Origin of the sequence: Citrobacter sp. RHBSTW-00944 (assembly GCF_013615435.1) — a bacterium.
GTDB lineage: Bacteria > Pseudomonadota > Gammaproteobacteria > Enterobacterales > Enterobacteriaceae > Citrobacter > Citrobacter braakii.
In genome coordinates, this window is sequence record NZ_CP055418.1 from 1,153,033 (window position 1) to 1,265,912 (window position 112,880).

115 protein-coding genes, 6 tRNA genes and 4 pseudogenes (2 of these 125 only partly in view) are annotated in these 112,880 nt (G+C 52.2%); 66 read left to right on the forward strand and 59 right to left on the reverse strand.

Going from position 1 to position 112,880, the window contains the following annotated elements; translation table 11 throughout:
• From flhA to hypA, 6 genes are all read right to left on the reverse strand, one after another.
• A protein-coding gene (gene flhA, locus HV334_RS05340) for a formate hydrogenlyase transcriptional activator FlhA (protein ID WP_137352612.1) crosses the window boundary here: on the reverse strand, positions 1-315 show its 5' portion. Its footprint begins 1,764 nt before the window's first position; only the first 315 of its 2,079 coding nucleotides appear in the window; it begins with the start codon at positions 313-315; its stop codon lies beyond the left edge, outside the window.
• Between the two features lie 206 nt (positions 316-521).
• Entirely contained in the window at positions 522-1,532 is a 1,011-nt protein-coding gene (gene hypE, locus HV334_RS05345; RefSeq protein WP_016157324.1) for a hydrogenase maturation carbamoyl dehydratase HypE, read from the reverse strand.
• Positions 1,529-2,650, reverse strand: coding sequence for a hydrogenase formation protein HypD (gene hypD, locus HV334_RS05350; protein WP_019077547.1), 1,122 nt, complete (start codon positions 2,648-2,650; stop codon positions 1,529-1,531). The genes hypE and hypD overlap by 4 nt, the downstream gene beginning before the upstream one ends.
• Positions 2,650-2,922, reverse strand: coding sequence for a hydrogenase 3 maturation protein HypC (gene hypC, locus HV334_RS05355; RefSeq protein ID WP_003037411.1), 273 nt, complete (start codon positions 2,920-2,922; stop codon positions 2,650-2,652). Before hypC ends, hypD begins: the two co-directional genes overlap by 1 nt.
• Positions 2,913-3,785 (reverse strand): hydrogenase nickel incorporation protein HypB, encoded by an 873-nt coding sequence (gene hypB, locus HV334_RS05360; protein ID WP_181221252.1) that lies wholly within the window; start codon positions 3,783-3,785, stop codon positions 2,913-2,915. Before hypB ends, hypC begins: the two co-directional genes overlap by 10 nt.
• Before the next feature lie 52 nt (positions 3,786-3,837).
• Entirely contained in the window at positions 3,838-4,209 is a 372-nt protein-coding gene (hypA, locus tag HV334_RS05365) for a hydrogenase maturation nickel metallochaperone HypA (RefSeq protein WP_016154191.1), read from the reverse strand.
• Positions 4,210-4,407: 198 nt separating this feature from the next.
• Here hypA and hycA point away from each other — a divergent pair, with 198 nt between their 5' ends.
• The 9 genes from hycA to hycI all read left to right on the forward strand — a co-directional run bounded on the left by hycA (position 4,408) and on the right by hycI (position 12,284).
• Positions 4,408-4,866, forward strand: a complete 459-nt coding sequence (gene hycA, locus HV334_RS05370; RefSeq protein ID WP_016154190.1) for a formate hydrogenlyase regulator HycA — start codon at positions 4,408-4,410, stop codon at positions 4,864-4,866.
• 141 nt (positions 4,867-5,007) lie between these two features.
• A complete protein-coding gene (hycB, locus tag HV334_RS05375) occupies positions 5,008-5,619 on the forward strand; it encodes a formate hydrogenlyase subunit HycB (protein WP_016154189.1) in 612 nt (203 codons plus the stop codon).
• Complete coding sequence (hycC, locus tag HV334_RS05380) at positions 5,616-7,442, forward strand: formate hydrogenlyase subunit 3 (RefSeq protein ID WP_046274831.1); 1,827 nt, start codon at positions 5,616-5,618, stop codon at positions 7,440-7,442. Before hycB ends, hycC begins: the two co-directional genes overlap by 4 nt.
• Before the next feature lie 2 nt (positions 7,443-7,444).
• Positions 7,445-8,368, forward strand: coding sequence for a respiratory chain complex I subunit 1 family protein (locus tag HV334_RS05385; RefSeq protein WP_019077545.1), 924 nt, complete (start codon positions 7,445-7,447; stop codon positions 8,366-8,368).
• Positions 8,369-8,385: 17 nt separating this feature from the next.
• On the forward strand, positions 8,386-10,095 hold the full coding sequence (gene hycE / locus HV334_RS05390) for a formate hydrogenlyase subunit HycE (RefSeq protein WP_016154186.1): 1,710 nt from the start codon (positions 8,386-8,388) through the stop codon (positions 10,093-10,095).
• A 9-nt stretch (positions 10,096-10,104) separates the two neighbouring features.
• Positions 10,105-10,647 carry a formate hydrogenlyase subunit HycF gene (gene hycF, locus HV334_RS05395; protein ID WP_016154185.1) on the forward strand — a complete coding sequence of 181 codons (543 nt, stop codon included), beginning with the start codon at positions 10,105-10,107 and terminating at the stop codon, positions 10,645-10,647.
• Positions 10,647-11,414: a formate hydrogenlyase subunit HycG gene (hycG, locus tag HV334_RS05400; RefSeq protein ID WP_003037388.1), complete on the forward strand. Its 768-nt coding sequence runs from the start codon at positions 10,647-10,649 to the stop codon at positions 11,412-11,414. The genes hycF and hycG overlap by 1 nt, the downstream gene beginning before the upstream one ends.
• Positions 11,411-11,821, forward strand: coding sequence for a formate hydrogenlyase maturation HycH family protein (locus HV334_RS05405; protein WP_003037385.1), 411 nt, complete (start codon positions 11,411-11,413; stop codon positions 11,819-11,821). Before hycG ends, HV334_RS05405 begins: the two co-directional genes overlap by 4 nt.
• Complete coding sequence (gene hycI, locus HV334_RS05410) at positions 11,814-12,284, forward strand: hydrogenase maturation peptidase HycI (RefSeq protein WP_103766753.1); 471 nt, start codon at positions 11,814-11,816, stop codon at positions 12,282-12,284. Before HV334_RS05405 ends, hycI begins: the two co-directional genes overlap by 8 nt.
• Before the next feature lie 74 nt (positions 12,285-12,358).
• Here the strand turns inward: hycI and HV334_RS05415 are convergent, their stop codons facing one another.
• Positions 12,359-12,598 (reverse strand): SymE family type I addiction module toxin, encoded by a 240-nt coding sequence (locus HV334_RS05415; protein ID WP_016154182.1) that lies wholly within the window; start codon positions 12,596-12,598, stop codon positions 12,359-12,361.
• Positions 12,599-12,870: 272 nt separating this feature from the next.
• Here HV334_RS05415 and HV334_RS05420 point away from each other — a divergent pair, with 272 nt between their 5' ends.
• Positions 12,871-13,335: an OB-fold putative lipoprotein gene (locus HV334_RS05420; protein ID WP_103766754.1), complete on the forward strand. Its 465-nt coding sequence runs from the start codon at positions 12,871-12,873 to the stop codon at positions 13,333-13,335.
• A gap of 76 nt (positions 13,336-13,411) precedes the next feature.
• Here HV334_RS05420 and HV334_RS05425 read toward each other — a convergent pair whose 3' ends face one another.
• Both HV334_RS05425 and ascF read right to left on the reverse strand, forming a co-directional pair.
• Positions 13,412-14,836, reverse strand: coding sequence for a 6-phospho-beta-glucosidase (locus HV334_RS05425; RefSeq protein WP_016154180.1), 1,425 nt, complete (start codon positions 14,834-14,836; stop codon positions 13,412-13,414).
• 22 nt (positions 14,837-14,858) lie between these two features.
• A complete protein-coding gene (gene ascF, locus HV334_RS05430; RefSeq protein ID WP_181221253.1) occupies positions 14,859-16,313 on the reverse strand; it encodes a PTS cellobiose/arbutin/salicin transporter subunit IIBC in 1,455 nt (484 codons plus the stop codon).
• Positions 16,314-16,577: 264 nt separating this feature from the next.
• Between ascF and HV334_RS05435 the strand changes: the two genes are divergently transcribed.
• The 3 genes from HV334_RS05435 (at position 16,578) to hypF (ending at position 20,617) form a co-directional block, all read left to right on the forward strand.
• The gene (locus HV334_RS05435) at positions 16,578-17,591 is read left to right on the forward strand and encodes a LacI family DNA-binding transcriptional regulator (RefSeq protein ID WP_181221859.1); all 1,014 of its coding nucleotides are present in this window, start codon (positions 16,578-16,580) and stop codon (positions 17,589-17,591) included.
• 145 nt (positions 17,592-17,736) lie between these two features.
• Complete coding sequence (gene hydN, locus HV334_RS05440) at positions 17,737-18,282, forward strand: electron transport protein HydN (protein WP_003037366.1); 546 nt, start codon at positions 17,737-17,739, stop codon at positions 18,280-18,282.
• A 94-nt stretch (positions 18,283-18,376) separates the two neighbouring features.
• Positions 18,377-20,617, forward strand: coding sequence for a carbamoyltransferase HypF (gene hypF, locus HV334_RS05445; RefSeq protein ID WP_181221254.1), 2,241 nt, complete (start codon positions 18,377-18,379; stop codon positions 20,615-20,617).
• A 110-nt stretch (positions 20,618-20,727) separates the two neighbouring features.
• On the opposite strand, the gene norW is transcribed toward hypF, so the two are convergent.
• Together norW and norV are read right to left on the reverse strand one after the other, a co-directional pair.
• On the reverse strand, positions 20,728-21,861 hold the full coding sequence (gene norW / locus HV334_RS05450) for an NADH:flavorubredoxin reductase NorW (RefSeq protein ID WP_016157314.1): 1,134 nt from the start codon (positions 21,859-21,861) through the stop codon (positions 20,728-20,730).
• Entirely contained in the window at positions 21,858-23,306 is a 1,449-nt protein-coding gene (norV, locus tag HV334_RS05455; protein WP_016154175.1) for an anaerobic nitric oxide reductase flavorubredoxin, read from the reverse strand. Before norV ends, norW begins: the two co-directional genes overlap by 4 nt.
• A gap of 191 nt (positions 23,307-23,497) precedes the next feature.
• Between norV and norR the strand changes: the two genes are divergently transcribed.
• Positions 23,498-25,015 (forward strand): nitric oxide reductase transcriptional regulator NorR, encoded by a 1,518-nt coding sequence (norR, locus tag HV334_RS05460; protein ID WP_016154174.1) that lies wholly within the window; start codon positions 23,498-23,500, stop codon positions 25,013-25,015.
• Here the strand turns inward: norR and gutQ are convergent.
• From gutQ to srlA, 7 genes are all read right to left on the reverse strand, one after another.
• On the reverse strand, positions 25,012-25,977 hold the full coding sequence (gutQ, locus tag HV334_RS05465) for an arabinose-5-phosphate isomerase GutQ (protein WP_046274841.1): 966 nt from the start codon (positions 25,975-25,977) through the stop codon (positions 25,012-25,014). The genes norR and gutQ overlap by 4 nt on opposite strands.
• The gene (locus HV334_RS05470; RefSeq protein WP_153690097.1) at positions 25,970-26,743 is read right to left on the reverse strand and encodes a DNA-binding transcriptional repressor; all 774 of its coding nucleotides are present in this window, start codon (positions 26,741-26,743) and stop codon (positions 25,970-25,972) included. The genes gutQ and HV334_RS05470 overlap by 8 nt, the downstream gene beginning before the upstream one ends.
• 70 nt (positions 26,744-26,813) lie before the next feature.
• Positions 26,814-27,173: a transcriptional regulator GutM gene (gutM, locus tag HV334_RS05475; RefSeq protein WP_016154172.1), complete on the reverse strand. Its 360-nt coding sequence runs from the start codon at positions 27,171-27,173 to the stop codon at positions 26,814-26,816.
• Between the two features lie 97 nt (positions 27,174-27,270).
• Positions 27,271-28,050, reverse strand: a complete 780-nt coding sequence (srlD, locus tag HV334_RS05480) for a sorbitol-6-phosphate dehydrogenase (protein WP_003037345.1) — start codon at positions 28,048-28,050, stop codon at positions 27,271-27,273.
• A gap of 17 nt (positions 28,051-28,067) precedes the next feature.
• Positions 28,068-28,430 (reverse strand): PTS glucitol/sorbitol transporter subunit IIA, encoded by a 363-nt coding sequence (srlB, locus tag HV334_RS05485; RefSeq protein ID WP_016157310.1) that lies wholly within the window; start codon positions 28,428-28,430, stop codon positions 28,068-28,070.
• A gap of 13 nt (positions 28,431-28,443) precedes the next feature.
• Complete coding sequence (locus HV334_RS05490; protein ID WP_016154170.1) at positions 28,444-29,415, reverse strand: PTS glucitol/sorbitol transporter subunit IIB; 972 nt, start codon at positions 29,413-29,415, stop codon at positions 28,444-28,446.
• Entirely contained in the window at positions 29,412-29,975 is a 564-nt protein-coding gene (gene srlA / locus HV334_RS05495) for a PTS glucitol/sorbitol transporter subunit IIC (protein WP_016154169.1), read from the reverse strand. Before srlA ends, HV334_RS05490 begins: the two co-directional genes overlap by 4 nt.
• A 264-nt stretch (positions 29,976-30,239) precedes the next feature.
• Between srlA and mltB the strand changes: the two genes are divergently transcribed.
• The 16 genes from mltB to luxS all read left to right on the forward strand — a co-directional run bounded on the left by mltB (position 30,240) and on the right by luxS (position 41,737).
• Positions 30,240-31,319 (forward strand): lytic murein transglycosylase B, encoded by a 1,080-nt coding sequence (gene mltB / locus HV334_RS05500; protein ID WP_032947148.1) that lies wholly within the window; start codon positions 30,240-30,242, stop codon positions 31,317-31,319.
• Between the two features lie 191 nt (positions 31,320-31,510).
• The gene (gene pncC / locus HV334_RS05505; protein ID WP_016154167.1) at positions 31,511-32,008 is read left to right on the forward strand and encodes a nicotinamide-nucleotide amidase; all 498 of its coding nucleotides are present in this window, start codon (positions 31,511-31,513) and stop codon (positions 32,006-32,008) included.
• A 92-nt stretch (positions 32,009-32,100) separates the two neighbouring features.
• A complete protein-coding gene (gene recA, locus HV334_RS05510) occupies positions 32,101-33,165 on the forward strand; it encodes a recombinase RecA (protein WP_016154166.1) in 1,065 nt (354 codons plus the stop codon).
• A 69-nt stretch (positions 33,166-33,234) separates the two neighbouring features.
• Entirely contained in the window at positions 33,235-33,735 is a 501-nt protein-coding gene (gene recX / locus HV334_RS05515) for a recombination regulator RecX (RefSeq protein ID WP_016154165.1), read from the forward strand.
• A 128-nt stretch (positions 33,736-33,863) separates the two neighbouring features.
• Entirely contained in the window at positions 33,864-36,491 is a 2,628-nt protein-coding gene (gene alaS / locus HV334_RS05520) for an alanine--tRNA ligase (RefSeq protein ID WP_016157306.1), read from the forward strand.
• Positions 36,492-36,729: 238 nt separating this feature from the next.
• Positions 36,730-36,915, forward strand: coding sequence for a carbon storage regulator CsrA (csrA, locus tag HV334_RS05525; protein WP_000906486.1), 186 nt, complete (start codon positions 36,730-36,732; stop codon positions 36,913-36,915).
• 336 nt (positions 36,916-37,251) lie between these two features.
• Positions 37,252-37,344, forward strand: a tRNA-Ser gene (locus HV334_RS05530).
• Between the two features lie 3 nt (positions 37,345-37,347).
• Positions 37,348-37,424: transfer RNA gene (locus HV334_RS05535), tRNA-Arg, on the forward strand.
• A 91-nt stretch (positions 37,425-37,515) separates the two neighbouring features.
• Positions 37,516-37,592 (forward strand) — tRNA-Arg (locus HV334_RS05540).
• Between the two features lie 91 nt (positions 37,593-37,683).
• Positions 37,684-37,760: transfer RNA gene (locus HV334_RS05545), tRNA-Arg, on the forward strand.
• A gap of 192 nt (positions 37,761-37,952) precedes the next feature.
• Positions 37,953-38,029: transfer RNA gene (locus tag HV334_RS05550), tRNA-Arg, on the forward strand.
• A 192-nt stretch (positions 38,030-38,221) separates the two neighbouring features.
• Positions 38,222-38,298: transfer RNA gene (locus tag HV334_RS05555), tRNA-Arg, on the forward strand.
• A 148-nt stretch (positions 38,299-38,446) separates the two neighbouring features.
• Entirely contained in the window at positions 38,447-39,013 is a 567-nt protein-coding gene (gene yqaB, locus HV334_RS05560) for a fructose-1-phosphate/6-phosphogluconate phosphatase (RefSeq protein ID WP_016157305.1), read from the forward strand.
• On the forward strand, positions 39,010-39,438 hold the full coding sequence (locus tag HV334_RS05565; RefSeq protein ID WP_003825961.1) for a YqaA family protein: 429 nt from the start codon (positions 39,010-39,012) through the stop codon (positions 39,436-39,438). The genes yqaB and HV334_RS05565 overlap by 4 nt, the downstream gene beginning before the upstream one ends.
• 77 nt (positions 39,439-39,515) lie before the next feature.
• On the forward strand, positions 39,516-41,072 hold the full coding sequence (gene gshA, locus HV334_RS05570; RefSeq protein WP_016154161.1) for a glutamate--cysteine ligase: 1,557 nt from the start codon (positions 39,516-39,518) through the stop codon (positions 41,070-41,072).
• A 149-nt stretch (positions 41,073-41,221) separates the two neighbouring features.
• On the forward strand, positions 41,222-41,737 hold the full coding sequence (gene luxS / locus HV334_RS05575) for an S-ribosylhomocysteine lyase (RefSeq protein ID WP_016154160.1): 516 nt from the start codon (positions 41,222-41,224) through the stop codon (positions 41,735-41,737).
• Between the two features lie 848 nt (positions 41,738-42,585).
• Here the strand turns inward: luxS and emrB are convergent.
• The 14 genes and pseudogenes from emrB to HV334_RS05645 form a co-directional block, all read right to left on the reverse strand.
• Complete coding sequence (emrB, locus tag HV334_RS05580) at positions 42,586-44,124, reverse strand: multidrug efflux MFS transporter permease subunit EmrB (protein WP_047499457.1); 1,539 nt, start codon at positions 44,122-44,124, stop codon at positions 42,586-42,588.
• A 16-nt stretch (positions 44,125-44,140) separates the two neighbouring features.
• The gene (emrA, locus tag HV334_RS05585) at positions 44,141-45,313 is read right to left on the reverse strand and encodes a multidrug efflux MFS transporter periplasmic adaptor subunit EmrA (protein ID WP_047499459.1); all 1,173 of its coding nucleotides are present in this window, start codon (positions 45,311-45,313) and stop codon (positions 44,141-44,143) included.
• Positions 45,314-45,444: 131 nt separating this feature from the next.
• A complete protein-coding gene (gene mprA / locus HV334_RS05590) occupies positions 45,445-45,975 on the reverse strand; it encodes a transcriptional repressor MprA (protein WP_181221255.1) in 531 nt (176 codons plus the stop codon).
• Between the two features lie 90 nt (positions 45,976-46,065).
• Positions 46,066-46,401, reverse strand: coding sequence for an L-valine transporter subunit YgaH (gene ygaH / locus HV334_RS05595; RefSeq protein WP_181221256.1), 336 nt, complete (start codon positions 46,399-46,401; stop codon positions 46,066-46,068).
• Entirely contained in the window at positions 46,391-47,128 is a 738-nt protein-coding gene (locus tag HV334_RS05600) for an AzlC family ABC transporter permease (protein WP_019077531.1), read from the reverse strand. The genes ygaH and HV334_RS05600 overlap by 11 nt, the downstream gene beginning before the upstream one ends.
• Before the next feature lie 122 nt (positions 47,129-47,250).
• A complete protein-coding gene (locus tag HV334_RS05605) occupies positions 47,251-48,435 on the reverse strand; it encodes an MFS transporter (protein ID WP_047358817.1) in 1,185 nt (394 codons plus the stop codon).
• Positions 48,436-48,614: 179 nt separating this feature from the next.
• Positions 48,615-49,610, reverse strand: a complete 996-nt coding sequence (proX, locus tag HV334_RS05610; protein ID WP_016154154.1) for a glycine betaine/L-proline ABC transporter substrate-binding protein ProX — start codon at positions 49,608-49,610, stop codon at positions 48,615-48,617.
• A 68-nt stretch (positions 49,611-49,678) separates the two neighbouring features.
• On the reverse strand, positions 49,679-50,749 hold the full coding sequence (gene proW / locus HV334_RS05615) for a glycine betaine/L-proline ABC transporter permease ProW (protein ID WP_181221257.1): 1,071 nt from the start codon (positions 50,747-50,749) through the stop codon (positions 49,679-49,681).
• Positions 50,742-51,944, reverse strand: a complete 1,203-nt coding sequence (gene proV / locus HV334_RS05620) for a glycine betaine/L-proline ABC transporter ATP-binding protein ProV (protein ID WP_016157301.1) — start codon at positions 51,942-51,944, stop codon at positions 50,742-50,744. Before proV ends, proW begins: the two co-directional genes overlap by 8 nt.
• Before the next feature lie 354 nt (positions 51,945-52,298).
• Positions 52,299-53,257, reverse strand: a pseudogene (gene nrdF / locus HV334_RS05625) (class 1b ribonucleoside-diphosphate reductase subunit beta).
• Between the two features lie 10 nt (positions 53,258-53,267).
• Entirely contained in the window at positions 53,268-55,412 is a 2,145-nt protein-coding gene (nrdE, locus tag HV334_RS05630; RefSeq protein WP_181221258.1) for a class 1b ribonucleoside-diphosphate reductase subunit alpha, read from the reverse strand.
• The gene (nrdI, locus tag HV334_RS05635; protein WP_016154149.1) at positions 55,385-55,795 is read right to left on the reverse strand and encodes a class Ib ribonucleoside-diphosphate reductase assembly flavoprotein NrdI; all 411 of its coding nucleotides are present in this window, start codon (positions 55,793-55,795) and stop codon (positions 55,385-55,387) included. The genes nrdE and nrdI overlap by 28 nt, the downstream gene beginning before the upstream one ends.
• Positions 55,792-56,037, reverse strand: coding sequence for a glutaredoxin-like protein NrdH (gene nrdH / locus HV334_RS05640; RefSeq protein ID WP_016154148.1), 246 nt, complete (start codon positions 56,035-56,037; stop codon positions 55,792-55,794). Before nrdH ends, nrdI begins: the two co-directional genes overlap by 4 nt.
• Positions 56,038-56,262: 225 nt before the next feature.
• A complete protein-coding gene (locus HV334_RS05645; protein WP_016154147.1) occupies positions 56,263-56,694 on the reverse strand; it encodes a carboxymuconolactone decarboxylase family protein in 432 nt (143 codons plus the stop codon).
• A gap of 90 nt (positions 56,695-56,784) precedes the next feature.
• Here HV334_RS05645 and HV334_RS05650 point away from each other — a divergent pair, with 90 nt between their 5' ends.
• Positions 56,785-58,119, forward strand: a complete 1,335-nt coding sequence (locus tag HV334_RS05650) for a PLP-dependent aminotransferase family protein (protein WP_181221259.1) — start codon at positions 56,785-56,787, stop codon at positions 58,117-58,119.
• Positions 58,120-58,243: 124 nt separating this feature from the next.
• Positions 58,244-58,594, forward strand: a complete 351-nt coding sequence (locus tag HV334_RS05655) for a DUF2002 family protein (RefSeq protein WP_016154145.1) — start codon at positions 58,244-58,246, stop codon at positions 58,592-58,594.
• A gap of 36 nt (positions 58,595-58,630) precedes the next feature.
• Here the strand turns inward: HV334_RS05655 and alaE are convergent, their stop codons facing one another.
• A complete protein-coding gene (gene alaE / locus HV334_RS05660; protein ID WP_016154144.1) occupies positions 58,631-59,080 on the reverse strand; it encodes an L-alanine exporter AlaE in 450 nt (149 codons plus the stop codon).
• Positions 59,081-59,637: 557 nt separating this feature from the next.
• On the opposite strand from alaE, the gene stpA reads away from it, so the two are divergent.
• Positions 59,638-60,039, forward strand: coding sequence for a DNA-binding protein StpA (gene stpA / locus HV334_RS05665; RefSeq protein ID WP_181221260.1), 402 nt, complete (start codon positions 59,638-59,640; stop codon positions 60,037-60,039).
• Between the two features lie 36 nt (positions 60,040-60,075).
• Here stpA and HV334_RS05670 read toward each other — a convergent pair whose 3' ends face one another.
• From HV334_RS05670 to HV334_RS05680, 3 genes are all read right to left on the reverse strand, one after another.
• A complete protein-coding gene (locus HV334_RS05670) occupies positions 60,076-60,255 on the reverse strand; it encodes a hypothetical protein (RefSeq protein WP_016154141.1) in 180 nt (59 codons plus the stop codon).
• Between the two features lie 80 nt (positions 60,256-60,335).
• Positions 60,336-60,863: a rhodanese family protein gene (locus tag HV334_RS05675; RefSeq protein ID WP_016154140.1), complete on the reverse strand. Its 528-nt coding sequence runs from the start codon at positions 60,861-60,863 to the stop codon at positions 60,336-60,338.
• Positions 60,864-60,872: 9 nt separating this feature from the next.
• Entirely contained in the window at positions 60,873-61,172 is a 300-nt protein-coding gene (locus tag HV334_RS05680) for a metalloregulator ArsR/SmtB family transcription factor (RefSeq protein ID WP_016154139.1), read from the reverse strand.
• 184 nt (positions 61,173-61,356) lie between these two features.
• On the opposite strand from HV334_RS05680, the gene HV334_RS05685 reads away from it, so the two are divergent.
• Entirely contained in the window at positions 61,357-61,515 is a 159-nt protein-coding gene (locus HV334_RS05685) for a YqaE/Pmp3 family membrane protein (RefSeq protein ID WP_181221261.1), read from the forward strand.
• A 96-nt stretch (positions 61,516-61,611) separates the two neighbouring features.
• Entirely contained in the window at positions 61,612-62,061 is a 450-nt protein-coding gene (lysM, locus tag HV334_RS05690) for a peptidoglycan-binding protein LysM (RefSeq protein WP_016154138.1), read from the forward strand.
• A 12-nt stretch (positions 62,062-62,073) separates the two neighbouring features.
• Here lysM and csiR read toward each other — a convergent pair whose 3' ends face one another.
• The 7 genes from csiR to HV334_RS05725 all read right to left on the reverse strand — a co-directional run bounded on the left by csiR (position 62,074) and on the right by HV334_RS05725 (position 70,269).
• A complete protein-coding gene (csiR, locus tag HV334_RS05695; protein ID WP_047358821.1) occupies positions 62,074-62,760 on the reverse strand; it encodes a DNA-binding transcriptional regulator CsiR in 687 nt (228 codons plus the stop codon).
• Between the two features lie 45 nt (positions 62,761-62,805).
• Complete coding sequence (gene gabP / locus HV334_RS05700) at positions 62,806-64,206, reverse strand: GABA permease (protein ID WP_016154136.1); 1,401 nt, start codon at positions 64,204-64,206, stop codon at positions 62,806-62,808.
• 153 nt (positions 64,207-64,359) lie between these two features.
• Positions 64,360-65,643, reverse strand: a complete 1,284-nt coding sequence (gene gabT, locus HV334_RS05705) for a 4-aminobutyrate--2-oxoglutarate transaminase (RefSeq protein WP_047499473.1) — start codon at positions 65,641-65,643, stop codon at positions 64,360-64,362.
• 25 nt (positions 65,644-65,668) lie between these two features.
• Positions 65,669-67,117 carry an NADP-dependent succinate-semialdehyde dehydrogenase gene (gene gabD / locus HV334_RS05710; protein WP_181221262.1) on the reverse strand — a complete coding sequence of 483 codons (1,449 nt, stop codon included), beginning with the start codon at positions 67,115-67,117 and terminating at the stop codon, positions 65,669-65,671.
• 23 nt (positions 67,118-67,140) lie between these two features.
• A complete protein-coding gene (gene lhgO / locus HV334_RS05715) occupies positions 67,141-68,409 on the reverse strand; it encodes an L-2-hydroxyglutarate oxidase (protein WP_049282751.1) in 1,269 nt (422 codons plus the stop codon).
• A 19-nt stretch (positions 68,410-68,428) separates the two neighbouring features.
• Positions 68,429-69,406 (reverse strand): glutarate dioxygenase GlaH, encoded by a 978-nt coding sequence (gene glaH / locus HV334_RS05720; RefSeq protein WP_016154132.1) that lies wholly within the window; start codon positions 69,404-69,406, stop codon positions 68,429-68,431.
• Positions 69,407-69,666: 260 nt separating this feature from the next.
• Positions 69,667-70,269 carry a short chain dehydrogenase gene (locus HV334_RS05725; RefSeq protein WP_016154131.1) on the reverse strand — a complete coding sequence of 201 codons (603 nt, stop codon included), beginning with the start codon at positions 70,267-70,269 and terminating at the stop codon, positions 69,667-69,669.
• 98 nt (positions 70,270-70,367) lie between these two features.
• On the opposite strand from HV334_RS05725, the gene HV334_RS05730 reads away from it, so the two are divergent.
• Complete coding sequence (locus HV334_RS05730; protein WP_080859119.1) at positions 70,368-71,258, forward strand: LysR family transcriptional regulator; 891 nt, start codon at positions 70,368-70,370, stop codon at positions 71,256-71,258.
• 43 nt (positions 71,259-71,301) lie between these two features.
• Here the strand turns inward: HV334_RS05730 and HV334_RS05735 are convergent, their stop codons facing one another.
• Genes HV334_RS05735 through HV334_RS05745 form a run of 3 tightly spaced genes read right to left on the reverse strand, consistent with a single transcriptional unit; the run spans position 71,302 to position 74,253 of the window.
• A complete protein-coding gene (locus HV334_RS05735; RefSeq protein WP_016154129.1) occupies positions 71,302-72,816 on the reverse strand; it encodes a tripartite tricarboxylate transporter permease in 1,515 nt (504 codons plus the stop codon).
• Between the two features lie 10 nt (positions 72,817-72,826).
• Positions 72,827-73,261: a tripartite tricarboxylate transporter TctB family protein gene (locus tag HV334_RS05740; protein ID WP_087050849.1), complete on the reverse strand. Its 435-nt coding sequence runs from the start codon at positions 73,259-73,261 to the stop codon at positions 72,827-72,829.
• 14 nt (positions 73,262-73,275) lie between these two features.
• Entirely contained in the window at positions 73,276-74,253 is a 978-nt protein-coding gene (locus tag HV334_RS05745) for a tripartite tricarboxylate transporter substrate binding protein (protein WP_181221263.1), read from the reverse strand.
• A 153-nt stretch (positions 74,254-74,406) separates the two neighbouring features.
• Between HV334_RS05745 and tctD the strand changes: the two genes are divergently transcribed.
• Together tctD and HV334_RS05755 are read left to right on the forward strand one after the other, a co-directional pair.
• Complete coding sequence (tctD, locus tag HV334_RS05750; protein WP_181221264.1) at positions 74,407-75,081, forward strand: transcriptional regulator TctD; 675 nt, start codon at positions 74,407-74,409, stop codon at positions 75,079-75,081.
• Entirely contained in the window at positions 75,068-76,519 is a 1,452-nt protein-coding gene (locus HV334_RS05755; RefSeq protein ID WP_016157280.1) for a HAMP domain-containing histidine kinase, read from the forward strand. The genes tctD and HV334_RS05755 overlap by 14 nt, the downstream gene beginning before the upstream one ends.
• Here the strand turns inward: HV334_RS05755 and HV334_RS05760 are convergent.
• Genes HV334_RS05760 through HV334_RS05775 form a run of 4 tightly spaced genes read right to left on the reverse strand, consistent with a single transcriptional unit; the run spans position 76,512 to position 81,469 of the window.
• Positions 76,512-77,594, reverse strand: coding sequence for a fimbrial protein (locus tag HV334_RS05760; protein WP_181221265.1), 1,083 nt, complete (start codon positions 77,592-77,594; stop codon positions 76,512-76,514). The genes HV334_RS05755 and HV334_RS05760 overlap by 8 nt on opposite strands.
• Positions 77,595-77,604: 10 nt before the next feature.
• Positions 77,605-80,157, reverse strand: coding sequence for a fimbria/pilus outer membrane usher protein (locus tag HV334_RS05765; RefSeq protein WP_181221266.1), 2,553 nt, complete (start codon positions 80,155-80,157; stop codon positions 77,605-77,607).
• Positions 80,158-80,170: 13 nt separating this feature from the next.
• On the reverse strand, positions 80,171-80,842 hold the full coding sequence (locus HV334_RS05770) for a molecular chaperone (RefSeq protein ID WP_181221267.1): 672 nt from the start codon (positions 80,840-80,842) through the stop codon (positions 80,171-80,173).
• 54 nt (positions 80,843-80,896) lie between these two features.
• Positions 80,897-81,469: a fimbrial protein gene (locus HV334_RS05775; protein ID WP_141875720.1), complete on the reverse strand. Its 573-nt coding sequence runs from the start codon at positions 81,467-81,469 to the stop codon at positions 80,897-80,899.
• A 1,048-nt stretch (positions 81,470-82,517) separates the two neighbouring features.
• Here HV334_RS05775 and HV334_RS05780 point away from each other — a divergent pair.
• The 14 genes and pseudogenes from HV334_RS05780 to HV334_RS05840 form a co-directional block, all read left to right on the forward strand.
• A pseudogene (locus tag HV334_RS05780) lies at positions 82,518-82,847 on the forward strand (undecaprenyl-phosphate glucose phosphotransferase); the annotation flags it as partial.
• 60 nt (positions 82,848-82,907) lie between these two features.
• On the forward strand, positions 82,908-83,888 hold the full coding sequence (locus tag HV334_RS05785; RefSeq protein ID WP_000019450.1) for an IS5-like element ISKpn26 family transposase: 981 nt from the start codon (positions 82,908-82,910) through the stop codon (positions 83,886-83,888).
• Entirely contained in the window at positions 83,870-84,130 is a 261-nt protein-coding gene (locus tag HV334_RS25480) for a hypothetical protein (RefSeq protein ID WP_345943272.1), read from the forward strand. Before HV334_RS05785 ends, HV334_RS25480 begins: the two co-directional genes overlap by 19 nt.
• Positions 84,036-85,133, forward strand: a pseudogene (locus tag HV334_RS05790) (undecaprenyl-phosphate glucose phosphotransferase); the annotation flags it as partial. The gene HV334_RS25480 and the pseudogene HV334_RS05790, both read left to right, overlap by 95 nt.
• On the forward strand, positions 85,123-86,409 hold the full coding sequence (locus HV334_RS05795; protein ID WP_046274862.1) for an outer membrane beta-barrel protein: 1,287 nt from the start codon (positions 85,123-85,125) through the stop codon (positions 86,407-86,409). The pseudogene HV334_RS05790 and the gene HV334_RS05795, both read left to right, overlap by 11 nt.
• Before the next feature lies 1 nt (position 86,410).
• Positions 86,411-86,968, forward strand: coding sequence for a polysaccharide biosynthesis/export family protein (locus HV334_RS05800; protein ID WP_103766773.1), 558 nt, complete (start codon positions 86,411-86,413; stop codon positions 86,966-86,968).
• A gap of 2 nt (positions 86,969-86,970) precedes the next feature.
• Positions 86,971-89,100, forward strand: coding sequence for a tyrosine-protein kinase domain-containing protein (locus tag HV334_RS05805; protein WP_181221268.1), 2,130 nt, complete (start codon positions 86,971-86,973; stop codon positions 89,098-89,100).
• The gene (locus HV334_RS05810; protein ID WP_049282761.1) at positions 89,097-90,308 is read left to right on the forward strand and encodes a capsular biosynthesis protein; all 1,212 of its coding nucleotides are present in this window, start codon (positions 89,097-89,099) and stop codon (positions 90,306-90,308) included. The genes HV334_RS05805 and HV334_RS05810 overlap by 4 nt, the downstream gene beginning before the upstream one ends.
• A complete protein-coding gene (locus HV334_RS05815; protein ID WP_181221269.1) occupies positions 90,305-91,675 on the forward strand; it encodes a capsular biosynthesis protein in 1,371 nt (456 codons plus the stop codon). The genes HV334_RS05810 and HV334_RS05815 overlap by 4 nt, the downstream gene beginning before the upstream one ends.
• Before the next feature lie 4 nt (positions 91,676-91,679).
• Positions 91,680-92,669, forward strand: coding sequence for a glycosyltransferase (locus HV334_RS05820; protein ID WP_049282762.1), 990 nt, complete (start codon positions 91,680-91,682; stop codon positions 92,667-92,669).
• Between the two features lie 14 nt (positions 92,670-92,683).
• A complete protein-coding gene (locus HV334_RS05825; protein WP_181221270.1) occupies positions 92,684-93,895 on the forward strand; it encodes a glycosyltransferase family 4 protein in 1,212 nt (403 codons plus the stop codon).
• 1 nt (position 93,896) lies between these two features.
• Positions 93,897-95,009 (forward strand): glycosyltransferase family 4 protein, encoded by a 1,113-nt coding sequence (locus HV334_RS05830; RefSeq protein WP_153690110.1) that lies wholly within the window; start codon positions 93,897-93,899, stop codon positions 95,007-95,009.
• A gap of 2 nt (positions 95,010-95,011) precedes the next feature.
• On the forward strand, positions 95,012-95,419 hold the full coding sequence (locus tag HV334_RS05835; protein WP_047358835.1) for a hypothetical protein: 408 nt from the start codon (positions 95,012-95,014) through the stop codon (positions 95,417-95,419).
• Between the two features lie 31 nt (positions 95,420-95,450).
• On the forward strand, positions 95,451-96,842 hold the full coding sequence (locus HV334_RS05840; RefSeq protein WP_181221271.1) for a DUF4832 domain-containing protein: 1,392 nt from the start codon (positions 95,451-95,453) through the stop codon (positions 96,840-96,842).
• 46 nt (positions 96,843-96,888) lie between these two features.
• On the opposite strand, the gene galE is transcribed toward HV334_RS05840, so the two are convergent.
• The 9 genes and pseudogenes from galE to HV334_RS05885 all read right to left on the reverse strand — a co-directional run bounded on the left by galE (position 96,889) and on the right by HV334_RS05885 (position 105,332).
• Complete coding sequence (gene galE / locus HV334_RS05845; protein ID WP_016154109.1) at positions 96,889-97,905, reverse strand: UDP-glucose 4-epimerase GalE; 1,017 nt, start codon at positions 97,903-97,905, stop codon at positions 96,889-96,891.
• Positions 97,906-97,972: 67 nt separating this feature from the next.
• A complete protein-coding gene (locus HV334_RS05850) occupies positions 97,973-98,911 on the reverse strand; it encodes a hypothetical protein (RefSeq protein WP_181221272.1) in 939 nt (312 codons plus the stop codon).
• Between the two features lie 208 nt (positions 98,912-99,119).
• A complete protein-coding gene (locus HV334_RS05855; RefSeq protein ID WP_047499502.1) occupies positions 99,120-99,755 on the reverse strand; it encodes a carbonic anhydrase in 636 nt (211 codons plus the stop codon).
• Between the two features lie 154 nt (positions 99,756-99,909).
• Entirely contained in the window at positions 99,910-101,082 is a 1,173-nt protein-coding gene (locus HV334_RS05860; RefSeq protein ID WP_181221273.1) for a PatB family C-S lyase, read from the reverse strand.
• A 124-nt stretch (positions 101,083-101,206) separates the two neighbouring features.
• The gene (locus HV334_RS05865; protein WP_249415056.1) at positions 101,207-101,638 is read right to left on the reverse strand and encodes a Na+/H+ antiporter NhaC family protein; all 432 of its coding nucleotides are present in this window, start codon (positions 101,636-101,638) and stop codon (positions 101,207-101,209) included.
• 17 nt (positions 101,639-101,655) lie between these two features.
• Positions 101,656-102,353, reverse strand: a protein-coding gene (locus HV334_RS05870) for an IS1-like element IS1B family transposase (RefSeq protein WP_095033700.1) whose coding sequence is annotated in 2 segments (ribosomal slippage) — positions 101,656-102,104 and positions 102,104-102,353 — 699 coding nt in all. Because the reading frame shifts where the segments join, the coding sequence is not laid out codon by codon here.
• A gap of 54 nt (positions 102,354-102,407) precedes the next feature.
• Positions 102,408-103,328: pseudogene (locus tag HV334_RS05875) on the reverse strand (integrase arm-type DNA-binding domain-containing protein); the annotation flags it as partial.
• Positions 103,329-103,672: 344 nt separating this feature from the next.
• A complete protein-coding gene (locus tag HV334_RS05880; protein WP_181221274.1) occupies positions 103,673-104,698 on the reverse strand; it encodes a site-specific integrase in 1,026 nt (341 codons plus the stop codon).
• A gap of 1 nt (position 104,699) precedes the next feature.
• On the reverse strand, positions 104,700-105,332 hold the full coding sequence (locus tag HV334_RS05885; RefSeq protein ID WP_016150824.1) for a phage repressor protein CI: 633 nt from the start codon (positions 105,330-105,332) through the stop codon (positions 104,700-104,702).
• 119 nt (positions 105,333-105,451) lie between these two features.
• Here HV334_RS05885 and HV334_RS05890 point away from each other — a divergent pair, with 119 nt between their 5' ends.
• The 14 genes from HV334_RS05890 to HV334_RS05955 form a co-directional block, all read left to right on the forward strand.
• Complete coding sequence (locus HV334_RS05890) at positions 105,452-105,700, forward strand: hypothetical protein (protein WP_016150823.1); 249 nt, start codon at positions 105,452-105,454, stop codon at positions 105,698-105,700.
• A gap of 32 nt (positions 105,701-105,732) precedes the next feature.
• Entirely contained in the window at positions 105,733-106,242 is a 510-nt protein-coding gene (locus HV334_RS05895; protein ID WP_016150822.1) for a phage regulatory CII family protein, read from the forward strand.
• A gap of 7 nt (positions 106,243-106,249) precedes the next feature.
• Positions 106,250-106,450, forward strand: coding sequence for a phage filamentation protein Fil family protein (locus HV334_RS05900; protein ID WP_181221275.1), 201 nt, complete (start codon positions 106,250-106,252; stop codon positions 106,448-106,450).
• Positions 106,414-106,755, forward strand: coding sequence for a DUF5347 family protein (locus HV334_RS05905; RefSeq protein ID WP_000963480.1), 342 nt, complete (start codon positions 106,414-106,416; stop codon positions 106,753-106,755). Before HV334_RS05900 ends, HV334_RS05905 begins: the two co-directional genes overlap by 37 nt.
• A 67-nt stretch (positions 106,756-106,822) precedes the next feature.
• Positions 106,823-107,056 carry a DUF2732 family protein gene (locus tag HV334_RS05910; RefSeq protein ID WP_001244238.1) on the forward strand — a complete coding sequence of 78 codons (234 nt, stop codon included), beginning with the start codon at positions 106,823-106,825 and terminating at the stop codon, positions 107,054-107,056.
• Positions 107,056-107,283, forward strand: a complete 228-nt coding sequence (locus HV334_RS05915; protein ID WP_181221276.1) for a TraR/DksA family transcriptional regulator — start codon at positions 107,056-107,058, stop codon at positions 107,281-107,283. Before HV334_RS05910 ends, HV334_RS05915 begins: the two co-directional genes overlap by 1 nt.
• Positions 107,280-108,137 carry a DNA adenine methylase gene (locus HV334_RS05920; RefSeq protein ID WP_181221277.1) on the forward strand — a complete coding sequence of 286 codons (858 nt, stop codon included), beginning with the start codon at positions 107,280-107,282 and terminating at the stop codon, positions 108,135-108,137. Before HV334_RS05915 ends, HV334_RS05920 begins: the two co-directional genes overlap by 4 nt.
• Positions 108,128-110,536 (forward strand): replication endonuclease, encoded by a 2,409-nt coding sequence (locus tag HV334_RS05925; RefSeq protein ID WP_181221278.1) that lies wholly within the window; start codon positions 108,128-108,130, stop codon positions 110,534-110,536. Before HV334_RS05920 ends, HV334_RS05925 begins: the two co-directional genes overlap by 10 nt.
• A 158-nt stretch (positions 110,537-110,694) precedes the next feature.
• Complete coding sequence (locus tag HV334_RS05930) at positions 110,695-110,883, forward strand: hypothetical protein (RefSeq protein WP_001154444.1); 189 nt, start codon at positions 110,695-110,697, stop codon at positions 110,881-110,883.
• A gap of 11 nt (positions 110,884-110,894) precedes the next feature.
• Positions 110,895-111,128: a DinI-like family protein gene (locus tag HV334_RS05935; protein ID WP_181221279.1), complete on the forward strand. Its 234-nt coding sequence runs from the start codon at positions 110,895-110,897 to the stop codon at positions 111,126-111,128.
• A 73-nt stretch (positions 111,129-111,201) separates the two neighbouring features.
• The gene (locus HV334_RS05940) at positions 111,202-111,462 is read left to right on the forward strand and encodes a hypothetical protein (protein ID WP_019077493.1); all 261 of its coding nucleotides are present in this window, start codon (positions 111,202-111,204) and stop codon (positions 111,460-111,462) included.
• A 27-nt stretch (positions 111,463-111,489) separates the two neighbouring features.
• The gene (locus tag HV334_RS05945) at positions 111,490-111,639 is read left to right on the forward strand and encodes a hypothetical protein (RefSeq protein WP_181221280.1); all 150 of its coding nucleotides are present in this window, start codon (positions 111,490-111,492) and stop codon (positions 111,637-111,639) included.
• A gap of 117 nt (positions 111,640-111,756) precedes the next feature.
• Positions 111,757-112,566 (forward strand): TIGR04255 family protein, encoded by an 810-nt coding sequence (locus tag HV334_RS05950; protein ID WP_110812192.1) that lies wholly within the window; start codon positions 111,757-111,759, stop codon positions 112,564-112,566.
• A 19-nt stretch (positions 112,567-112,585) separates the two neighbouring features.
• Positions 112,586-112,880: the start of a hypothetical protein gene (locus HV334_RS05955; RefSeq protein ID WP_096079987.1), read on the forward strand. The gene runs 368 nt beyond the window's last position; the window shows 295 of its 663 coding nt (coding positions 1-295); it begins with the start codon at positions 112,586-112,588; its stop codon lies off the right edge, out of view.

The following is a 112,880-nucleotide window of genomic DNA, read 5'->3' on the forward strand; positions in this document are numbered from 1 at the left end:
CCAGGTTTCGCTAAACTCGTGATAGTTGCAGTGCAGCGCATCGGGGCGAGACAAAATACGGCGTACCGGGCCATGCGCCAGCACCGTTTCGTCTTCATAATCGATGGGGTTACCATTTTCACGCGTCGCAAAATAACGCGCACGCTGCGTTTGTGCCTGCCATAAGACAATAGCCGCGCAGTCGGCCAGCGCTGAACGCTTGACCAGTTGCGAAAGCGCCTCGCTGAGAGACGGCAGGTCGGGCTGCTGTAATAATGTACGAGTAATATCGAACAGGCCTTGCTGTCCGAGGTCACTCATCGGTGTATACGACATATTGCTTTTCCAGGAAAAGCACCGCAGAACGGTGCGAAAACGGTAAATGAATTATAGGTATAAGTCGTAAATTATTGCCGGACTGGTCCCGCTACTCGAACCGTAGACCCGATCGGCAAAACGCCATCAGGTGATAATGCAAAGTTAAGGCCGGATGTCGACGCAAATGCGTCTTACCCGGCCTACAGCTTGCTGCCAACCGGCTGTTAGCATATACGAGGTAATGGTTCGGCGTGTGGTAAATCGAGAGTGCGTTTCACGCCGTAGAGTCCGGCAAGACGCACACCTTTGCGTTCTACCACTTCACCAATCATTGCGGCATCGCGTCCTAACGGATGTGCGCGCAGCGCGGCAAGCACCGTTTCAGCAGCCTGACGCTCAACGGCAATCACCAGCTTGCCTTCGTTAGCAAAGTTAAGCGCATCCAGACCCAGCAGTTCGCAAACGCCACGCACCGCGGGCTTCACGGGCAGGGCCGCTTCAGACAGCTCAATACCAAACCCGCATGAGGCGGCAAATTCATGCGTTACCGCATTTACGCCGCCACGGGTCGCGTCACGCAGCGCCTTCACGCCTGGAATATCACGCAGCGTCTGGATAAGCGGTGTCAATACCGCGCAGTCGCTGACCAGTTCGCCATCAAGACCCAGCTGTTCGCGCAGGTTAAGGATAGTTGCGCCGTGATCGCCAAGCGTACCGCTGACCAGCAGCACATCGCCTGGGCCGAGGGTCTGTGCGCCCCAGTGAATGTTGGCGGGGATCGCCCCCATTCCGGCTGTGTTGATGAACAGCTTGTCTGCAGCGCCGCGCTGCACGACTTTGGTATCGCCGGTCACGATGGCGATGCCTGCTTCACGCGCGGTCGCCGCCATACTGTTGACGACGGTTTTCAACGTCTCCATCGGCAAACCCTCTTCGAGGATAAAACCGCAGGAGAGGTAGCGAGGGATCGCGCCGCTGACCGCCACGTCGTTAGCCGTACCGCAGATGGCCAGCTTGCCGATATTGCCACCCGGGAAGAACAACGGATCGATAACATAGCTGTCGGTTGAAAACGCCAGACGATCGCCTTCTGCAACCAGTTGCGCCAGGTCCAGACGGGCCTGATCTTCTTGTTCCGCCAGCCACGGATTAGCAAAAGCCTCCATAAACAGACTGTTGATCAACTGCTGCATAGCCTGACCGCCGCTACCGTGGGCGAGTTGTACGCTGTTCATGCTTCACACTCCTGCTGACGATACTGATACCAGGCGGCACATGCGCCTTCTGAGGAGACCATCAGGGCGCCAAATGCGGTCTCCGGGTTACAGGTTTTGCCAAATAGCGGGCACTGATGCGGTTTGCATCTGCCGGTCAATACCTCGCCGCAACGCGCGCGCGGATCGTCATACACCTGCTGCGGCGCTGGCTGGAAATGCGCTTCGGCATCAAAGCGCTGATAGTCTGGCGTCAGGTGAACGCCAGAGGATTCAATGACGCCCAGACCGCGCCATTCGCTATCGCCATTGACGCAGAACACTTCGGCGATGGCCTGTTGCGCTAACAGGTTACCGGCGTCCGGCACCACGCGGCGATACTGGTTTTCAACCTGGCTATGCGCGGCAATCTTCTGTTCAATCAACATCACCACGCCCTGCAGCAGATCGAGCGGTTCGAAACCGGCGACCACCAACGGACGATGGAAATCTGAAGCAATGAAATTATAGGCATCGGTGCCAATCACCATGCTGACATGGCCCGGCGCTAAGAAGGCGTCGATGCCGTTGTCCGGCTGTTCCAGCAGGCTGCGCAGCGTAGGGATAAGCGTGATGTGCTGGCAGAAAAAGTAAAAGTTCTGCACGTCACGCTGTTTTGCCTGCTGAAGGGTGATGGCGGTGGTTGGCATTGTGGTTTCAAAACCCAGGCCAAAGAACACAACCTTACGCGTTGGGTTTTCCTGCGCCAGCTTCAGCGCATCCATCGGTGAATAGACGATGCGGATATCCGCGCCGCGCGCTTTGGCTTGTAGCAAAGAACCTTGTTTACCCGGAACGCGCATCGCATCGCCAAAGGTGCAAAAAATCACTTCCGGATGGCTGGCGATTTCCACACAGCTGTCGATTCTGCCCATCGGCAGAACGCAAACCGGGCAGCCCGGGCCATGAATAAACTCGACGTTGTCAGGCAACAATTGGTCGAGACCGAACTTGAAGATAGCGTGGGTATGACCACCACATACTTCCATGATGCGCAGCGGACGTTCAGCAGTGTAGGGGAGGTGTGCGGCACGTTCACACAGGTGCTCTATCAACTGCATCACCTGTTCTGGTGCGCGGTATTCGTCAACAAAACGCATTATTTTTCCTCGCCATACAACAACGCGCCGACATCCGGCTCAACGTCAAACATGTTTTGCAGCGCGTCGAGCGTGTCGCGCGCTTCAGCTTCATTAATGATGCTCATGGCAAAGCCGACGTGGACCAGTACCCACTGGCCCAGACGGGGTTGGCCGTGTTCATCGCAGCTTCCGACCAGCGTCAGGTCGACGTCGCGCTGAATACCGCAAACGTCGACTTTGGCCTGGTTGCCATCAATGGTGCGGATTTGACCCGGAACACCTATGCACATCGCTGCGTCTCCAGCCAGGAGAGCCATTGGTCCATGCCTTCGCCACTGGTGGCGGAAATCAGGATAATCTCAATTTCCGGGTTCACTTCCCGGGCGCTGGCGATGCACTTTTCTACGTCAAAATTGAGGTACGGCAGTAGGTCTACTTTGTTGAGCAGTATCAGCGACGCGGCGGCAAACATATGCGGGTATTTCAGCGGCTTGTCTTCGCCTTCGGTGACGGAAAGCACCGCCACTTTATGGCGTTCGCCGAGGTCGAAGCTGGCCGGGCAAACCAGGTTCCCGACGTTTTCAATGAACAGGATGCCGTTGTCTTCAAGCGGCAAACGTGGCGCGGCGTCAGCAATCATTTGTGCGTCAAGGTGGCAACCTTTACCGGTGTTGACCTGGATGGCGGGCGTACCTGTGGCGCGAATACGGGCGGCATCGTTAACCGTCTGCTGGTCGCCTTCAATGACGGCGCAAGGCACGCTGTCTTTGAGCTTCATCAGCGTTTCGGTCAGCAGCGTGGTTTTACCGGAGCCTGGGCTTGAGACAAGGTTTAATACCAGATGTTGACGGGCAGCAAAGCGGGCGCGGTTGCGCTCGGCCAGACGGTTGTTTTTATCCAGCACGTCAATTTCCACTTCCAGCATCCGGCGCTGACTCATGCCTGGCGCGTGGGTGCCTGCTTCACCGTGACCGTAATGCAAATCGCCTTCTTCATTCTGGCTCGGTGTGAAACTGGAGGTCTTCACCCCGGTAATATTCAGCGCCGGACGAGCCGCTGGGGCAAATGGCGCGCTGCGAAACGCCGAGTGGGGATTATGCTCATCACCCTCTATATAAAGGTTGCCTTCAGCGCAACCACATGTCGTACACATCGCTCACTCCTGATTTATTACTTGCGATACTTCAGTTGCCGGATGATGACGCTTAGGCGTCGGCATCCGGCGCTGGAGTTTCATCTATTTCAATACGTCGAATCTGTAAGCCGTCATCGGCCACAATTCTCAGCATATCGCTGTTGCATTGCGGACATCTGCGCACGCGTTGCGTCAGTAAGGTGACGTATTGCTGACAAGATTCGCACCAACATTCGGCTTCTTGTTCTTCGAGGTGGAGTTTACAACCTTCTGCAAGGGTCCCGCGGCATACCAGATCAAAACAAAAGGCGAGAGCGCTGGTTTCTACGCAAGAAAATGCGCCAATTTTGAGCCAGACCCCAGTTACTCGTTGAGCACCGTATTGCGTGGCCTGTTGTTCAATCAATTCCAGTGCCCGTTGGCAGAGGGTTATTTCGTGCATACCGCCTCCTGTGAAGTTGCCGTATTAAAAGCAATAAACATGCCAGCTTGAATTTTTTCTATCGTGACAATGACGACGATGACGAAATGACATGTCGTCACCGCTCTTTGATTTTTTATCTATATGAAAATTAAGGTTTTTAATTTTGGCATGAAATGTGCTTAAAGCTGTTCATCTCTGCTAAACGGGTAACCTGACATGACTATTTGGGAAATAAGCGAAAAAGCCGATTACATCGCTGAACGGCATCGTCGCCTACAGGACCAGTGGCGTATTTACTGCAACTCGCTGGTTCAGGGGATCACCCTGTCAAAAGCGCGTTTGCATCATGCAATGAGCTGCGCACCGGACAAGGATCTCTGCTTCGTCCTTTTTGAACACTTCACTATCTACGTCACGCTGGCGGACGGCTTTAACAGCCACACCATCGAGTACTACGTTGAAACGAAAGACGGTGATGATAAGCAACTGATTGCACAGGCTGAGTTGACCATCGACGGTAAAGTCGATGAGCGTATCAGCAACCGCGATCGCGAGCAGGTGCTGGAACACTATCTCGAAAAAATCGCCACCGTCTACGACAGCCTCTATACCGCGGTTGAAAACAATATGCCGGTGAATTTAAGCCAGCTGATTGAGGGACATAGCCCGGCTTAAGCCTTGGGTGTGCCCACTTTTGTCATGATGCACTTTCATACTGCGTCACGACGTTTAGGGAATGGGCATGTCGAAAAATGTCGAAATGACATTTTCCAGACATGTTTTCGTCAAAAATGACTATCACCTGAGGAATGCCTGGTGAATCGTTTTGTAATTGCTGACTCCACTCTTTGCATCGGCTGCCACACCTGTGAAGCCGCCTGCTCAGAGACACATCGCCAGCATGGCCTGCAGTCAATGCCGCGCCTGAAAGTGATGTTAAATGAAAAAGAATCCGCCCCGCAGCTTTGCCACCATTGCGAAGATGCGCCTTGCGCCACCGTTTGTCCGGTTAATGCGATTAATCGCGTTGATGGTGCCGTGCAGCTGAATGAAAGCCTGTGTGTAAGCTGCAAACTGTGCGGGATCGCCTGTCCGTTTGGCGCGATTGAGTTTTCCGGTAGCCGTCCGCTGCATATCCCGGCAAACGCCAATACACCAAAAGCGCCTCCGGCTCCGCCAGCGCCTGCCCGCGTGAGCACGTTGCTGGACTGGGTTCCGGGTATTCGTGCCATCGCGGTGAAATGCGATCTGTGCAGTTTTGACGAGCTTGGTCCGGCCTGCGTACGCATGTGCCCGACCAAAGCCCTGCACCTGGTGAGTAACGTGGATATTGCCCGCGCCAGCAAACGTAAGCGTGAGCTGACTTTCAATACCGACTTCGGCGATCTCACCTTGTTTCAGCAGGCTCAGAGTGGGGATGCAAAATGAGCGCAATTTCACTGATTAACAGCGGCGTAGCCTGGTTTACGGCGGCTGCGGTTCTGGCATTTCTGTTTTCATTTCATAAACCGCTGAGCGGCTGGATTGCCGGGGTTGGCGGTGCGGTTGGCAGCCTGTGTACGGCGGCTGCGGGTTTCACCGTACTGACTAATGCTCTGGCGGTAAGCGGTGTGATGCCGTTTATTGGTCACAGTGTGCAAATTACCCCGTTGAACGCTATCTGGCTGATTACGCTGGGCCTGTGCGGCCTGTTTGTCAGCCTGTACAACATTGACTGGCATCGTCATCCGCAGGTAAAAGCCAACGGGCTGCTGGTGAATCTGCTGATGGCCGCGGCGGTATGTGCGGTGGTTGCCAGCAACCTCGGAACGCTGGTGGTGATGGCGGAAATCATGGCGCTGTGTGCCGTGTTCCTCACCGGCTGCAGCAAAGAGGGCAAACTGTGGTTTGCGCTGGGCCGCGTCGGCACGCTACTGCTGGCTATTGCCTGCTACCTGGTGTGGCAACGCTACGGCACCCTGGAGCTGCGCCTGCTTGACCTGCGCGCACAGGAGCTGCCGCTCGGGTCTGATATCTGGCTGCTGGGCGTGGCGGGTTTTGGCCTGCTGGCCGGGATTATTCCGCTGCACGGATGGGTGCCACAGGCACACGCCAATGCCAGCGCACCGGCTGCGGCGCTGTTCTCTACTGTCGTCATGAAGGTGGGTCTGCTGGGTATTCTCTCCCTGTCGCTGCTGGGCGGTAATGCGCCGCTGTGGTGGGGCATTACGCTGCTGGTGCTGGGAATGATCACCGCGTTTGTCGGCGGTCTGTATGCGCTGATGGAACACAACATTCAGCGTCTTCTGGCATACCACACGCTGGAAAACATCGGCATTATTCTGCTGGGTCTGGGCGCAGGCGTAACCGGAATTTCCCTGAATCAACCTGCGCTGATTGCGCTGGGTTTGACCGGCGGTCTGTACCACCTGGTAAACCACAGCCTGTTCAAAAGCGTTCTGTTCCTGGGCGCAGGCAGCATCTGGTTCCGTACCGGTCATCGTGATATCGAAAAACTGGGCGGTATCGGTAAACGTATGCCGGTTATCTCTCTGGCGATGCTGGTTGGCCTGATGGCGATGGCCGCACTGCCGCCGCTGAACGGTTTTGCCGGTGAGTGGGTTATCTACCAGTCCTTCTTTAAGCTTGGCAACAGCGGTGCTTTTGTCGGTCGTCTGTTAGGACCGTTGCTGGCGGTAGGACTGGCGATTACCGGCGCGCTGGCGGTGATGTGTATGGCGAAAGTCTATGGCGTTACGTTCCTTGGCGCACCGCGCACGAAGGAAGCTGAAAATGCCTGCTGCGCGCCAATCCTGATGGGCGTCAGCGTAGTCGCGTTGGCTATCTGCTGCGTGATTGGGGGCGTTGCTGCGCCGTGGCTGCTGCCGATGATCTCCGCTGCCGTTCCGCTGCCGCTGGAAACCGCGAACACCACCGTTTCTCAGCCAATGATCACGCTGCTGCTGATCGCATGTCCGCTGTTGCCGTTCATCATCATGGCGATTTTCAAAGGCAACCGTCTGCCATCGCGTTCACGCGGTGCGGCATGGGTGTGTGGTTACGATCACGAGCAGTCAATGGTCATTACCGCACACGGTTTTGCCATGCCGGTGAAAGAAGCCTTTGCGCCGGTACTCAAACTGCGCAAATGGCTGAATCCGGTATCACTGGTTCCGGGCTGGCAGAATGCGGCTGCACCGGTGCTGTTCCGTCGCCTGGCGCTGATTGAGCTGGCGGTACTGGTGGTGATTGTGGTTTCACGAGGAGCCTGAGAATGAGTGTTTTATATCCGTTAATTCAGGCGCTGGTGCTGTTTGCCGTTGCGCCGCTGCTGTCCGGTATTACCCGCGTGGCACGTGCGCGTTTGCACAATCGCCGCGGTCCGGGCGTTTTGCAGGAATACCGCGACATTATCAAACTGCTGGGCCGTCAGAGCATTGCGCCTGCGGACTCCAGTTGGGTTTTCCGCCTGACGCCGTTTGTGATGGTGGGTGTGATGCTGACTATCGCCACCGCGTTGCCGGTAGTGACCGTTGGCTCACCGCTGCCGCAACTGGGCGATCTGATCACCTTAATTTACCTGTTCGCCATCGCCCGCTTCTTCTTCTCTATCGCGGGCCTGGATACCGGTAGCCCGTTTACCGCTATTGGCGCCAGCCGCGAAGCGATGCTCGGCGTGCTGGTTGAACCTATCCTGCTGCTGGGTCTGTGGGTTGCGGCGCAGGTTGCTGGCTCAACGCATATCAGCAATATCGCCGATACCATTTATCACTGGCCAGCTGCACGCAGCATTCCGTTGATTCTGGCGCTGTGCGCCTGTGCTTTCGCCACCTTTATCGAAATGGGCAAACTGCCGTTCGATCTGGCAGAGGCAGAGCAGGAGCTGCAGGAAGGTCCATTGACCGAATACAGCGGCAGCGGTTTTGCGGTGCTGAAATGGGGCATTAGCCTTAAGCAACTGGTCGTTCTGCAAATGTTCGTTGGCGTGTTCCTGCCGTGGGGACAGATGGAAACCTTCACCTCGGGTGGGCTGCTACTGGCGCTGGTGATTGCCGTCATCAAACTGGTTCTCGGCGTGCTGGTCATCGCCCTGTTCGAAAACAGCATGGCGCGTCTGCGTTTTTGCGCCACTTCACGCGTGACCTGGGCCGGTTTTGGGTTTGCGTTTTTAGCGTTCGTCTCCTTGCTGGTGGCGTGATTTAAGAGAGTTTGAGCATGTCTGAAGAAAAATTAGGTCAACAATATCTCGCGGCGCTGCACCAGGCCTTCCCGGGCGTCGTGCTGGATGAAGCCTGGCAGACCAAAGATCAACTGACGATCACCGTCAAGGTGAACTACCTGCCGGAAGTGGTGGAGTTCCTGTACTACAAACAGGGCGGCTGGTTGTCCGTGCTGTTTGGTAACGACGAACGTCAGCTGTGTGGTCATTATGCCGTGTACTACGTGCTGTCGATGGAGCAGGGTACCAAGTGCTGGATTACCGTGCGCGTTGAGGTCGATGCCAATAAGCTGGAGTTCCCGTCCGTCACGCCGCGCGTGCCTGCTGCGGTCTGGGGCGAGCGCGAAGTGCGCGATATGTACGGTTTGATCCCGGTTGGTTTGCCCGATGAGCGTCGTCTGGTACTGCCGGATGACTGGCCGGACGAACTCTACCCGCTGCGTAAAGACAGCATGGATTATCGCCAGCGCCCCGCGCCGACTACCGATGCTGAAACCTACGAGTTCATCAACGAACTGGGCGACAAGAAAAACAACGTGGTGCCGATTGGCCCATTGCACGTCACCTCTGATGAACCCGGTCACTTCCGTCTGTTTGTTGACGGCGAGAACATCATCGACGCCGACTACCGTCTGTTCTATGTCCACCGCGGCATGGAGAAGCTGGCGGAAACCCGCATGGGTTACAACGAAGTGACCTTCTTGTCCGACCGCGTGTGCGGCATTTGCGGCTTTGCGCACAGCACCGCCTATACCACCTCCGTCGAGAACGCGATGGGCATCGTCGTGCCGGAACGTGCGCAGATGATCCGCGCCATTCTGCTGGAAGTTGAACGCCTGCACTCGCACCTGCTGAACCTCGGCCTGGCCTGTCACTTTACCGGTTTTGACTCCGGCTTTATGCAGTTCTTCCGCGTGCGTGAAACCTCCATGAAGATGGCGGAGATCCTCACCGGGGCACGTAAAACTTACGGTCTGAACCTGATCGGCGGTATTCGTCGTGATCTGCTGAAAGAGGATATGATCCAGACCCGTCAACTGGCGCAGCAGATGCGTCGTGACGTGCAGGAACTGGTCGATATGCTGCTCAGCACGCCGAACATGGAACAGCGTACCGTAGGTATTGGTCGTCTTGATCCGGAAATTGCCCGTGATTTCAGTAACGTCGGCCCGATGGTACGCGCCAGCGGCCATGCGCGTGACACTCGCGCCGATCACCCGTTTGTGGGCTATGGTCTGCTGCCGATGGAAGTTCACAGTGAGCAGGGTTGCGACGTTATTTCTCGTCTGAAAGTCCGTATCAATGAAGTCTACACCGCACTGAATATGATCGACTTTGGTCTGGACAACCTGCCAGGCGGCCCGCTGGCTGTGGAAGGTTTTACCTACATTCCACACCGCTTTGCGCTGGGCTTTGCTGAAGCGCCGCGCGGGGATGACATCCACTGGAGTATGACTGGCGACAACCAGAAACTGTATCGCTGGCGCTGTCGCGCGGCGACTTACGCCAACTGGCCGACGCTGCGCTACATGCTGCGTGGCAACACCGTTTCCGATGCCCCGCTGATTATCGGTAGCCTCGATCCTTGCTACTCCTGTACCGACCGTATGACCGTGGTCGATGTGCGTAAGAAGAAGAGCAAAGTCGTGCCGTACAAAGAACTTGAGCGCTACAGCATCGAGCGTAAAAACTCGCCGCTGAAATAAGGAATCGCCATGTTTACCTTTATCAAAAAAGTCATCAAAACCGGGGCGCCGACATCGTCGTATCCGCTGGAGCCGATTGCGGTCGATAAAAACTTCCGTGGCAAACCGGAACACAATCCGCAGCAGTGCATTGGCTGTGCGGCCTGTGTGAATGCGTGCCCGTCGAACGCGCTGACGGTAGAAACCGATCTGGTCACCCATGAGCTGGCGTGGCAGTTCAACCTCGGCCGTTGCATCTTCTGCGCCCGCTGCGAAGAAGTCTGCCCGACGGCGGCAATCAAGCTGTCGCAGGAGTATGAACTGGCGGTGTGGAAGAAAGAGGATTTCCTGCAGCAGTCCCGCTTTGCGCTGTGTAATTGTCGCGTATGTAACCGCCCGTTTGCGGTACAAAAAGAGATCGATTACGCCATTGCGCTGCTTAAGCACAACGGTGACAGCCGTGCGGAAAACCACCGTGAAAGCTTTGAGACCTGCCCGGATTGTAAGCGCCAGAAATGCCTGGTGCCGTCTGACCGTATTGAACTGACTCGCCATATGAAAGAGGCCAGCTGATGAGCAATTTATTAGGCCCACGTGACGCCAACGGTATTCCGGTACCGATGACGGTGGATGAATCCATTGCCAGCATGAAAGCGTCGCTGCTTAAAAGCATCAAGCGTTCAGCGTACGTTTACCGTGTGGACTGCGGTGGCTGCAACGGCTGTGAAATCGAAATCTTCGCTACGCTTTCTCCGCTGTTTGATGCCGAACGTTTTGGTATCAAAGTTGTACCATCACCGCGCCATGCGGATATCCTGCTGTTTACCGGCGCGGTAACGCGTGCCATGCGCTCTCCGGCGCTGCGCGCCTGGCAGTCTGCGCCAGATCCGAAAATTTGTATCTCTTACGGTGCCTGCGGTAACAGCGGCGGTATCTTCCACGACTTATACTGCGTATGGGGCGGCACGGATAAAATCGTACCGGTGGATGTGTATATTCCTGGCTGTCCGCCAACGCCTGCGGCTACGCTGTACGGTTTTGCAATGGCGCTGGGTCTGCTGGAACAAAAAATTCACGCGCGTGCGCCAGGTGAACTGGACGAACAGCCGGCTGAAATTCTGCATCCGGATATGGTTCAGCCGCTGCGCGTGAAGGTGGATCGTGAAGCACGCCGTCTGGCGGGCTACCGCTACGGTCGCCAGATTGCTGATGACTATATGACCCAGTTAGGGCAGGGCGAGCATCAGGTGGCGCGCTGGCTGGAAGCGGAAAACGATCCGCGTCTGACCGAGATCGTCACGCATCTTAATCATGTTGTCGAAGAGGCGCGTATCCGATGAGTGAAACGGTGGTGTTCAGTCAACTGAGCCGTAAGTTTATTGATGAGAACGATGCAACGCCCGCTGAGGCGCAGCAGGTTGTCTATTACAGCCTGGCGATTGGTCACCACCTTGGGATCATCGATTGCCTGGAAGCGGCGTTAACCTGTCCGTGGGATGAATATCTGGCGTGGATTGCCACGCTTGCCGAAGGCAGTGAAGCCCGCCGGAAAATGGAAGGCGTGCCGAAGTACGGCGAGATCGTCATCGACTTCAACCATGTGCAGATGCTGGCGCGCGCGTTCGATGATGCGCGTGCCGTGCAGACCCCGCAGCAGCAGGAGTGGAGCAAGCTGATGCTTAGCATGCTTCACGATATCCACCAGGAAAGCGCCATCTATCTGATGGTGAGGAGACATCGTGACTGACGTTTTATTATGTGTGGGTAACAGCATGATGGGCGATGACGGCGCGGGGCCGCTGTTGGCCGAAATGTGTGCTGCAAATCCTCAAGGTCAATGGGTTGTCATCGACGGCGGTAGCGCGCCGGAAAACGACATCGTCGCCATCCGTGAGTTGCGTCCGCAGCGTCTGTTGATTGTGGATGCCACCGATATGGGGCTAAATCCTGGTGAAATCCGCATTATCGATCCTGATGATATTGCCGAGATGTTCATGATGACCACCCACAACATGCCGCTGAACTACCTGGTCGATCAGCTGAAAGACGACGTTGGCGAGGTGATTTTCCTTGGCATTCAGCCGGATATTGTCGGTTTTTACTACCCGATGACACAGCCGATCAAAGATGCGGTAGATACCGTCTATCAGCGATTAGCCGGGTGGGAAGGACAAGGTGGGTTCGCTGAATTAGAGGCACCGGAAGCCTGAGCCTGAGGGCACTGAATACCGGATGGTGTGTCGCATTACCACCATCCGGATAACGTCGACACCCTCGAAACAGACTATTCACCTGCTTGTTCAATAATTAATTTCCCCTGCGTAACCGATACTTTTACCGACGTGCCCGTTGGGAATCCCGCCTGTTCCAGCCAGTCTCCGTTCATCGTGAGTGAAGCATGGCGGCTTATACGTCGTGTAAAACCGGTCTTGCGATCTTCATGCCGTACTCTGACATAGCTGACTTTAAAATGACGTAATGGCTTGTTGATAACCGCTTCGGCATTACCATTTTTACCAGACATAAACACTCCCTTGTTACGAATAAAACGATGGAAAACTACTGAATAAAATGCCAGTAAAAAGGCGGGAGGGCAAACCCGAAACTGGAAGGCAGATCCATAAAATAGAATGCAAATAATGAAAAAGATGAGAAGTTGATAATAGCTGGGGGGAGAATATTCTCTTCTTTTACTAATACGGGAGTTATATTATATTTCGGCGTTGTTCAGGGAGGTTATATACTCGAATTATTTAGAATTTGAATGTATGGGAAATTAATATACAGGAGTTATTTATGCGTTCAGGTATTCGTTTGGTAAATTTAATTATTATTTCCTCTCTTCTTAGCGGGTGCGAGACGGCGGCTGACGCGTTCTTCTCTGCGGGAGACCGATTATTTCAACCGGGGGAGTCATCAGCTGCGTCAATGCCAACCTTGTCCGTCGCTGATTTTATCGCGCCCTATACCTTAAATCCTGTTAAAGCCAATAAGGACTATCTTGGTGAATGGGTGAAGCTGCGGGGCGTGGTCATTGATATTCGTAAGATTAATGGTATTTCCAATGCTTATTCTTATCTTGTCAGCCTGAAAGACGAAAATAATAAAACGAACAACGTGATTCAGTTCCAGTTTGGCTCCCATAATAGTACGAATGTTGAGTCATTACAGATTGGCCGGAGCGCGACAATTATTGGTCAGGTCCACGCGTTGGGCGAAGCGCCTTTGCCGCTGCTGCAAAATCCTAAAGTTGTACAATAAAAATGATAACAGACAGCGGGTATATATATTCTGAATAATACGTGTTGCCGGATGGCGGCGTCATCCGGCAACATTGTTATTCCAGATCGGTCCCGTTGCTCGCAATCACTTTCTTATACCACCAGAACGATTTTTTGCGTTTACGCGCTAACGTGCCGTTGCCCGCGTCATCGCGGTCCACATACACAAAGCCGTAGCGTTTGCTCATCTCACCGGTTGAGGCTGAAACCAAATCGATACAGCCCCAGGTGGTGTAGCCCAGCAGCGGCACGCCATCCTCAATAGCATCTGCCATGGCGCGAATGTGCTCGCGTAAATAGCTAATGCGATAGTCGTCATTGATTTCGCCGTTAGCATCGATCTCATCTTTCGCCCCCAGCCCGTTTTCCACCAGAAACAACGGCTTCTGGTAGCGGTCATACATCATATTCATGGTGATGCGCAGACCGAGTGGGTCGATGCCCCAGCCCCATTCGCTGGCGGCAATGTACGGATTACGCAGCGACTTCACCACGTTAGCGGCGCTGGTATTGCCAGTATTCATTTCAGCGGAGGCGCAGCGCGATGCGTAATAACTAAACGAGACGAAATCGACGGTGTTTTTCAGGATATCGTCATCTCCCGCCGCTTTTTCTATCACCACGCCTTTTTCGCGAAACACACGGGCAGAGTAAGCGGGGTAAGCCCCGCGCGCCTGCACATCAATAAAGAACAGGTTTTCGCGGTCTTTTTCCAGTGCGGTCCACACATCTTCCGGTTTACAGGAATAAGGATAAAAATTACCGCCCGCCAGCATACAGCCGACCTGGTTTTGCGGATTAATTTCATGGGCAATTTTAGTTGCCAGGGCACTGGCAATCAGTTCGTGGTGGGCGGACTGATATTTCACCTGATCCTGATTTTCACCTTCTTCAAACACCAGTCCGGCGCCAGAAAAAGGGCTGTGCAGCATAATGTTGATTTCGTTGAACGTTAGCCAGTACTTCACCAGACCGTCAAAGGCCTCGAAGCAGGTACGGGCGTAGCGGGTAAAGAACTCTACCATTTTGCGGTTACGCCAGGAGCCATACTCGCTGACCAGATGCATCGGCACATCGAAGTGACACAGCGTAACTAACGGCTCAATACCGTATTTTTTACACTCGGCAAACACGGCCCGGTAAAACGCGATACCCTCTTCATTAGGCGTCAGCTCGTCGCCGTTGGGGTAGAGACGGCTCCAGGCAATGGAAGTACGAAAAACCGTAAACCCCATTTCCGCCATCAGCGCGATATCTTCTTTATAGCGATGATAAAAGTCGATTGCCTGATGGCTGGGATAAAATTCGTCATCCCGCAGCGTAAAGCGTTTTTCCTGACCCAGTTTGACGGCCATGCGGTTTGTGCCGTGGGGGATCATATCGACGGTGGTCAGCCCTTTGCCGCCTTCCCGGTATGCCCCTTCAGACTGGTTGGCGGCCAGTGCGCCGCCCCATAAAAATCCTTGCGGAAAAACAGACATAGTTAACCTCAGTTCATACCAGTCAAATGCTGGCTCTATTGATATTGCCTGGTTGCGCGGCCTGGTTTTTTCTGGCCTGCGCGGCTGCATCTTCGACAGGAATATCTTCAAAGCCGAGGAGCAGTGTTAATACAAAGGAAAGCACGACCGCCAGCGCCATCACGCCAAACACCCAAACGATGGTCATCGGATTGGCTGGATCGAAAAACTGTACGCTGGTGAACAAGCCTGGAGCCGCCATGGAGTGGCTCGCCAGTCCGGCCATTCCGGCAACGGCACCGCAGATAAAGCCGCTGATAAGACTCGCAATCAGTGGGCGTTTCAGGCGGATCGCCACGCCATACAGCGCGGGTTCGGAAATGCCTGCCATGATGGCCGAGGCGGCTGCCGCTAACGCCGTCTGACGCAGTTCCGGGTTTTTGGTTTTCCATGCCACTGCCAGCGATGAACCGCCCAGCGACAAATTGGCGCCGATTTCCGACGGCATCACCATGCCTTCTTTTCCGGTTTCGGCAATGGTCTGAATAATGGTTGGCGTGAAGACGCGGTGCATACCGGTCATCACCAGCAACGGCCACAATGCGCCCATAATGGCCACCGACAGCCAGCCGAGATAGCCGTGAATGGTATAAACCAGCGCTGAAATTGCACTACCGATCCAGATACCGATCGGGCCAATGATGACGATGGCGAGTGGGGCGGCGATCAGCACGATTAGCATCGGTTTAAGGAAGTTTTTGGTTACCGCCGGAGTGATGCGATCGACCCAGCGTTCGATGTAGGACAGACACCAGGTCATGACCAGCGCCGGGATCACCGTGTAGGTGTATTTCACCGCCGTCACCGGGATCAGGGCAAACTCAACGTGCTCACCCTGCGCGGCCTTCGCCATCAGTTCGATGAAGCTGGGATGCACCAGTACGCCAGCGATGGCGATTGCCAGCGACATGTTGGTTTTGAATTTTATGGCTGCTGAGGCGGCGACCATCAATGGCAGGAAGAAGAAGGCGCCGTCGCCGATTACGGTCAGAATGGTGAGTGTGGACGATCCTTTCACCAGCACGCCGGTCATTTCGAGGATCATTGCCAGCAGCTTGAGCATTGATCCGCCGATAATAGCCGGGATCAACGGGGACATTGTGCCGATCAGCGCGTCGAGGATCCCAGCGCCAATCCGCTTCAGCGTCAGCCGAGGTTTGGTTTGCGGCTCTGCAGGTTGCATATTGGCAGGTAACTGGCTGACTACCTCGCGATACGCCTGCGAAACGGTGTTGCCGGTGATCACCTGGCACTGGTTATCGCTGCGCACCACGCCGAGCACGCCAGGGAGCGTCTTCAGCGTCGTGCTGTCGACCTGCGAGTCATCTTTGATAACGAAACGCAAACGGGTCATACAGTGGGTCACTGCTGTGATGTTGTCCACGCCTCCCAGAGCCGTCACAACCGAGCGCGCCAGCGCTGCATAATTTTTGGACATCGGATTTAATCCTGTTTTATCAGTAGAGTACGTTATGTTTTATCCGTTCACGTTGGTCGCTTTTCTGGATTGATGAAACACAGATAGGAAACCGGTTCCACAAAATCATGTTTAAATTACACGTAATGGGCAAGTTTTAATTTTGATGATTTTTTATAATTGTGACTCCGATCACCAGATGTCAGCGTTTGCAATTGAGCAGCAAGGACAGCGGCGAAACGGTGCAGTACACTGCGTCACATTGAGAGAAAAGGGATGAGTAATATGACCACGATGCTGGAGGTGGCGAAGCGTGCCGGGGTGTCAAAAGCGACGGTTTCCCGGGTGCTTTCCGGGAATGGCTATGTCAGCCAGGAAACCAAAGACCGCGTGTTTCAGGCCATTGAAGAGAGTGGTTACCGCCCTAACTTGCTGGCACGCAGTCTGGCAGCGAAAACCACGCAGACGCTGGGTCTGGTGGTAACTAACACCCTTTATCACGGCGTCTATTTCAGCGAACTGCTGTTTCATACCGCGCGGATGGCGGAAGATAAGGGACGCCAGTTGTTGCTGGCTGACGGTAAGCACAGCGCAGAGGAAGAGCGTCAGGCGATCCAGTACCTGCTCGACCTGCGCTGTGACGCGATTATGATCTATCCGCGTTTTCTTAGCGTGGATGAGATAGACGATATCATTGACGCCCACGCCCAGCCGATTATGGTGCTTAATCGGCGGCTGCGGAAAAATACCAGCCACTGCGTGTGGTGCGATCAAAAGCAAACCAGTTTTAACGCCGTTACTCAGCTCATTGCCGCCGGGCACAAAGAGATTGGTTTTATTACTGGCTCGATGGATTCGCCTACCGGCGTGGAGCGACTTTCAGGCTATAAAGACGCGCTGGCACATCATGGCATTTCGCTTAATAATGATTTGATTGTTAAAGGGAAATGGACGCCAGCCTGCGGCGCGGCGGGAGTCGATACTTTGCTTTCGCATAAGGTCAATTTTACCGCGCTGGTGGCCAGCAATGATGATATGGCGATCGGTGCGATAAAGCAGTTGCACGCGCATGGCGTGCGCGTCCCTGCTCAGGTGTCGGTGATTGGCTTCGATGATATCGCTATCGCGCCATACACTATTCCGGCGCTTTCCAGCGTCAAAATCCCGGTAACGGAAATGATTCAGGAAACGATAGGTCGCCTGATCTTTATGCTGGATGACGGGGCGTTTACGCCGCCAAAAACCTTCACCGGTGAACTCATTCAACGCGACTCTGTTGCGCCGCTCGTTTTGCGCTGACGGCTGTCATGTGTCATCGTCACTAGTGACGATGACACGGTTTCTCTGCATTCAGCAAAATAAAAAACCTTTAATAACAGTCAATTAAATTCTGGCACGATTTATGAATGCTTCGGCAGATAATCTGTCATTGCTGGAGAAATTGATGAACCGTTTCATCATTGCAGACGCCAATAAATGCATTGGTTGCCGTACCTGTGAAGTGGCCTGCGTGGTATCCCATCAGGATAACCAGGACTGCGCATCGCTGACCCCTGAAACCTTTTTACCCCGCATTCACGTCATCAAAGGCGTTAATGTCTCCACGGCGACGCTGTGCCGCCAGTGTGAAGACGCGCCGTGCGCTAACGTCTGTCCGAACGGTGCAATCAGCCGTGATAAAGGCTTTGTCCACGTGATGCAGGAGCGCTGCATTGGGTGTAAAACCTGCGTTGTGGCTTGCCCTTATGGCGCAATGGAAGTGGTCGTGCGTCCGGTTGTTCGTAACAGCGGGGCAGGTCTGAACGTCCGGGCAGAAAAAGCCGAAGCCAATAAGTGCGACCTGTGCCACCATCGTGAGGCCGGCCCTGCCTGTATGGAAGTCTGCCCGACTCACGCGCTGATTTATGTGGATCGCAATAAGCTTGAGCAACTGAGCGCTGAAAAACGCCGTCGCGCGGCGCTGGATTCCACGGCATCTTTGCTGTTCTGATATCTGAAAATCCGCGTAAAATACGTGCCGGATAAGGCGAAGCCGCCATCCGGCAAACGGACATTTCAGGGATACAACACCGCGGGAATTCATCATGACAATAAACAACCACTCCGGCGTACAGCTGCGTATTCGCGGTAAGGTACAGGGCGTCGGATTTCGCCCCTACGTCTGGCAACTGGCGCAGCGATTACAGCTACATGGCGATGTGTGTAACGACGGTGACGGTGTGGTTGTGCGTATACAGGAAGATCCGGCAGAGTTTATTGCGCAGTTGCATCAACACTGCCCGCCGCTGGCGCGCATTGACAGCGTTGAGAGCGAACCGTTCGCCTGGACGCAGCCGCCTGCCGATTTCTCGATTCGGCAAAGTGCTGGCGGAACGATGAATACGCAAATCGTTCCGGATGCCGCGACCTGTCCAGAATGTCTGGTTGAAATGAACACCCCCGGTGAACGCCGCTATCGTTATCCCTTTATCAACTGCACCCACTGTGGCCCGCGCTTTACGATTATCCGCGCCATGCCCTACGATCGCCCGTTTACCGTGATGGCGTCATTCCCACTCTGTGCGCAATGCGATAAAGAGTATCGTGATCCGTACGACCGTCGCTTCCATGCCCAGCCCGTTGCCTGTCCGGCATGCGGTCCCCACCTCGAATGGTTTAGCGCGGGTGAGCGGGCGGAGAAAGAAGATGCGTTGCAGGCGGCAGTATCGCGCCTGAAAGCAGGCGGTATTGTGGCCGTTAAAGGGATTGGTGGGTTTCATCTGGTGTGCGATGCACGAAATGATGACGCCGTAGCGCTGCTCAGGCTGCGCAAACACCGTCCGGCAAAACCTCTGGCAGTGATGCTGCCCGGTGATGACGGACTGCCTGAACCCGCTCGTCGTTTGCTGACAACCCCAGCCGCGCCGATCGTGTTGGTGCAGAAACGCTATGTCGCAGCATTGAGCGAGGGCATTGCGCCAGGGTTAACGGAAGTGGGCGTCATGCTGCCAGCGAATCCGTTGCAGCATTTGCTCTTACAAGAGATGAATTGTCCGTTGGTAATGACCTCCGGCAATCTCAGCGGCAGACCGCCCGCTATTACCAACGCGCAGGCGCTGGAAGATTTACACGAAATTGCCGATGGTTTCCTGCTGCATAACCGCGAAATTGTGCAGCGGATGGATGACTCTGTGGTACGCGACAGTGGGGAGATGCTGCGTCGTTCACGGGGTTACGTGCCGGATGCGGTGGCGCTGCCGCCAGGATTTCACGACGTGCCGCCGATGCTTTGCCTGGGCGCAGATCTGAAAAATACCTTCTGCCTGGTGCGTGGTGAACAGGCGGTTATCAGCCAGCATTTGGGCGATCTCAGCGATGACGGCATTCAGCAGCAGTGGCGTGATGCGCTGCGCCTGATCCAAAACATTTATGACTTTACGCCGCAGCGTATCGTGCATGATGCACACCCTGGTTATGTTTCCAGCCAGTGGGCCAGCGAAATGAATCTGCCAACCGAAACGGTGCTGCATCACCATGCGCATGCCGCTGCGTGTCTGGCCGAGCACGGCTGGTCGCTCGACGGTGGTGACGTGATTGCCCTGACGTTAGACGGTATCGGCATGGGGGAAAACGGCGCGCTGTGGGGGGGAGAGTGTTTGCGGGTCAACTATCGTGAATGCGAGCACCTTGGCGGCTTACCGGCGGTAGCGCTGGCGGGGGGCGATCTGGCGGCAAAACAGCCGTGGCGCAATTTGCTCGCGCAGTGCCTGCGCTTTGTTCCTGACTGGCAGCGCTACCCGGAAACATCGGTGCTGCAACATCAAAACTGGAACGTGCTGGCGCGCGCCATTGAGCGGGGGATTAACGCACCGCTGGCGTCATCGTGCGGACGGCTGTTTGATGCCGTTGCCGCCGCGCTTCAATGTGCGCCGGAATCGCTGAGTTATGAAGGTGAGGCGGCCTGCGCGCTGGAGGCGATGGCATCGCAATGTGCTGGCGTTGAGCACCCTGTCACGGTGCCGCTTGATGGCAATCAGCTGGACTTAGCGGTTTTTTGGCAGCAATGGCTGACCTGGCAGGCCAAACCTGCCGAAAGAGCGTGGGCGTTTCACGACGCGCTGGCGCGTGGGTTTGCTACCCTGATGCGTTTGCAGGCCGAAGAGCGGGGGATTAAGACGCTGGTATTCAGCGGAGGTGTGATGCATAACCGCTTATTGTCAGCCCGGCTGGCGTTTTATCTGCATGATTTTACCTTACTGTTCCCACAGCGTTTACCGGCGGGCGACGGCGGGTTGTCGTTGGGGCAGGGCGTGATTACCGCGGCGCGGGCGTTGGCGCAAAAATAAAAAAAGCCCCGGGACTGGCGGGGCAAGAACAACAGGTCGGGGCATACCGACAAGTGGCAACGCACATCCATGTGCGTGAGGTTAATAAATCAAGCAACGGTATTCTGTACTTACACGGGCAGCGTTTTCAGCAGCGCAAAGGCCTCTTTCATGCGGTCTTCGCTGACGACAAAGGCACATAGCTGGCCTGCGTCGTTCATCCCTCTGGCCACCATCCCTTGCGCTTCGGCGGCAATATGCCAGTTCAGATCGCGGCGCTGGGTTTCCCCAGCCAGATGCAAGGGTAATTCCGGCGTTTTGACTTTTACCAGCATGGCAGGCAACTTCAATGGCGCATTGCCGCCGAGCAGGTTTTTCGCCAGATACATGGCGCTCAGCTGAATCGGTTGCAGGAATGGGAGTACCTGACCGTTAATTTCTGCACAGTCGCCGAGGGCATAAATGTCCGGGTGGCTGGTTTGCAGGTAGCTGTCGACGCAGACTCCACGATTGATGTTCAATCCGGCGCGACGCGCCAGCGCGGTTTCAGGGCGCAGACCCGTAGCGGCGATCACCGCATCGACTTCTACGCTGCGGCTACGATCGAGCGTGGCGCGAATCCCCGACTCCGTTTTCTCCAGCCCCTGAAGCTGCGATTTCAGCAGCAGGTGTACGCCCATATCGGTCAGACGATGCTGTAAGCGACTGCTTACTTCTGGCGGCATCAGCGAAGCCAGAATGCTGGCGGCGTTGTCGATAAGCGTCACCGCTTTACCAGCACGACAAAAATCCATCGCCAGTTCGCTACCAATCAAGCCGCCGCCGACAATCAGCACCCGTTGGGCGTCACGCAGTTGTGTTTCACAGGCGCGATACTCTTGTTGGCTGTTCAATGTGAGCATTAACTCACGTCCGGTAATCGGCGGTACGAAGGCCGACGCTCCCGTCGCCAGCACCAGTTTGTCGTATGGCCACTGTTGCTCCTGGCTTTTCACTACGTGAGCATCGGCATCAATGTCGGTTACCCAGGTGTGCGGGAACAGGCGCAAATTAAACTGTTCGGCAAACTCCCCCGCCGACTGGCGGGTGAGGTCGTCTGCACGTTGCGACTGACTGATAACATGGCTGAGATCGGGCTTGTTGTACTCATCCATACTGTCCGCAGCAATCAGGGTCAGCGGGACATTTGCATCCTGCTTACGGATATTTTTGACTAACTGGCGGGCGGCGAAGCCTGAACCAATAATGACAATTCCGCGGCTCATTTTGCCTCCGTTGCCAGTACGTCAAAGACGTCTTTACCTAATGAACATTCCGGGCACAGGAAGTTATCCGGCACGTCGCTCCACGGTGTTCCCGGCGCGACATCCTGCAGCGGTTCACCTTTTGCTGGGTCGTAAATCCACTGGCATACGCTGCACTGCATGCTTGGACCAAGATCAGCGGCAGCCGCAGCGGCACAGGCGCACTCTTCCTCTTTGGTTGCCGTTTTGACGATTGTTTCCGGCAGCGGAGCAAGCGCCCACTGACGTGCGATTTCACGGCCATGCTGGCGACACAGTTCCAGCGCGTCCAGATCCGGACGCCATTTCGCTTTCAGACTCAGCGACATCTCGAAACCGGCATCCTGCAAGCGTGTGGACAAACGGTCTACCGCACCGCCGCTCCAGCCGTGTGAACCAAAGGCGCTGGCGCGTTTGTTACGAAAACGCAGGCCGGTCATCTCTTCTACCAGACCGGCGATTTTTGGCATCATTACGTTGTTCATCGTTGAAGTACCAACCAGCACGCCTTTAGAGCGGAAGACGTTAGTCAGGACTTCGTTTTTGTCGCTACGGGCGACGTTAAAGATTTTCACCGCCACGTTCGGGTCAACTTCGTTGATGCCCTGGGCAATGGCGTCCGCCATCATGCGGGTGTTGTTGGACATGGTGTCGTAGAAAATGGTGATACGGTCTTCCTGATAGTCAGCCGCCCATTTCAGATACATTTCAACGATTTGTGTCGGGTTGTCGCGCCATACCACGCCGTGGGAAGTGGCAATCATATCCACCGGCAGGTTGAAGCCGAGAATCTCAGTGATTTTCGGTGTAACCAGACGGCTGAACGGCGTCAGGATGTTGGCGTAGTAACGCTGGCACTGTTCGAACAGTTCGGTCTGGTCAACTTCGTCGTTAAACAGACGTTCATCACAGTAGTGCTGGCCGAAGGCGTCGTTACTGAACAGCACCGCATCGCCGGTCATGTAGGTCATCATGCTGTCAGGCCAGTGCAGCATCGGCGTTTCAACGAAGATCAGCTGCTTACCGTTGCCAATGTCCAGCGAGTCGCCGGTTTTCACCACGTTGAAGTTCCACTCCGGGTGGTGGTGGTGCCCGTTGATAGAGTCAATAGCGTTGGCTGTGCAGTAAATTGGCGTGTCCGGGATGCAGGACATCAGTTCAGTCAGCGCACCGGCATGGTCCTCTTCCGCGTGGTTAATGATGATGTAGTCGATATCTGCCAGGTCAATTTCACTGCGCAGGTTCTGCACGAATTCACGGCTAAACTTGTGGTCTACTGTATCGATCAGGACATTTTTTTCTTCACGGATGAGATAGCTGTTGTAGCTGCTACCGCGCAGCGTTTTATATTCAGTCCCGTGGAAATCACGAACTTCCCAGTCACGTTGGCCAACCCAATGAATGTTATTTTTAACCAGAATAGACATAGCAACCTCAGTAATTAATTCAGCGTTTTTCTAAAAAAGATGTTTTGCTTATTGCAGGTTACGTGCCAACTTTTTATTTTGTTGATTTTAAAGGTTTTGTTTTTTAATGCCTATAAGGTGGTAGTCAAAATGACTATTCATTTTAGTGTCAATATGACAATATGAATTGTCAAAATGACAATGAGGTCGTCATGAGTTTTTCCGTAGACGTGCTGGCGGGTATCGCCATTGAATTACAAAGCGGTATTGGACATCAGGACCGTTTTCAACGCCTGATAACCACATTGCGTCAGGTGCTGGAGTGCGACGCGTCGGCATTGCTGCGCTATGAGTCGCGACAGTTTATTCCGCTGGCAATCGATGGGCTGGCGCAGGACGTTCTCGGCAGGCGTTTTACCCTGGAAGGGCATCCTCGTCTGGAGGCGATTGCCCGCGCTGGGGATGTGGTTCGTTTCCCTGCTGACAGCGATTTGCCAGACCCTTACGATGGGCTGATTCCGGGCCAGGAGAGCCTGAAGGTACACGCCTGCATTGGCTTACCGCTGTTCGCCGGTCAAAATCTGATTGGCGCGTTAACGCTGGATGGCATGGAGCCCGATCAATTCGATGTTTTCAGCGATGAAGAACTTAGGCTGATTGCCGCGCTGGCGGCGGGCGCGCTGAGCAATGCGCTGCTGATTGAACAACTGGAAAGCCAGAATATGTTGCCGGGCCCGTCGACGGCCTTCGAGCAGGTGACTGAAACCCAAATGATTGGCCTGTCGCCCAATATGCTGCAGTTGAAAAAAGAGATTGAGATTGTGGCGGGATCCGATCTCAACGTACTGATTAGCGGCGAAACGGGGACCGGGAAGGAGCTGGTAGCTAAGGCTATCCATGAAGGTTCGCCGCGCGCGGTGAATCCGCTGGTGTATCTGAACTGCGCGGCGTTGCCGGAAACCGTAGCGGAAAGTGAGCTGTTTGGTCACGTAAAAGGCGCCTTTACCGGGGCTATCAGCAATCGTAGCGGTAAGTTTGAAATGGCTGACAATGGGACGCTGTTTCTCGATGAGATTGGCGAGCTCTCGCTGGCGTTACAGGCTAAGTTGCTACGTGTGTTGCAGTACGGCGATATTCAGCGTGTGGGTGACGATCGCAGCCTGCGCGTGGATGTTCGGGTGCTGGCGGCAACGAACCGTGATTTACGGGAAGAGGTGCTGGCCGGGAATTTCCGTGCGGATTTGTTCCACCGTCTGAGCGTCTTTCCCCTTTCCGTACCGCCCCTTCGTGAACGCGGCGAAGATGTGGTGCTGCTGGCCGGTTATTTTTGCGAACAATGTCGGCTGCGGCTGGGACTTTCCCGCGTGGTGTTAAGTCCCGGCGCGCGTAGTCATCTGTTGAATTACGGCTGGCCCGGGAACGTGCGTGAGCTGGAACATGCCATTCACCGGGCGGTTGTTCTGGCAAGGGCCACCAGGGCAGGGGATGAAGTGGTGCTTGAGGCGCAGCATTTTGCCCTGCAGGATGAAACCCCGGCTCCCCAGGCAGAGGTTGTTGCGGAGATCCCGCAGCATCGCAACCTGCGTGAGGCAACGGAGTCATTCCAGCGGGAGATGATCCGCCGGGCGTTGGCGCAAAATAATCACAGTTGGGCGGCAAGTGCGCGGGCGCTGGAAACAGACGTCGCCAACCTGCACCGGCTGGCGAAACGTCTGGGGCTGAAGGATTAGAGAATACCTGCCTGATAGAAATCCTGCAGGTTGATAGCACCGGTGAGTTTACCGTTTTCATCTACCACCGGTGCGGCAGTGATTTTGCGCTTCATCAGGATCTCTTTGGCGTCAATGGCGCGGCTCTGCGCCTGCAGCGTAATGCCATTATGGGTCATTGCTTCGCTAACCTGAGTGGTGAGCGCTCCGCCGCCAACCAGCCAGCGGCGCAGGTCGCCGTCGGTAAAGACGCCTTTCACCAGCGACTCGTCGTCGCAGACTGCCACCAGGCCAAGACCCGTACGGCTTAGTTCCAGCATCGCGTCCATGACGCTGGTGGTGAGCGTCACCTGCGGAATGGCATCGTCACGGCGCATCAGATGATGCACTTTATTTAACAGACGAGCGCCCAGCGCACCCGCCGGATGCGAGCGGGCAAAATCTTCTTCGTTAAAGCCGCGCGCCTGCATCACGGCGATTGCCAATGCATCGCCCATCATCAGAGTGTTCACGGTGCTGGAAGTCGGTGCCAGGCGCATCGGACAGGCTTCACGCTCAACGGAAATATCCAGCACGGCTTTGGCTGCCAGACCCAGCGGTGAGGTCGGTTTTCCGGTCATTGCCAGCAGAGCGACGGACTTGTCTTCCAGGCGCGGAATGATGAGATCCAGTTCTTTTGCGCCGCCGGAGTAGGAAATAAACAGCATGACATCACGGCTTTCAATCATCCCTAAGTCGCCGTGTAGCGCTTCAGCCGGATGCACAAAAAAAGCGGGCGTGCCGGTACTGGCGAGGGTCGCTGCTATTTTTTTACCAATATGGCCTGATTTGCCAATCCCGGAGACAATCACTTTGCCTTCGCAGTGGATGATAGTATTGGCGGCGCGGACAAAATCATCGCCCAGTCGTTCAGGCAGTCGGCTGGCTTCCTGTAGCTCCAGCATTAACGTCTGACGGCCCGCGTTCAGTAGTGCATCACTCATTGGTTTCTCCGGTTATGATCACTTCAATCCCTTTTGCTTCCAGCGCCTGACGAAACGCTGGGTTGATACCCGCATCGGTAATCAGCTTGTCGACGCTTTCCAGACTGCACACAACATTGGGGCTTTTGCGCCCAAATTTTGACGAGTCAGCCATCAGAATCACTTCGCGAGCGGCATTGCACATCGCTTTACTGACGCTAAACACCTCATTAAAGGTGGTCACGCCGGCATTGAGGTCAATGCCGTCGGTACCCATGAAGAGTTTATCAAAGCTGAACTGCTCAAAGGCGTTTTCTGCCAACTGACCGTGAAATGACGCAGATTTTTTGCGAAAGGTCCCGCCGGGCATCAGGATAGTTTGCTCGTTGTCCAGCTCTGAAAGGGCGTTAACAATGTGCAGACTGTTGGTCATGACGGTGATGTTGCTAAAGCGGGTGAGCATCGGCACCATCTGCAATACGGTGCTGCCCGCATCCAGAATAATCGAGTCGCCATCGTGAATAAAACGGACGGCGGCTTCGGCAATCTGCTCTTTTTTATGCGTATTGATTAGCGTTTTGTGATCGATTGGCGGGTCGGATTCGTCTTTATTTAATACCACGCCGCCATAGGTACGAATGACGGTTCCGGCATTCTCCAGAATGACCAGGTCTTTGCGAATGGTCGTGCCGGTTGTGTCAAAGTAGTGGGCCAGTTCTTCAACCGAGCATTTCCCCTGTTTTTGCAGGTGCTCCAGTATGGCTGCCTGTCGCTGACGAGGTTTCATAGGCGTGATTACCCTGACTTAATAGGTTGCAAAATGATAATTTCGCAAGCTATTAGCATTCACAACGAAATTATCCATGTTTCAGTTTAAGCGCCAATGATAGTGCATTCTGCGCTAACGGATCATGGGGAAAGATCACATCAGGCTGTAAATCATCAAGATGTTTGCCCATTATCGTGGCAATTTTACCGGGCCTGGCAAATACAGTAAGACCTTTCATAAATAACGAATCGGTAACCCGCTGCTGCTCATCCAGCGCGATGGCGACCACCACGCGGGGTTTAAACCGTCCACCGGAACGACCTACGCCAACCCGACCCCGCTGGCAGAGTTGATCAAACGCCCGGTTAAAGCGGGATATTTGCCAGCCACCGAGCGCCAGTTGCAGGCACCAGGCGATAGCGGCGACGGTAATCAGTGCGGAAACCATAATGTGCTCCTTTGATTTTGCCGGATGGCGGCTGTGCCTTATCCGACCCGGTGTGTGTAGGCCCGGTAAGCGCAGCGCCACCGGGCAATCATGTTTCTTAGAACATCACCTGACCACCGGTCACGTTAATGGACTGACCGGTGCAGTAAGAGGCTTTCGGGCTGGCGTAAAACAGCAGCATGTTCAGCACGTCCTGATAATCGCAGCCGCGCTTAAGCGGAACCTTATCAATGTAGTACTGCTCGACTTCGTCTGGCTTAAGGCCAAGCTTGGTCGCATATTGCGGTAATAATGACTGAAACATCGGTGATTTCAGCAGATTGCCGAGCATCAGTGAATGCACGGTGATCCCGTACTCTGCCAGATCCAGCGCCAGCGACTGGGTTAAACCTACGCCGCCAAATTTTGCCGCGCTATAGCCTGAGTTGTGTTTACTGCCCACTTTCCCTGATTTGGAGTTGATCTGGATAATGCGTCCCTGGACGCCATCGCGGATCATCAGGCGTGAAAATTCACGTGCGCAGAGGAAGTAGCCGACCAGATTCACCTGCAGCGAGCGGTCGAAATCCCCAAGCTGAAAGTCGCTGATAAACGCGGCTTTTGCGATACCCGCGCTGTAAACCAGCAGATCGACGCGGCCAAATATTTCATCCACTCCGCGCGACAGCGCCAGCACACTCTGTTCGCTGGTGGCATCAGCGCCAAAACCGTAGGCGGTGCCTTCGCCAAACTCGGCGTTAATTTCCTGCGCGACGTTGGCGGCTTTATCGCTTTGGATATCCACCACCGCGACGCGGTACCCTTCTGTCGCAAGCCCACGGCAAAGGAATGCCCCCAGGGTCTGGCCTCCACCAATGACAACGGCAACCTGATTCATCTTTATCTCCTTCAATCTTAAGCAATAAACTTCAAAATACAGCCCGGTGCGATACCGTCCGGTACGGGGCCCGCAACGTGTACGGTGCCGGGAAATTCCGCTTCACTCAGTCCGTCAAAACGCAGAGTGATATGCCCCAGTTCACGTAAGTTTTGTTCCGCCACGCTGCCAACGGCTGTGACCGGGTAGTGATGCTGGCCTAGCTCAAATTGGATCCCAGCCTGCAAAGAGCCGTTCAGCTCCCCATGGCAATGGATGAAGCAAAATTCTTCGATATCCGCAGGCGCGCCTTCACGAAAGGTAATTAGCATCTGGTCGCAGAGTGCATCCGGGGCGCTCTGGCCGATGCGGGTGATGGTTGTTTCATAAATCACGGTCATTTTTGAGAGCCTCTTATTGGTAAATAAAGCCGGAAACAAACCAGGCGATGAGAACGGTCGGTGCGCCGGTCAGAAAACGACTCACCAGTACGGATGGCACACCAACGCGGACCGTGTCCTGGCGCGCTTCGGCTAGCGACAATCCGACTGGAATAAAGTCGCATGCCGCCTGGGCGTTAATGGCGAACAAGGCAGGTAGCGCCAGATGCGGAGGAATGTTCCCCAAACCAATCTGTACGCCGATCAGGACGCCGATAACCTGGGCGATGACCGCACCAGGGCCGAGGAAAGGGGACAGCAGCGGGAAAGAGCAGATCAGCGCCAGGGTTACCAGCCCCAGCGGATGGCTGGCCAGCGGTGCGAGTCCATGGGCAATCCAGTCCCCCAGACCAGACGCCATAATGATGCCGATCAGCGCCGAGACGAACGCCATAAACGGCAGAATGGTTTTCAGGACGGTATCGATAGTGTCTCGCCCGGCCTGAAACAGAACCGCAACGGCTGAACCCATTCCCATGCCGACTTTTGCCAACAGACCGTCGCTTTGTTCGGTAATTTTCTTGCTGGTGTCGTACTCGCGACCCATCGTGCTGTTTGCAGGCGTTGGCGCAGCGGATGCTTCACCGATAACGGTAATGTTTTCTTCTTTCACGCCAGAGACATAGATATCTTCGATAATATATTGGGCCAGCGGACCGGATTTACCCGTCGCGTGAATATTCACTGTTGGTATACGGCGTTTTGGATAGATCCCGCAGCGCAGCGTGCCGCCGCAGTCGATGATCGCCACGCCAATTTCGTTCTCTGGCGGCTCGCCTTCTTTGAAGCCATCAACGGCCTGCCAACCTGTTAGGCTGGCTATCCTGTCGACTATTGCGGGGCGAGTCCCTGCGGTGATATAGACAATTTTCTTGCCTGGCACGGCATCCAGTTCAAGCGGGCCGCCCCAGCCGCCGGTGCCTTTTTCAATACGAATACGCGTCATGATGCTGCTCCCGCCAGATGTACTTTCTGCTCAAGTTGAATGCCCATTTTTTTCTCAAAGATGGTGGTGGTGAAATCGGTCACCCAGCCGCGGAAGAAGTTGGTCACCAGGCCGACCAGCAAATAGCTCACCGCCAGCGGGCCGAGCGGAAGACCCAGCGTGGTCAGTCCGCTGGCGATCCCCAGATAGACGAACAGCTCACCGGGGTTGATGTGGGGAAATAAGCCGTTCATTGAATGGCAGCTGTAAGAGGCGGCTGCGTAGTAGCTGGGCTTGAACTTTTCCGGCATAAAGCGGCCCAGGCTCAGCGTCATAGGATTACAAAACACAAATGTGCCGATGCATGGCAGCAGTAGATAGCGGGACAGCGGGTTTCCGGCGCAGCGCTGGGCAAAACGTTCAATACGTTGCTGACCGATAAAGTTAATCAGCGCATTCATGATGACCAGCAGACTGATCAGCAGAGGCAGAATACCGGTCACCATGCCGGTAAACACCTCTCCGCCTTTCTGGAACAATCCGATAAACCACTCAGCACCGAGTGTGATGGTGTCGATCATTATTCTCTCCTGTAGGGGTTTTAGTTATCTTGCCAAACGGTAACTAATTTTAATCAGATCGAAAGATTTAAAAGTGTTATTTTGATCGCAAAATGAAAGATAAATATTTTAATTTGAAAGATTGTGCATGAGAACGCGCAAATGTGCCGGTCAGGAGTGTAAGAGGGGGGAAATTCTGTGAAGGAGAGCGACTACTGCTTCCTTGTGTGGCGGAGGATGCTTTACCATACTTCTCCCAGGCTGAATTTGTTTAATGGATGTCTCATGTTCAAGCGTCGTTATGTAGCGTTACTTCCCCTTTTTGTATTGCTTGCTGCTTGTAGCAGCAAACCTAAACCTTCAGAGACTCAAACGACTACGGGTACGCCATCCGGCGGCTTCCTGCTTGAGCCACAGCACAATGTCATGCAAACGGGCGGCGATTTTGCCAATAATCCAAACGCGCAGCAGTTCATCGAGAAAATGGTGAACAAGCACGGCTTTGACCGCCAGCAGCTGCAGGAGATCCTGTCGCAGGCCAAGCGTCTGGACTCAGTATTGCGTTTGATGGACCGTCAGGCGCCGACGACTCAACCGCCAGCCGGACCTAACGGTGCATGGCTGCGGTATCGTAAACAGTTCATCACTCCGGATAACGTGCAAAACGGTGTGGCCTTCTGGAACCAATATGAAGATGCGCTGAACCGTGCATGGCAGGTCTACGGCGTACCGCCGGAAATTATCGTTGGCATTATTGGCGTAGAGACTCGCTGGGGCCGGGTGATGGGTAAAACGCGGATTCTGGATGCGCTGGCGACGTTGTCGTTTAACTATCCTCGTCGTGCGGAATACTTCTCTGGTGAACTGGAAACCTTCCTGCTGATGGCGCGAGATGAAAGCGACGATCCGCTCGATTTGAAAGGTTCTTTCGCAGGGGCGATGGGCTACGGCCAATTTATGCCATCTTCCTATAAGCAATATGCCGTTGATTTCAATGGCGATGGGCACATTAACCTGTGGGATCCGGTTGATGCTATCGGTAGCGTGGCGAACTATTTCAAAGGCCACGGCTGGGTAAAAGGCGATACGGTCGCGGTTCCGGCGAATGGCCAGGCGCCAGGGCTGGCGAACGGCTTTAAAACCCAGTACAGCATTTCTCAGCTTGCCGCCGCAGGCCTGACGCCGCAGCAGTCGTTGGGGAATCATCAGCAGGCCAGCCTGCTGCGACTGGATATCGGTACCGGTTATCAGTATTGGTATGGACTGCCGAACTTCTACACCATCACCCGCTATAACCACAGTACCCACTATGCAATGGCCGTGTGGCAATTGGGTCAGGCGGTCGCGCTGGCGCGCGTGCAGTAATCATTTGTTATCGGTCTACAGGGGCAATCCCTTGTAGACCGAATAGACTATCCTGGTGCGTTATCCGGTACTCTTTTGAATGCAGTTTATCTATTTTCTGAATCCCCCTCGTAAAATTGTCTCCTCATCCCCATCTTGGTTATGAAAGTGCTATCTTGTCCGGCATATTTTTTTAACTGACAGAGGCTGAAATGACCGACAGTGAACTGATGCAGTTAAGCGAGCAGGTTGGCCTGGCGTTGAAAGCGCGCGGAGCAACCGTGACGACTGCGGAATCCTGCACCGGCGGCTGGGTAGCTAAAGCAATTACGGATATTGCCGGCAGCTCCGCCTGGTTTGAACGCGGGTTTGTGACCTACAGCAATGAAGCCAAAGCGCAGATGATTGGCGTGCGCGAAGAGACGCTGGTCCAGCATGGGGCGGTGAGCGAACCTGTGGTGGTGGAGATGGCGATTGGCGCGCTAAAAGCGGCCCGCGCGCATTTCGCTGTTTCGATTAGCGGCATTGCGGGGCCAGATGGCGGCAGTGAAGAAAAGCCCGTGGGGACGGTATGGTTCGCTTTTGCCAGCGCGAGCGGCGAGGGGATTACTCGCCGGGAATGCTTCAGCGGCGATCGCGATGCGGTACGTCGACAGGCGACCGCCTACGCGTTACAAACCCTGTGGCAACAATTTCTACAAAACACTTGATACTGTATGAGCATACAGTATAATTGCCCCAACAGAACATTATCTATCACGTTTCGCGGTTTAACCCGAAAGCGGCATGACAGGAGTAATTAATGGCTATCGACGAAAACAAACAGAAAGCGTTGGCGGCAGCGCTGGGTCAGATCGAAAAGCAATTCGGTAAAGGCTCCATCATGCGCCTGGGTGAAGACCGTTCCATGGATGTGGAAACCATCTCCACCGGTTCGCTTTCTCTGGATATCGCATTGGGCGCGGGCGGTTTGCCAATGGGCCGTATCGTTGAAATCTACGGGCCTGAATCTTCCGGTAAAACGACGCTGACCCTGCAGGTTATTGCTGCCGCCCAGCGCGAAGGTAAAACCTGTGCGTTCATCGATGCGGAACACGCACTGGATCCCGTCTATGCGCGCAAGCTTGGCGTTGATATCGACAACCTGCTGTGCTCTCAGCCTGATACCGGTGAACAAGCGCTGGAAATCTGTGATGCGCTGGCGCGCTCCGGTGCGGTTGACGTTATCGTTGTCGACTCCGTTGCCGCATTGACGCCGAAGGCAGAAATCGAAGGCGAGATTGGTGACTCTCACATGGGCCTTGCGGCACGTATGATGAGCCAGGCCATGCGTAAGCTGGCCGGTAACCTGAAGCAGTCCAACACGCTACTGATTTTCATCAACCAGATCCGTATGAAGATTGGCGTTATGTTCGGTAACCCGGAAACCACCACCGGTGGTAACGCCCTGAAATTCTATGCTTCTGTTCGCCTGGATATCCGTCGTATTGGCGCGGTGAAAGAAGGCGACAACGTGGTTGGTAGCGAAACCCGTGTTAAGGTCGTGAAAAACAAAATTGCAGCGCCGTTCAAACAGGCTGAATTCCAGATTCTTTACGGTGAAGGTATCAACTTCTACGGCGAACTGGTTGATTTGGGCGTGAAAGAGAAGCTGATTGAAAAAGCCGGTGCATGGTACAGCTACAACGGTGAGAAAATTGGTCAGGGTAAAGCGAATGCCACTAACTGGCTGAAGGAAAACCCGGCAACTGCGAAGGAAATTGAGAAGAAAGTACGCGAGTTACTGCTCAATAACCCGGATTCAAAACCAGACTTCTCTGTTGATGACAGCGGTGAAGATGTAAAAGAAACGAACGAAGATTTCTGATAATCTGACGTTATCGCACATAGAAGGGCTGCATACCATGCAGCCCTTTTCCATTTCTGAAGGCTCACTATGACAGAAGCAACTTCCCGCCGCTCCGCTTATTCCCGACTTCTTGACCGCGCTGTACGTATACTGGCGATGCGCGATCACAGCGAGCAGGAACTGCGGCGTAAGCTGGCCGCTCCGGTGATGGGAAAAAATGGACCGGAAGACATTGATGCAACGCCGGAGGATTACGACAAGGTCATCGCCTGGTGTATTGAAAGTCGTTATCTGGATGATGACCGCTTTGTTCAGCAGTTTATCTCCAGCCGTAGCCGTAAAGGTTATGGACCCGCGCGTGTGCGTCAGGAATTAAACCAAAAAGGGATTTCGCGGGAAGCCGTTGAACGAGCCATGCGCGAGTGCGAAATTGACTGGGCAGCACTTGCGCGCGCGCAGGCCATTCGTAAATACGGAGAACCTTTACCTGTAGATTTTTCAGATAAGGTAAAGGTCCAGCGCTTTTTGCTCTACCGTGGCTATCTGATGGAAGATATTCAGGCAATATGGCGAAATTTTGACGATTGAGCGCATACGGGATTTTACTTCCCAGTAAAGAAAACTTATCTTATTCCCACTTTTCGATTGCCAGAGGCGCAGTTTACGTGCCGATGCTGGTAATGACATTTCGTTAGCTTGATTTCTTCAGGATAATTATGAGCAAGAGCACCGCTGAGATCCGTCAGGCGTTTCTCGATTTTTTCCATAGTAAAGGACATCAGGTAGTTGCCAGCAGCTCCCTGGTACCGAACAATGACCCTACTTTGTTGTTTACCAACGCCGGGATGAACCAGTTCAAGGATGTGTTCCTTGGCCTCGACAAGCGTAATTATTCCCGCGCAACCACCTCGCAGCGTTGCGTGCGTGCGGGCGGTAAGCACAACGACCTGGAAAACGTCGGTTACACTGCACGTCACCATACTTTCTTCGAAATGCTGGGCAACTTCAGCTTCGGCGATTATTTCAAACATGATGCTATTCAATACGCATGGGAACTGCTGACCGGTGAAAACTGGTTTGCCCTGCCAAAAGAGCGTCTGTGGGTCACCGTCTATGAAACTGACGATGAAGCCTATGAAATCTGGGAAAAAGAAGTCGGCATTCCGCGCGAACGTATCATCCGTATCGGTGATAACAAAGGCGCGGCTTATGCTTCCGACAACTTCTGGCAGATGGGTGATACCGGCCCTTGCGGTCCGTGCACCGAAATTTTCTACGACCACGGCGACCACATTTGGGGTGGCCCTCCGGGAAGCGCAGAAGAAGATGGCGATCGCTACATTGAGATCTGGAACATCGTCTTCATGCAGTTCAACCGTCAGGCTGACGGCACCATGGAACCGCTGCCGAAGCCGTCCGTGGATACCGGTATGGGCCTTGAGCGTATTGCGGCCGTGCTGCAACACGTTAATTCCAACTATGAAATCGACCTGTTCCGTTCACTGATTGAGTCCGTGGCGAAAGTCACCGGCGCGACCGATCTGAGCAACAAGTCGCTGCGCGTTATCGCTGACCATATCCGCTCCTGTGCATTCCTGATTGCCGATGGCGTTGTCCCGTCGAATGAAAACCGTGGTTATGTGCTGCGTCGTATCATTCGTCGCGCGGTACGTCATGGCAACATGCTGGGCGCGAAGGATACCTTCTTCTACAAGCTGGTTGGTCCGCTGGTGGACGTCATGGGCTCCGCAGGTGAAGAACTGAAGCGTCAGCAGGCTATGGTTGAGCAGGTTCTGAAAACCGAAGAAGAGCAGTTTGCGCGTACACTGGAGCGTGGTCTGGCGCTGCTGGATGAAGAACTGGCAAAACTGTCCGGTGATACACTGGATGGCGAAACCGCATTCCGTCTGTATGACACCTACGGTTTCCCGGTTGACCTGACGGCGGACGTTTGCCGCGAGCGCAACATTAAGGTTGACGAAGCGGGCTTTGAAGCTGCAATGGAAGAACAGCGCCGTCGCGCGCGTGAAGCCAGCGGCTTTGGCGCAGACTACAATGCGATGATTCGTGTTGATGGCGCCTCTGAATTTAAAGGCTACGAACACCTGGAACTGAACGGCAAAGTGACCGCGCTGTTTGTTGATGGTAAAGCGGTAGACGCAATTAACGCAGGTCAGGACGCAGTTGTCGTCCTGGATCAGACTCCGTTCTATGCGGAATCTGGTGGTCAGGTTGGCGACAAGGGTGAACTGAAAGGCGCAGGCTTCGCGTTTGCCGTGAGCGACACGCAGAAATATGGCCAGGCCATTGGTCACATCGGTAAGCTGTCTGCGGGTTCTCTGAAAATTGGCGATGCAGTACAGGCTGATGTTGATGAAGCTCGTCGTGCGCGCATTCGCTTGAACCACTCCGCAACGCACCTGATGCACGCGGCGCTGCGCCAGGTACTGGGCACGCATGTGGCACAGAAAGGCTCGTTGGTTAACGATAAAGTGCTGCGCTTCGACTTCTCTCATACTGAAGCTATGAAGCCTGCTGAAATCCGTGCCGTTGAAGATCTGGTGAATGCGCAAATTCGTCGCAATCTGCCGATTGAAACGAACATCATGGATCTCGAAGCGGCGAAAGCCAAAGGCGCAATGGCGCTGTTTGGCGAGAAATATGACGACCACGTGCGTGTTCTGAGCATGGGGGATTTCTCTACCGAACTGTGTGGTGGTACTCATGCCAGCCGTACGGGTGATATCGGTCTGTTCCGTATTGTGTCTGAGTCAGGCACTGCGGCGGGCGTTCGTCGTATCGAAGCTGTGACCGGTGAAGGCGCTATCCAAACCGTGCATGCTGAGAGCGATCGCTTAAGCGATATTGCGCAGCTGCTGAAAGGCGATAGCCAGAATATTGGTGACAAAGTTCGTTCCGTGCTGGAGCGTACGCGTCAACTCGAAAAAGAATTGCAGCAATTGAAGGAACAGGCTGCGGCGCAGGAGAGTGCAAATCTCTCCAGCAAAGCGGTTGATATCAATGGCGTGAAGCTGCTGGTCAGCGAACTCGCGGACGTTGAGCCGAAAATGTTGCGTACCATGGTTGATGATCTGAAAAATCAACTGGGGTCTACCGTTATCGTTCTGGCAACGGTAGTGGAAGGTAAGGTTTCTCTGATTGCGGGTGTGTCTAAGGACGTGACAGATCGCGTGAAAGCAGGGGAGCTGGTTGGAATGGTCGCTCAGCAGGTAGGCGGTAAGGGTGGTGGTCGTCCGGACATGGCGCAAGCCGGTGGTACGGATGCTGCGGCTCTGCCAGCAGCGTTAGCCAGTGTGAAAGGCTGGGTCAGCGCAAAACTGTAATAATTATAAGCGTAAGTCGACGCTGCGGACTTCAATCCGCAGCGTTTGTATCAACGCTATCGACAACGATAAAGTCAGGTTGAAGTTGTGTATATCGGCTAAACTTAGGTTTAACAGAATGTGATGCCGTGACTGCTTACACTTAGGTGTTTGTCATCGCTTACTTTTTGGCGTTATATGATGGATAATGCCGGGATACAGAGAGACCCGACTCTTTTAATCTTTCAAGGAGCAAAGAATGCTGATTCTGACTCGTCGAGTTGGTGAGACCCTCATGATAGGCGATGAGGTCACCGTGACAGTTTTAGGGGTGAAGGGCAACCAGGTGCGCATTGGCGTAAACGCCCCGAAAGAAGTTTCTGTCCATCGTGAAGAGATCTACCAGCGTATCCAGGCTGAAAAATCCCAGCAGTCCAGTTACTAAGGTTTTCGCGTCTCACCTTTCTGGTGAGGCGCAACCTGATTGAATTATCCCTTTTCTTCTCTTTTCTTCTTCGTCTTCCTCATTTTTTCGATTCTCATCCGCGTATTGCCTTTCCCTGCGATTTTTCCGTTTGTTCATTGCCTCAGGAAATTGCCAATTTATCTGTTGATAAAACACTCTTTTTGCCGTTTTTGCAGACTGATTGCGCGTGAAATGTGCAAACGATAAAAGCGCTGGAAAAATTGTTTGACTTATAAGTCCCAGAAAGTAATATGTGCGCCACGCAGCGACGATGAGCAGAAACAAGTTCTTCGAAGCACTCGCAAGAGGCGTGTTGGTGAGGTGGCCGAGAGGCTGAAGGCGCTCCCCTGCTAAGGGAGTATGCGGTCAAAAGCTGCATCCGGGGTTCGAATCCCCGCCTCACCGCCATTTGCATCCGTAGCTCAGCTGGATAGAGTACTCGGCTACGAACCGAGCGGTCGGAGGTTCGAATCCTCCCGGATGCACCATCTTCTCTGCAATAGCGCATTAGCGTTGTTACAGAAAATCGATATCACTTTAGCAGCGATATCAAATCTGCAGTAAGTAAGTTTCCCTGATGCATCCGTAGCTCAGCTGGATAGAGTACTCGGCTACGAACCGAGCGGTCGGAGGTTCGAATCCTCCCGGATGCACCATCTTCTCTGCAATAGCGCATTAGCGTTGTTACAGAAAATCGATATCACTTTAGCAGCGATATCAAATCTGCAGTAAGTAAGTTTCCCTGATGCATCCGTAGCTCAGCTGGATAGAGTACTCGGCTACGAACCGAGCGGTCGGAGGTTCGAATCCTCCCGGATGCACCATCTTCTCCGAGATAACAGCAAAACTGTTGTTTCATGGTCTGCGAGATAATCGCGAGCACCAGGGAGGATAACGTTGCTTCAGCAACGGCCCACAGGGCGAGGCGCAGCCGAGTAATCCTCCCGGATGCACCATCTTACTTGATAGCGCTTTAGCAGCGACATCAAGTCTGCAGTAAAGCAAGTTTCCCTGATGCATCCGTAGCTCAGCTGGATAGAGTACTCGGCTACGAACCGAGCGGTCGGAGGTTCGAATCCTCCCGGATGCACCATCTTCTCCGAGATAACAGCAAAACTGTTGTTTCATGGTCTGCGAGATAATCGCGAGCACCAGGGAGGATAACGTTGCTTCAGCAACGGCCCACAGGGCGAGGCGCAGCCGAGTAATCCTCCCGGATGCACCATCTTACTTGATAGCGCTTTAGCAGCGACATCAAGTCTGCAGTAAAGCAAGTTTCCCTGATGCATCCGTAGCTCAGCTGGATAGAGTACTCGGCTACGAACCGAGCGGTCGGAGGTTCGAATCCTCCCGGATGCACCATCTTCTCCGAGATAACTCCCGGATGCACCATCTTCTCTCCTTTGAATCATTTCCACATACTCCCGGAACACCCCTTAATTCGCTGTCAGCGACAAAATCAATCAATTACGATAAAATAACGTCTGGTCATTCGGCTTGTGAGAAGACGATGTACGAACGTTATGCGGGTTTGATTTTTGATATGGATGGCACCATCCTGGATACCGAGCCAACGCACCGTAAGGCGTGGCATGAGGTATTGGGGCATTATGGGTTACGTTTTGATGAACAAGCCATGGTCGCCCTCAATGGCTCCCCAACGTGGCGTATCGCTCAGTCGGTAATTGAATTGAATCATGCCGATCTTGACCCTCATGCCTTGGCGCGTGAAAAAACCGACAAGGTGAGAAGCATGCTGCTGGATAGCGTCCAGCCTTTGCCATTGGTTGACGTCGTGAAAGCTTGGCATGGTCGTCGTCCTATGTCGGTAGGTACGGGGAGTGAAAGCGCGATTGCGGAAGCTCTGCTCGCACACCTTGGGCTGCGTCGCTATTTTGATGCTGTAGTCGCAGCCGATCACGTACAACACCATAAACCTGCTCCTGATACGTTTTTGCTCTGTGCCGAACGTATGGGTGTTGCTCCGGCGCGCTGTGTCGTGTTTGAAGATGCCGATTTTGGGCTTCAGGCGGCGCATGCCGCAGGAATGGACGCGGTGGATGTCCGGTTATTGTGAGTGATGGACTATCGCTCCTGTCACTGTTTGCCAGCAGTTTTCTCAGCGCTACGCTATTACCTGGCAATTCTGAAGTTGTTTTAGTTGCTTTGCTGGTCTCTGGGGTAAGTCATCCCTGGGTCTTAGTCTTAACAGCAACAATGGGTAATAGCCTTGGAGGGTTAACTAACGTTATCCTTGGGCGTTTCTTTCCATTGCGTAAAACATCGCGCTGGCAAGAAAAAGCCACTGGCTGGCTGCGGCGCTATGGCGCTGTCACACTATTATTAAGCTGGATGCCGGTTGTGGGTGATTTACTGTGCCTGTTAGCTGGATGGATGCGCATCTCGTGGGGTCCAGTACTTTTTTTCTTATGCCTTGGCAAGGCGCTGCGCTATGTAGTTGTCGCAGCGGTTACGACGCAAGGCATTATGTGGTGGCACTAATTGTGTTGTGAGATAGCCTTCAGGGTAACCAATACCATTATGCTAATTAAAACGATTTTGACAGGCGGGAGGTCAATTTGATCCCGGACGTATCACAGGCGCTGGCCTGGCTGGAAAACCATCCTCAGGCGTTAAAGGGGATTCAACGTGGGCTGGAGCGCGAAACGCTGCGCGTTAATGCAGATGGGTCATTAGCAACGACAGGCCATCCTGAGGTGTTAGGCTCAGCGCTAACGCATAAATGGATAACCACTGACTTTGCCGAAGCGCTGCTGGAGTTTATTACGCCTCCAGGCGACGACATTGAGAAAATGCTCACGTTCATGCGCGACCTGCATCGGTATACCGCCAGGAACCTGGGCGACGAGCGTATGTGGCCGCTGAGCATGCCTTGCTATATTGCCGAAGGCCAGGATATCGAACTGGCACAGTACGGTACGTCGAATACCGGTCGTCTGAAAACGCTGTACCGTGAAGGCCTCAAAAACCGTTACGGCGCGCTGATGCAGACTATCTCCGGCGTACACTACAATTTCTCATTGCCGATGGCTTTCTGGCAGGCGAAATGTGGCGTAACGGACGGCGAAGATGCTAAAGAGAAGATCTCCGCGGGTTACTTCCGTCTGATCCGCAACTACTACCGTTTTGGTTGGGTGATCCCGTATCTGTTTGGCGCCTCTCCGGCCATTTGTTCCTCTTTCCTGCAAGGAAAACCGACAACCCTGCCGTTTGAAAAAACCGACTGTGGGATGTATTACCTGCCGTATGCGACGTCGCTGCGCCTGAGTGATTTGGGCTATACCAATAAGTCGCAAAGCAATCTCGGAATTACGTTTAACGATTTGCATGAGTATGTGGCAGGATTAAAGCGCGCGATTAAAACCCCTTCCGAGGAGTACGCGGCGATCGGCCTGGAGAAGGACGGTAAGCGTCTGCAAATCAACAGCAACGTTCTGCAGATTGAAAATGAGCTGTATGCGCCTATTCGCCCGAAACGCGTCACTCGTCGTGGCGAAACGCCTTCTGACGCGCTTCTGCGTGGCGGTATTGAGTACATCGAAGTTCGCTCACTGGATATCAACCCGTTCTCACCGATCGGCGTGGACGAGCAGCAGGTGCGCTTCCTCGATCTGTTTATGGTCTGGTGTGCGCTGGCCGATGCCCCGGAAATGAGCAGCGATGAATTGCTGTGTACGCGTAAAAACTGGAATCGGGTGATTCTCGAAGGTCGTAAGCCTGGACTGACGTTAGGTATTGGCTGTGAAACAGCCCAGTTCCCGTTGCCTAAGGTAGGGAAAGATCTGTTCCGTGATCTGAAACGCGTGGCACAAACGCTGGACAGCATCGATGGGGGAGAGGAGTATCAAAAGGTCTGTGATGAACTGGTTGCCTGTTTTGACAACCCAGAACTGACTTTCTCTGCCCGGATCCTACGGTCTATGATTGATGAAGGCATTGGCGGCACGGGTAAAGCGCTGGGTGAGGCTTACCGAAATCTGCTGCGTGAAGAGCCGTTAGAAATATTGCAGGAAGCGGAATTTATTGCTGAAACCGAGGCTTCAAAGCGTCGTCAGCAGGAGATCGAAGCGGCTGATACTGAGCCGTTTAGCGTGTGGCTGGAAAAGCACGCTTGATACAAAAGAAAAAGGCCACTCGGGAGTGGCCAAAATTTCATCTCTGAAAACAGGGATGATGATAACAAATGCGCGTCTTTCATATACTCAGACTCGCCCCGGAACAAAGAGTTCAGATTATTTTCAAAAAATTTATCGGAGGTGGCTAAATGCCGTTGTTAGATAGTTTTACTGTCGATCACACCCGGATGGAAGCTCCCGCGGTCCGGGTTGCAAAAACGATGAACACCCCGCATGGCGACGCAATCACCGTGTTTGATCTGCGTTTCTGCATTCCGAACAAAGAAGTGATGCCTGAGAAAGGTATCCACACGCTGGAACACCTGTTTGCAGGTTTTATGCGTAACCATCTCAACGGCAACGGCGTGGAGATTATCGATATCTCTCCGATGGGATGCCGCACTGGCTTTTACATGAGCCTGATTGGTACGCCAGACGAGCAGCGTGTTGCCGACGCGTGGAAAGCGGCGATGGCGGACGTGCTGAAAGTGCAGGATCAAAACCAGATCCCGGAGCTGAACGTTTACCAGTGTGGCACGTATCAGATGCACTCTCTTAGCGAAGCACAGGATATCGCACGTCATATTCTGGAGCATGATGTACGCGTTAACAGCAATGAAGAGCTGGCGCTGCCGAAAGAGAAACTGCAGGAACTGCATATTTAGTCATACTGATTAGTTGTTCCAGCATTTAAATTAACCTCGGCTTATAACCGGGGTTTTTTATTGTCCCTCTCCCCTAAACCACCTCCTTGGTAGGTAATGCCAGTCAGTTAAGCATTATGGAGAACATGTGATTTCGGCTCAGGGTTCCGTTCACCTCAGTGGCATCACTTTTCTGAAGCGCAGATACCCGTGAACGCGCAAGGGAGGCTCACCGCCGCCTCCCTTGCAACCCAGGCTCCCGGCGGGAAAATCGTCGCTGCGCGATTCATTCGTCTTATGCCGTCTGCCTGTCGGGTCGGGGCCGGGCCTGCGTCCCTGCAGGCCGTCCCCTCTGCCCGCATCCCTGCGGGCAGACCCGGTCAGCCGTCAACGCCTCATCGATTTTCAGCCGGACCGGGGTCATCGCTGCAACGCACTGACTTCCAGTTAAGTCTGTTTTGCTGTTCAGATAAAAAACGCAGGTGGTCAGGTGTGGGCTGGTCCGGCTGAAAATTGCCGACGTGTTTCCGTAAGGCCGGGAGAACCCGCAGGGATGCGGGTTCAGGGCGCGTTTTGCAGGGACGCTGCCTCGCGCCCGGCCCGGTAGCCTGGAGGAATAAACGGAGGGGACCGCAGAGCGGCAATTTTCCCGCCGGGAGCCGGGATTGTTAAGGGTACGGCGATAGTACCCTTAACACGTTCACAGGTCGTATTGTCTCAGAGAAGTGATATCACTAAGGTGAACGTAGCAATACGCCGGAGGCAACAGATTCATTACCTCTGTATGTGCCACTCATCCTCGTTAACTAACAAGCATTACTCCTAGGGGGCAATAAAAAAGGGATCCGCAGATCCCTTTTATCAGATATTTAGTGCGCGCCACCGCCGCCGCCGCCCGCACCGAAGGGTGGTTTGGCAAACCACACCAGGCCAAGCAAGACCAGGAAGATCCCCGCCGACATCCAGAAGATTTCGTTGGCGGAAATAATCAGCCCCTGATTGGTGATCTGCTGGGCTATCCAGCCTGACGCCTGCTGGTGCGTCATCCCTAAATCCTGCAGCTTATCGTACATTGCCTGCGCGTTTGGATTGTAAGGATTAACGGATTCCGTTAACTGCGCATGGTGAAGTGACTCGCGGTTAGTCCACATCGTCGTCGTAATTGATGTGCCAATAGAGCCGGCCAGCGTTCGCGTAAAGTTCGACAAACTTGATGCCGCGGCCAGACGCTCAGGCGGTAAGCCGGACAGCGTGATAGTCGTCAGCGGCATAAAGAAGCAGGCTACCGCGAAACCCTGAATAAACTGTGGCCAGGCCGATGCGCCAAAGTCCATACCCGGTTCGAACGTCCACGCACGCCAGTAGAAACAGACGGCGTACATAATAAAACTGAACGTGACTAACCGACGCATATCAAGCTTGTGCGCGAAGCGGCCGATAATCGGCGATAAGATCACCGGAATCACCCCAACCGGCGCTGACGCCAGACCGGCCCAGGTTGCCGTATAGCCGTATACCTCCTGCAACAGCTGCGGCAGCAGGACGATTGCGCCGAAGTAGAGCATATAGGCCAGACTGATACACAGACAGCCGATGGTAAAGTTGCGCGACTTAAACAGCGAGAGGTCGACAATGGGGTGCTCGTCGGTAAGCTCCCAGACGATCAGGAAGCTGATGGCGACAACGGCGACCACCGTCAGGATGATAATCTCCTGAGAGGCGAACCAGTCCAGCTCTTTGCCGCGGTCGAGCATAATCTGCAAACTGCCGATACCAATGACCAGCAGGGCCAGACCAATGGCATCGATGCGCCGCTGCTCGGTTTTGGTTTCCCGACCGCGCAGGGTTTGCAGGGTCATCAATACCACCGCAGCACCGATTGGCACGTTGATGAAAAATATCCAGCCCCAGTGATAGTTGTCGCTGATATAGCCCCCAAGAATAGGGCCACATATCGGGGCAACAATCACCGTCATCGACCATAGCGCCAGGGCGATGGAACGCTTGGCGGGAGGATAGTTATTCAACAACAAGCTTTGTGACAGCGGAATTAATGGACCGGCGACAATCCCCTGGATTACGCGGAAGAAAATCAGCATGCTCAGGCTGGTGGACATCCCGCATGCCCATGACGCAATGACGAAGGCGATAGTTGACCACATGAATAGCCTTACTTCGCCAAAACGCTTTGCCAGCCAGCCGGTGATCGGAATCGAGATAGCGTTCGCCACCCCGAATGAGGTGATCACCCAGGTACCCTGGCTCAGTGAAGAGCCGAGGTTCCCGGCGATAGTGGGGATCGCCACGTTAGCAATGGTGGAGTCCAGCACCTGCATGAATGTCGCCAGGGACAGCGCGATCGTCATAATGACGAGCTGCGCGCCTTCCAGCGGTTTTTGCTGTTGCATCACACGCACCTTTGAATTAGCCCGCGTTGGCCTGCACGATCTCTTCGATCATCTTATTGACCGGAGCAAGGTTGATTTCCCGTGCATTACTTTCTGATACCGGCGTGGTGCGAACCTGGCTTGCCAGAATTTGTCCGTCACGATTTGAGGTATCTACCGTAACCAGCGTAGATAAACCGATACGCAGCGGATGCTGCGCCAGCTGCTGTGCATCCAGTTCAATACGCACCGGCAGACGCTGGACGACTTTGATCCAGTTACCCGTCGCGTTTTGTGCTGGCAGCAGGGAAAAGGCGCTGCCCGTACCCATATCCAGCCCGATAACCTTACCGGTATATTTCACGTCATCGCCGTAAATATCGCTGATCACGGTCGCCGGTTGACCGATACGCATGTGCGCGAGCTGTGTTTCTTTGAAGTTGGCATCCACCCACAGGTTAGTGGCTGGAACGACCGCCATCAGCGGCGTGGTCGGGCTAATTTGCGCTCCCGGCTGCACGGAACGACGGGAAACATAGCCAGTCATTGGGCTGACGATTCGGGTTCGTTCCAGCGCCAGCCAGGCATTGCGCACTTCAGTGGCCGCCTGTTGCACGGCGGGCTGGTCTTCCAGCTTACTGCCGAGAATCATCGCCTGGTTGGCATTATATTGTTGGATAGCAACATCAAGCTGAGCCTGAGCGCTGGCGACGGCATCACGCGCATGTTGCAGCTCTTCGCGGCCAATCAGGTTGGCATTGCCCAGCGGGACACGGCGATTAAAGTCGCTTTGTGCCTGCGCCAGCGCGGTTCTCTGCACTTCAATGCTTGCCTGTAACTGCTTGCTGTTGATCATCAACTGGTGCGTCTGACGCACGCTGGAAGCCAGCGCAGTTTTGGCTTTTTCAAATGCCTGCTTTGCGTCCGTCTGGTCGAGGGTGACCAGCACATCGCCTTGTTTTACAAAGTCAGTGTTATCAGCCCAGACTTTCGTCACGCTGCCTGATACCTGCGCCATGATTTGAACCTGGTTCCCTGCCACGTACGCATCGTCTGTCTCTTCGACATGACGCAGTACTAAAAACCAATAAATCCCATATGCCACGGCAATGATAATAAAGAGCAAGGTCAGAAGGAGCAGCATACTTTTACGTTTGCCATTCTTCTTGACCGGTTGCTGCGGGGTTTGAGTCTCCGCATTTGCGCTCATGTTGTTCTCCACGATCTTCTTTTTTTTTCACATCGGCTGAGCCGACCTGTTTATCAGACAGGCCAGCAGTATGCGTGCTGGCCTGTCGGTTTTTTCATTTATAAATCTGGATTTCTGAGCGAGTCGGCGCGTTAGCGCAACGCTTCTAATACCGCGCCATCCAGCTCCATCTGGTCAAGACGGGTCAGAAGTTTACGGGTAATTTGCTCAAGCTGATCTTTTTCGGTGGTGCTGAGAGATGACCAAAGCTGATGCAGGCAGTTATGCTGAGGCGGTAACACCTCTTGCAAAAATGCGTGGCCTTTCTCGGTCAATTGCAGATGCAGACAGCGGCGATCGTTATCGCTTTCGCGACGTTCGATCCAGCCACGTTTTTCTAACTCATCCGCAATGCGGGTTGCGTTAGTGCGTGACGAGCCAAGCGCGCAACTCAGTTCAGAAGGCTGAATACTGTGGTTTTCCTGAGACTCCAGCGTAATCAACGCCATAAACAATGTCTCGTTAATCCCTTGAGCTTTCAGCATCTTATTGCGGTTTTCCAGCAGCTTGCCCTGCATGTGCATGCATAGACGAGTCAGAAGCACTTCCTGATAAGGGAACTCTTCGTAGCGGCTGGCGCGAAATTTTAGCATTTGTTCAATGGGCGTAAACGAACTATCCATTTGGGTATAACCTCATTAATTTCAGCCGATATAGTAACGACAGTGACAAATAAAGTAAATGTATTATTTATTTAAAATGATTGTTTTTATCTATAAGACAATCAGCATTTTCCAGGCTAATCCATAGCCCAGAGCACTCAGTAAGGTTGGAATGATGATGCTGCGGGTCTTATAGAAGCTTGCGCCCAGTATGATAAACCCCACCAGCGTAGGCACGAACCGACGAGAATCGTGCATCACTTCTGGCGCGGTAGACACCACCAACAGGGCGCAAATTGATGCAATGCCAATGGTGTCGAGTAATATGCCCGTCGCGCCGCGCTTCGTCGGGCGAACATTGCCCACTCCAAGACGGAGCGGCAAATAACGAAAACAGTAGTTAACGCAGCCGACCAACAGGCCAAGCAGCAGGACCTCATAGCTCATCGGGACCTCCCTGCCAAAATGACTGGATAAGAGCCGTCAGACATCCGCAGACAATGCCTGCAAGGATGGCGGCAGGAATGGAAAACAGCATGACGCCAGCCAGCGCGCCGGCCAGTGCTGCAGTTACACAAAGTGCTTGTTGACGCTGGAAAGAGGCGAGCAGGAAGCTCATGAACAGCGCCGGGAGCATGAAGCCCAACGCCGCTTCAACTGCCGGGTAATCCTTGAGTAAACCACTACCGGAAAACGCGCCGATCACCGTGCCAAACACCCAGGAGGCCCAGGAGCATAGCGCAATGCCGATCATCCAGTTTTCACTCCAGCGCCGGTTATCCCGTACCAGCTTCGCGGTGGCGGCGGCAAAGACTTCATCGGTGAGACCAAAGGCCCACAGCGCGCTTTTGGGTTTGCTCAGTCGCTGGGCGATTCGGCTACGCAGGGAAGGTCCGTACAAAACATGGCGTACATCCATGGCCATGACGGTCAGTGCGGCGACCCACAAAGAACTGCCTGCGGCGAGCATTGTGGTGATGACAAACTGGCTGGCTCCCGCATAGATAATGCAGGAGAAAAACACGCTTTCAACCGGAGTAAAGCCAAGGCGAGTGGCATTGAGACCAAATGCAAAAGCGACCGGAATATAGCTGATGACTATTGGCAGGCTGTCTTTGAATCCTTCAGTTAGCGTTGCAGAACTGGGTTCAGACTGGGATATCGGGCTTTCCATAGGGTTATAGGTTTCATTACCGAAATTAATATAAATTGGTTCAATGAGTTATAACCTTAGCAGACTGATGGGCTCCTTAACACCCTGCGGAGCCCAATCAGCGGTAAACATACGCTATATGCTTAATTTACGGCTTCCTGACGGTGATATCCTCGCCACCAGACCAACAGGTTGAGTAGGGCAACGGTCGTACCGGCCAGACAAACGCCAGCCCAACCGGCATGCTGCCAGGCGGAGGCCGAAATCAGCGAACCTGCCGCCCCGCCAATAAAATAGCTGGTCATGTATCCGGCGGTCAGGCGATTACGCGCGTCCGGATGAATGCGATAGATAACCGTCTGGTTGGTGATATGCACACCCTGAACGGTGAGGTCCAGGACCAGGATACCGATAATCAGCATTGGCACGGAACTATGCCCTAACCAGATAGCCCACCAGGAGAGCAGCAGTAATAACAGACCTGTGGTCGTGGTGAGATGTGATTTTCCCTTATCGGCAAAACCACCTGCCGGACGCGCGCCTAACGCCCCTGCGGCCCCTGCCAGGCCAAACAGCCCGATCGTTCCTTCGGAGTAGTTAAACGGCGGCGCGGCGAGCAAAAACGCCATAGAGGTCCAGAGAATACTGAAATTGGCAAAGGTCAGGCAGCCCAGCATCGCGCGGGTACGCAGCAATTTATCATGGATAAACAGGCTGAATACGGAGCCTAACAGTTGCGGATAGTTGAGATGAGTATCTGATTTCATCTTCGGCAGACCGCGCCACAGCGCAATCGCCATCAGCGCCATTAATATCGATGCGACCCAAAATACGGTGCGCCAGCCGCCAAGATTGGCCAGTAATCCCGCCACGGTGCGCGCCAGCAGGATACCCAGCAGCAGGCCGCTCATAATGGTGCCGACAACTTTACCGCGCTTATCCGGCGTGGCAAGCGTCGCCGCCAGCGGAACCAGAATCTGTGCCACTACCGAGAACAATCCGGTAAGGGCGGTGCCGAGGATCAGCATGCCCAGCGACTGGCTGCTGGCGGTAATAAGCATGCCGCCTGCCGCTAACAGCGTCATGGAGACGATCAGCATCCGACGTTCAAACATATCGCCAAGCGGTACTAAAAACAGCAGGCCGGCGGCATAGCCGAGCTGGGCCGCGGTGACGATAAAGCCAGCGGTGCTGGCCGATAGCGAAAAGTTACGTGCGATGGTGTCGAGCAGCGGCTGCGCGTAATAGTTACTGGCGACGGCGAGGCCGGTGGCGATAGACATTAACAGGATCAGCGAAGGGCTAAGTCCCTGAGTGGTTTTCGTCATGGTTTTCAACTGAAAAATGGGTTGCAGAAAACAATCATAACGTAAGTGATTAAATGTTGCTGATTTGTTGGGTGATGGATTGTGTGGTTGGGAGGAGGGCGTGTAGGCCGGATAAGGCGCATCGCGCCACCATCCAGCATTGGTGTGATGGCGCTACGCTTATCAGGCCTACGAGGGGGTTATTTCTGCGCAGCCAGCGCTTCTTTCACCCAGCCATCAAACTGTTGCTGGTGGGCTTTGATCCAGCCGTCAACGTGACCCTGCACGTCGGCTTCAGATGCTTTCCCGTCGTGCATCATCGCGTTCTGCGCGTTGATATCCGCCAGCGGCAGCTTCATGACGGCAAACAGTTTCGCCGCAGCCGGGTTTTTCTCCGCCCAGGCTTTGTTGGCGACGATATGCATAGTGTTCACCGGGAAGCCGTAGTTGGCGCCGTTTGGCAGCTTGGTATCAATGTCTTTCTGCTCGCCTGGCAGGGAAGAGAACGGCACCTGCAGCCAGACCACATCTTTACCCGGTTTCATTACGTCGCTCACCCAGTACGGTGTCCAGGTGTAGTAAAGAATGGGTTTGCCTTCTTTAAAGCGGGTAATGGTGTCAGCCATCATCGCCGCATAGTTACCGTGGCTGACCTCGACGGTTTTTTCCAGATCGAAGGCTTTGTTCTGGTGGTTGATCACCGCTTCGCAGCCCCAGCCCGGCGAGCAGCCCATCATGTCTGCTTTTCCGTCGCCGTTGGTGTCAAAGATTTTGGCGATCTTCGGATCTTTTAACTGGGCAATGTTGGTGATTTTATACTGCTCAGCGGTTTTTTTATCGATCAGATAACCTTGCGCGGCACCCGTAACGAATACCCCCTCGCGATAGAACTTTTTGTCTCCGCCCGCTGCGGCATACATATCATCATGCAGCGGCTGCCAGTTCACAGCGGTAAAAGTTGCATCGCCAGAGGCAATGGAGGTATAGCCGACGTTGTAGTCAACTTCGCTTGTTTTGTTAACGGTATAACCCAGTTTCTCCAGCGCACGGGCGACCAGTTGCGTCTGGAAGGATTCTTCAGAGATAGTGCTCTGGATTGGCTGTACAGTGATGCCTTTGCCTGGCAGATCGGCAGCGAAAGTGCTGGTGGAGACAAGGGTGGCAAACGCTGTGGCAATAATGACGTTCTGTCGCATCGTTGTTCCTTAATTATTGGAGGGACGTATAGGCCCGGTAAGCAATACGCCACCGGGCAGCGGGTGAATTACTTCGTGAATGGGCGAGTGATAAGCCCAACGGGACCGGTGGTGTACCAGCGACGGTTGCCACGGCTACGGGCGTCGCGACCGACAGCCTGCGTCAGGCGGTCGAGAATGATGGCGAGGATCACGATCCCAACTCCGCCGACGGTGGCAAGCCCCATATCCAGACGACCGATTCCGCGCAGAACCATCTGACCCAGTCCGCCGACGGCGATCATCGACGCGATGACGACCATTGAGAGCGCCAGCATCAGCGTCTGGTTGACCCCGGCCATAATGGTAGGCATCGCCAGCGGGAGCTGGACTTTAAACAGCATCTGACGCGGGCTGGCGCCAAATGAGCGCGAGGCTTCAATCAAGTCGGCTGGCACCTGGTTAATCCCCAGAATGGTCAGACGCACGATTGGCGGCAGGGCGAAGATAATCGTCACCACCACGCCCGGGACGTTGCCGATACCAAACAGCATGACGATCGGCACCAGATAGACGAACGCAGGTGTGGTTTGCATGGCGTCCAGCAGCGGACGAACAATTTTTGCCGCCCGTGGACTGCGCGCCAACCAGATCCCCATCGGTAGACCGATCACCACGCAGAACAGCAGCGCGGTTAGTACCAGCGCCAGGGTGATCATGGCCTGCGACCACGCGCCGATGGCCCCGATTGCAATCAATGAAATCAGCGTAGCAACGCCCATTCCAACGCCGGAAATCTGCCAGGCAATCAGAGCGAACAGGATAATCGCCACCGGGGCTGGCATACCCAACAGAAGCTGCTGGAAGCCGTTGAGAATATAATCCACCGGGACTCGAATGCCCTGGAAGACCGGACGGAAATGGGTAACGACCCAGTCGATCCCTTCTGTGACCCAGCTATCCAGCGGGATCAGCGTTTTATGGAACGGATCCATAATATTGAAATGCTCTGGCGCCGGCGCCGGCGCGGGTGCGCTGGTCAGCCAGTCTGCGCCACCGCCGTCAGCTGGCGCGCCTGATGGCGTACTCCAGGCATCGGCGGTTTGTGCGGCACTGTCGGCCGCTGGTGTGGTATCCCACGGATTGGTTTGATCAGCCATTGTTTGCCCCCTCACGATCTAAAGCCTGTAACAGCATGCGTTTTGAAATGATGCCCACATACTGCTGTTCCTCATCAACAACCGGCACCGCGCACGGGGCCTGGCCGACATGAGAAAGCAACTCGCTGAGAGGAGTTTGCGCATCCACGGCTAACGGCTCATCGATCAATGCCGCTTCAATACCTTGCGCCTGACTTAATGCTGTTTTTAAAGAGTCGATAGAGACAACGCCGACGAATTTATTGCCGCGCTCGATCACGTAACCATATTCGCGATCTTTGTCCTGCAATAATTGCAGCGCTGAACGTGGACCGACCCCGGGCGTTTTACGAATTAAACCTTCAGGGCTACGACGTGAAATATCCTTGGCACTAAAGACCTGGCTAATATCAACGCCGCGGAAGAAGGTGCGTACATAATCATTGGCCGGATTATTCAGGATTTCATCTGGCGTGCCGACCTGGACCACTTCACCGTTTTGCATAATGGCAATTCTGTCGCCAATACGCATAGCTTCGTCGAGATCGTGGGAAATAAAGACCACGGTACGTTGATGTTTCGCCTGTAGTTTTACCAGTTCATCCTGCATCTCGGTACGAATTAACGGATCGAGGGCAGAAAAGGCCTCATCCATTAATAAGATGTCAGGGTTAATGGCTAATGCACGGGCGAGGCCCACACGCTGGCGCATCCCTCCGGAAAGTTCATCCGGGTATCCGTGAGCATAATTCTCCAGACCAACCTGACGCAGCGCATCTAACGCTTTTTCACGACGTTCATCCGCGCCAACACCGGCTAATTCCATGCCGAATGCCGTATTGTCCAGGACCGTCATGTGCGGCATCAGGGCAAAGGACTGGAAAACCATCGCAATCTTTTTTCTGCGCACCTCGCGAAGCTCAGCATCGGATATCCGGGCGATGTCTACGCCGTCAATCAATACTTGCCCGCGGGTGGGTTCAATCAGGCGATTGAGAAGGCGTACCATTGTGGATTTACCCGAACCGGATAATCCCATGATGACAAATATCTCGCCTTCTTCAATGGCCAGACTGGCGTTCTTAACGCCAAGCGATAGCCCTGTTTTATCCAGAATCTGCTCTTTTGAAAGTCCTTTTTCAATATATTTGAAGGCTCTCTGCGGATGCTCTCCAAATATCTTATAGAGATTTTTAACTTCTAATTTAATTGCCATGCAATAGAATGATTCCTGTTATTTGTTTATATCGATATATTACCTGATGGAAATAGTGACCTTTTTCTACCCTAACATACTGAGAATCTGAGACAACCCTGAATTTGTTTGTGGCACGAATATTGCCGAAGGCCATGTGGCGGGACTTCCCGTGATATAAGGGCTGAGCGCGAATGTGAATGGGGTAATATTTTTTGTAAATGGCAATGAAAAGTCGCCTGAATTGCTGAAATGCAGGCGAATAATGCGTCTGATATTGAGTGTAGATCACACAATTATATTTGCACGACAAAAGTGTGATCCTGTTAAAATATTTCCGCGAAAAATGTACGGTATTTCCCGCGGAAATGAGTGCTAGAAATTCCAGTCGTCGTCTTCGGTTTCGACAGCTTTTCCCATCACGTATGATGAGCCGGAACCCGAGAAGAAATCGTGGTTTTCGTCAGCGTTGGGCGACAGCGCAGCAAGGATTGCCGGGTTAACCTCCGCCATTTCTGGCGGGAATAATGCCTCATACCCCAAATTCATTAATGCCTTATTGGCGTTGTAGCAAAGGAAGGCTTTGACGTCATCCACCCAGCCGGTTTCTGCATACAATTCTTCCGTATAATGCGCTTCGTTATCATACAATTCCATCAGCAGATCGAGGGCAAAATTCTTTAACTCCTCGCGTGCGGATTCAGAAATGTGCTCCAGACCTTTTTGATATTTATAACCAATGTAATACCCGTGAACGGCTTCATCACGAATGATCAGACGAATGAGATCGGCGGTATTGGTCAGTTTTCCGCGGCTGGAGAAATACATTGGCAACCAGAAGCCGGAATAGAACAGGAAGGATTCCAGAACACGCTGGCAATTTTTTTCTTCAACGGTTCGTCGCTGGCGTAATGTGTCAAAACGATCTGTGCCTTGCGCTGGAGTGGGGTATTTTCTTCACTCCACGCGTAAGCCGCATCCACGTCTTTGGTCTGGCAAAGAGTGGAGAAAATTGAGCTGTACGAACGGGCGTGCACCGCTTCCATAAAGCTGATATTCGATAGCACCGCCTCTTCATGCGGCGTTAACGAATCGGCCATCAATGCTGGCGCACCGGCTATGTTCTGAATAGTGTCGAGCAGCGTCAGCCCGGTAAAAACGCGGATAGTCAGCTGCTGTTCGGCGGCGTTCAACGTTTGCCAGGCCGGGATATCGTTGGAGAGCGGGACCTTTTCCGGTAGCCAGAAGTTACTGGTCAGGCGATTCCAAACCTCGAGATCTTTATCATCCTCAATCTTGTTCCAGTTGATGGCACTCACGCGGGATAATGTCATGTTGTCCTCCTTACAGCGCGCATGACACGCAACCTTCGATTTCGGTTCCTTCCAGCGCCAACTGGCGTAGTCGGATGTAATACAGCGATTTGATGCCCTTACGCCAGGCGTAAATCTGCGCTTTGTTGATATCGCGAGTGGTGGCGGTATCGGGGAAAAAGAGCGTCAGTGAAAGCCCCTGATCGACATGCCGCGTTGCTTCAGCGTAGGTATCAATGATTTTTTGTGGACCAATCTCGTAGGCATCCTGATACAAGGCCAGATTCTCATTGGTCATAAACGGGGCAGGGTAGTAAACGCGCCCGGTTTTGCCCTCTTTGCGAATCTCCACTTTTGACACGATCGGGTGAATGCTTGATGTCGCATGGTTGATGTAGGAGATAGAACCCGTTGGCGGAACCGCTTGTAAATTCTGGTTATAAATGCCGTAGCGCATGACATCTTCACGCAGCTGCGACCACATTTCGCGCGTTGGCAGCGTAATGCCGCTGGTGGCAAACAGTGTGCGAACCTTGTCGGTTTTTGGCTGCCAGTCGCCCTGTAGATACTGGTTAAAATACTCACCGCTGGCGTAGCGGGACTGCCTGAATCCGGCAAAGGTTTTGCCGCGTTCCCGGGCGAGCTTCATCGACGTATTCAGCGCATGCCAGGTGATGGTGTAGAAATAGAGATTGGTGAAATCCAGCCCTTCAGGTGAGCCGTAGGCGATACCTTCCCGTGCCAGATACCCGTGCAGGTTCATCTGCCCAAGACCGATGGCGTGCGATGCGCTGTTCCCGGCCTCAATTGAGGGTACGCTGCGGATATGGCTCATGTCCGAAACGGCCGTTAAGCCGCGAACCGCCGTTTCCACGGTCCGCCCAAAGTCTGGCGAATCCATGGTATGAGCGATATTCAACGAGCCGAGGTTGCAGGAGATATCGTGCCCTGTTTGCGCGTAATTGAGGTTTTCATCGTAGGTGGAAGCGCTGTTAACCTGCAAAATCTCCGAGCACAGGTTGCTCATATTGATACGACCGGCAATCGGATTGGCGCGATTCACCGTGTCTTCAAACATGATGTAAGGGTAGCCGGACTCGAACTGGATCTCGGCCAGTCGCTGGAAGAAATCGCGGGCGTTAATGTATTTTTTGCGCACTCGTTTGTCGGCAACCAGTTCGTCATACCGTTCAGTTACGGCGATATCACCGAATGGTTTGCCGTAAATGCGTTCCATGTCATACGGTGAAAACAGCGCCATTTGGGCATTTTCTTTGGCTAACTGGAAGGTGACATCCGGGATCACCACACCAAGCGAGAGCGTTTTGATACGGATTTTCTCGTCGGCGTTTTCACGTTTGGTATCGAGAAAACGCAAAATATCCGGATGATGCGCGTGCAGATACACCGCGCCCGCACCCTGACGCGCCCCTAATTGATTCGCATAAGAAAACGCATCCTCCAGCATTTTCATTACCGGGATCACCCCAGAGGATTGGTTCTCAATGCGCTTAATGGGCGCACCCGCCTCACGCAGGTTAGAGAGCAAAAATGCCACGCCGCCGCCGCGTTTGGAGAGTTGCAGCGCCGAGTTGACCGCCCGTCCAATTGACTCCATGTTGTCTTCAATGCGTAACAGGAAGCAGGAAACCAGCTCGCCGCGTTGCTGTTTACCGCAGTTTAAAAAGGTTGGCGTGGCGGGTTGAAAACGCCCGGAGAGCATTTCATCGGTCAGTTGCAGAGCGAGCGCTTCATCGCCCTGCGCCAGCGTGAGTGCCACCATCGTTACGCGATCCTCAAAGTCTTCGAGATAGCGCTTCCCGTCGAACGTTTTCAGCGTATAGCTGGTATAGAACTTCCATGCGCCGAGGAACGTCTGGAAACGAAATCCGCTGGCGTGGGCGTGGGCGAATAGCTTCAGCACAAACGCGCGATCGTAGCGGGCTAACACGCTGGCATCGTAATAGCCTTCATCCACCAACGTGTCCAGACGCGCCTGCTGGCTGGCAAACGCCACCGAGTTGGGGCGGACGTGGGCGGTAAAGAATGCCTCCACCGCCTGATGGTCTTTGTCGAACTGAATGCGCCCGGCCTTATCGTACAGATTCAGCATGGCGTTCAGGGCGTGATAATCCAGCGTCTGCTGTTCTACACGTTCTGCAGTTGTCGTTGCCAAAATTCGCTCACTCCTTTTTGCACGTTGTCGATATCGCTTTGGGTGCCCATCAGCTCAAAGCGATAGAGCCACGGCACGCCGCATTTTTGTGAGATGACATCACCCGCGCGACCGTAGGCGTCTCCGAAATTGCGATTGCCGGAGGCGATCACTCCACGGATTAACGCCCGGTTGTGCGTATCGTTTAAAAAGCGGATCACCTGTCTCGGGACCGCGCCAGCTGTACCGCCGCCACCGTAGGAGGGCACGATTAAAATGTAAGGTTCGTCTACCCGGATCCGCTCGCGTTCGTTAAGCGGAATGCGGATGGCAGGCAGCCCCAGACGCTGCATGAAGCGGTGCGTATTTTCGGAGCTGCTGGAAAAGTAGACGAGCTGACTCATGCGCTGGCCACTTGAGGGGCCGAGCGCAGACGGTTGATCATGTCCGGGCGAAATCCTGACCAACTGGTTTCCCCTGCGACCACGACCGGTAACTGACGAAAGCCTTGATCGCGCAGGCGATCAGCCATATCAGGGTGTAAATCGACGTTTACCATCTCAAAGTCAAACCCGCGGCTTTCCATCGCCCGCTTAGTAGCGTGGCACTGAACACAGTTGTTACGAGTGTAAATAACAATGCGCATGATTCGTATTTCCATCTAAAAGTAAAAGAATGACGCGATAGAGGGCGTCAGGTTGTGTGTGTCTTGATAGAGGAGATACTAGATGTAGTTTTAAAAAGATTCAACCATACAAGATATGGTAATTTTAGATTGATGAGGGCATGGGTGATGAGCCTGACGGAGGAAGTGATAGGAACTATGGCAGGTTGCCGGATGGCGTTTATGTCGCCATCCGGCAGCGCAGAATCACATGCGCATCCCTACCGCCAGACGGTTAAAGCAGTTCATCAGGCTAATAGCAAACGTCAGATCGCTAATCTCTTTCGCGCTAAAATGGTCGAGCAGCGGCAGATAAACGTCATCTTCGGCATGGGTGCTGGCTATATGGGTGACGGATTCGGCCCACGCCAGCGCCGCACGCTCCTGCTCGCTGAAGTGATGACTCACCCGCCAGCCTGCCAGCGCGTCCAGTTTGGCCTGCGCAACACCGGATTTGCGCAGCGCCTTACTGTGCATTTCCAGGCAAAAGGCGCAGCCGTTGATTTGCGAGACTCGCAGGTAAATCAGTTCCGTCAGCGTAGGTTCCAGCGCGCAGTTTTCCAGCGCTTTGCTGGCCTGAACCAAAGCGTTATAGATTTCAGGGCTGAGTTCATAATAGGGCTGGCGTAACATTGTCATGGTATTTCTCCTCGTTTGGATGACCCGCAATGTAGCACTATAATGGACTGCTACAGAGAGCCATATTGTTGCCAAAAAAGCAGACCATAAATGCCACGCTATCAGCAAATCGCCCGTCAGTTAAAAAACGCCATTGAGAAAGGTGAACTAAAGCCAGGCACAAGATTGCCCTCCAGTCGGACCTGGGCCCAGGAGCTGGGGGTATCACGTTCGACGGTGGAAAATGCCTATGCAGATCTGGTGGCGCAGGGCTGGCTCGCGCGACGCGGGCAGGCAGGAACATTTGTCAGTGAGCAACTGCGACCGGAAAACGCACCTGTGTCTCCCGCCATCTTCGCCGGAGAAAACCCCAGGCCGCAGCCTTTTCAGATGGGATTACCCGCACTCGATCTCTTCCCGCGGGACGTCTGGGCGCGGGTGATGGGGCGGCGTTTACGCACCCAAACGCGTTTTGACCTGGCCGTGGGCGATGTTTGCGGCGAACGGGTGTTACGTCAGGCGATTGTCGATTACCTGCGCGTCTCACGCAGTATTGAGTGCCAGCCGGAGCAGATTTTTATTACTTCAGGCTACGCGGCATCAATGACGTTAATCCTGCGCGCTCTGTCTCAACCCGGTGAGGGGATGTGGGTCGAAGATCCTGGCTTTCCGTTGATTCACCCTGTGGTGGCTCAGGAGCGCATTGAGCTGATGCCGGTGGCAGTTGATGCCGATGGCCTGGATGTCTGCGCTGGGATCCGTGACTACCCGCAGGCGCGTTTTGTGCTGCTCACTCCCGCACACCAAAGTCCGCTGGGCATCGCCCTGTCATTAGACCGTCGCCACCAACTGCTTGAATGGGCGACTCGGGCGCAGGCGTGGATCATTGAAGATGATTACGACAGTGAATTTCGCTACCACGGCAAACCGTTGCCGCCGCTAAAAAGTCTGGATGCGCCCCAGCGGGTGATTTATGCCGGAACGTTCAGCAAATCGATGTTTCCGGCTTTGCGCACGGCATGGCTGGTGGTACCCCTGACTCAGGTCGAACATTTTCGTCAGCAGGCGGCGCTAACGGCCTGTAGCGTTCCGGTTTTATGGCAGCAAACGCTGGCGGATTTTATGCAAGATGGCCACTTCTGGCGGCACTTAAAACGTATGCGCCAGAATTATGCCCTGCGACGTCAATGGATGGAAAACGCGCTGAGCGAACAAGGATTTAACGTCATTCCTCAGGAAGGAGGGATTCAGCTGGTGATAACTGTCGACGGAGATGATGTTGCGCTAGTGCGCAAAGCGAATCAGGCCGGGCTGGCGGTTCAGGCGTTAAGCCGCTGGCGAATAACTTCAGCAGGAAAGGGGGGAATATTGCTGTCGTTTACCAACATCAGCTCGGTGGAAATGGCGCAGCAGGCGGCGTATCAACTGCGGATGGCGCTGACATAATTCTGCGCGGTTCTTAAGATATTCGTCCCACCATCGCCACTCGTTTATGGACTTTTCTGAAAGCGTTGCTAATGCTGAATCAGGTAAGGTAAGCCCGCAGTAAAAAAGATAACGAGGAAAATATATGTATTTACGACCTGATGAGGTGGCGCGCGTACTTGAAAAAGTGGGCTTTACCGTCGATGTAGTGACGCAAAAAACGTACGGCTATCGTCGTGGCGAAAATTATGTGTACGTTAACCGTGAAGCACGTATGGGACGTACCGCATTAGTTATCCATCCCACGCTAAAAGAGCGCAGCTCTTCGCTGGCGGAACCTGCGACGGATATTAAAACCTGCGATCACTACCAGCAATTCCCGCTATATTTAGCCGGAGAGACTCACGAACATTATGGTATTCCGCACGGCTTCAGTTCGCGAATTGCGCTTGAGCGTTATCTGAGTGGGTTGTTTGGCGACGTTAGTTCAAACTAATAATGCGACTGGCAGGGCCAGTCGCGAAGAGATCTGTCAGGCTTTAGCCTGGTGATAGCTGCTGACCTTAAACAGGCGGCGGCAATAATCAAGAAAGTAGCCATAGACCGCGCCCATCAGCATTGATACCACGATGTTCGAACTTACTGCAGCCGTAATCTGGTGCCAGTCGGCGCCAACCGTCAAAAGAATAATCACATACACTGGTGACTGGAAGGTGACATAAGCCAGCACGTCCGCCAGGTTTTTCCCCCATCCTGCTTGCGTGGCTTTACGCGCCGCGCGCATAAACAAATCGCGATACATGCCGTATGGCCACGCGATCAGGATGTTGACGGGGATAGCCACCAGTCTGGAGTACAGAGACTGTTCGAAGCTCATTCCTGAAAGGAATATTTCGATCAACATGTTCACGACAGAACAATAAACAACCATCGCGAACGTGTCTGCTACTGCATGACGCAAGCGTGACTGCGGAGAGAACATGTTAATGCTCCTTGTAAAAAGGGAAAAAAAGGTTTTGAATACCTTCTTGCTAGTGATTTGTCTTGCTGCTTTCGCGTTTGAATAGGATATCTGCCTGGATAATAACTAGCAACTAGCTTAAAATTTTTATTTATTACCTTTTTGTCGATAAAATGCTCTGCAATGGTTTGTTTTTTGTTCGTTTTGGTATTTTCGTTGCTGATTTAATTAAAGGCATTTTAGATCAATGGGTTATGGAAATTTGTTTTTCTGAATTTTTTGCGCTCCTTTTCTCAATGTTGACTAATGTGCAATATGTATACGCACCGGCTCCGCGCGATGTTGTGGCCTGTTTTTCGAGTGATACCCTGAGACTCCTTGCAAGTATATTTATAGCGACTAGCAGAGGAATAGAATATATCGCATAGGCGATATCAAAATGGATGCGATAAATACACGAATTAGCTTTTTTGATTAGTAATATGCGAATAAATTAGACTGGAAATATAATAAGCAGTTGCATACAATATTTAGGGTAATACCGTTTTTATGTTTTACGTTAAAGAGGTTTTGTTAATATGAGTTCAATGTTAAAAAACTTAAATAATATCCGCTCGCTGCGTGCAATGGCTCGTGAATTTTCCGTTGATGTGCTGGAAGATATGCTTGAAAAATTTAGGGTAGTGACCAAAGAACGCCGTGATGAAGAAGAACAACTACAGCGCCAACGTGCAGAACAGCAGGAAAAAATTAATACTTTGCTGGCGATGATGCAGGCAGACGGGATCAATCCGGAAGAGCTGCTGAGCATGACGCCTGCGACGGCACGTTCAGTTAAAAAACGTCAGCCGCGCCCGGCGAAATATCGTTTTACCGATCTCAATGGTGAAACAAAAACATGGACCGGACAGGGTCGCACACCGAAGCCAATTGCCCAGGCACTGGCTGCCGGTAAATCTCTTGATGACTTTTTGATCTGATTATTAATGCGGTGAGGGCGACCTCACCGCTTATTTTCAGCAAACGCCAAAATCACCCTCTTCGGTATATCGCGTCACGTCAGCTGCTTTCAGCGTGAATTTTTCGCCGCTTTCATTACTGGCGTGTACCGCCACAATGTGATCGCCATTGACTTCGACAACTTTCAGTTTAGGTCCACCCATGCGTGGTTGAACCAGATCGCCAGGTTTAAACATATTGCTCTCCTTTATTTATCGCAGAACTCACCATAGATCACGTCAATCAGCGGGTACAGTGCAGTTTCAATGATTACCGCTTAATGAGTACGTCGGTTCCAGGGCATGATATCCAGCAATCGCGCCATGCCGCAAAAGCCGGTCACGCCAGCGAGTATTAGCCCGGCGCCCACAAAACCGCTCAGCAGGAAGAAGGCGCTGCTAACGGTGTAGCCCAGAATGACGCCGAGTAAGGCAAGGCTGCCGGCGGCTATCTGCACCTGGCGCATCAGCGGTAACGGTTGTGAACGATCTTTTGCCACCGGAAAACCTGCGGCTTTCCAGCCGTCAATTCCACCTTCCAACAACCAGACCTGCGCAGGCGCGGCAATAGCGTTCAGTTTTGTCGCCGCGTTTTGTGTACGTTTGCCTGACTGGCAGTGAAAAATCACCTGTCCGGCGCGTAAATTCGCAGGCAGCGATCCCTGCTCTAGCGTAGGTAATGGCGCCAGATGCGCCTCCGGAATATGCTCGTACAGATACTCGTCAGCATCGCGGATATCAATCAGTTTTGCGCCTTGTGCGACCAGCGTCTGCGCCTCGCGCGGGGAAATCGTCCCAATGGTCATGATGGCTCCTTATGGGCAATACAGTGTTTTTAATGTGGCGATCAGTGAATTCACGGCCGCATTTTTGATGGAGTACAGGATGCGCTGGGCATCGCGTTGGCTGTCTATCAGGCCCTCTTCGCGCATACGCGCCAGATGCTGCGAAGTGGCGGAAGGACTCAGGCCGGTAACACGGGCTAATTCGCCCGCGCTGGTACCGGGTGAGCCGCAGAGCATGCACAAAATCAGCAACCTTTTCGGGTTACTCATCGCTTTTAGCAGGGCGGCAGCCTGCTCAGCGCTGGCCTGGAGTTGTTCAAGTTCAGTCATATGTATTTAAGTATATTCTAAATTAAGCTTATTCTAAAATAAACGGTCAACGTACGCCAGCGTAAAGAGCGTAAAGGAGGGTAAAACAGCAGGGGAAGGCTGGCAGAGTTAGGTACACTGACTATGCTTAGAGATAAAATCTCTTTTTAAACAATGAGTAACTTTTTGCTTGTATGGAGTGTGTATGGGTTTCTGGAGAATCGTTTTTACTATTATTCTGCCCCCGCTTGCCGTGCTGCTGGGGAAGGGGTTCGGCTGGGCATTTATCCTCAATATTGTTCTGACGCTGCTGGGCTACATCCCGGGTCTGATCCACGCCTTCTGGATACAAACGCGTAACTAATTACCCTTCTACTACGGCGCTTTGGCGCCGTTTTCTTTGCGCTCCTTTCTCCTCTGCTACACTTCCTGGTGTTGATTGTTAACTACCGAGGTGGATATGGGACTCTTTAATTTTGTAAAAGATGCGGGTGAAAAACTGTGGGATGCGGTTACAGGCAACCATGACACTGCCGATCTGGCAAAAAAGGTACAGGAACACCTGAACAAAACGGGCATCCCGGATGCGGATAAAGTGAACGTCCAAATTAACGAAGGTAAAGCCACCGTTTCTGGCGATGGACTAAGTCAGGAAGCGAAAGAAAAAATCCTGATTGCGATTGGTAATATCTCTGGTATTGCCAGCGTCGACGATCAGGTAAAAACTTCTGCGCCGGCGAGTGAAAGCCAGTTTTATACCGTAAAATCAGGAGATACCCTGAGCGCTATTGCCAAACAGGTATACGGTAACGCCAACCTGTATAACCAGATATTTGAAGCGAATAAACCGATGCTGAAAAGCCCGGATAAAATTTATCCAGGGCAGGTTTTGCGTATTCCAGAACAATAAGAATGTTCAGGCTTATTGCGTCAGCAATTTGCCGGACATCGCTTGTTGAATAATTGGAATGGGCGTCAGCAGATGCTGGCGCATTAATTCGCTGGCACGTGCGGCATCGCGTGCCAGAATTGCTTCGGTCAGGGTTTGGTGCTGATCGTGTTTATCTTCCAACATCTCCACCGACAGCACCGTCTTTCGCAGCCAGATAAACCGGTAGCGCGCCGCCAAATCGAATAGCCGTTCGCGCATTTGCAGCAGATACTGTGAACCGCAGCCAGCGACAATTGCCGAGTGAAAAGCCTGATGGCGCTGATCCCACTCGTCGAGCATCTGTTCACTGGCGTCAACGGCTTCAAGCTTGCCGAGCATATGCGCCCGCGCCAGAATTTCAGCTTCCCAGGCGTCGCCGCCGCGTTCAATGGCCAGCGCGACCAGCATGGCTTCCATATTGGCGCGGGCATCGAAAATATCGAGTAACTCCTGTTCGGACATTGGGGCGACACGATACCCTTTCTGATTGACCACCGTGACCAGCCGCTCGGCAACCAACTGCGAAAGCGCTTCGCGTAACGGTCCCACGCCAAGCTCATAGCGTGAGGTCAGCAGGCTCATACGCAGTTTTTCATCAGGCTGATACACACCGCGGATGATGTCGTTTTTCAGCCAGCGGTATCCATCAATGGCCGTCGGTTGGGGAATGGCGGTCATGGTCTTACTCCTGAACGGTTTTCCCGGCCTGCGCCGGGAAAAGGTTTAATGCGTATTTTGCAACGGTGCTTTTTGCCACGATAGCAGTTTTTTCCAGCGTGACATAATAGGCACGGTGCAAATAATTCCTATGGCTAACAACCCGGTAGAGATAACTTCCAGTTGTTGAGCCGGGCGAAAGAGCATCACCACCAACACAAAGATAATAAAGGCGATTACCAGCCAGGTAAGCCACGGATAGAGCCACATTTTCAGTTTAATTTCACCGCCTCGCGCCAGCAGGATTTTGCGCATCCGCAGTTGGGAAATTGCAATCACCAAATAAACCAGCAGGGCGATGGCACCGGAGCTGTCGATCAGGAATTTGAACACCTTGGCCGGGGCGTAATAGTTGACCACCACGGTGAGGAACGCGGCACCCGTAGACAGCAACACCGCCACATAAGGCGTTTTACTCCGGTTCGTTTTACCCATAAAGGCGGGAGCATCGCCACGACGGCTCAGGGAGTAAAGCATACGCGACGACGTATACAGCGCGGAGTTCAGACAACTGGTTACCGACAGCAATATGACACAGTCCATGATCAGCTTCGCGTGTGGGATATGCAGTAACTCCAGCACCGAGCGGTAAGAGCCCACCTCTTTCAGTCCCGGCATGTTCCACGGAATCAGCGCGACGACCACGAAAATAGAGCACAGATAGAAGATGGAGATACGCCAGATAACCGAGTTGGTGGCGCGGACGATGTGCTTATCCGGGGTATCGGACTCGGCGGCGGCGATGGTAACAATCTCTGCGCCCATAAAGGAGAACATGGTGATTAGCATCGCGCTGATCACCGCGCCAAAGCCGTTGGGCATGAAGCCGCCCTGATCCCACAGGCGCGAAACTCCGCTGACCTCGGCATAGGGGTAGAAACCGCTAATCGCCACCGCGCCGAGAGTGATAAACGCCAGTATGGCAATCACTTTGCACAGCGCCAGCCAGAACTCGAACTCACCGTAATTTTTGACGCTCAGCAAATTACTGCCGGTTAATGCCAACGTGATAACCAGAGAAAACAGCCAGATAGGAATGCCTGGAACCCAGGAGTGCAGAATGATGGCGGCGATATTCGCTTCCAGCGGGATAACCAACACCCAGAACCACCAGTACAGCCAGCCGATGGTATAACCCGCCCACGGCCCGATGGCCTTATCGGCGTAGGTGGAAAAGGAACCGGTATCCGGGGTGGCAACGGCCATTTCGGCCAGCATGCGCATAATCATCACCACCAGCAATCCGGCGAACAGATAGGCCAGTAATACTGCGGGACCGGCTTCTGCAATCGCCACGCTTGAACCCACAAACAAACTTGCGCCGATAACCCCGGCAATAGACAGCATGGTGACGTGGCGTGATTTCAGCCCGCCCCCTAAATCATGTGATTGTGACACTTGCCCCATCTTTTAAACCTCTCGAAAGTATTTCACTTGGGAGAGCACCCCGGCATTCCCGCGCCGGGGCACGCGTATTTATTGTTATTGACCCTGTCTGCCGGATGGCGGCTCCGCCTTATCCGGCCTGAGGATTGCGTTTTTTATTGGTCGAATGCGGTGTTAACCCTGCTTCGCTTCGGCAAAACACTGAGCGATAATGTCCAGCCCCTGGCGGATTTGGGCATCTTCAATGGTCAGTGGGACAAGAATGCGCAGTACGTTGTAGTAAGGTCCGCAGGAGAGCAGGATCAGCCCTTTATCGCGCGCACGCGCGACGATTTCCGCGGTCAGTTTGGCGTTTGGTTTCGTGTGATCGCCGTCTTCAAACAGTTCGATTGCGATCATCGCTCCCAGCCCGCGTACATCGCCAATCTCGCGGTGGGTTTCCGCGATAGCCAGCAGGCCTTCGCGCAGGGTTTGCCCCAGGTCGTTGGCTTTTTGCAGCAGATTTTCCTGTTCGAAAATATTCAGTACCGCCAGTGCGGCGGCACAGGCAATCGGGTTACCGGCATAGGTACCGCCCAGACCGCCCGGTGGGATAGCGTCCATGACTTCGGCGCGCCCGGTCACTCCCGCCAGCGGGAAGCCACCGGCGATAGATTTGGCGAAGGTGGTGAGATCGGGCGCAACGCCCATCTGCTCCATAGCGAACAGCGTACCGGTACGGCCCGCGCCGCTCTGTACTTCATCGGCAATCAGCATGATGCCGTGCTCGTCACAAATGGCGCGCAGACGTTGCATAAAAGCAGGAGAGGCGGCGTAAAAACCACCTTCGCCCTGGACGGGCTCAATCACGATGGCGGCAACGTCTTCCGGAGCGGCATCATTTTTGAAGATACGGTGAATGCTGGCGATAGCATCGTCTTCACTGATGCCGTGCAGCGGGCAAGGATAAAGCGCACGATACACGTGGCCCGGCATCAGTCCCATTCCTGCAGAGTACGGATTTACTTTCCCGGTCAGCGACAGGGTGTAGTGGGTTCGACCGTGGTAAGCGCCGCTGAAGGCGATAGTGCCGGTTCGTTTGGTGGCGGCGCGGGCGATTTTCACCGCGTTTTCTACCGCTTCGGAGCCGGTTGTCACCAGCAGGGTTTTTTTGGCGAAATCGCCCGGCACTTTCTTATTCATGATTTCGCACAGCTCCAGGTACGGCTCATAGGCCAGCACCTGGAAACAGGTATGGGACAGCTTTTTCAACTGTGCTTCTACCGCAGAGACGATCTGCGGGTGCAGGTGGCCGGTGTTCAGCACCGCAATACCGCCAGCAAAATCGAGGAATTCACGACCTTCAACGTCCCAGACTCGACAGTTTTCTGCACGCTCGGCAAAAATAGGATGGATTTGTCCTACGCCACGGGGAACGGCGTTGCTGCGACGTTGCATAAGTTCTTTGTTGGTGCTCATCAGGTGTTCTCCAGTATTTATTTTATTAAAGGCCGATGCACATATATTTGATTTCTAAGTAGTCTTCGATGCCGTATTTCGATCCTTCACGGCCAAGACCGGAGGCTTTGATTCCCCCAAACGGGGCGACTTCGTTGGAGATAATGCCGGTGTTAATCCCGACAATGCCGTATTCCAGCGCTTCGCCAACGCGAAAGACGCGGCTCAAATCACGGGCGTAGAAATAGGCGGCCAGACCAAACTCGGTGTCATTGGCCTGAGCGATGACGTCAGCCTCGTCCTTAAACCGGAACAGCGGAGCCAGCGGGCCGAACGTCTCTTCTTTGGCGACCTTCGCGTTATCAGGCACATCCACCAAAATGGTGGGCTGGAAGAAGTTGCCGCCGAGTGCGTGAGGTTTGCCACCCGCGATAATGCGCGCGCCTTTATCCAGAGCATCGGCGATGTGTTCCTGCACTTTGGCTACCGCTTTCTCGTCGATCAGCGGCCCGGTGGTGACGTCAGGCTGCAGACCATCACCGAGGTGCAGTTTGCTCACAGCCTGCTGGAGTTTTTCGGCAAAACGGTCATACACGCCGTCCTGCACGTACAGGCGGTTGGCGCAGACACAGGTTTGGCCAGCGTTACGGAACTTTGATGCCAGTGCGCCTTCCACGGCTTTATCGAGATCGGCATCGTCAAAGACGATAAACGGCGCATTGCCGCCCAGCTCCAGCGACACTTTTTTGATATCTTTGGCGCACTGCTGCATTAACTGACGGCCAATTTCGGTTGAGCCGGTAAATGACAGCTTGCGTACCAGCGGGTTGCCGGTTAGCTCGTTGCCGACCGCGCTCGCTGAACCGGTCACCACGCTGAAAACGCCTGCCGGGATCCCGGCGCGATTGGCAAGCTCTGCCAGCGCCAGTGCGGAGTAGGGGGTCTGGCTGGCCGGTTTAAGCACCATTGTGCAACCAGCCGCCAGCGCCGGACCGGCTTTGCGGGTAATCATCGCCGCGGGGAAGTTCCACGGCGTAATCGCGGCGGTAACGCCGATCGGCTGTTTGATGACGATTAGGCGTTTGTCGGCCTGGTGGCCGGGGATCGTATCGCCATAGATACGTTTGCCCTCTTCGGCAAACCACTCAATAAAGGAAGCGGCATAGGTGATTTCACCTTTGGCTTCTGCCAGCGGTTTACCCTGTTCCAGGGTCATCAGACGGGCGAGATCGTCCTGATGCTCAATCATCAGGTTGAACCAGCGGCGCAGGATGTTGGCCCGCTCTTTGGCGGTCAGCGCACGCCAGGCGGGCAGAGCGCGGTTAGCGGCGTTAATCGCTTCGCGGGTTTCATCCGCCCCCATTTTCGGTACGCTACCTAATTGCTGACCGCTGGCGGGGTTGGTCACCGCGATGGTCTCGCCGCTGTTGGCGTCACGCCAGTTGCCGTCGATCAGTGCTTGCTGGCGAAATAAGGTTGGATCGTTAAGTTGCATAATTGCGTCCTGTCTAAATCGTTTTAACGGGTGAATGCGGCGTGTAATGTTTCCACGCTACGTGCCGCACGCAGCGTGCGTCCGGGATTACTCTGGTTCTCCAGCAGCGCATGAACTTTGCTGACAATATGCGCGCCGATAGGGATCGCCGACGTTGCTGCCGGAGAAGGCGCGTTACAGGTGTGAATTGAGCGTGGCGTGGTGACAAACAGGAAATCGTCGATTAGCTTGCCGTCCGGCGACACAGCCTGTGCCCGCACGCCTGCAGGCCAGGGCTGCAGATCCTTGAGCGTCAGACTCGGGCAGTACTTTTGTACCAGCCGCAGATAACCGCTTTTGCACAGCGAATTCTTCATTTCGCCAAGTCCTGAGCGCAGGTTGTTTTGCAGCACGCGACGAATGCCGGAAGAGCTGAGGATCTCCAGCGTATCGCTGAGCGAGAAGTCGCGTTTACGGTAGCCTTCACGTTTAAATGCCAGTACCGCGTTGGGGCCCACGGTGACGCTGCCGTCAATCATCCGGGTCAGATGAACGCCGAGAAACGGCATCGCCGGGTCGGGGATGGGGTAGATCAGATGGTTGACTATCTGGTTATGTTCTGACGCCAGACGGAAATATTCGCCACGGAACGGACAGATGATAAAGCCGGGTTCAACGCCGAGCATTTTCACTAGTCGGTCCGCCATCAGGCCAGAGCAGCTAATCAGCGTCGCTCCCTCAAATTCCTGACCCTGACGGGTATGTACGACAACGCCCGTAGCGTGCTCTTTTAGCGCGCTGACCTCAGCGTTGTAGATAATCTCACCGCCTTTGGCCTGAAATATCTTCGCCATCGCGGCGGTGACTTCGCGGTAGCTGACGATCCCGCTCGACGGAACAAAAATACCGCCCAGCCCGGTGATGTTGGGTTCACGCTCGCGAAGCTCCTGCGCATTCAGCCATTCGCGCTCAAGGCCGTTAGCGGCGGTGCGATCCCACAGCGCGCGCATGCGCTCCATTTCCAGTTCGGAGGTGGCAACCAGCATTTTTCCGCAGACGTCGTAGCGGATGCCGTTTTGATCGCAAAAGGCTTTTGTGGCGCGATTTCCGGCCAGGCAAAACTGCGCCTTCAGGCTGCCGGGGGTGTAATAGACCCCGGCATGAATTACGCCGCTGTTGTGGCCCGTCTGATGACAGGCCGGGCCGGACTCTTTTTCCAGCAGCGCGATTCTGGCGTCCGGATAGACATCAATCAGCTGCATGGCGGTCGACATGCCGATAATGCCGCCGCCAATAATCACAAAATCATACATCCGCTTTATTCCTTCGCGCTTACTGATGGGTCTGGTAGTGGTTTGTCGCATAAGCGAAATAACCACGCTGGCGCATCAGCTCGCGGCGCAGGTCAGGATGCGAGGTGAAGCGATCGCGACCGTGCAACCAGAACAGGTTGTTGATTAGCAGGAATTTACCGACTGAAACCGGAACGGAAATAATGGCCTTGCTGGTTTCCAACGCATCGGACAAATCGCTCAGCCAGACGCCTTCTTCATAATCTTTTGGCTGGACGAACTGGTCGATGTAGCGCATCACCGGGCGGCCCTGCTGGTCAACGTCAAACACCGGATGGAACACTTCCTGGCTGACGTTTTTGCTTGGCGGTGCGGCAAAGCGCATGGCGCGACGCGCCAGCGGGTGGGTAAAGTACTGATCCAGATGTTCCCAGTCGTCGAGGTGCAGCAGCAGCGAGTTACCGCCGGTCATGTTCTGCTCGTCAATCTTCATCATCAGCACATAGTCGGTGATTTCTTCGAGGTAGGTTCCGTCGTTATGCAGCTCCATTACACGGTGCGGCTGGCGCAGATAGCTGTCTGAGTTATCAACGTTTTTCACCACAAAACGGGCATAGTATTGACCGCTCATCGCATCAAAATTGGAGCGCCCGATAAGATGCGCTACCGCCGTCGCCAGCTTGACCATCTCTTCAGCCTGTGCGACATCATCCACGCCAACGGCGTTGATCAGCAGTGCGCCTTCGGCACGATCGAGCAACGTTTTCAGCAGCAAAGGCTGCAACTGATTACCGCACAGGTCGTCGAGGATCTTGCCCACTTTGAAGCGCAGGAAGGATTTGTATTCCAGTGCCTGCACCGGCCACTGCGCTACGGCTTTCAGAAATTGCTCAGTGGTCTCAGCGGAAAAAGTCAGCTCCAGCAGGCGTGGGGACTGGGCTGATGGTTTCAACGTGAAACCGCTGTAGTGCTGGGCTGGATCATCAGCGTTCGGTTTTACGGCAGTCAGTGCGTTCATCAAATCGTTCCTCTCAGCAGATTGTCAGGGAGATATGGCGCAGCTCGTTTCGTAGCCATAAATTAAAAATATCTACATTTTTGAAAAACGCGCACAGAATGAGCTTGTTTGTTTATTATTTGTGATCAAAAACAACAATTATTTAACATTATAAAGAGTGAGGTTAAGTGCGGGGAGGAGAAGGGAGGACAGGTAATGTTATTTTAAAACAAAGAGTTAATTATTCTGCCGCTGAGGGTAACTCAACGGCAGCAGCAAAGTCAGTAACCGACTTTATAAATGCGTCCGGTTTGGATGCCTTCCACGCTGCGGCGATAGGCGTTGGCAACGGTAGCGGCGGGGACGCTTTCAAAGCCTGGGAAGAAACCATCGTATGCTTCGGCGGATTCACTGAGTACGGTTGGGCTTATCAGGTTTATGCGCTGACCACGACCTAGCTCACAGGCAGCAGCGCGCACAAATCCTTCCAGCCCGGCATTGATCGTTGCCGCATTCGCCCCTTGTGCGATGGGTTCATGGGCGATAATGCCGCTAATTAGCGTAATAGAGCCGCCATCATTGAGGAAATGTTGCCCGGTTAATGCCAGACGTATCTGGCCTAACAGCTTATCCTGTAATCCCTGATTAAAGTCCTCGTCGGTCATTGTCGACAGCGGGCCAAAGAACAGGTTGCCGGTGGCGGAAACGATCGCATCTACCCGACCGACTTTTTCAAACAATGCCCCGACACTCTCCTGCGAGGTGATATCGACCTGGTAATCTCCCTGCGTGCGACCTACGCGGATCACCTCATGTTTACGGCTTAACGTTTCTGTGACTGCGCGCCCCACTGTACCGCTGGCACCAATAATGACGATTTTCATAACCACCTCCAGAATAGTGTGAGCCACTATTCTTTAATGAAAATGAAATCGGATAAACTGGCTATAAGTTAGATGATTGCTAACCAGAGGTTTGTAATATGGATAAGCTGCGCGGCATGGAAACGTTTATCGCCGTGGTGGAGAGCGGAAGCTTTACCTCCGCGGCAACAAGACTCGAGATGTCTGCGGTGATGGTGGGAAAATATATCACCCAACTGGAAGCACAGCTCGGCACGCGTCTGCTGGAGCGCAATACTCGCCGCCAGAGCCTGACCGATGCCGGGCGTGTCTATTTTGAAGAAGCCCGCCGCGTGCTGGAGCAGGTGTCGATAGCTGAGCGTTCGGTAGAGCGTCTGCGGCTGGCCCCTGCGGGGACGCTGCGCATTAGCGCGCCTACTTCTTTTGGCGCTTGCGTTATCTCGCCGTTGGCCGCTGCGTTTTTACAGGCCTGGCCTGAGGTGCGCATTGAGCTGGATCTGACCAACCGGATGGTTGATCTGGTGAATGAAGGCGTCGACCTGGCGATCCGTATTGGCGATATCCATCAGACTGATGTGGTGGCGAAATACCTGTGCCCTTACCGTATGGCGATCTGTGCATCAAAGGATTATCTTGCCCGTCATGGCACGCCCCTTACGCCAGCGGATCTGGTGGATCATCTGTGCCTGTCCCATACCGTGTGGACGGCTCGTAACGAATGGATACTGCCTGGCGTGACGGGTGAAGTCAGATGGAAGCGCGATGCGATCCTGCGCTGTAACGATGGTCATGGCCTGCGTATGGCTGCGGTAGCGGGGGCCGGACTGTTATTGCAACCGGAGGTGCTGCTGGCGCAAGAGCTGGCTACCGGGAAACTGGTTCGGATACTGGAAAAGTTTACGCCGCAGCCGCGGCCGATTCATCTACTGTGGCGACAAGATTTGCGTCCGCTGCCCAAGCTGACGCGGTTTGTTGAGCACGTACTCAGTGCCGTTCAGGAATTAAGATGAAAATGCCGGATAAGGCGCGTCAGCGCCGCTACCCGGCATATTATTAGCTGATATCCACCTGCGGTTTGCTGTTACGTTTACGAATCAGGCGTAGCACTGGCGGGACAACGATAACCAGTACCGCCATCACCAGCAGCACTTTCGCCACGCCGCTGGCCCACAGAATATCCATATTACCGTTACTGATAGACAGCGCCCGACGCAGGTTCTGCTCCAGCATTTCCCCGAGAACGAAGCCTAAAATTAACGGCGACATCGGGAAGTGCATTTTGCGCAATATGTAGCCCAGCACGCCGAGGGCAACCATCAGCACCAGATCGAAAGTGGTGCTGTGGACGGCATACACGCCCACCGCGGAGACTGCCGCGATAGCCGGTACCAAAAACCACAAGGGGATGGTCAGCATACGGGTAAACAGGCCGATCAACGGGATGTTCATCACCAGCAGCATCACGTTAGCAATCAGCAGCGCCGCAATCAGCCCCCAAACGATATCCGGCTGTTCGGTGAACATGGCCGGACCCGGGGTGATATTGTACAGCGTCAGCGCGCCCATCATCACCGCCGTGGTGCCGGAGCCCGGTACGCCGAGCGTCAGCATCGGGATAAAGGAGCCACAGGCCGAGGCGTTGTTGGCGGCTTCGGGGGCCGCCACGCCGCGTATATCCCCTTTGCCGAAGCTGTCGCTATTGCCGCTGAGCTTTTTCTCGGTCATGTAGGTGATAGCGCTGGCAATGGTTGCGCCCGCGCCAGGCAGGACGCCGACGAAAAAGCCAATCACCGATGAACGCAGAGTTGCGCCAACGCACTGCGCACCTTCTTTGGCGTTAAATAACATGCGGCCCGTTTTACGCACCAGCGTCTGGCCACTGCTGGTATGTTCCAGCATTAACAGTATTTCAGAGACTGAGAACAGCCCAATCACTACCACGATAAACTGCACACCGTCGGAGAGATGAACGCTGTCAAAGGTAAAGCGATAAACCCCGGTATTGGCGTCTACGCCGACGGTCGCAAGGCCGAGACCGATAAGCGCTGCCAGAAATGATTTCAGCGGGTTTTGCGCCATCATGCTGCCAAGGCAGGCAATGGCGAAAACCATTAAGGCAAAGTATTCCGCCGGACCGAAGGCCAGCGACCATTGGGCTAACGCCGGGGCAAACAGAATGATGCCGCCGATAGCGATAAGCGAACCAATGAAAGAGCTGACCGCCGAGATAGAGAGCGCAACGCCGCCGCGGCCTTGCTGCGCCATCGGGTAGCCATCCAGCGCGGTCATAATCGCCGCCGCATCGCCGGGAACATTCAGCAGGATGGAGGAGATACGTCCGCCGTATTCACAACCTATGTAGACCGTAGCCAGCAGGATCAGCGCAGATTCTGCAGGCAGATGCAAAGCGAAGGCCAGAGGCAGGAGGATCGCCACGCCGTTAATGGGTCCAAGACCAGGCAACAGCCCGACAATGGTACCGACAAAACAGCCAATCAGGGCGATGACCAGGTTTTCCGGCGTCATGGCCACCGCGAAACCCTGAGAAAGATAAATCCAGGTATCCATCGTTTCTCCGTTAACCCAGCCAGGCGCCGAGTGGTAAGGTGACGTCAAGCAGTCGGTCAAAGGCATACCACAGCAGAATGCCGAGTACCGCGCCGGAAATACCCGCAGCCGGAATGGTTGCGCCGAACAGCATGCCAATCACCACGGTGAGAATGGCGGTGGCGATGGGAAAACCGAGCCATTCGAAACCCCAGGCGTACATCAACAGAACAATCACCATCGTCAGCAGCTTTTGCAGCACGTGACGGCGGGGCCAACTGATGGTGTCGGGATGGCGCAACAGCAGCGCCACGGCGCATACCAGCATCAGGCTGATAATGCCAAGCGGAAAGGGACGCGGCCCAACCGGCTCATAGCTGTATTCGCTGGTGATTTGCCAGGCCACGAACAGCCCGGCTATACAGAGCAACAGCCAGATACCTGCAAAAATACGATCGCTCATCATCTTTGCCTCTGCGCTTATTTCGCCAGACCGAAGGCTTTCGCCTGCTCACGGTAATCCGTGACCTGCTTTTTCACGTATTCGTCGAGCTGCTTACCGCTCATGTTGAATTCAAACAGGCCGCGCAGATCGCGCTGCTTTTTAAACTCATCGGTCTGCTGGAGTTTGTTAAAGGCATCAACCCACCACTGATACTCGGCGTCGCTGACTTTTGGTCCAACGTAGAAGCCACGAATGATGGGCCACACGAGGTCGTAACCCTGCTCTTTGGCGGTTGGCACGTTAGCTAACTGGCCTGGCAGACGTTCATCAGAGAACACGGCGAGCACGCGGATTTTGTCGCCGCTAAGATAAGGCACCATCTCGCTGAGATCGCCGGAAACCACCTGTACGTGATTCCCCATCAGCGCGGTGACCGGTTCGCCGCCGCCCTCAAAGGCCACATAGCGCATCTTGTGTGGATCGACGTTGGCTTTTTGCGCCAGCAGCGCCGACTTCATCCAGTCCTGACTACCGATAGAGGCGCCTGCGCCAATGACCACGCTGTTAGGATCTTTCTCCATTGCCGTCAGCAGATCTTTCAGCGTTTTCCATGGTGAGTCCTGGCGTACGGCAATCATGCCGTAGTCAGTGCCCACACTTGCCAGCCAGCGGACATCATCAACGCCGTAGCGACCAAACTTCCCTTGTGACAGGTTCAGCAGCGAGCCGCCGGAGAATGCCACTACGGTACCCGCTTCAGCCGGACGTTGCGCGACGATCGCGTTATAGGCCACGGCGCCAACGCCACCGGGCATGTAGGTTACGCGCATTGGTTTTTCGATAGCGCCGGTTTCCATCATGCTCACTTGAATCAACTTACAGGTGAGATCGAAACCACCGCCGGGTTTAGCAGGGGCGATACATTCTGTGCGCGATGGCGCTTGTTCCGCCAGAACAGAGGTACTCATCAGTAAAATGCTTGCAGTAAGGGTACGAACTAACTGTTTTTTCATTGTTTATCCTCACGCCGGAAAACCGGATTTTCGGGTACGGAAGAAGATTTTTGTGATTATGTGAGCCGATGTGTAGCAGTTCGGTTGCGTGATTGTTAAAACATTAACCTTTCAATTCCCTTTCAATGCGGCAGAAACTTTACAGGATGTGATATGCGTCTCTTATTAGCGGAAGATAACCGTGAGTTAGCTCACTGGCTGGAGAAAGCGCTGGTGCAAAACGGTTTTGCCGTCGACTGCGTTTTTGATGGCCAGGCGGCCGACCATCTTTTACATAGCGAAACGTACGCGCTGGCGGTGCTGGATATCAATATGCCGGGACTGGATGGTCTTGACGTCGTTCAGCGCCTGCGCAAACGCGGGCAGACGCTTCCTGTGCTGCTGTTGACGGCGCGCAGCGCGGTGGCCGATCGGGTGAAAGGATTGAACGTCGGGGCCGATGATTATCTGGCAAAACCGTTTGAAATCGAGGAGCTGGATGCCCGGCTGAGGGCTTTGCTACGCCGCAGCGCGGGGCAGGTGCAGGGCATACAGCAACTGGGCGAACTGGCGTTTCACGATGAGGGCTATTTTCTGTTGCAGGGGCAGCCGCTGGCGCTCACGCCGCGCGAACAGGCATTGCTGACGGTGCTGATGTACCGTCGATTGCGACCGGTTTCGCGTCAGCAGTTGTTTGAACAGGTCTTCAGTCTAAACGATGAGGTCAGCCCCGAAAGCATTGAATTGTACATCCATCGTCTGCGTAAAAAGCTACAGGGAAGCGATATGCGCATCGCCACGCTACGCGGGCTGGGCTATGTGCTGGAGCGTAGCGATGAAGTGGGTTAAACCCCAATCGTTGTACCTGCAACTGCTGATGTTTCTGGGTTTGCCGCTCATGTTGTTGTGGGGACTGTCGGCATTTAACAGCTATGTCAGCGCGCTACAGGCGGCGACGCAGGCGTATGACCGGACGCTGCTCTCGTCTGCCAGAACCGTCTCCGAGCGACTGGTGGTGCACAACAAACAGCTGGAAGTGAATGTGCCGTGGGTGGTGCTGGACAGCTTTGAGCTGAATATGAACGACAGGTTGTATTACAAGGTGGTCGATCCGGCGGGGAAGGTTATCTCAGGTTATGACGATTTACCTGCGATGCCGCCTGCGACATCGCGTACGCGGCTTTATCCGGCGCTGGCGTGGTTTTATCACACTGAATATCGCGGGGAGGCAATTCGCGTGGCGCGTCTGCTGCAGCCCGTCAACGAGGGCGGCATTATCGGCATGGCCGAGATTTATGTCGCCGAAACGCTGCAATCGCGACGTTACCTGGCGCGACAGCTGCTGTTTTCCTCGTGGGTTTCGCAAGGGCTGCTGGTGCTGCTCACGCTGGTGCTGGTCGGCTGGCTGCTGCGTCGGGTGTTACGCCCGATGCGCCAGTTGTCATCGCTGATGGTGCGTCGCGAGCCTGGGCTGCTGACGCCGCTGCCGGAGCTGCTGCCGTGGTCGGAAACCCGTCTGTTGATTGTGGCATTCAACCGTTATCTGGACCGACTTCGCGGCCTGATCTCTCGCCAGGAGCGCTTCAGCGCGGATGCTTCCCATCAGCTTAAAACGCCGCTGGCGGTGCTAAAAACTCAGGCGGCGGTGGCCCTCGCCAGCCAGCAGCCGCAGCAATGGTATGAGAGTCTGCAAGCCATGAGCTCCACGCTGGACAACACCATTCAACTGACGGAAAGGCTGTTACAGCTGTCGGCTGTGAAGCGCAAAGAGCAAGGAGAAAGGCACTTCTCGCCGGTTAATTTGTATGAGGTGGTGCAAAGCAGTTGTTTCACGCGACTGGCGCAGGCGCGCAGTAAAGGGATCGATCTGGGCTATGAAGGGGAGCAGGATGCGGTGTGGATTGAGGGCGATGAAGTCCTGCTTGGCGAACTGTGCGGGAATCTGCTGGATAACGCACTGAAATACACGCCGCCGCATGGTGTGGTAACCGCCCGTCTGCTGCGAAAAGGAGAGGCGGTGGTGCTGGTGGTTGAAGATAGCGGGCCGGGTATCGATGAGCAGATGGTGCACCAGGCGCTGCTACCGTTTCATCGCCTTGATAACGTCGGTAATGTCCCTGGCGCCGGGATAGGCCTGGCGCTGGTCAACGACATTGCTCGTCTGCACCGCACGCACCCTCAGCTATCACGGAGTGAAACATTAGGCGGGTTAAGCGTACGACTGCGGTTTTTATGCCTGGTGCGAGACGCGCAGGACGATCAGCATCGTCCTGCGCCTGTTATTTAAAGGTCACCGTCGCATTGACAGGGATACTAAATGTGCCGGGTTGGGGAGGATTCTTCAGCCAGAACAGGGTTGCCATGAACTCTTTGCGTCGGCTGTCGCTCTGGTTGGTAAATGCGCTGCTGGCAAAATCGATACGGTTGCCGCTGATAATGTCCCCGGAGCCGGGGTGTGCAGCATCCTGGAGCGTCACGCCGATATCTGGCGTACCCTGACCGGTAAAAACTGCGCCGCTGTTGCTTGTGGTGCCGGTAAACGTTACCGCGTAGTTGATGCCGCGACATTCATGCTTCCCGGCGGCTTCTACGGCAATAACGGCAAACTGTTTACTGTGGCTGTTATCTTTTCCCACTTTTGCTTCGGTAATGCTGATCCTGCCAAATTCGACGGTATCCGTTCCTTTGTCAGAGCTGATAGAGACGATCGGTTCGCAGTTGATATAACTGATGTTATTCAGGCCATTAAGCGCGGGGCCAAAGTTTTTTGCCGGATTGCTGGTGGAGCAATGCGAACCGCAGGCGTTAATGCTGCCAATACCGTCGACGACGAAAACTTTGTTGATGGTGCGACCGGCCAGCGCAGGCAAAGGATCCGGGAGTTTTCCGGTAGCGACCAGACTGAGGTTAAAGGTGAAAGAAAATGTTTGTGGGCGCGCCTGGCAGTCACTGGTATGGCTGTGGTTATTAGTGCTGCAGTAGTTGTCTGAACGTGTTCGGGGCAACGTTGCCTGATATTGGGTGGTGACGGCCTGGGCGCTTTGATCGTAGGGGCGACCATCAATGCTCACCACCAGTTTCATATTGGTTCCCTGCAGAAAATGCGCAAACTCATGATCAGGGTCGATGTAGATTCTGGCGGCTTCGCCGTGGGGCATATAATCTGTGTCGCGGCAAGTGACGCTAACGGTTTGTGGATTGGACACCCAAACGGTGTCCCCAGCGGTGGTACTGTGGCTGATTTTAATGGGATCAACGTGTACGGAGACGCTGTTTGCTGTACAGGTAACCGCATAGCTTGCACTACTGAATATCGGCAAACAAAGCAGCACCACGAGTTTAACTATTTTTAACGGATTCATTGATTGCACCTTACGAGCCGACGCACTGGGCGGTAATTTGTGTATATCCGATTTTCTTCACCGGCTGGTTATGGTTATCCGGCATTTGAATAAAGCAGTGTTCATTTGCATGGGAGCCCCAGCGCACTTCCAGGCGAGAATTGTCTTCCACGCCGCTGGCATACAGTGCGCCATGCATACCGACCAGACCGTGGCTACGACCTTTGGTATCTCGTACGTTCGCGCCGACCGGGGGGGCAATGTTGCCGGGCATGACGGCATTGACCAGATAGTTGCGGCCGCTGAAGGTTTCAAACACCACTTTGCCGATGGCTTTCTCTGTTGGAACAATTTTTTTCTGTGCCTGCGGAATATCCAGCCCGGCACCAATATCAGCGGTATTCAGACTCACCACGTTGTAATGCCATGCGTCTGCGGCGGTAAGGACCGCATAGCCGTTACCGTCAATTGCCACGCCATTTTGTTGCTGGATATGGACACCGTTGGCATTTTTGGCTTCGACCAACACCATGGTGTCGCCAGGAGAGTGCATGAGCGTCACGCCGCCTTCGTGCAGCATTGCCCCGCCGCTGATGCCCATATTCATATTCTGGTAGTTGCGTCCTGCGCTGTAGCCCCCCTGAACATTCATCTTGTCGCCTTGCCAGGCGGCGTTAACCCCGGCAGAGGAATCCTGTCGATCGGTGGTACTGCCCTGAACGCCCCAGCTCAGACGATCGTCAAATGCTGTATTGCTGTAGCTGGTGGAGTAGCTGTCGCCATTCTGCTGGCTATGCATGATGTTGGTGGAGACAAAGCCGCGGCTATCCATGAAATCGAATGGAATGGAAAGCGTCAGGTTGATACTGCGGTCCTGGTAGTCGTACTGGTTACGGGTATCCTGTACATAAACGCTCCAGTTGATTTTCCCCAGTGTATCGTTGTAACCCAGCTGTATCGTGCGGTCGTGACTCCCGTTGTGCCAGTAGTTTTGCTGGCTGGCGCTGACGTAAAGAGAGGCGTTATCCCACAAACGCTGGTTAACAGAGACCTCAAAACGTTGGCGGCGATTATTGTAGTTAGTGGTGTAGTAATGCTTTTTGTTGTGCTCTTCGCCAGGAAAACGCAGCTGTTGATTCGGGTCGTCATAGGCGATGTCGTAATAGCCCGAGGACCAACTGTTATGCTCGTTAATGGTGTCGCTAAAGCTGTAATAACCGGAGGTATTGTAGCGGTAGCCTACCAGACGGAAATCCGTACCGTACTGGTTCAGCGATTTGGAGTATAAGAAACGGTAACTTTGTCCTGTGGACGTATCTCCACTGGCAAGCTGCGCTCTGGCGGTAGTGATATCGAAAGAGATCGCGCCGAACTGGTGCAGATCCTGAGCGATCCCGGTGGCAATCGCATTATAGCTTTCTGCGGTCAGGAAACCACCGTACAACGTGGAGCCAAAGCTGAGACCATAACTCAATGTGCCTTGAACAAAGCGGGGCCGCCAGCCGCCGCTGTAACCGTCGCGGTATTCCCCTGCCGTAAACTGAAAGCGGTTGTTACCTGCACGCAGCATGTTCGGGACCGCCGAATAAGGCACAGTGAAATTACGCCGACTGCCATCGGCTTCAATAACGCTGACGTTCAGGTCGCCGCTTTGGTTGCTGGGGTTAATATCGTCGATGTCAAACGCGCCTGGCGCGACGTTTTTACTGTAAATCAGATAGCCATTTTGACGGATTTCGATTGTGGCATTGCTATTGGCGACGCCGCGAACGACTGGCGCAAAATCGCGTTGGCTATCAGGCAACATGTTTTCATCGCTGGTGAGCTGTGCCCCGGTAAACTGGATGCTGTCAAACACATCGTCGTCCGTATAGGTTTGCCCGAAGCGCAAGCGGCTACGCAGCGCAATAATATTACGTTCCACCCACGTGGAAACCGCTTGCCATTGACGACCTGAGCCGCTGGCATAGCTGAAAGTAGACTGGTTGCGAAAATGCCATCCCGCCAGGTTTATACCGTTGGCAAAACTGGCAAAAACAGAGTCATGATCCTGGCCCTGTTCAATCAGGTGCGTCGTATTGGCGTTGTAGCCGACAAAAGCGGCATTAATCCCATCGTCATAGGCCGATTCAGGCACGGCGTCATGCGCAGTCGAAAGCAGAAACGCTTCCGGCACTGAAATATCAATGCGCTGGTAGTTTGCATCTGCCGTCAGGCGGCTGTTTGCGATCAGAGCCGTGAGCTCCACGCAGGTATCGGCGTTACCTTCGGGGATTTTAATCCCGTATTTGCGCAGATCGTCCGCGCTCAGGCAAGGTTGCGGCTTGCCTTGTGGTTTACGTCTTTTAAAGTCAACATTGCGCGTTTCGACGAAGCTATGGTCAAGATATATATCGTATTCAAACGTGCCTTCGCTAAGTCCGTCATTACGGGCTATTTGCACTACGGAGGTAATATTTTGCGTACCATGTACAAAACGGGTATTAAACTGCGGCGTGCTGCTGGCGTATGCAGGTATGCACACGGCCAGCGTTGACAGCGTAAAGAGGGTGTACCGTTGCGGGTGCTTATTTTTTTTCATCATGTGCAACCCCAACTCAATTGCAAGATACCGGGACGTTATTAACCGCGTTAGTGCCGCCGTAATCATCTACCCAGCTAAAACCGATATGGCTGACTTTTTGCTGTGACAACGCAAACGTGCGTTCGCCATGCGGATTAATCATGTCGGCATCAATGTTTTCGCCGTTAATATGTAATTGCGTCAGGGAGATATGTAACGGCGTCGCATTGACCGTCCGCAGAGTATGACCGTGGCACTGCCACTGTAATTTCTCAACGGCTTCAGGTAGCGTCATATTCAGCCCAACAGGGCGATAAAATAGTTTGATGCGAATACGCTGCGCCAGCTGTAAGGTATTTTCTTCATTCTCGATGGTGGGGATTTCCTGCACATTAATCCACACTACAGATTCAACATTCTCAGGAAAGCCATTGCCCTGATAAATAGCTCGCAACACGGCTGATTTATGGCCGTCAAGTTTCAGGATCGGAGGCGTAATTAACATTGGCAGATTGGCAGGTGTCTCATCCGGATTACCATTATCCAGCCACGTCTGTACCATATATGGCTTGTCTGTATTATTGTTGACGTCAAACATCGCCGCTTTATCGTTCTCATTATAAATAACGCGTGTTTGACCCAAATTAATTGCGCTGTGAGCGGTGCTAACCACACACAGCAACAGGTAAAAGAATATTTTATTCATCAGGTGCACTTTCCAGGTTCAGGGAAGAGTGCCATCCATAGCAATCAACGTCCGTTATTTATAAATGACGGTGTAATTCATATCCGCAGTGATCGTGCCAGCCGCAGGCAGCGTTGCGCCAATTTGCTGATATTTGGCGACCAGATCGATTTGTGCATCGCCATTATGATCTGGTGTTAATATCACCTCATTACTACCTGAAGCGAAATTAAGGGCATGACCCGCTTGATCCACTTCGATGCCAACATCGGTGGCAGGAGTCGAACCACGAGTCGCTTGCAGAAGTGCTGCGTTACTGCCAGGGGTTTTACCAGTAAAGACCACCACATAGCCGCTTCCTCCAGTTACCCCACTACAGCCGCTAAATTGCAACGTAAACGGAGTATTACCGGTGCTAGAGCCCGCGCCGCTAAATAGCTGGTTGGTAACTTGTGGCAATGCCACTGTTTTACCTGGCTGGTTTGCTGTGCTCACCACGCAGGTACTGGCAACAATTTCTCCGGTAAAATGGACCGTCGCGGTGGCTTTAGAACCTGTTGCGGCAGTGGTAACGTAATTCGCTGCTGCGCCAGCATTAGCGGCAAACAAAGCGACCAGTACACTGCTGGTAAGTGCAGTTTTCATCATCATAACTCCGTTAAATTTATTATTTACCCAGAAAAGTACTTGTCAGAGGCACAGATTCAGCTGGAGTTCATCAACGTCAAAAAATGATGTAGGACTTCATTTGAAAGAAATGATTAACGTGCGTAAATTGCTCAACAAGTAATCCGGCGCGGATATTATTTATTTGCGAAAAATAAGTAAACAAAATTTTTTGGCATCATTGAATGGCTTTGGAAGGTGTTTTTATATATATCTTAACAAAAGTGTATACATTGTTATCAATAATTCGTTGGGGCGATTTACGCTGCTTTTAACAAAATTTTAATGCTGTCATTTATTCTCTTCTCTTTATTTTAAATCGATATGTTGGTAAGCGCTGAAAATTCTGATGTTAAAGGTGTGTTCATGCAGAATGTTGACATTAGTAATATGTAACACGCATTTTCTCAATGATTGGCTATCGTTTTAATTGAAGTCATGCTTGCCGCTTCATCTCCTCGGATTTGCTACAATTATTTAAACTAAATTTTTTTTATTATTCGTTTTTTTTTGAATTTTGAGCGTGAAAATGAAAGCAATCCCATACTCCTCGTAAAGTACCTTATTTATAATAAGGTTGCTAATCATTGCTTTGTAAATGTGTTACTAAGTTATTTTTATGGTGGGAATTATAAATACACTTATTGATTTCTTCTGTCGCTCTCCAGGACTCTCATCACTGACCGTAGCGCAACGAGGTTTGGACAAAGTATTGCTTTTTGTAAGGTTAACCCGTTGTCAGGCGCTCATCATGTGATTCTAGCCACTAGTAGCTTATGAATTGTGATCTGTCAATGACGTTTATGTTGCAATTAATCATGTTTTTCAAGGATGAAATTAAAAAATATTACCAATAAATAGTCATCTAAATCATTGGGTTGCATTTGTATGGTGCGAAACCCATCACATTGTATTACATTGTTTTTTACATTTACTGACAGTGTGCCATTGCGTTTTTAAGACTTGTGATATAATTAGCAACATAAATGAGAAAAAAACAATTAAAGATCAATAAATAATGGGCTGAGATATGCTTAAAAAATCGCTAAAGATTAGCAGCCAGGGATATCCAGTCTTTTTAAAACTGGTCGATTTCATTGTAATCAATGCGACGTTAATTTTTAGCGCCCATCTGTTAGGTCTGGCACCATTTAACACCATTGCCATTCTGAGTATTCTCTTCTCAGTCTTTTTCTTACTGTTTGCTGAATACATTAAAATGTATCAACAAAAGATTAAGACGATCGGTTTACGTAATCAAAAACGGTTGGTTTTTTGTACGCTACTGGCAATTTTTCTGAACGAACTGGTCAGCATGACGGTGGCTGAACCCGAGTCTCTCGGCTACTTAGGGAAGGTGCGAACAAGTTCCTGATATGAGATCATCATATTCATCCGGAGCGCATCCCAGAGGGACATCATGAGCCATCAACTCACCTTCGCCGATAGTGAATTCAGCACTAAGCGCCGTCAGACCCGAAAAGAGATTTTCCTCTCCCGCATGGAGCAGATTCTGCCATGGCAGAATATGACCGCTGTCATCGAGCCGTTTTATCCCAAGGCGGGCAATGGCCGACGGCCCTATCCGCTGGAGACCATGCTGCGTATTCACTGCATGCAGCATTGGTACAACCTGAGCGACGGTGCCATGGAAGATGCCCTGTACGAAATCGCCTCCATGCGCCTGTTTGCCCGATTATCCCTGGATAGCGCCCTGCCGGATCGCACCACCATCATGAATTTCCGCCACCTGCTCGAGCAGCATCAACTGGCCCGTCAATTGTTCAAGACCATCAATCGCTGGCTGGCCGAAGCAGGCGTCATGATGACCCAAGGCACTTTGGTGGATGCCACCATCATTGAGGCACCCAGCTCTACCAAGAACAAAGAGCAGCAACGCGATCCGGAGATGCATCAGACCAAGAAAGGCAATCAGTGGCACTTTGGCATGAAGGCCCACATTGGTGTCGATGCCAAGAGTGGCCTGACCCACAGCCTGGTCACCACCGCGGCCAACGAGCATGACCTCAATCAGCTGGGTAATCTGCTTCATGGAGAGGAGCAATTTGTCTCAGCCGATGCCGGCTACCAGGGAGCGCCACAGCGCGAGGAGCTGGCCGAGGTGGATGTGGACTGGCTGATCGCCGAGCGTCCCGGCAGGGTAAAAACCTTGAAGCAGCATCCGCGCAAGAACAAAACGGCCATCAACATCGAATACATGAAAGCCAGCATCCGTGCCAGGGTGGAGCACCCGTTTCGCATCATCAAGCGGCAGTTCGGCTTCGTGAAAGCCAGATACAAGGGGCTGCTGAAAAACGATAACCAACTGGCGATGTTATTCACCCTGGCCAACCTGTTTCGGGTGGACCAAATGATACGTCAGTGGGAGAGATCTCAGTAAAAACCGGAAATAACGCCAGAAATGGTGGAAAAAATAGCCTAAATAGGCTGATTCGATGTGTTTGCGGGAAAAAAATCGGCCCAGATCCGCGAAATTTTAATCAGCGAGTCAGCTTGGGAAGAAATGACCTGCTTATTCGCACCTTCCTTAGACAAACTGCCTTCCCCCTTTTATTCAGCGATTATTTACTGGTACTTCATCCCATTACCTTTTCTTTATTACATTCGCTTTTTCATTTTTAAATATTCAACGAAAAAGAGTATGCGCGTGGCGATTATTGGTCTGACTGACAATGGTCTGGCGGCAGAAAACGCGTTAATGGATGAATACGCTAATATCACATTAGATCTGGCTTTTTATGATGAGCGCGCCTTATCCCGCTGTGGCGATATCGTCGATAAGGTTAAAAGCCCCTTTCGTGGGCCGGTGATCAATCTGGTTGAGGAAGCCCGGCAGGGAAATATAGACGAAATCTACATCGCTTTACCGATGGTAGCTTTACAACGCATTCGTCATTTTTTGGCGATGATGTCAGACACCACCGTAGATACGTATATTGTTCCTGACTTCTACACCTACAGTAACAACATGTCCAAGCTGCGCTCCATTCACAACCTGCAAACTATTGGCATTTTTAGTTCGCCGTTTGAAGGGGCGGGGTCGTTTATCAAGCGGGCGGAAGATTTGGTGCTTGGCAGCATCATTATGGTGATGATTTCTTCGCTGATGTTGGCCATTGCCATTGGAATCAAACTCACTTCCCGCGGGCCAGTCTTTTTCAAACAAGATCGGTATGGTCTTAGCGGGCAAAAAATTAAGGTCTGGAAGTTTCGCTCGATGCGCGTTATGGAGAACGCCGATACGGTTATTCAGGCCACTAAAAACGATCCGCGGGTAACCAAGTTTGGTAGTTTCTTACGCCGCACCTCACTGGATGAACTGCCGCAATTTATCAATGTATTGCAGGGAAGTATGTCGATTGTCGGTCCCAGACCTCATGCGGTTACGCATAATGAGCAGTACCGTAAACAGGTCGAAAATTACATGATCCGCCATAAAGTTAAGCCTGGGATCACCGGGCTTGCGCAGATCAACGGTTTCCGCGGGGAAATCGATGCGCTTTATAAGATGGAAAAAAGGGTTCAGTACGATATTGAGTACATTCAAAACTGGTCTTTATGGTTGGATATAAAAATTATTATTAAAACTATTTTCAAAGGATTTATCGGTAAGAATGCATACTAAATTACTCGTGATTACCGGAATCGTGATATCGCAGCCCGTATGGGCTGATTTAACACCGAAATCACACATTGGCTTTGCGGGGATCGACTTCCAGGGCAAGGTCGCTGTGGACTATGGTTATAATGATAACGTGTCTTATCAGCCACATAGCAGAGATGCTATCGGTTCCTCGTTTCAGAGCGCAGCGCCCGTTTTGAGTATGATCGGAGAGCGCGGTCAGGATAAGTATTTACTGATGTACTCCGGTGATTATCGTAACTACTCAAGCGATTCCGCTGATAACTATAACGATCATTTTTTCCGTTTTAACGGTGCCTGGCGCTATGGGCTCAAGCACGGCTTAACACTCAATCTGGAGGATACGCTTGGGCACGAATCCCGCGGTCGAGGGATCACTGAGGGGTTTCTACCGGGTCAATTCGAGCAGTATGGGATTAAATCTCCGCTGACGACGAATTTTATTAACAGTGAATTGCGCTACAGCTATGGCGCGCCGGATGGGCGCGGGAAAGCGGAACTGGCGTTGTTATACAAAAAACTGACGTTCGGCAATACGTCTGACGCCCAGGAGAGTAGTGAAGATTTCTACAATTACATTCAGGAACAGGAATGGCACGAAAATAGCCTGGTGGCAGAAATTTTTGACCAATACACATCCAGAACGCGTTTTCGCTATAGCTTTATTACTAACCAGCGTCACTATGATAACAACTCAGAAAAAGACACTAATGAGTATTATTTACTGTATGGCCTGAAGTCACAGTTGACGGGAAAAACCAATGTCGACATGAATATTTCATGGTTGTACAAGACATTTGAAAACAACGCAAACTCGCATGATTTTAATGGTCTAAACTGGGATATAAAAGGGGAGTGGAAGCCGTTACAGCAGTCTGTTTTCACGGTGCACTCAGCGCAAAGCATTAAAGACCCATCGGAAGTTGGGGGATATATTTTAGTCACCCAGTATGGTCTTTCTTACCAGCATTTCTGGTTAGGCAACCGTTTCTCTACCTTGCTGGATTACTCATACACTTCAGAAGACTATAAAAAACAGAATAAAGATCGGCATGATAAAGATGGGGTATTTAGCGTAACCATGAGCTATGACTACACGCCGTCGGTCAATTTTGAGATTAAATATCAAATAGATACGTTGAATTCGAATAAGGATACTGATTCGTTTTATATCGGTCCCAACGACAATCAGGAAGTCATCAGAACGTTGGGTTATGATAATTCTATGATTATGCTTAAAGCTAAGGTTCAGATCTAAAATGAAAATAATAGAACTGTGCGCGGTTTTGCTATTCAGTATCCTGATGGTCGGATGCACAACGTCCAGCCCGAGATTAATGGACGATCCTGCTACTGTTCAGCAGGATTACCGACTTGGGGCTGGGGATACTGTCAATATCGCTGTTCATGGTCAACCCGATATGACGATGCGGTTTATTTTGGATAAGAGTGGGGAGATTAATTTCCCGTTTGTTGGTGCTCTTATATTAAAAGATAAAACTGTTGAGCAGGTGACTAGCGAATTAACTCAACGCCTGACTGGAGATTATTTTACTACTCCGATGGTGACGGTGAGTATTGCCGAGTTCCGTAAATACTATGTTTCTGGCGAGGTGAAAAGTCCGAATGGATTCGCTTATGAGCCAGGGCTTACCGTCGAGAAATCTATTGCGCAGGCGGGGGGATTTACAGATCGTGCTGACCGTCAAGATATCAACATTCGCCTGTCAGGTAGCAATCAGCTACTTGAGAATGTTGATTTAACGCACTCTGTTCATCCTGGGGATGTCGTGATTATTGGCATGGGGTTCTTCTGACGATGAAACTATCAATAGTGGAAAACGGCAAAAAACGAGAAAGCACTGTTGAATTCTCCCGCTTTGCCAAAGCGCTGAAAAAGAACGCCTGGAAAATCGCGCTGGCCGGTATCGTTGCCGGGGTCGTGGCTTATCCGTTAATCAGCATGATGTCCTCAAAGTATGTATCAACGGCGACGGTGCTGATTAAGGCGCAGGCCGATAACGTTTCTCCGTTCCCACAGGTTGATGGTTTCGATTCAACGCGCAGTGGTTACTACGAAACGCAATATGCGTTGATGCATTCACGAATTGTGCTCGAGCAAGCCGTTCGTGATATGAGGCTGGATGAAAACCCGGCATTTACCGGGGAAAAAGCCGATGCTCAGGGCGCTGATAGCAGTGAAAGTCGGCAACTGAGAATGGAGCTGGCGCTGAAAACGTTGTCGAAAAACCTGAATGTCATCGGTATTCGGACAACGAACCTCGCCTCTATTACCTATGAATCGACTTCGCCCCAGGTTGCGGCTGATATCGCCAACGGCGTCGCGCAGGCTTTCATCAACTATACGCTGGAGCAAAAGCGTCAGAAAGTAGAGAAAGCCCGCGAACTGAATTATGAAAAAATGGAAGAGGTTCAGAAGTCGATAGCGAAGCAAAAAGAAGAGATGGAAAGCTATCTGAAAAATGCCGGGCTGTTGACCTTTCGCGGTATCGATGGTTTTGAAACCGAGCAGTTAAGTATCGTGACCAATCGTCTGGCCGACGCCACCCAACGTCGTGTTGCCGCTGAATCCGTTTATAACGAAGTGAATGGAGCTGGGAAGTCCGCCGAGAGCGTTATCTCGCTGCCTTCGGTCTCTAACCACGCTCAGATTCAGGATCTGCGCATTGCGCTGATTCAGGCGCAGCGTACGTTGTCTGAACTGCGCAAAGTTTATGGGCCAAAAAACCCCGCCATTTTAAAAGCAGAGGCCGATGTTCAGTCGATCCAAAGCCAAACAGGACGGGTGTTGGGTGAGCTGAAAGTCGGCTTACGTCAGCAATATCTGGCGGCGCTGGTGGATGAAAAGAACTATCAGCAACAGGTGGAACAGCAGAAAGAGATCTTCCAGAAAATGGCGTCAAAACGGGATGCCTGGAACGGCCAAAAACTGTCGTTAGATAAAATGGAAGACCTGTATAAATCGCTCTATCAGCGTACTCAGGAGCTGTCGCTGTCCGGCGTGAATGCCGATGCGGTGTTATACGATCCCGCAGTTCCCGCATTAAAACCGGCGAAGCCGAATAAATCACTGCTGTTGGTGATGGTGGTCATGCTGGTGGTCGTGTTCAGCATCATGTATTTCATTGTCAAAGCGGCGATGGATAACTCAATCGCCAGCCTGAGTCGCATGAAAAAGCGCCTCAACGTTACCCCGCTGGGCGAAATCCGTCGTTTTAGTGGAACCTCAGGGCGTGCGCAAGTGCGGGACATGATCCTGAAGAACCCGCTGAATGCCGATATTGTGCACGGTATCCGTACCCGGATTATGCTGGATAATCGTCCATTACAGACGCTCGCCGTGGCATCGACGGAACACGGTGATGGGCGTTCTTTGTTGGCGAATCTGTTAGCGAACTCCTTTAGTTTTGACCAGAAAACGCTGCTTATTGATGCGGATTTCTTTAATACGGGCGGGCTTTCTTCTGAACTGGCATCACCTACATCCGCAGGCCTGGCTGAGCTGCTGCGCGGAGAGACTCAGCTGGAACAGGCGCGGATCACGCTCAGTGATAATCTCGACTTTATTGCGCACGGCAAGAGCACCATCTCTTCTTTACTGATGTTGTCGTCGGAGCACGTTGAACCCTTAATGCGCGAACTGAAATCGCATTATCAGCGCATCATTATTGATGTTGCTGCTGTGAATCAGAGTCAGGATGTTCAACTGATCAAACGTGCAGTCGATGGGGTTGTTTTCATTGTGAAAGCCGGGGTGGAGTCGGCGGGACACATCGCCAGCGCGCTGGATAAGATTGAGGAAAATAACGGCGTGGTGATTGGCGCAGTGCTCAATGCGGTTGAAGAAAAAGATCTTGAAACCCAGGAGGGTCTGCGTTCACTTAACTTCAGTACCGATCAACTGATGACGACGCCAGGCCGGGTATGAGTCTACTGAAGAGCGCTTCCACGATAGCCGGTTCATCAGTCATCTCGCAGTTGATTGGTGCGCTGTCTATCTGGTTGATTTCACACAAGTACGATATGGCTGAGGTAGGGCTTTATGCGCTCAATTACAGCATCGCCGTAGTGGGCGCGCAGGTGTGTACCTTTGCATCGCAGCTTTTAATTCCAAAACAGCACGACGACGAACTGGTACAGAACGTCGTTTTTTGCCTGATCCAAAGCACGATCATTGCCTTACCGTACGCCGTACTGACAGCGTGGCTGTTTCACCAGAACATCCTGTTCCTCTATTTGCTGACGCTGGCGACGGCGTGGGTTTTAATCTCGGAAAACCTGTCGCTGCGCACGGCCAATTTTCGTTTTTTGATTTTCCAGCGCATCTCTGTCTCTGTGGTGGTATTACTTTCGGTTCTGGTTACGCATCAGGTGCAACTGTTTTATTGGTCATGGGCCTGCGCGACGATGGTGCTGACCATAAGCTGTATTTTGCATTCATTTGATATTCGTTCCGTGGCGGCCAGACATTTGCGACCTGCCAGTAACTGGCATTTTTTCAAACAAAATATCCATCACATTACCAAAGTCGGTAGTGCGGAAGTGCTGGCGATGGCTAGCAGCAATTTGCCGATTATGTTGATTAACTTTTGGTTCTCGGCGCTGACGGCAGGTTATTTTTCCGTGGTTAGCCGCTTTTGCCTGGCGCCGGTGGTGATCATCGGCAACGCAGTGCGCAATACTATTTTTTCCAAGTGGTCTATCGACTTCAGAAATAACACCTTTAATTATCAGGAATATACCAGGGTACGGTTGCTACTGTTGGTTCTGGGGGTTATCTGTACTCTCGGGGTGTTTATTTTCTATCCAATAGTGATGCGTCTGGGCTTTAGCGAAGACTGGATTAACTCCATTGAGACGTCGCGCTACATGTTGCCCTATTTATTCCCGGCGCTGGCGATAAGCCCTCTGACGGTGATTGAGCTTATTTTTGGTTCCCACCGCTATTTTCTGCGTATCCAACTGGAACAGCTGGCGATTGTGTTATTCGCATTTGTCGTCATTCCCTATTTTCATAAAGATTATGCCACGTCGGTTATCCTGTTTTCTTCACTGACATTTATTCGCTACGCCTTCATTTATCTGAAAATGAATAAGCGAGCCAATCTTCTGAAAGACAAGCCGGTGATACTATGACGCTGAATACCGGATACTATTTACAGGTTTTTAGCTTTGTCACGCTGATCCTGTGTGGCCTGGTGCAATACTTTACCGGCATGCAGTCGGTGCTGTGGATCCCCTTTTTCCTGACCCTGTTGATGGTGGGATTATTGGTGATGCAGACGCGTGATGGCTCGCTGCAGCTGGATGCGCAGGAGACGATTGTCCTGGCGTTGTATTTTTCGTTTCTGATACTGGCCGGAACATCGACGCTGATTCAGGGCGGGATCACCGTCGCGATTGTGGCATTTAAAAATGAAATCGCATTGTCACTGGTGATGATCTGTTTGCTGCTGGGATTTTGCCGGGAGTCGCAGATTTACCGTGCAACGCGCTATCTGTACTGGGTGTTTTACGCGCAAATCCCGGTAATGATTTATCAGGTTTTGCTGGTCGTTCCCCAGCGCGTTGCGGTGCGTGGCGAAGATGAGAAATGGGACTCCGTGGTTGGTACGTTTGGCGGTGACCCCATGGGGGGCGGTAACACTGCTGCGATGGGCCTGTTTTGCCTGTTGATTATGTTGTTAAAAGTCTCTGAGTATAAGCACGGGTTGACCACGTTCAAGTCCATGGCGTTGCACATTGTTCTTGGGATCGGGCTATGTATTATTGGTGAAGTGAAGTTCGTTATTCTGCTGTCACCTCTGTTCCTCGCGTGGGTGTGGATCTCACCGAGCTACGTCAAAGACGTCAGTAAGGTTAATCTGAAAACGCTGTTGGTTATTGTGGCGGGCATGCTGCTGCTTATTAGCCTGTCGATAGTGATCCTCGCGTACTATTATTCTTCCGCGTTTGGCGGCGATCCGTCGAAAAGCTCGTTAAGCATTTTCATCGACTCCTTAAGCTATATCTTTGACCCGAACTACATCATGTCTACCGGGGAGTTAGGGCGCTTTACGACGTTCCTGTTCTGGTTGAAAAATAACGATCTGTGGGGGCTTTCAGGAACGTTATTTGGGTACGGGCTCAACGCCACAAACAGCGGGAGTACGGTGTCGCCGGGCTTTTTGAATATCATTTATAACTTAATTCTCGACTCGACTTCCCTGAGTATGCTGCTGTGGGAAGTCGGGGTGATCGGCACGTTACTTTTTATTAGCTTATTCATTTATATCCTGAAAGTTTGTCAGCCAAAGCCATTACTGATGCTTGAACAACTGGACCAGCAGGATCTCCAGTTGCTGAGCTTTGCACCGGCGTTTAACGCTTTTGCTATCAGTTGCTTAATTAGCTTACCTTACAGCCAGATACTGATGATTACACCGATGTTACAATTCCTGTTCTATTTATCACTAGGATCAAGTTTAGTGATTCGTCGAACCGTCCTTCGCTGTGTAGGGTAATTGTATGGACCAAAAACCGTTTATTTCAGTGAGTATTAAAACACTCAATGAATCTGAATGTATTGAGAAAACGATAGACAGTATCCGCAGACAGCTTATTGATTATCCACATAAAATTATAGTGGCAGATAGCCTGTCAACGGATAACACCCAACAGCTTGCGATCGATAAAGGGGTGACCGTGGTCTCTTTAACTGACCCAGGCGATCGCTGCTGCGGCGTCGGGCATCAGTTAGGTTATCTGTATAGTGAAGGGGAATATCTGTTGCTGATGGACGGCGACATGGAGCTGGAAGAGGGCTTTGTGGATCAGGCTGTCGCTTTTTTGCAGGCTGAGCCGGAATATGCAGGTGTCGCAGGAACCGTTGAAATGGACGATGCCGTTAACTATGAATTTAAATCGCGTAAGCAGCGTATTAGTAAAATCTATCCGCTTGGAGATAGCGACCATTTAGGCGGTGGTGGGTTATATCGCCGCTCTGCGATTGAGAAAATTGGTTATCTCACCAACCGTAATTTGCACGCTTATGAAGAAGCCGAACTTGGCCTGCGTTTGCTCGATGCGGGTTATAAACTACGCCGTCTGAATATTCCGTATTTTATTCATACTTCGCATACCATGCCGACCTTTCAGATGCTGAAGCACCGCTGGAAAAGTGGATACTATCAGGCACCGGGCGAGCTTTTACGTTGTGCATGGGGAAAACCTTATTTCGGCAAAGCGTTAAAAATGGTTAAGAACGAGGCGATTTTTTCTGTGTATCTGATTGCCTTGTTTATTGCGGCGGTGACCTTCAATCTCGAACTTTTCGATATTGCATTTCTACCCTTGCTTGCCTTTATTATCTTGAAAACCGTGCAGAATCGATCGTTATTGAACGGATTGCAGAGCGTAATGAACCTGGCCGTGCTTTCTGCGGGACTTGTTAAAGGGTTGACTAAACCAGTACGCGATCCGTTGACTCCGCCTGACAGTAAAATCATTCATGAATAACTAAGGCTGGCGCAATGAAAGTTTTATTAGTGAATAAGTTTTTTTTCATTAAAGGCGGCGCGGAAACCGTTTATTTTCAAGAGCGCGAGATGCTGAAACAGGCCGGAGTACAGGTTATTGATTTCTCGATGCAGCATGAGAACAATTTCCCTTCGGACTATGCGGATTATTTCGTCAGCAATGTGGACTACCACCAAGAGCGCAATCTGCTGGGCGGGCTCAAAACGGCGGTTAACTTTATTCATAATTCGCAGGCCTGCAAAAAGATGCTGGCGCTACTACAAAAAGAGCGTCCGGATATCGTCCACTTCCATAACATTTACCATCAGTTAACGCCGGCGTTGATTAAAGTGGCCCGCAATTTTGGCTGCAAAACGGTGCTGACCGCGCATGACTATAAAATCGTCTGTCCTGCCTATTCCATGCTGCGCGACGGTAAAGTGTGTGATTCCTGTATTACCGGGACGGTTTTCAATGCCTTCAGGTATCGTTGCCAGGAAGGCTCTGCTTCAAAAAGCCTCCTGCTCTCTTTAGAGGCGACCTGGCAATATATTGCGCAAAATTACCAGGCGCTGGATGTGATCGTTTCGCCGAGCGTCTTTTTACGCGGCGTATTGTTGCGTACGCTGCCGAATTCGCGCATTGATGTCATCGTCAATGGCGTTGATGACAGCCGTCCTCTGGGGGAGTTAAGCGATGCGGGCTATATGCTGTACTTCGGTCGCCTGAGCCGTGAAAAGGGCGTGGCAACGTTATTGGCGGCGCATGAGAAAATGCAGAACAAAGCACCGCTGAAAATTGTGGGTCATGGTCCCCTGCACGATGAATTAGTCGCTCAATACCCGGACGTTGAGTTTTTAGGTTATGTGCAACAAGGGGAAGCTCTCGATAACCTTATTAAGCATGCGCGGGCAGTGATCCTTCCTTCAGAATGCTATGAAAACTGTTCTATGGCGATATTAGAGGCGATGTCCTTAGGCAAGCCGGTGATCGGATCGCGCATCGGCGGCATCCCGGAACAAATTCGTGATGGTATCGAAGGGATTTTATTCGAACCTGGCAATGCGCAGGAGTTAGCAAATGCGCTGGATGCACTGGCCAACTCGCCAGAGAAGGCGCGGGTCATGGGCTTACAGGGTCGTGCGCGATTGAGTGAAAAATATGCGCTGAGTAAACATATGGATACTCTACTGGCGCTCTATAAAGAACTGCTGAGCAGGCCATAGTATGAGTAAAAAAATAACGGTTTTTGGTACGCGTGGTATTCCTGATGTATTGGGCGGGGTGGAGACACACTGTCAGAATCTATATCCTGCCATTAAGCAGCAGTTGGACGTTGATATTTGCGTGATTGCTCGCTCGCCGTATGTAAATTACAAACGATCGTTATATAAGAAAGTTGAAACCTACGCGTTGTGGGCACCCAAAAAGCGCTCGCTGGAAGCGATTGTCCATTCCGTTTTAGCGGCATTTAGGACAAGTATCGACCATTCAGATATTGTGCATGTCCATGCTATCGGACCTGGGCTTGTGATCCCCTTATTACGCATGTTAGGGAAGAAGGTGGTGTTCACCCACCATGGACCTGATTACGATCGTCAAAAATGGGGATTTGTTGCTAAAAAAATATTGCTGCTGGGTGAGCGTTGGGCAGTGAGATATGCCAACGAAGTGATTGTGATTTCTGAGGTTATTAATCAACTGATCCAGAAAAAACACGCTCGCTATGATGCGCATTTAATTCACAATGGCGTCAACGAGCCGCGGTCGTTATCTGCGCTGACCATCGACAATACGCTCTCCCGCTTTGGGCTGCAGCCGAAAAACTACCTCGTGGTGGTTGGGCGATTTGTGGAAGAAAAAGGGATGCATGATGCCATTGCCGCCTATCAGCGCAGCGGTTTAACTATGCCGTTAGTGTTAATTGGCGATGCGGATCATCCGACCGAATACAGCATTCGCCTCAAAAAGCTTGCCGCGGACACCCCTGGCGTTGTGATGACGGGGTTCTTGCGTGGTGATGAGCTTCAGGCGGTGTTTTCGCAGGCCCAGATGTTTGTGATGCCTTCATATCATGAAGGATTGCCCATTGCGCTGCTGGAAGCGATGTCATTTTCTCTTCCTGCCGTCGTCAGTGATATTCCGGCTAACCTCGAAGTTCAACTGCCGTCCGAGGCCTATTTTAAGGTGGGGGATGTGACCAGCCTGGCCGAAAAATTAACCGAGTGGGCGGCAACCAATAGCGTGGACTATCGTGTATATTTGCAAAACTATAACTGGCATGAAATCGCCAAAAAGACGATTAACGTCTATCACTCAATTGATAAAGATATAGGTTAATTTTGACCAGTCCTCAAAATCGTCCTCCCGTCATCGAACGATTTTATGCTCATCTTGACGAGCCGATTGCGCAAGAGTTGACCCCTGAACAAAAAGAAGGGGTGGAAAAAGCGATCCTGGCTTCGACTCTGACTTCTCGGCATCAGATCGATATTCGCCGAAGCTTTCCCTTTTTCAGTAAACGCTATTATCTGGTTTTTTTGTTTGGCAGAGATTTGCGTCGGCAGCATCGTCAGGAATCGACCCTGTCGAGAATATTGCTCACTTTTTTGCTGCTGATTGCCGTGTTGTTCGTTACCTGCTGCGTATTGCTGACGCTGTATATGATCAAATCAGCATTAGGTATTGATGTGTTCCAAAATTTTCATGTGGGTATATGGGACTGGTGGTTAAGCCTGAAAAACCGCTAGCGTAAACAAACCTGTGGAGGGCGTCACTGCGATGAAGTGTAAATGGGTTTCTGCGCTGTTGTTGATGTCCTTTCCGTTGGCGGTTATGTCCGCATTAACGACCGTAACCCCCAAAGCATTAACGGGCCCGCTAACCAATCCGGGGATTGGCGTGGCAAGTTTCCATCAGGGGTACGGTGAAACGCTGGGTCTGGCGGACTATCCCAATACCGGATTTGAATACGAGCGATTTTACTGGCGAGAGCTGGAGCCTGTTGAAGGTCAGTATAATTTTGCGCTGGTGGATGATGCCTTCAAATACGCGGCAGCGCATCGTCCCGCGATGAATGTCGGGCTGCGGTTTATGGTGCTTGCCGATCCGGGGGATGGCACAAAAATTCCCGATTGGCTGATTAAAAAAGGCGTGAAAGGCCGCTGGACGCCCGATAATAAAACATTTATTCCAGATTTAAGCGACCCACTGTTTATTGAGTACAGCCAGCGTCTGCTGAACGCATTTGGAAAACGCTACGACGGTAATGAGAATCTCGCTTTTGTGGATATCGGCATGGTGGGGGCTTGGGGTGAATGGCATAACAGCAATTTCCCTGATCTGAAACCACTGTTGGAGCAGTACACCACCGCGCAGTTAGACCCCTACGTCGCAATGCACTTTTCTGCCTTCCCTTCGACGCCGAAAATAATGTTGATGAGCGGTGGGCAAAGCCTGGCGAATGCGGTGGCGCGAGGGGCTGGATGGCGGGCGGATTGCTGGGGTGACCTGCGCGTATTTTCGGACTCCTGGAGCCATATGGCCGATGATTACCCGCAGCGATTACTGGCAGCACAGCAGAGCTATACGGGGTTTAATGATGCCTGGAAACGTGCGCCGGTCAGTCTGGAAATCTGTTCATATATGCAGGACTGGAAGAACACCTTCCACTATACGCGTGCTGAAGTGCAGGGCATTTTTGACTGGGCGGTCAAGCAGCACGCCAGCACGATCAACCTGAAATCGAGAGCGATACCCAGCGATTATCGACCGATTGTTGATGATGCGCTGACCAAACTGGGCTATCGGTTTCGCTTAGCGTCTTTGAGCCATGAGTCCGTGTGGGACGGCGGACAAACGCTGAGGTTGAACAGTACCTGGTATAACGAAGGTATCGCACCGATTTATCTGCCCTACACGCTGGCATTTCGTGTGGTGGATAGCGCCAGTAAGGTAGTGGCGCAGGGGAATGCGGCGGATGATATACGACGTTGGCTCCCGGGCGTTTATCAGGTTAGCTACGCATTGCCCATGCCGGGCCGACTGGCGAAAGGGCAATACGCCATTGAGGTTTCTATGCTGGATAAATCCGGGGCGGCAAGAATTAGCTTTGCCAACGAAGGAAAGCAGAGCAGCGGCTGGTATCGCGTATCAACGATAACGGCACGCTAACCCGTCATGGCAACGAGCCAGAGGCTCAGGCTCGTTGCCGGGTACATCAGATGTTATAACCATTCGGGTTGTTTTTTTGCCAGTTCCAGGTGTCACGCATCATTTCATCAAGGTTGTAGATGGCCTTCCAGCCTAACTCTTTGTATGCCAGTGACGGGTCAGACCAACATTCGGCAATGTCGCCGGGCCTTCTGTCGACAAACTGATAGCTTATTTTTTTCTGCGCCGCTTTTTCAAACGCCTCAATCAGATTAATCACGGAATAACCGACCCCGGTACCGAGATTAATCACCTTGTAGGCTGCGCCTTTGTTCTGGCTATCCAGCGCGGCTAAATGGCCGGTCGCCAAATCCATGACGTGGATATAATCACGAACGCCGGTGCCGTCGGGGGTTGGATAGTCATTACCGTACACCGACACGGTTTTCAGCTTACCAATCGCAACCTGGGAGATGTACGGCACCAGGTTATTGGGGATACCGTTGGGATCCTCACCAATTCGACCCGATGGGTGGGCGCCGACTGGGTTGAAATAGCGCAGGCAGGTAATGCGGAAGTCGGGCTGCGCGCGGGAGAAATCGGCCAGAATCTGTTCGACCATTAATTTAGAGGTACCGTACGGATTGGTGGTACCCCCCGTACGCGATTGCTCGCTCAGCGGCACGCTTTCCGGATTACCGTATACCGTAGCAGATGAGCTAAAAATGAATCGATTAACGCCTGCGGCCAGCATCTCATCCAGTAAAACCAGCGTTCCAGTGACGTTGTTTTCGTAGTAAGCAAGGGGTTCTTTTATCGACTCGGAAACCGATTTGAGGCCCGCAAAATGAATGACATCAGTGATGTTATGGTTGGCGAAAATGTTTTTTAATGCCTGCCTGTCGAGAACATCAGCGATATAGACAATGGGTTCCCTTCCTGTGAGTTCCGCGACCCTGTCCAGCGAGATACGGCTGGCGTTTGCCAGATTATCGATGACAACGACATCATCGCCTCTTTCCAGTAGCGTTAAAACAGTATGTGAACCAATATAACCTGCACCACCAGTGACAAGAATAGCCATACAGACTCCAGAAAAATGCTAAAAACCCGAGCGATTTTCCACCAATACCACCCAAGGATCCAGGGGATCAGTTATTTTGCCGGGAAAGGTATACGTTTCTATATTTTATCATACACTTATAGGATATTTTTTTAAAGATTGCCAACAGACTGAACTTATTTATTTTTGTATCATAGGCAATATAGTTACTTGAGAAATTTAGCGTGTGAACGCCATCACTGTGGTTGATCGACGAATTGATTTGTTCGATCAGATTCTCATCAAAAGTAGCGTCATTCAGTGTGACTAATTCTTTGATGTAGATAGATTTTCCATATGTTTCAGGTGTGCATTCCTGGGTTAAGAAATACATTTTGTTATCGACAAGATAAGGCGCACCTGCTCCCCGATGATGATGATTGCTCACCTTCAATGCAGGAGTAATTTTCTGCCACTGTCCGTGAAGATGCTCTGCCGAATGAATAATTATTTTATTATCCATGGTGGTCGACATAAGATAGCAGGTCTCATTCATTGAAAGAAAAATGTTATCTGTCACTTCGGTATCAGAGATTAGAACTTTAATTTTCTTCCAGCGTGTAGGAAACTCTACTGACTGAAACAGTATCACTTCTTTTCTTTCTGATGATTCAGGAATCATGAAGAGCTGATCGTTAATATTAATCAGGAACGGAAATGATAAATGACACATCAGGTCGTCAAAACCTTCAAGTTTCACGTCATCAATTTCAACCAGTTCACGATCAAGAATACGGCATCGGAGCGTGCCTTTCGAGTTGCGAAAGCTAAAAGCTTCATAAAAAACATACAGTTTATCATCTTTTTCAATAAGAAAAGGATCAGCCTGAAACGTATATTTCTTTTTTAACTGCTGTGCAGCGGATTTACTTAATATATCCAGTGTATTATTCGGGAATAAGTGTGTACCATGATCCTTAATAATCATGATATCCCACGACTCATGATAGAATAACATATTTATTATTCTTTTTATTTTTGCTTGCATTCGTACCCGCTCCTTTTTATCGCCTGCATCATGTATGAACAGCTATTTGCGGCTCAGTTCATGAGACCTGTCGCAACGTTGTATGAATGTGCGAAAACTGATGTGAGAACACCAGTGGCTATTTTAAAACTAGTCGCAAGCATGTTTTTTGTCTATAGCACAAAAGTAGGTAAAAGCTCTCCAGAGCATCCTTGCTCCAGTGGACGATTTACTCGAAATGCACCTGCGGGTTATCAGCAAGGGAAACGTAGGTTTTGCTGTTTTTATCCAGGGTACGGATTTCACCGCTTTCGATGTCATATACCCAGCCGTGCAGACGAAGCGCATTATTTCGCAGCCCAACCGCGACGCAAGGATGCGTTTTAATATTATTGAGCTGTGCGATAACGTTTTCTTCCACCATGGCGTTAACTTTATCGATTGGGTTTTCCCAGGTTTTCTTCTCAACCACGGCTTTCGCGGCATCGGCATAGTGCAACCAGTGAGCCACAGCGGGCATCGGATCCAGAGGCTGGCTATCAGCAATGGCTTTCATCGCGCCGCAGTTGGAGTGTCCGCAGATGACGATATCCGTCACGCCAAGTGCGACAACCGCGTATTCAATCGTAGCAGATACGCCACCGGGTTCCGGTCCAAAAGACGGAACGATATTACCGGCGTTGCGGATAACGAAAAGCTGTCCGGGCTCTTGCTGAGTAACGAGTTCTGGCACCAGGCGGCTATCGGAACAGGAGATGAAAAGCGCTTTGGGATTCTGGCTGGATGCCAGGCTGCGAAAGAGTTCCTTACGTTGAGGGAAAATCTCTTTTTGGAAGTTGAGGAAGCCCTCAATGATATGTTGCATAGCAGTGTCTCTTTTCTCTGTTTAAGCAGGTTATGATGAAGATCACACTTTCCAGTTTAACACCAGCCGACAGAACGGAAAAACTTTATAGCAGTTCTGCAACATCTTTGTATAGTTTTGCCCCACCGTGGCGGGGCAAAGAGTGTGATGCGCGCTACGCGTTCTGTCGTTTTTGGTACGCGGCTTTCAGTCGGTTCATCGCTTCTACCAGTACCGAGCGCGGGCACCCAACGTTGAGTCTCATGTGACCCTCTCCACCGGGGCCATATTGCGCGCCTGGTGACAGACCCAGTTTTGCGTCCTGCACAAAAAATGCGCTTAGCTGTTCATCGCTAAGATTCATTTTTTCCGCGTTCAGAAACAGAAGATACGATGCGCCGCCATACACAATGGAGATTAATGGACAGTGCTTTTCAATTTCACTTTTAACAAACGCCACATTGTCGGCCAGGTAGGCTAATAATTTTTGGTGCCAGTCGCCACAATGGGTAAAGGCGCTGTAAATGGCCGCCTGCTGTAATGAATGTGTCTCGGCAAGGTAGCAGTTATCCAGGAAACCATAGAACTGATGGCGTAATTCATTATTTTTAATAATGGCAATTCCTCCCTGGATCGCCGCCGTGTTGAAGGTTTTACTGATTGAGGTCAGCACGATTGACTGGCTCCCTGTCGCTTCGTCTAAAGTAAAAAACGGCAGATGGCGCTTGCCTGGCAGGGTTAAATCACTATGCACTTCATCTGAGAGAATAATGACGCCAGCTTGCTGACAATAGTGACTTACTTTTTCCAGCGTTTCCCGCGACCACACCATACCGCCCGGATTATGCGGCGAAGGGAAAAGAAACATTTTGCACTGCTTGAGTTTTTCGCTGAAATCATGCCAGTCAAATTCGTAATGACCCTCTTTCTCAATGAGGCGCGTTTGAATCAAATTCCTGCCGCTGGTATTTACCAGATTAGGGTAGGGGTCATATATTGGCGTACAGGTTAAAATATTATCACCTGGTCGGGTAAACACCATCAGAGAGAGCACGATAGTTTTTATGACGCCGGGAATAAAATGCAACCAGTGTGGCTTTATGTCGACATCATACTGTTGCGCATACCAATGAATAACGGACTCTTTCCATTGCGGATAATCCAGGTTGTAGCCTTGTACTGGCTGCGATACCACTGAACGCAGTGTGCTCATGATTGGCTCTGGCGTCACAAAATCCATATCTGCAATCCACAACGGTAATACATCGGTGGTGCCGTACATCTGTTGTAATTGACCGTATTTACGGCAATTAACATCCCTTATGACAATATCATCAAACAAAGACATTGCTGACTCCTGGACAGTCTCTGAAAAATAGTTTAAGCAACGCAACAGTGAAGAATATTTCTGTATATCTAATCGATATATTAAATTTACCCTGGTGGTAGCCAATATTTAGCTATTTATTAGCCTATGATTTTTGCTCAACCATATGCTCTGTAGCTTCATTTGGTTCATATTTAGCAATACCAATACCGGTGGCAGCCCACAGCAGGGCAAAGATGATGCCGCTGTAGCAGAGGATTGCCCATGGCAAATAATCAAGCGTCGCCACGCCCAGCATCGTGGCGCAATAAACGCCCGAGGCAGACCAGGGGATAATCGGTTCGACAACGGTTCCGGCATCTTCGGTAGTACGCGAGAGGTTCTTTGTCGCAAGCCCTCGTTTTTTATATTCTTCTTTAAAGGCATCGCCGCACAGCAGCAGTGGCAAGGTTCCATTTGCCGTACAGGCACAGATGGTGAACGTCGTCACAATCGTGGTGGCCACCAGGCGGAATGTGGATTTAACGCCTTTCGTGAGCGCGTTTATCACGGTGTGCAAAGAGCCTGTCGCACTCATTGGGTAATGACTCCAACTTATTGATAGTGTTTTATGTTCAGATAATGCCCGATGACTTTGTCATGCAGCTCCACCGATTTTGAGAACGACAGCGACTTCCGTCCCAGCCGTGCCAGGTGCTGCCTCAGATTCAGGTTATGCCGCTCAATTCGCTGCGTATATCGCTTGCTGATTACGTGCAGCTTTCCCTTCAGGCGGGATTCATACAGCGGCCAGCCATCCGTCATCCATATCACCACGTCAAAGGGTGACAGCAGGCTCATAAGACGCCCCAGCGTCGCCATAGTGCGTTCACCGAATACGTGCGCAACAACCGTCTTCCGGAGCCTGTCATACGCGTAAAACAGCCAGCGCTGGCGCGATTTAGCCCCGACGTATCCCCACTGTTCGTCCATTTCCGCGCAGACGATGACGTCACTGCCCGGCTGTATGCGCGAGGTTACCGACTGCGGCCTGAGTTTTTTAAATGGCGGAAAATCGTGTTGAGGCCAACGCCCATAATGCGGGCGGTTGCCCGGCATCCAACGCCATTCATGGCCATATCAATGATTTTCTGGTGCGTACCGGGTTGAGAAGCGGTGTAAGTGAACTGCAGTTGCCATGTTTTACGGCAGTGAGAGCAGAGATAGCGCTGATGTCCGGCAGTGCTTTTGCCGTTACGCACCACCCCGTCAGTAGCTGAACAGGAGGGACAGCTGATAGAAACAGAAGCCACTGGAGCACCTCAAAAACACCATCATACACTAAATCAGTAAGTTGGCAGCATCACCGGAAAAATGTATTCGCGATGCCTACTGATAGGCTTCATGACTTCAAGAATCTCTAATGCCTGAAGAGATAGAGGGACTATGTGCTCCCGCTTAGCCTTCATCCGTTCGGCTGGAATCGTCCAGAGATTTGCGTCGAGATCGATCTCTGCCCATCGTACACCTGAAGCCTCAGAAGGTCGCACGAGAGTCAGGAGCTGCCATTCAATTAGACAGCGGGTCGAAACTGAGAGATTCGACATCACTAAAGAGCGCATGAGTTTTGGCAATTCTTCTGGCCGAAGCGTCGGCATGTTTTGTTTTTTGGGTTTCTCAAATGCCATTCCGACACCAGATGCCGGGTTTGCATCAATCAGGCCAGTGTTGACGGCGTAGATCATGATTTCGTTAATACGTTGTACTAGGCGGCGAACCGTCTCTAATGCACCACGCCCTTTGATTGGCTCCAATGCTTCAACAATCGTTCTGGCCTTAATCTCCTGAACTGGTATCGCACCGATTGCCGGGAACACGTCTTTATCCAAAGAACGCCAAATATCCTTTGCATAATCCTCTGTGACACTTCTGCTTTTAATCTGGAACCAGTTAGCAGCTACTGTTGAGAAAATGCTGTCTAACTCAATCTGGCGTTGTTCTGACGCTTGCTCCTGTTGCTGTTGTGGATCCATGCCTTGCGCGAGCGTGGTTAAGTGCTGGTCGCGTATCTGACGAGCAGCTGCGAGTGTAAGGGCAGGGTATGAGCCGAGACTCAAATTTGTGCGGCTGCTGCTTCCCGGTCGTTGATAACGGAAGCGCCAGAGTTTTTTACCGGAGGTTTTGACGAGCAAGAACAAGCCATCACCATCATGCAGGGTGAAGTCTTTTTCGCGGGGTTTCGCTTTGAGGATTTCGTTGTTAGTGAGGGGGCGTGTAATGCGCGCCATGTCTGGATCCCTTCCATAATTGGTACACGTTTATTGGACCACAGTATAGCGTGTACCTAAACGTGTACCAATTTTCTCTGGATTTAGCCGGATGCCCTCGGACAACGACAGACACAAAAAAGCCCGCAGGGCTTGTGCCGTACGGGCTTTCTGTACTTCACCGGACGTATCCGGATAATGATTTGGTGGGCTGGCGGGAGTTGAACCCGCGTCCGAAATTCCTACATACCATTTTTACATCAGCAAAAACATACATTTACGTTTTAAATCATTACCTTATTGTTTTTTGTGTTCGTCGGGTTTTATGTGATTTTAAGTCTATGCCGCCAAAGTGCCGCCATAATTTAGCGGTTCCAGTTGAGATTGTGAAGGGGGTTTTTCGTCACTGCATCTTCCAGGTGATCGGGCGCAAAGTGGGCGTAAACCATCGTCATTTTAATGTCTGCATGGCCCAGAATATCGCGGAGGACCAGTATGTTTCCGCCGTTCATCATAAAATGGCTGGCGAAGGTGTGGCGCAGCACATGAGTACATTGGCCCTCTGGCAAATCGATACCAGCCCGCTTAACAGCACGCTCAAAGGCTTTTCTACACGGTGTGAATAACTTCCCCCGGTTCTTGGGGAGTTCGTCATACAGATCCTGTGAAATCGGGACGGTTCTATTTTTCTTGCCTTTGGTTTTGGTGTAGGTGATGCGGTATTTTGATAATTGATGGCCCTGCAGGTTTTCGGCTTCACTCCAGCGCGCACCGGTAGCCAAACATATTTTTGCAATCATCAGCAAGCTGGGGCTTTGAGAATCGGCGCAGGCATCCAGCAGGCGTTTAATTTCCTCCGGTGCCAGGAACGCCAGTTCACCCTCTGCGATCTTGAATGTTGGTAGCCCGGCGAGTGGGTTGGGTGCTGACCAGTGGCCCAGCTTTTTCAGCGTGCCAAAAACTGATGATAGGTTGCGTTGTTCCAGGTTTACCGTGCGGGGCTTAACTGGCGACATAAGCACGCCATCTTCATTTTTGACCTCACCCTTTAGGCGCGCTTCACGGTATTTTGTAAAGTCTCCGGCAGTTAGCTCCGAGGCAATGGGATCGCCCAGGCCATTACAAATAATGCTAAGTTTTGCCATCAGTCGCTTGGGGTCGGCAAGGGTCTGTCCATATAGCGAATGCCACTGCTCGAATACTTCTGACAATTGCCGCCGGTCATCCTTTTCACCTAACCATGGCTTTTTGTTCACTTCATCCATTGTGAAGTTTTCAAACGCTATAGCCTCGCCTTTCGTCGCAAACTGCTTACGGACGCGCTTACCGTCACGCCCGCTTGGGTAGCACTCGCACAACCATTTCCCGTTTGGCTGTTTTCTGATGGTCATATCAAAGGCTCTTAATTATTTTTAAGGCATGGCCTACTATCTCGATATCATCCAGGCTGCACTCAAAAGATGATTCATCCTGATGCACAACTAACCTGTTTCCTGGCAGGCGAGTTAACTTCACAATGCTTTTTATTCCGTCAATATCAACCAGCCATACTCCGTTAACTGGTGGTGTTTGGCTGCGATCGACCAAATATGAGTCACCACTGGTATTAACCAAAAGTAGGTTACTGGAGCTGGGAGGTAGCAGGCTGCTGTCAATGATTGCTTTGCCTTCCTCAACTAACGAGCCATTAGTAAGAGCCGCTTTGTCAATTTCAGGAGAAACAAGGTCCGAAAGATGTTTAACTTTGCCGGAGTTCACGAAATTGATATCTTTTTTTGTGTCAACATTTGAGCCTGGCTCGCCTTGCCCGGTGGTTAGCCAGAGCAAAGATACCCCTGTTTCAAGAGCGCACTGAATTACCCATTCCGCAGGAAAGCTGTCTCTTAAGTATCTGTTTGCCATGGTGCTTTTAGACGCACCAAGATGATCGCATAGTTGCTGTCTTGACTTGAAATCGTAGGCAGCCATTAGCCTATGGATAGCTTCTCTTCCCCCAGTATTCTCGCCCGCCTTTACCTGTATCATTATTTAATCCTGTTGACGTATCAAATATTGGATCGTAGTATCTCTGTGTATCAACTTTTGAATCATATAAAACAAGATAAAACGACGTAAACCAAACCTTAACCGAGAGATACTGCACTATGAGCACTGATATTTCAATTCGTGTACCAAAAGTTATAGCGACTCCTGCTGAGTTCGCTGAATGGGAGGGGTACTCCCGTGGCTCGGTTTATCAGATGATTCATAACGGTAAACTGGCCAACTACATTGAAAAGAAAGAAAAAAACAAAGGGCGCGTATTCATTCTTTACCTCAAATACAAAAAGGACCAAGCGAGCAAAAACATGGACAAGTCTGCATTCAATTACAACGTTGTAGTTGGTTGTTAAGTTCAATTATGTGAACTTTTGAGGTATGAAACATGTTTGATTATAAGATTTCCAAACATCCACATTTCGACGATGCCTGCCGTGCTTTCGCGTTGCGTCACAATATGGCGAAGTTGGCAGAACGCGCAGGAATGAACGTCCAGACGCTGCGTAACAAACTGAATCCGGATCAGCCGCATCAGCTCACAGCACCGGAAATTCATCTGCTTACCGACCTGACTGAGGACCCCGCGCTTGTTGACGGTTTTCTGGCTCAAATCCATTGCCTGCCGTGCGTGCCATTGAATGAAGTGGCAGAAGAGAACCTGCCACATTACGTCATGAGTGCAACTGCGGAGATTGGGCGAGTAGCTGCAGGCGCAGTATCCGGTGATGTAAAAACCAGTGCGGGCCGCCGCAATGTTCTCAACAGCATCAACTCTGTCACGCGCTTGATGGCACTCACCGCAGTTTCATTACATGCGCGTTTGCAGGCGAATCCGGCGATGGCAAGCGCAGTAGATACCGTGACGGGCCTCGGCGCTTCGTTCGGTCTGATCTGAGGTGGCTATGCTGACTAAAGAACCATCTTTTGCATCACTGCTTGTTAAGCAAAGTCCTGCAATGCACTGCGGTCATGGCTGGATTATGGGGAAGGATGGCAAGCGCTGGCATCCGTGCCGCTCTCAGGATGCGTTGTTGGCTGAGCTGTCCACTAAAAAGGAGGGGAAACCATGGCTATTGAAGGCGATGCTGCGACTGTTCCGCTAAGCGCTGGCCTCCGCCTTAATGGGTTAAACCACATCGCGGAATTAAGGGCGAAAGTGTTTGGCTTAAATATTGATTCAGAACTGGAGCGCTTTATTAGCGATATGCGGGACCAACGGGATATTAACCATGAGCAGAATAAACGCGCACTAGCCGCAATATTCTTTATGGCAAAGATTCCGGCGGAACGTCATAGCGTCAATGTTAGTGAGCTGACGACTGACGAAAAGCGGGAGCTGATTAAAGCAATGAACCATTTCCGTACAGTGGTGAGTTTATTTCCAAATCGGCTAGCCATGCCGAACTAATTCACAACCGAAAATAAAGGCGTAAACCCGCCGGGCATCTTATTGCTCAAATTCAGGAGAAACAACAATGCGAAATATTGAAACCCGAATCACCAAAACAGGACCAGATGATGCTGGCCTTAACCAGATGCTGACGGATGCGCGCATGGAAGAACGCCGTGCACGTGCTGCGGCAATGGCTGCCCGTCTTGATAGCCTGGCTTGCCATATCACGTCACGCCAGCTTAATCACGTTGAAGCGGCGGAGCTGCTGCGTATTGCGGCTGAAAACATTCAGAACGAAGCGCAGGAGATCCACTGATGGCTGATTCAATGGACCTTGTACAGCAGCGCGTTGAAGAAGAACGTCAGCGCCACATCCACACCGCCCGCAACAGAACGCCGGGCGTTTCCCGTGTGCTTTGCATTGATTGTGATGCACCAATCCCGCCAGAACGTCGCCGCGCTATTCCGGGCGTGCAGTGTTGCGTCACCTGTCAGGAAATCGCAGAGCTGAAAGGTAAACACTATAGCGGAGGTGCTGTATGAGCACTATCCTGAAATGGGCGGGAAATAAAACCGCCATCATGCCGGAACTGATTAAGCACCTTCCTGCTGGCCCGCGACTGGTTGAACCTTTCGCGGGTTCATGCGCTGTAATGATGGCGACAGACTATCCTCATTATCTTGTCGCAGATATTAATCCTGATTTGATTAATCTTTATCTGATGATTCAGAAAGACCATGAGGCTGTCATTCAGATAGCGAAGGAGTTATTTAAAGATTTTAATTCGGATGTTCAGTATTACCGTGTTCGCCAGCATTTCAATTACTCTATTATTAATGAAGTAGAAAAGGCAGCATATTTTCTATATTTAAATCGCCATGGCTATCGTGGCCTTTGCCGCTATAACCAGAAGGGTGAATATAATAATCCATACGGACATTATAAAAAGCCGTACTTCCCTGAAAATGAAATACGCGCATTTGCAGAAAAAGCAAAACGCGCAGCGTTTATCTGCGCCAGCTATGACGAGACACTGGCACTGCTGCAAACGGGTGATGTTGTCTATTGCGATCCACCATATGACGGCACGTTTAACGGATATCACACAGCTGGTTTTACAGAGGATGATCAGTACCATCTGGCGTCTATTCTTGAACGCCGGTCATCAGAAGGTCATCCGGTTATCGTGTCCAACAGCGATACGTCTCTGACCCGTTCGCTTTATCGTGATTTTACTCGCCATCGTATCACCGCTAAGCGCAGCATGGGCGTGGCTGCCGGTGATAGTAAAACTGCAGTAGAAATCATCGCCACAAAATCAGCATACTGGTTTGGTGTTGATTTTGCGTCTGGTCCTGATATCTCGGTGGAAACTGAGGTGCGGGCGTGGCAGTGAGTAAATTCACATTACATCATGCACAAACCACCGGCGGCTCGAATGAGGCCGCCGTGGCCTTTCCATGGAATACCCCAAAAAAAGCGGTTAATCCGTATCTGGACCCGGCGGACGTTGCGCCGGAGTCTGCGCTTTCAAACCTCATCACTCTGTATGCTGCGGATAACGAGCAGGAGCATCTGCGCCGTGAGGCGCTGAGTGATGAGGTTTGGGAACGCTATTTCTTTAATGAATCCCGCGATCCTGTCCAGCGTGAAATGGAGCAGGATCGGCTGATTAGCCATGCCAAAATGGCCCGCGAACAGCAGCGCGTTAATCCCGATTTGGTGATTATTGCCGATGTTAGCGCCATGCCTGCCCATATCAGCAAGCCTTTGCTGGAGCGGATTAAATACTTCCATAGCCTGGGCAGGGCTAAAGCTTATTCCCGCTATCTGCGCGAAACAATCAGACCTTGTCTGGAGCGGCTGGAGCGCGTGCGTGACAGCCAGGTGTCTGCGTCTTTTCGGTTCATGGCGAGCCAGGACGGGCTGGAGGGGCTGCTGGTACTGCCTGAAATGAATCAGGAGCAGGTCAAGCGCCTTTCCACGCTGGTTGCGGCACATATGAGCATGTGTCTTGATGCGGCCTGCGGTGATCTGTTTGTCAGTGACGATGTTAAACCAGAAGAAATCCGCCAGGCATGGGAAAGGGTTGCTGCAGAAGCCATGCGCCTTGAGGTCATCCCGCCTGCCTTTGAGCAGTTGCGCCGCAAAAAGCGCCGCCGCAAGCCGGTGCCTTATGAACTGATCCCACCGTCGCTGGCGCGCATGCTGTGCGCGGACTGGTGGTATCGCAAATTGTGGCAGATGCGCTGCGAGTGGCGGGAGGAGCAGCTGCGCGCCGTCTGCCTGGTCAACAAGAAAGCGTCCCCGTATGTCAGCTATGAAGCAGTGATCCACAAACGCGAGCAGCGCCGCAAATCGCTGGAGTTCTTCCGCTCGCATGAACTGGTCAACGAAGACGGTGACACGCTGGATATGGAAGATGTGGTGAACGCCAGCAACAGCAACCCGGCGCACCGCCGTAATGAAATGATGGCCTGTGTTAAAGGGCTGGAGCTGATCGCGGAAATGCGCGGAGACTGCGCCGTGTTCTATACCATCACCTGCCCGTCACGCTTCCACGCAACCCTCAACAACGGCAGACCTAATCCGAAATGGACCAGCGCCACGGTCCGGCAGAGCAGTGACTATCTGGTTGATACATTCGCCGCTTTCCGCAAGGCCATGCACAAAGCCGGGCTGCGCTGGTACGGCGTCCGCGTTGCAGAGCCGCACCATGACGGCACTGTGCACTGGCATCTTCTGTGCTTTATGCGCAAAAAAGACCGTCGTTCCATCACCGCGCTGCTGCGTAAGTTTGCCATCCGTGAAGACCGCGAGGAGCTGGGCACCAATACCGGACCGCGCTTCAAGTCCGAGCTAATCAACCCGCGCAAGGGCACACCGACAAGCTACATCGCCAAATACATCAGTAAGAACATCGACGGGCGCGGGCTGGCTAAAGAAATCAGCAAAGAAACCGGCAGATCACTGCGTGACAGCGCCGAGCATGTCAGCGCCTGGGCGTCACTGCACCGTGTCCAGCAATTTCGTTTCTTTGGTATTCCGGGGCGCCAGGCATACCGCGAGCTGCGCTTGCTGGCTGGTCAGGCGGCGAGAGTACAGGGCGAACGCAAAGCGGGTGCGCCTGTACTGGATAATCCACGTCTGGATGCGGTACTGGCGGCTGCAGATGCGGGTTGCTTTGCCACCTACATCATGAAGCAGGGCGGTGTACTGGTTCCCCGCAAACATCACCTTGTCCGCACTGCTTATGAGCTTAACGACGAACCGAGCGCCTACGGCGATCACGGTATCCGTATCTATGGCATCTGGTCCCCGATTGCAGAGGGCAAGATTTGCACGCACGCGATGAAGTGGAAAAAGGTTCGTAAGGCCGTTGACGTTCAGGAGGCGGCAGCCGACCAGGGCGCTTGCGCCCCTTGGACTCGTGGCAATAACTGTCCCCCTGTTGAAAATCTGAACAAATCAGGGGGTGATTTACCCGATATTAAAACCATGGATGAGAAGGACCTGCAGGAATATCTCCACAACATGGGCCAGAAGGAACGGCGGGAGCTGACAGCCAGGTTGAGACTGGTAAAACCGAAGCGGAAAAAAGCATACATACAGAGTATTTCGGAGCAGCAGCGCCTGCAGCTTGAGGCAGAACTGACTGCCAGAGGGTTTGAAGGTAGTGCATCTGAGATTGATTTGCTTCTGCGTGGCGGCAGCATTCCATCCGGTGCCGGTTTACGTATTTTTTACCGTAACCAGCGGCTGCAGGAAGATGACAAATGGCGTCAATGGTACTAAGGATGCTGTTTAACATTTCGTGCTTTATTGACTGGCGTCAGTACATCCAATTAACTGACAAAAAAGAGTTTTACATTTTTTCTTTCCTACTATACTGTTTATATAAACAGTGGGTATATATACAGTATTTGTGTATCCGTGTAATGATAGGAGGGAAGATGCAGGACTATCTTTTGGAGTCATTGAAGCTCCAGCGTATTGATTTTTTTATCAAGCTTGTAGCGGCTAGTGAGTGCAGCGACGAAGAAAAGCGGCTGGCTATCCAGTGGGTGTCCGAACTGACAGACGAGTTGATGGCGAAAATTCGCAGCCATGAATACAGCCGGTCAATGGACGTTACCAGTTAAAGGGAATCTGTATGCGCATTGAAATAATGATCGATAAAGAGCAGAAGATTAGCCAGGCCAGACTGGAAGCCCTTGAATCCGAGCTTTACCGTAATTTGCGCCCTCTGTATCCCAAAACAGCAATTCGTATCCGTAAGGGCAGTGCCAATGGTGTTGAACTGAGCGGGTTAAAACTGGATGAAGACAAAAAGCGAGTGATGGAAATTATGCAGCAGGTCTGGGAGGACGACAGCTGGTTACATTAGATAACGTTGTGAGAGGCAGAACGTAGTTCTGGCGCTCGCAAGGTTGAACAACGAGCTATGCGAGGCGTTAGCTATGGGGTCTAAAGACAACAAGTATCAAATTGTATATCGCGGTCAAACGCTGGAAACAATCATTCCAGGTCAGTGGGTTTTCTTTCAACGCCCAAAAGAGTGCGGCGGCGGATACTGGATGGGAAGAACTTATGATGACTGTTTCTGGCTTGAGCTGGAGTATCCGGTGTCTTTATCTGATGGACTTGGTTACTTGATAGTTATTACGAAAGTCGAAGCCACAAGTCATGAATTTGATGCAAATTATTCTCTGTTTGACTGATTTCGTCGTAGTGCATGACTATGCCGCATGAAAACGCATGATCGTTTAAGGATCGTTTATGATGAGGCCCGCCAGAACTGGCGGGCTTTTGCCTGTCTCATGCAGGTGCATGAAAACCACTACATAAAGCGGGCAGGCGTGGCGGGGATACGAGCGCGCGCCGAAGCGATTATGTAAGAGTTTTGGCTATTGATGTCATAGTGAACTTAATGATGGAGAAAGTGTCAACCTATGTGTAAACTACAGTTAGTGAGATAGAGAGATATGAGATGAAACAACTTCAAGGAGGGCGGCATGAGTACTAACAGCAAACGTATGTCCAATGCGCCCGTTTACTACGCATTGGTGCAAGTAAAGTTTACTCCAGTAGCTGCAATGAGTAAGTATGTTCCAGACATACAAGATGCGCTAAGAGTTGAAGGATTTCCTTTATTTGAAGTTTCCAATACAACTCAGCTGAAATTTGAAATGAAAAATCCCAATGAGCCACCGGTACATTCATTTGAGCCTGTGACAAGTTGGTTGATGATTGATGCAGATAGAAGGTCTGGTTTTGTTTTAGGCAACGATTTCATTACGTTCCATACAACAGATTATGATAATCATGTACCTTTCATCTCGTCATTAATACTTGGTCTGAGCAAAGTTCTTGAATTTGCTAAGCCATCGTTGGTAAGCCGGATTGGGCTTCGATATTTGGATGCTGTGTTTCCTGAGAAAAGCGAAACAATTGAGCAGTATCTTGTAAAGGAACTTCATGGTGTTGATTTTGGATGGACGCCAATACAGTCCATACAAGAGTCTGTATATCAGACATGTGTTGAGCCATTGATCTCTAATGGATTTATGGTTTCACGCATACATAAGATGAATGGTCAACTAGGTTTTCCTCCAGATATGATTCCTAATGGTTTACTGCCGCTGCCGAGATTTAGTAACACAGAGCATCGTATGCACGCAATAATTGATACAGATCATTATGTTGAAGGCAACATGTCAACTGATTTGCAGTTAATTGAAAAACAGATTCTTTCGTTGCATAGTAAAGTTAAAGAAGCATTTGAAGGCATGGTTTCAGATTTTGCCCGTGCTAAATGGCACTGAAACAACGGAGGTGACTAAAATGTATGCAATTCCTACTGGAAGCATAGGCTCTGTAGATCGGTATACTCCAGATTCGCAGTCAAGCTCATGTGTATCAGGTGTTGTTGCTGTCGCCGCATCTTTACTATTAGTTGGTACGGGGGCTTCATACCCTGTAAATGCTTATAAGCAATGGCGTCAGTATGTTCAGCCAAGGGTTCAGTTTGCATTTGATTCCATAGAGTCAACGTACACGCCTGCAATTTCTCCTGAGGTTGATGTCAGGAATGTTGCCCAACATTTGGCTAATATTCGAGAAGTGCTGTCTCCATCAA

What these genes read in the sequence shown, in the direction of transcription:
- hypF (WP_181221254.1), top strand. Translation starts at nt 18,377, where the DNA reads ATGACAATAAACAACCACTCCGGCGTACAGCTGCGTATTCGCGGTAAG.
- norW (WP_016157314.1), bottom strand. Translation starts at nt 21,861, where the DNA reads ATGAGCCGCGGAATTGTCATTATTGGTTCAGGCTTCGCCGCCCGCCAG.
- hycF (WP_016154185.1), top strand. Translation starts at nt 10,105, where the DNA reads ATGTTTACCTTTATCAAAAAAGTCATCAAAACCGGGGCGCCGACATCG.
- HV334_RS05850 (WP_181221272.1), bottom strand. Translation starts at nt 98,911, where the DNA reads ATGCAAGCAAAAATAAAAAGAATAATAAATATGTTATTCTATCATGAG.
- hydN (WP_003037366.1), top strand. Translation starts at nt 17,737, where the DNA reads ATGAACCGTTTCATCATTGCAGACGCCAATAAATGCATTGGTTGCCGT.
- norV (WP_016154175.1), bottom strand. Translation starts at nt 23,306, where the DNA reads ATGTCTATTCTGGTTAAAAATAACATTCATTGGGTTGGCCAACGTGAC.
- emrA (WP_047499459.1), bottom strand. Translation starts at nt 45,313, where the DNA reads ATGAGCGCAAATGCGGAGACTCAAACCCCGCAGCAACCGGTCAAGAAG.
- HV334_RS05785 (WP_000019450.1), top strand. Translation starts at nt 82,908, where the DNA reads ATGAGCCATCAACTCACCTTCGCCGATAGTGAATTCAGCACTAAGCGC.
- HV334_RS05415 (WP_016154182.1), bottom strand. Translation starts at nt 12,598, where the DNA reads ATGTCTGGTAAAAATGGTAATGCCGAAGCGGTTATCAACAAGCCATTA.
- csrA (WP_000906486.1), top strand. Translation starts at nt 36,730, where the DNA reads ATGCTGATTCTGACTCGTCGAGTTGGTGAGACCCTCATGATAGGCGAT.
- stpA (WP_181221260.1), top strand. Translation starts at nt 59,638, where the DNA reads ATGAGTTCAATGTTAAAAAACTTAAATAATATCCGCTCGCTGCGTGCA.
- HV334_RS05490 (WP_016154170.1), bottom strand. Translation starts at nt 29,415, where the DNA reads ATGACGCGTATTCGTATTGAAAAAGGCACCGGCGGCTGGGGCGGCCCG.
- HV334_RS05945 (WP_181221280.1), top strand. Translation starts at nt 111,490, where the DNA reads ATGAAAACGCATGATCGTTTAAGGATCGTTTATGATGAGGCCCGCCAG.
- gabD (WP_181221262.1), bottom strand. Translation starts at nt 67,117, where the DNA reads ATGCAACTTAACGATCCAACCTTATTTCGCCAGCAAGCACTGATCGAC.
- tctD (WP_181221264.1), top strand. Translation starts at nt 74,407, where the DNA reads ATGCGTCTCTTATTAGCGGAAGATAACCGTGAGTTAGCTCACTGGCTG.
- HV334_RS05405 (WP_003037385.1), top strand. Translation starts at nt 11,411, where the DNA reads ATGAGTGAAACGGTGGTGTTCAGTCAACTGAGCCGTAAGTTTATTGAT.
- HV334_RS05805 (WP_181221268.1), top strand. Translation starts at nt 86,971, where the DNA reads ATGAAACTATCAATAGTGGAAAACGGCAAAAAACGAGAAAGCACTGTT.
- srlA (WP_016154169.1), bottom strand. Translation starts at nt 29,975, where the DNA reads ATGATCGACACCATCACACTCGGTGCTGAGTGGTTTATCGGATTGTTC.
- HV334_RS05820 (WP_049282762.1), top strand. Translation starts at nt 91,680, where the DNA reads ATGGACCAAAAACCGTTTATTTCAGTGAGTATTAAAACACTCAATGAA.
- HV334_RS05810 (WP_049282761.1), top strand. Translation starts at nt 89,097, where the DNA reads ATGAGTCTACTGAAGAGCGCTTCCACGATAGCCGGTTCATCAGTCATC.
- ascF (WP_181221253.1), bottom strand. Translation starts at nt 16,313, where the DNA reads ATGTCCAAAAATTATGCAGCGCTGGCGCGCTCGGTTGTGACGGCTCTG.
- recX (WP_016154165.1), top strand. Translation starts at nt 33,235, where the DNA reads ATGACAGAAGCAACTTCCCGCCGCTCCGCTTATTCCCGACTTCTTGAC.
- glaH (WP_016154132.1), bottom strand. Translation starts at nt 69,406, where the DNA reads ATGAACGCACTGACTGCCGTAAAACCGAACGCTGATGATCCAGCCCAG.
- HV334_RS05775 (WP_141875720.1), bottom strand. Translation starts at nt 81,469, where the DNA reads ATGATGAAAACTGCACTTACCAGCAGTGTACTGGTCGCTTTGTTTGCC.
- hycG (WP_003037388.1), top strand. Translation starts at nt 10,647, where the DNA reads ATGAGCAATTTATTAGGCCCACGTGACGCCAACGGTATTCCGGTACCG.
- HV334_RS05855 (WP_047499502.1), bottom strand. Translation starts at nt 99,755, where the DNA reads ATGCAACATATCATTGAGGGCTTCCTCAACTTCCAAAAAGAGATTTTC.
- HV334_RS05740 (WP_087050849.1), bottom strand. Translation starts at nt 73,261, where the DNA reads ATGATGAGCGATCGTATTTTTGCAGGTATCTGGCTGTTGCTCTGTATA.
- HV334_RS05385 (WP_019077545.1), top strand. Translation starts at nt 7,445, where the DNA reads ATGAGTGTTTTATATCCGTTAATTCAGGCGCTGGTGCTGTTTGCCGTT.
- HV334_RS05860 (WP_181221273.1), bottom strand. Translation starts at nt 101,082, where the DNA reads ATGTCTTTGTTTGATGATATTGTCATAAGGGATGTTAATTGCCGTAAA.
- pncC (WP_016154167.1), top strand. Translation starts at nt 31,511, where the DNA reads ATGACCGACAGTGAACTGATGCAGTTAAGCGAGCAGGTTGGCCTGGCG.
- HV334_RS05885 (WP_016150824.1), bottom strand. Translation starts at nt 105,332, where the DNA reads ATGATACAGGTAAAGGCGGGCGAGAATACTGGGGGAAGAGAAGCTATC.
- HV334_RS05730 (WP_080859119.1), top strand. Translation starts at nt 70,368, where the DNA reads ATGGATAAGCTGCGCGGCATGGAAACGTTTATCGCCGTGGTGGAGAGC.
- HV334_RS05735 (WP_016154129.1), bottom strand. Translation starts at nt 72,816, where the DNA reads ATGGATACCTGGATTTATCTTTCTCAGGGTTTCGCGGTGGCCATGACG.
- galE (WP_016154109.1), bottom strand. Translation starts at nt 97,905, where the DNA reads ATGGCTATTCTTGTCACTGGTGGTGCAGGTTATATTGGTTCACATACT.
- HV334_RS05670 (WP_016154141.1), bottom strand. Translation starts at nt 60,255, where the DNA reads ATGTTTAAACCTGGCGATCTGGTTCAACCACGCATGGGTGGACCTAAA.
- proV (WP_016157301.1), bottom strand. Translation starts at nt 51,944, where the DNA reads ATGGCAATTAAATTAGAAGTTAAAAATCTCTATAAGATATTTGGAGAG.
- hypA (WP_016154191.1), bottom strand. Translation starts at nt 4,209, where the DNA reads ATGCACGAAATAACCCTCTGCCAACGGGCACTGGAATTGATTGAACAA.
- recA (WP_016154166.1), top strand. Translation starts at nt 32,101, where the DNA reads ATGGCTATCGACGAAAACAAACAGAAAGCGTTGGCGGCAGCGCTGGGT.
- HV334_RS05900 (WP_181221275.1), top strand. Translation starts at nt 106,250, where the DNA reads ATGCTGACTAAAGAACCATCTTTTGCATCACTGCTTGTTAAGCAAAGT.
- HV334_RS05645 (WP_016154147.1), bottom strand. Translation starts at nt 56,694, where the DNA reads ATGACAATGTTACGCCAGCCCTATTATGAACTCAGCCCTGAAATCTAT.
- nrdH (WP_016154148.1), bottom strand. Translation starts at nt 56,037, where the DNA reads ATGCGCATTGTTATTTACACTCGTAACAACTGTGTTCAGTGCCACGCT.
- csiR (WP_047358821.1), bottom strand. Translation starts at nt 62,760, where the DNA reads ATGACCGCCATTCCCCAACCGACGGCCATTGATGGATACCGCTGGCTG.
- hypE (WP_016157324.1), bottom strand. Translation starts at nt 1,532, where the DNA reads ATGAACAGCGTACAACTCGCCCACGGTAGCGGCGGTCAGGCTATGCAG.
- gutQ (WP_046274841.1), bottom strand. Translation starts at nt 25,977, where the DNA reads ATGAGTGATGCACTACTGAACGCGGGCCGTCAGACGTTAATGCTGGAG.
- hypC (WP_003037411.1), bottom strand. Translation starts at nt 2,922, where the DNA reads ATGTGCATAGGTGTTCCGGGTCAAATCCGCACCATTGATGGCAACCAG.
- HV334_RS05795 (WP_046274862.1), top strand. Translation starts at nt 85,123, where the DNA reads ATGCATACTAAATTACTCGTGATTACCGGAATCGTGATATCGCAGCCC.
- HV334_RS05770 (WP_181221267.1), bottom strand. Translation starts at nt 80,842, where the DNA reads ATGAATAAAATATTCTTTTACCTGTTGCTGTGTGTGGTTAGCACCGCT.
- HV334_RS05650 (WP_181221259.1), top strand. Translation starts at nt 56,785, where the DNA reads ATGCCACGCTATCAGCAAATCGCCCGTCAGTTAAAAAACGCCATTGAG.
- ygaH (WP_181221256.1), bottom strand. Translation starts at nt 46,401, where the DNA reads ATGAGCTATGAGGTCCTGCTGCTTGGCCTGTTGGTCGGCTGCGTTAAC.
- HV334_RS05425 (WP_016154180.1), bottom strand. Translation starts at nt 14,836, where the DNA reads ATGTCTGTTTTTCCGCAAGGATTTTTATGGGGCGGCGCACTGGCCGCC.
- HV334_RS05435 (WP_181221859.1), top strand. Translation starts at nt 16,578, where the DNA reads ATGACCACGATGCTGGAGGTGGCGAAGCGTGCCGGGGTGTCAAAAGCG.
- proX (WP_016154154.1), bottom strand. Translation starts at nt 49,610, where the DNA reads ATGCGACAGAACGTCATTATTGCCACAGCGTTTGCCACCCTTGTCTCC.
- HV334_RS05745 (WP_181221263.1), bottom strand. Translation starts at nt 74,253, where the DNA reads ATGAAAAAACAGTTAGTTCGTACCCTTACTGCAAGCATTTTACTGATG.
- HV334_RS05760 (WP_181221265.1), bottom strand. Translation starts at nt 77,594, where the DNA reads ATGAATCCGTTAAAAATAGTTAAACTCGTGGTGCTGCTTTGTTTGCCG.
- srlD (WP_003037345.1), bottom strand. Translation starts at nt 28,050, where the DNA reads ATGAATCAGGTTGCCGTTGTCATTGGTGGAGGCCAGACCCTGGGGGCA.
- HV334_RS05675 (WP_016154140.1), bottom strand. Translation starts at nt 60,863, where the DNA reads ATGACCATTGGGACGATTTCCCCGCGCGAGGCGCAGACGCTGGTCGCA.
- proW (WP_181221257.1), bottom strand. Translation starts at nt 50,749, where the DNA reads ATGGCTGATCAAACCAATCCGTGGGATACCACACCAGCGGCCGACAGT.
- HV334_RS05905 (WP_000963480.1), top strand. Translation starts at nt 106,414, where the DNA reads ATGGCTATTGAAGGCGATGCTGCGACTGTTCCGCTAAGCGCTGGCCTC.
- srlB (WP_016157310.1), bottom strand. Translation starts at nt 28,430, where the DNA reads ATGACCGTGATTTATGAAACAACCATCACCCGCATCGGCCAGAGCGCC.
- HV334_RS05765 (WP_181221266.1), bottom strand. Translation starts at nt 80,157, where the DNA reads ATGATGAAAAAAAATAAGCACCCGCAACGGTACACCCTCTTTACGCTG.
- HV334_RS05840 (WP_181221271.1), top strand. Translation starts at nt 95,451, where the DNA reads ATGAAGTGTAAATGGGTTTCTGCGCTGTTGTTGATGTCCTTTCCGTTG.
- emrB (WP_047499457.1), bottom strand. Translation starts at nt 44,124, where the DNA reads ATGCAACAGCAAAAACCGCTGGAAGGCGCGCAGCTCGTCATTATGACG.
- HV334_RS05920 (WP_181221277.1), top strand. Translation starts at nt 107,280, where the DNA reads ATGAGCACTATCCTGAAATGGGCGGGAAATAAAACCGCCATCATGCCG.
- hycE (WP_016154186.1), top strand. Translation starts at nt 8,386, where the DNA reads ATGTCTGAAGAAAAATTAGGTCAACAATATCTCGCGGCGCTGCACCAG.
- mprA (WP_181221255.1), bottom strand. Translation starts at nt 45,975, where the DNA reads ATGGATAGTTCGTTTACGCCCATTGAACAAATGCTAAAATTTCGCGCC.
- nrdI (WP_016154149.1), bottom strand. Translation starts at nt 55,795, where the DNA reads ATGAGTCAGCTCGTCTACTTTTCCAGCAGCTCCGAAAATACGCACCGC.
- HV334_RS05685 (WP_181221261.1), top strand. Translation starts at nt 61,357, where the DNA reads ATGGGTTTCTGGAGAATCGTTTTTACTATTATTCTGCCCCCGCTTGCC.
- HV334_RS05470 (WP_153690097.1), bottom strand. Translation starts at nt 26,743, where the DNA reads ATGAAACCTCGTCAGCGACAGGCAGCCATACTGGAGCACCTGCAAAAA.
- HV334_RS05755 (WP_016157280.1), top strand. Translation starts at nt 75,068, where the DNA reads ATGAAGTGGGTTAAACCCCAATCGTTGTACCTGCAACTGCTGATGTTT.
- HV334_RS05865 (WP_249415056.1), bottom strand. Translation starts at nt 101,638, where the DNA reads ATGAGTGCGACAGGCTCTTTGCACACCGTGATAAACGCGCTCACGAAA.
- HV334_RS05880 (WP_181221274.1), bottom strand. Translation starts at nt 104,698, where the DNA reads ATGACCATCAGAAAACAGCCAAACGGGAAATGGTTGTGCGAGTGCTAC.
- HV334_RS05725 (WP_016154131.1), bottom strand. Translation starts at nt 70,269, where the DNA reads ATGAAAATCGTCATTATTGGTGCCAGCGGTACAGTGGGGCGCGCAGTC.
- luxS (WP_016154160.1), top strand. Translation starts at nt 41,222, where the DNA reads ATGCCGTTGTTAGATAGTTTTACTGTCGATCACACCCGGATGGAAGCT.
- hypB (WP_181221252.1), bottom strand. Translation starts at nt 3,785, where the DNA reads ATGTGTACGACATGTGGTTGCGCTGAAGGCAACCTTTATATAGAGGGT.
- HV334_RS05940 (WP_019077493.1), top strand. Translation starts at nt 111,202, where the DNA reads ATGGGGTCTAAAGACAACAAGTATCAAATTGTATATCGCGGTCAAACG.
- hypD (WP_019077547.1), bottom strand. Translation starts at nt 2,650, where the DNA reads ATGCGTTTTGTTGACGAATACCGCGCACCAGAACAGGTGATGCAGTTG.
- HV334_RS05910 (WP_001244238.1), top strand. Translation starts at nt 106,823, where the DNA reads ATGCGAAATATTGAAACCCGAATCACCAAAACAGGACCAGATGATGCT.
- HV334_RS05825 (WP_181221270.1), top strand. Translation starts at nt 92,684, where the DNA reads ATGAAAGTTTTATTAGTGAATAAGTTTTTTTTCATTAAAGGCGGCGCG.
- gutM (WP_016154172.1), bottom strand. Translation starts at nt 27,173, where the DNA reads ATGGTTTCCGCACTGATTACCGTCGCCGCTATCGCCTGGTGCCTGCAA.
- HV334_RS05935 (WP_181221279.1), top strand. Translation starts at nt 110,895, where the DNA reads ATGCGCATTGAAATAATGATCGATAAAGAGCAGAAGATTAGCCAGGCC.
- lhgO (WP_049282751.1), bottom strand. Translation starts at nt 68,409, where the DNA reads ATGTATGATTTTGTGATTATTGGCGGCGGCATTATCGGCATGTCGACC.
- mltB (WP_032947148.1), top strand. Translation starts at nt 30,240, where the DNA reads ATGTTCAAGCGTCGTTATGTAGCGTTACTTCCCCTTTTTGTATTGCTT.
- HV334_RS05895 (WP_016150822.1), top strand. Translation starts at nt 105,733, where the DNA reads ATGTTTGATTATAAGATTTCCAAACATCCACATTTCGACGATGCCTGC.
- HV334_RS05890 (WP_016150823.1), top strand. Translation starts at nt 105,452, where the DNA reads ATGAGCACTGATATTTCAATTCGTGTACCAAAAGTTATAGCGACTCCT.
- gabT (WP_047499473.1), bottom strand. Translation starts at nt 65,643, where the DNA reads ATGAGCACCAACAAAGAACTTATGCAACGTCGCAGCAACGCCGTTCCC.
- norR (WP_016154174.1), top strand. Translation starts at nt 23,498, where the DNA reads ATGAGTTTTTCCGTAGACGTGCTGGCGGGTATCGCCATTGAATTACAA.
- HV334_RS05420 (WP_103766754.1), top strand. Translation starts at nt 12,871, where the DNA reads ATGCGTTCAGGTATTCGTTTGGTAAATTTAATTATTATTTCCTCTCTT.
- hycA (WP_016154190.1), top strand. Translation starts at nt 4,408, where the DNA reads ATGACTATTTGGGAAATAAGCGAAAAAGCCGATTACATCGCTGAACGG.
- alaS (WP_016157306.1), top strand. Translation starts at nt 33,864, where the DNA reads ATGAGCAAGAGCACCGCTGAGATCCGTCAGGCGTTTCTCGATTTTTTC.
- HV334_RS05915 (WP_181221276.1), top strand. Translation starts at nt 107,056, where the DNA reads ATGGCTGATTCAATGGACCTTGTACAGCAGCGCGTTGAAGAAGAACGT.
- HV334_RS05815 (WP_181221269.1), top strand. Translation starts at nt 90,305, where the DNA reads ATGACGCTGAATACCGGATACTATTTACAGGTTTTTAGCTTTGTCACG.
- HV334_RS05680 (WP_016154139.1), bottom strand. Translation starts at nt 61,172, where the DNA reads ATGACTGAACTTGAACAACTCCAGGCCAGCGCTGAGCAGGCTGCCGCC.
- lysM (WP_016154138.1), top strand. Translation starts at nt 61,612, where the DNA reads ATGGGACTCTTTAATTTTGTAAAAGATGCGGGTGAAAAACTGTGGGAT.
- HV334_RS05600 (WP_019077531.1), bottom strand. Translation starts at nt 47,128, where the DNA reads ATGGAAAGCCCGATATCCCAGTCTGAACCCAGTTCTGCAACGCTAACT.
- HV334_RS05830 (WP_153690110.1), top strand. Translation starts at nt 93,897, where the DNA reads ATGAGTAAAAAAATAACGGTTTTTGGTACGCGTGGTATTCCTGATGTA.
- HV334_RS05655 (WP_016154145.1), top strand. Translation starts at nt 58,244, where the DNA reads ATGTATTTACGACCTGATGAGGTGGCGCGCGTACTTGAAAAAGTGGGC.
- HV334_RS05930 (WP_001154444.1), top strand. Translation starts at nt 110,695, where the DNA reads ATGCAGGACTATCTTTTGGAGTCATTGAAGCTCCAGCGTATTGATTTT.
- HV334_RS05800 (WP_103766773.1), top strand. Translation starts at nt 86,411, where the DNA reads ATGAAAATAATAGAACTGTGCGCGGTTTTGCTATTCAGTATCCTGATG.
- gabP (WP_016154136.1), bottom strand. Translation starts at nt 64,206, where the DNA reads ATGGGGCAAGTGTCACAATCACATGATTTAGGGGGCGGGCTGAAATCA.
- HV334_RS05950 (WP_110812192.1), top strand. Translation starts at nt 111,757, where the DNA reads ATGAGTACTAACAGCAAACGTATGTCCAATGCGCCCGTTTACTACGCA.
- alaE (WP_016154144.1), bottom strand. Translation starts at nt 59,080, where the DNA reads ATGTTCTCTCCGCAGTCACGCTTGCGTCATGCAGTAGCAGACACGTTC.
- yqaB (WP_016157305.1), top strand. Translation starts at nt 38,447, where the DNA reads ATGTACGAACGTTATGCGGGTTTGATTTTTGATATGGATGGCACCATC.
- HV334_RS05605 (WP_047358817.1), bottom strand. Translation starts at nt 48,435, where the DNA reads ATGACGAAAACCACTCAGGGACTTAGCCCTTCGCTGATCCTGTTAATG.
- hycC (WP_046274831.1), top strand. Translation starts at nt 5,616, where the DNA reads ATGAGCGCAATTTCACTGATTAACAGCGGCGTAGCCTGGTTTACGGCG.